Origin of the sequence: Streptomyces sp. NPDC048338, from assembly GCF_043201055.1 — a bacterium.
Taxonomy (GTDB): domain Bacteria; phylum Actinomycetota; class Actinomycetes; order Streptomycetales; family Streptomycetaceae; genus Streptomyces.
Window position 1 is genome coordinate 286,367 of sequence record NZ_JBICYQ010000004.1, and the last position, 111,773, is coordinate 398,139.

Annotated in this window: 104 protein-coding genes and 2 pseudogenes (1 of these 106 cut by a window edge); 55 read left to right on the forward strand and 51 right to left on the reverse strand. The window is 72.9% G+C overall.

Annotation, left to right across the window (positions count from 1 at the left end):
- The 3 genes from ACGFZF_RS11595 to ACGFZF_RS11605 form a co-directional block, all read left to right on the forward strand.
- Positions 1-1,145, forward strand: partial view of a DUF4082 domain-containing protein gene (locus ACGFZF_RS11595; RefSeq protein ID WP_393553379.1) — the end only. It extends 2,116 nt beyond the left edge of the window; the window shows 1,145 of its 3,261 coding nt (coding positions 2,117-3,261); its start codon lies beyond the left edge, outside the window; the stop codon is at positions 1,143-1,145.
- A 96-nt stretch (positions 1,146-1,241) separates the two neighbouring features.
- The gene (locus tag ACGFZF_RS11600) at positions 1,242-2,288 is read left to right on the forward strand and encodes a glycosyltransferase family 2 protein (protein WP_393553381.1); all 1,047 of its coding nucleotides are present in this window, start codon (positions 1,242-1,244) and stop codon (positions 2,286-2,288) included.
- 47 nt (positions 2,289-2,335) lie between these two features.
- Positions 2,336-2,944: an acyltransferase gene (locus tag ACGFZF_RS11605; protein ID WP_393553384.1), complete on the forward strand. Its 609-nt coding sequence runs from the start codon at positions 2,336-2,338 to the stop codon at positions 2,942-2,944.
- A gap of 31 nt (positions 2,945-2,975) precedes the next feature.
- Here the strand turns inward: ACGFZF_RS11605 and ACGFZF_RS11610 are convergent, their stop codons facing one another.
- Positions 2,976-3,635: a hypothetical protein gene (locus ACGFZF_RS11610; protein WP_393553386.1), complete on the reverse strand. Its 660-nt coding sequence runs from the start codon at positions 3,633-3,635 to the stop codon at positions 2,976-2,978.
- Between the two features lie 59 nt (positions 3,636-3,694).
- On the opposite strand from ACGFZF_RS11610, the gene ACGFZF_RS11615 reads away from it, so the two are divergent.
- Together ACGFZF_RS11615 and ACGFZF_RS11620 are read left to right on the forward strand one after the other, a co-directional pair.
- A complete protein-coding gene (locus ACGFZF_RS11615; RefSeq protein ID WP_393553388.1) occupies positions 3,695-5,746 on the forward strand; it encodes an O-antigen ligase family protein in 2,052 nt (683 codons plus the stop codon).
- Positions 5,746-6,717, forward strand: coding sequence for a glycosyltransferase family 2 protein (locus ACGFZF_RS11620; protein ID WP_393553390.1), 972 nt, complete (start codon positions 5,746-5,748; stop codon positions 6,715-6,717). Before ACGFZF_RS11615 ends, ACGFZF_RS11620 begins: the two co-directional genes overlap by 1 nt.
- Here the strand turns inward: ACGFZF_RS11620 and ACGFZF_RS11625 are convergent.
- The 9 genes from ACGFZF_RS11625 to ACGFZF_RS11665 form a co-directional block, all read right to left on the reverse strand.
- Positions 6,696-7,496, reverse strand: coding sequence for a glycosyltransferase family 2 protein (locus tag ACGFZF_RS11625; protein WP_393553392.1), 801 nt, complete (start codon positions 7,494-7,496; stop codon positions 6,696-6,698). The two genes, ACGFZF_RS11620 and ACGFZF_RS11625, sit on opposite strands and share 22 nt — an antisense overlap.
- A gap of 35 nt (positions 7,497-7,531) precedes the next feature.
- Positions 7,532-8,209: a class I SAM-dependent methyltransferase gene (locus ACGFZF_RS11630; protein ID WP_356600519.1), complete on the reverse strand. Its 678-nt coding sequence runs from the start codon at positions 8,207-8,209 to the stop codon at positions 7,532-7,534.
- A gap of 99 nt (positions 8,210-8,308) precedes the next feature.
- Entirely contained in the window at positions 8,309-9,430 is a 1,122-nt protein-coding gene (locus tag ACGFZF_RS11635) for a hypothetical protein (protein WP_393553394.1), read from the reverse strand.
- 1 nt (position 9,431) lies between these two features.
- A complete protein-coding gene (locus ACGFZF_RS11640; protein WP_393553396.1) occupies positions 9,432-10,994 on the reverse strand; it encodes a lipopolysaccharide biosynthesis protein in 1,563 nt (520 codons plus the stop codon).
- A 39-nt stretch (positions 10,995-11,033) separates the two neighbouring features.
- Entirely contained in the window at positions 11,034-11,900 is an 867-nt protein-coding gene (locus tag ACGFZF_RS11645; protein WP_393553398.1) for a chain length determinant protein, read from the reverse strand.
- Positions 11,901-12,051: 151 nt separating this feature from the next.
- Positions 12,052-13,155: a non-hydrolyzing UDP-N-acetylglucosamine 2-epimerase gene (gene wecB / locus ACGFZF_RS11650; protein ID WP_393553400.1), complete on the reverse strand. Its 1,104-nt coding sequence runs from the start codon at positions 13,153-13,155 to the stop codon at positions 12,052-12,054.
- Between the two features lie 3 nt (positions 13,156-13,158).
- Entirely contained in the window at positions 13,159-14,415 is a 1,257-nt protein-coding gene (locus tag ACGFZF_RS11655; RefSeq protein WP_393553402.1) for a nucleotide sugar dehydrogenase, read from the reverse strand.
- Positions 14,415-15,188: a WecB/TagA/CpsF family glycosyltransferase gene (locus ACGFZF_RS11660; protein ID WP_393553404.1), complete on the reverse strand. Its 774-nt coding sequence runs from the start codon at positions 15,186-15,188 to the stop codon at positions 14,415-14,417. Before ACGFZF_RS11660 ends, ACGFZF_RS11655 begins: the two co-directional genes overlap by 1 nt.
- Complete coding sequence (locus tag ACGFZF_RS11665; protein WP_393553406.1) at positions 15,185-16,327, reverse strand: hypothetical protein; 1,143 nt, start codon at positions 16,325-16,327, stop codon at positions 15,185-15,187. Before ACGFZF_RS11665 ends, ACGFZF_RS11660 begins: the two co-directional genes overlap by 4 nt.
- 595 nt (positions 16,328-16,922) lie before the next feature.
- Here ACGFZF_RS11665 and ACGFZF_RS11670 point away from each other — a divergent pair.
- Both ACGFZF_RS11670 and ACGFZF_RS11675 read left to right on the forward strand, forming a co-directional pair.
- The gene (locus ACGFZF_RS11670; protein WP_393553408.1) at positions 16,923-18,353 is read left to right on the forward strand and encodes an MFS transporter; all 1,431 of its coding nucleotides are present in this window, start codon (positions 16,923-16,925) and stop codon (positions 18,351-18,353) included.
- A gap of 2 nt (positions 18,354-18,355) precedes the next feature.
- Entirely contained in the window at positions 18,356-19,384 is a 1,029-nt protein-coding gene (locus ACGFZF_RS11675; protein ID WP_393553740.1) for a TolB family protein, read from the forward strand.
- On the opposite strand, the gene ACGFZF_RS11680 is transcribed toward ACGFZF_RS11675, so the two are convergent.
- From ACGFZF_RS11680 to ACGFZF_RS11690, 3 genes are read right to left on the reverse strand one after another with little or no spacing between them, the layout of a single operon-like run.
- Positions 19,350-20,129, reverse strand: a complete 780-nt coding sequence (locus ACGFZF_RS11680; RefSeq protein WP_393553411.1) for a class I SAM-dependent methyltransferase — start codon at positions 20,127-20,129, stop codon at positions 19,350-19,352. The two genes, ACGFZF_RS11675 and ACGFZF_RS11680, sit on opposite strands and share 35 nt — an antisense overlap.
- A 52-nt stretch (positions 20,130-20,181) precedes the next feature.
- Positions 20,182-20,586: a hypothetical protein gene (locus ACGFZF_RS11685; RefSeq protein WP_393553413.1), complete on the reverse strand. Its 405-nt coding sequence runs from the start codon at positions 20,584-20,586 to the stop codon at positions 20,182-20,184.
- Positions 20,587-20,591: 5 nt separating this feature from the next.
- Positions 20,592-21,017 (reverse strand): ATP-binding protein, encoded by a 426-nt coding sequence (locus tag ACGFZF_RS11690; RefSeq protein WP_393553742.1) that lies wholly within the window; start codon positions 21,015-21,017, stop codon positions 20,592-20,594.
- Positions 21,018-21,275: 258 nt separating this feature from the next.
- Between ACGFZF_RS11690 and ACGFZF_RS11695 the strand changes: the two genes are divergently transcribed.
- From ACGFZF_RS11695 to ACGFZF_RS11705, 3 genes are all read left to right on the forward strand, one after another.
- Positions 21,276-22,148 (forward strand): helix-turn-helix domain-containing protein, encoded by an 873-nt coding sequence (locus ACGFZF_RS11695; protein WP_393553415.1) that lies wholly within the window; start codon positions 21,276-21,278, stop codon positions 22,146-22,148.
- The gene (locus ACGFZF_RS11700; protein ID WP_137992288.1) at positions 22,149-22,385 is read left to right on the forward strand and encodes a DUF397 domain-containing protein; all 237 of its coding nucleotides are present in this window, start codon (positions 22,149-22,151) and stop codon (positions 22,383-22,385) included.
- Positions 22,386-22,462: 77 nt separating this feature from the next.
- The gene (locus tag ACGFZF_RS11705) at positions 22,463-23,269 is read left to right on the forward strand and encodes an SAM-dependent methyltransferase (protein ID WP_356600496.1); all 807 of its coding nucleotides are present in this window, start codon (positions 22,463-22,465) and stop codon (positions 23,267-23,269) included.
- 76 nt (positions 23,270-23,345) lie between these two features.
- Here ACGFZF_RS11705 and ACGFZF_RS11710 read toward each other — a convergent pair whose 3' ends face one another.
- Both ACGFZF_RS11710 and ACGFZF_RS11715 read right to left on the reverse strand, forming a co-directional pair.
- Entirely contained in the window at positions 23,346-25,247 is a 1,902-nt protein-coding gene (locus ACGFZF_RS11710; protein WP_393553418.1) for a M64 family metallopeptidase, read from the reverse strand.
- A 68-nt stretch (positions 25,248-25,315) separates the two neighbouring features.
- Positions 25,316-26,659 carry a 6-phospho-beta-glucosidase gene (locus tag ACGFZF_RS11715; RefSeq protein ID WP_393553420.1) on the reverse strand — a complete coding sequence of 448 codons (1,344 nt, stop codon included), beginning with the start codon at positions 26,657-26,659 and terminating at the stop codon, positions 25,316-25,318.
- Positions 26,660-26,676: 17 nt separating this feature from the next.
- Between ACGFZF_RS11715 and ACGFZF_RS11720 the strand changes: the two genes are divergently transcribed.
- Positions 26,677-27,063, forward strand: a complete 387-nt coding sequence (locus tag ACGFZF_RS11720) for a VOC family protein (protein WP_393553422.1) — start codon at positions 26,677-26,679, stop codon at positions 27,061-27,063.
- A gap of 37 nt (positions 27,064-27,100) precedes the next feature.
- Here the strand turns inward: ACGFZF_RS11720 and ACGFZF_RS11725 are convergent, their stop codons facing one another.
- Positions 27,101-28,885 carry an FAD-dependent oxidoreductase gene (locus ACGFZF_RS11725; protein ID WP_393553424.1) on the reverse strand — a complete coding sequence of 595 codons (1,785 nt, stop codon included), beginning with the start codon at positions 28,883-28,885 and terminating at the stop codon, positions 27,101-27,103.
- A gap of 168 nt (positions 28,886-29,053) precedes the next feature.
- On the opposite strand from ACGFZF_RS11725, the gene ACGFZF_RS11730 reads away from it, so the two are divergent.
- Positions 29,054-29,497 (forward strand): YchJ family protein, encoded by a 444-nt coding sequence (locus tag ACGFZF_RS11730; protein WP_393553426.1) that lies wholly within the window; start codon positions 29,054-29,056, stop codon positions 29,495-29,497.
- 24 nt (positions 29,498-29,521) lie between these two features.
- Here ACGFZF_RS11730 and ACGFZF_RS11735 read toward each other — a convergent pair whose 3' ends face one another.
- The 3 genes from ACGFZF_RS11735 to ACGFZF_RS11745 all read right to left on the reverse strand — a co-directional run bounded on the left by ACGFZF_RS11735 (position 29,522) and on the right by ACGFZF_RS11745 (position 33,733).
- On the reverse strand, positions 29,522-31,606 hold the full coding sequence (locus ACGFZF_RS11735; protein WP_393553428.1) for an MDR family MFS transporter: 2,085 nt from the start codon (positions 31,604-31,606) through the stop codon (positions 29,522-29,524).
- 243 nt (positions 31,607-31,849) lie between these two features.
- Positions 31,850-32,047 carry a hypothetical protein gene (locus ACGFZF_RS11740; RefSeq protein ID WP_384866583.1) on the reverse strand — a complete coding sequence of 66 codons (198 nt, stop codon included), beginning with the start codon at positions 32,045-32,047 and terminating at the stop codon, positions 31,850-31,852.
- 624 nt (positions 32,048-32,671) lie between these two features.
- Complete coding sequence (locus tag ACGFZF_RS11745) at positions 32,672-33,733, reverse strand: ATP-dependent DNA ligase (RefSeq protein ID WP_393553431.1); 1,062 nt, start codon at positions 33,731-33,733, stop codon at positions 32,672-32,674.
- Between the two features lie 52 nt (positions 33,734-33,785).
- Between ACGFZF_RS11745 and ligD the strand changes: the two genes are divergently transcribed.
- Both ligD and ACGFZF_RS11755 read left to right on the forward strand, forming a co-directional pair.
- Positions 33,786-34,805 carry a non-homologous end-joining DNA ligase gene (gene ligD / locus ACGFZF_RS11750; RefSeq protein WP_393553433.1) on the forward strand — a complete coding sequence of 340 codons (1,020 nt, stop codon included), beginning with the start codon at positions 33,786-33,788 and terminating at the stop codon, positions 34,803-34,805.
- Between the two features lie 145 nt (positions 34,806-34,950).
- Positions 34,951-35,832: an alpha/beta hydrolase gene (locus ACGFZF_RS11755; RefSeq protein WP_393553435.1), complete on the forward strand. Its 882-nt coding sequence runs from the start codon at positions 34,951-34,953 to the stop codon at positions 35,830-35,832.
- A 174-nt stretch (positions 35,833-36,006) separates the two neighbouring features.
- Here ACGFZF_RS11755 and ACGFZF_RS11760 read toward each other — a convergent pair whose 3' ends face one another.
- From ACGFZF_RS11760 to ACGFZF_RS11770, 3 genes are all read right to left on the reverse strand, one after another.
- The gene (locus ACGFZF_RS11760) at positions 36,007-36,687 is read right to left on the reverse strand and encodes a TetR/AcrR family transcriptional regulator (RefSeq protein WP_393553437.1); all 681 of its coding nucleotides are present in this window, start codon (positions 36,685-36,687) and stop codon (positions 36,007-36,009) included.
- 125 nt (positions 36,688-36,812) lie between these two features.
- The gene (locus ACGFZF_RS11765; protein WP_393553439.1) at positions 36,813-37,604 is read right to left on the reverse strand and encodes an IclR family transcriptional regulator; all 792 of its coding nucleotides are present in this window, start codon (positions 37,602-37,604) and stop codon (positions 36,813-36,815) included.
- A gap of 165 nt (positions 37,605-37,769) precedes the next feature.
- The gene (locus ACGFZF_RS11770) at positions 37,770-38,627 is read right to left on the reverse strand and encodes a hypothetical protein (protein WP_393553441.1); all 858 of its coding nucleotides are present in this window, start codon (positions 38,625-38,627) and stop codon (positions 37,770-37,772) included.
- Between the two features lie 249 nt (positions 38,628-38,876).
- Between ACGFZF_RS11770 and ACGFZF_RS11775 the strand changes: the two genes are divergently transcribed.
- The gene (locus ACGFZF_RS11775; protein ID WP_147976569.1) at positions 38,877-39,134 is read left to right on the forward strand and encodes a WhiB family transcriptional regulator; all 258 of its coding nucleotides are present in this window, start codon (positions 38,877-38,879) and stop codon (positions 39,132-39,134) included.
- Positions 39,135-39,204: 70 nt separating this feature from the next.
- On the opposite strand, the gene ACGFZF_RS11780 is transcribed toward ACGFZF_RS11775, so the two are convergent.
- Genes ACGFZF_RS11780 through ACGFZF_RS11790 form a run of 3 tightly spaced genes read right to left on the reverse strand, consistent with a single transcriptional unit; the run spans position 39,205 to position 41,451 of the window.
- Positions 39,205-39,945 carry a hypothetical protein gene (locus ACGFZF_RS11780; RefSeq protein WP_393553445.1) on the reverse strand — a complete coding sequence of 247 codons (741 nt, stop codon included), beginning with the start codon at positions 39,943-39,945 and terminating at the stop codon, positions 39,205-39,207.
- Positions 39,946-39,956: 11 nt separating this feature from the next.
- Positions 39,957-41,159 (reverse strand): hypothetical protein, encoded by a 1,203-nt coding sequence (locus ACGFZF_RS11785; RefSeq protein WP_393553447.1) that lies wholly within the window; start codon positions 41,157-41,159, stop codon positions 39,957-39,959.
- Positions 41,152-41,451: a hypothetical protein gene (locus ACGFZF_RS11790; protein WP_393553449.1), complete on the reverse strand. Its 300-nt coding sequence runs from the start codon at positions 41,449-41,451 to the stop codon at positions 41,152-41,154. The genes ACGFZF_RS11785 and ACGFZF_RS11790 overlap by 8 nt, the downstream gene beginning before the upstream one ends.
- Positions 41,452-41,562: 111 nt before the next feature.
- On the opposite strand from ACGFZF_RS11790, the gene ACGFZF_RS11795 reads away from it, so the two are divergent.
- Entirely contained in the window at positions 41,563-42,888 is a 1,326-nt protein-coding gene (locus ACGFZF_RS11795; protein ID WP_393553451.1) for an SDR family NAD(P)-dependent oxidoreductase, read from the forward strand.
- Positions 42,889-42,909: 21 nt separating this feature from the next.
- Here the strand turns inward: ACGFZF_RS11795 and ACGFZF_RS11800 are convergent, their stop codons facing one another.
- From ACGFZF_RS11800 to ACGFZF_RS11810, 3 genes are all read right to left on the reverse strand, one after another.
- The gene (locus tag ACGFZF_RS11800) at positions 42,910-43,884 is read right to left on the reverse strand and encodes an acyl-ACP desaturase (RefSeq protein ID WP_393553453.1); all 975 of its coding nucleotides are present in this window, start codon (positions 43,882-43,884) and stop codon (positions 42,910-42,912) included.
- Between the two features lie 371 nt (positions 43,885-44,255).
- The gene (locus tag ACGFZF_RS11805) at positions 44,256-45,899 is read right to left on the reverse strand and encodes an ABC-F family ATP-binding cassette domain-containing protein (RefSeq protein ID WP_393553455.1); all 1,644 of its coding nucleotides are present in this window, start codon (positions 45,897-45,899) and stop codon (positions 44,256-44,258) included.
- Positions 45,900-46,165: 266 nt separating this feature from the next.
- The gene (locus ACGFZF_RS11810) at positions 46,166-46,582 is read right to left on the reverse strand and encodes an SsgA family sporulation/cell division regulator (RefSeq protein WP_393553457.1); all 417 of its coding nucleotides are present in this window, start codon (positions 46,580-46,582) and stop codon (positions 46,166-46,168) included.
- 182 nt (positions 46,583-46,764) lie between these two features.
- On the opposite strand from ACGFZF_RS11810, the gene ACGFZF_RS11815 reads away from it, so the two are divergent.
- A complete protein-coding gene (locus tag ACGFZF_RS11815) occupies positions 46,765-47,847 on the forward strand; it encodes a WD40/YVTN/BNR-like repeat-containing protein (protein ID WP_393553459.1) in 1,083 nt (360 codons plus the stop codon).
- A 45-nt stretch (positions 47,848-47,892) separates the two neighbouring features.
- On the opposite strand, the gene ACGFZF_RS11820 is transcribed toward ACGFZF_RS11815, so the two are convergent.
- Entirely contained in the window at positions 47,893-48,192 is a 300-nt protein-coding gene (locus ACGFZF_RS11820; protein ID WP_393553461.1) for a YciI family protein, read from the reverse strand.
- A 150-nt stretch (positions 48,193-48,342) separates the two neighbouring features.
- Here ACGFZF_RS11820 and ACGFZF_RS11825 point away from each other — a divergent pair, with 150 nt between their 5' ends.
- Genes ACGFZF_RS11825 through ACGFZF_RS11840 form a run of 4 tightly spaced genes read left to right on the forward strand, consistent with a single transcriptional unit; the run spans position 48,343 to position 50,472 of the window.
- Positions 48,343-49,041, forward strand: a complete 699-nt coding sequence (locus ACGFZF_RS11825) for an endonuclease V (RefSeq protein ID WP_393553463.1) — start codon at positions 48,343-48,345, stop codon at positions 49,039-49,041.
- A complete protein-coding gene (locus tag ACGFZF_RS11830) occupies positions 49,038-49,955 on the forward strand; it encodes a hypothetical protein (RefSeq protein WP_393553465.1) in 918 nt (305 codons plus the stop codon). The genes ACGFZF_RS11825 and ACGFZF_RS11830 overlap by 4 nt, the downstream gene beginning before the upstream one ends.
- Positions 49,952-50,092 carry a morphogenic membrane protein MmpA gene (gene mmpA, locus ACGFZF_RS11835; protein WP_356600450.1) on the forward strand — a complete coding sequence of 47 codons (141 nt, stop codon included), beginning with the start codon at positions 49,952-49,954 and terminating at the stop codon, positions 50,090-50,092. The genes ACGFZF_RS11830 and mmpA overlap by 4 nt, the downstream gene beginning before the upstream one ends.
- On the forward strand, positions 50,089-50,472 hold the full coding sequence (locus ACGFZF_RS11840) for a VOC family protein (protein ID WP_393553467.1): 384 nt from the start codon (positions 50,089-50,091) through the stop codon (positions 50,470-50,472). Before mmpA ends, ACGFZF_RS11840 begins: the two co-directional genes overlap by 4 nt.
- A 24-nt stretch (positions 50,473-50,496) precedes the next feature.
- On the opposite strand, the gene ACGFZF_RS11845 is transcribed toward ACGFZF_RS11840, so the two are convergent.
- From ACGFZF_RS11845 to ACGFZF_RS11855, 3 genes are all read right to left on the reverse strand, one after another.
- Positions 50,497-51,093 carry an HAAS signaling domain-containing protein gene (locus ACGFZF_RS11845; RefSeq protein ID WP_393553469.1) on the reverse strand — a complete coding sequence of 199 codons (597 nt, stop codon included), beginning with the start codon at positions 51,091-51,093 and terminating at the stop codon, positions 50,497-50,499.
- Complete coding sequence (locus tag ACGFZF_RS11850) at positions 51,090-51,464, reverse strand: PadR family transcriptional regulator (RefSeq protein ID WP_147976557.1); 375 nt, start codon at positions 51,462-51,464, stop codon at positions 51,090-51,092. The genes ACGFZF_RS11845 and ACGFZF_RS11850 overlap by 4 nt, the downstream gene beginning before the upstream one ends.
- 304 nt (positions 51,465-51,768) lie before the next feature.
- A complete protein-coding gene (locus ACGFZF_RS11855) occupies positions 51,769-52,974 on the reverse strand; it encodes a saccharopine dehydrogenase family protein (RefSeq protein WP_393553472.1) in 1,206 nt (401 codons plus the stop codon).
- 179 nt (positions 52,975-53,153) lie between these two features.
- Between ACGFZF_RS11855 and ACGFZF_RS11860 the strand changes: the two genes are divergently transcribed.
- The 6 genes from ACGFZF_RS11860 (at position 53,154) to ACGFZF_RS11885 (ending at position 60,347) form a co-directional block, all read left to right on the forward strand.
- A complete protein-coding gene (locus ACGFZF_RS11860; RefSeq protein ID WP_393553474.1) occupies positions 53,154-54,314 on the forward strand; it encodes a CaiB/BaiF CoA transferase family protein in 1,161 nt (386 codons plus the stop codon).
- Positions 54,311-55,453 (forward strand): acyl-CoA dehydrogenase family protein, encoded by a 1,143-nt coding sequence (locus tag ACGFZF_RS11865; protein ID WP_393553476.1) that lies wholly within the window; start codon positions 54,311-54,313, stop codon positions 55,451-55,453. Before ACGFZF_RS11860 ends, ACGFZF_RS11865 begins: the two co-directional genes overlap by 4 nt.
- Positions 55,454-55,527: 74 nt before the next feature.
- On the forward strand, positions 55,528-56,745 hold the full coding sequence (locus ACGFZF_RS11870) for an acetyl-CoA C-acetyltransferase (protein WP_393553478.1): 1,218 nt from the start codon (positions 55,528-55,530) through the stop codon (positions 56,743-56,745).
- A gap of 38 nt (positions 56,746-56,783) precedes the next feature.
- The gene (locus ACGFZF_RS11875; RefSeq protein WP_393553480.1) at positions 56,784-58,958 is read left to right on the forward strand and encodes a 3-hydroxyacyl-CoA dehydrogenase NAD-binding domain-containing protein; all 2,175 of its coding nucleotides are present in this window, start codon (positions 56,784-56,786) and stop codon (positions 58,956-58,958) included.
- A 133-nt stretch (positions 58,959-59,091) separates the two neighbouring features.
- Positions 59,092-59,463 carry a hypothetical protein gene (locus ACGFZF_RS11880; protein WP_393553482.1) on the forward strand — a complete coding sequence of 124 codons (372 nt, stop codon included), beginning with the start codon at positions 59,092-59,094 and terminating at the stop codon, positions 59,461-59,463.
- Positions 59,460-60,347: a hypothetical protein gene (locus tag ACGFZF_RS11885; protein ID WP_393553484.1), complete on the forward strand. Its 888-nt coding sequence runs from the start codon at positions 59,460-59,462 to the stop codon at positions 60,345-60,347. The genes ACGFZF_RS11880 and ACGFZF_RS11885 overlap by 4 nt, the downstream gene beginning before the upstream one ends.
- Positions 60,348-60,371: 24 nt before the next feature.
- Here ACGFZF_RS11885 and ACGFZF_RS11890 read toward each other — a convergent pair whose 3' ends face one another.
- Positions 60,372-61,142, reverse strand: coding sequence for a MerR family transcriptional regulator (locus ACGFZF_RS11890; RefSeq protein WP_393553486.1), 771 nt, complete (start codon positions 61,140-61,142; stop codon positions 60,372-60,374).
- Positions 61,143-61,252: 110 nt separating this feature from the next.
- Between ACGFZF_RS11890 and ACGFZF_RS11895 the strand changes: the two are divergent.
- Positions 61,253-61,405 (forward strand): annotated as a pseudogene (locus ACGFZF_RS11895) (Appr-1-p processing protein); the annotation flags it as partial.
- A gap of 165 nt (positions 61,406-61,570) precedes the next feature.
- Entirely contained in the window at positions 61,571-62,035 is a 465-nt protein-coding gene (locus ACGFZF_RS11900; RefSeq protein ID WP_393553488.1) for a hypothetical protein, read from the forward strand.
- A gap of 69 nt (positions 62,036-62,104) precedes the next feature.
- Here the strand turns inward: ACGFZF_RS11900 and ACGFZF_RS11905 are convergent, their stop codons facing one another.
- The 3 genes from ACGFZF_RS11905 to sph all read right to left on the reverse strand — a co-directional run bounded on the left by ACGFZF_RS11905 (position 62,105) and on the right by sph (position 64,911).
- On the reverse strand, positions 62,105-62,497 hold the full coding sequence (locus ACGFZF_RS11905) for a hypothetical protein (protein ID WP_393553490.1): 393 nt from the start codon (positions 62,495-62,497) through the stop codon (positions 62,105-62,107).
- Between the two features lie 276 nt (positions 62,498-62,773).
- Positions 62,774-63,700, reverse strand: a complete 927-nt coding sequence (locus tag ACGFZF_RS11910; RefSeq protein WP_393553492.1) for a MurR/RpiR family transcriptional regulator — start codon at positions 63,698-63,700, stop codon at positions 62,774-62,776.
- A 173-nt stretch (positions 63,701-63,873) separates the two neighbouring features.
- Entirely contained in the window at positions 63,874-64,911 is a 1,038-nt protein-coding gene (gene sph / locus ACGFZF_RS11915) for a sphingomyelin phosphodiesterase (protein WP_393553744.1), read from the reverse strand.
- A 125-nt stretch (positions 64,912-65,036) separates the two neighbouring features.
- Between sph and ACGFZF_RS11920 the strand changes: the two genes are divergently transcribed.
- Together ACGFZF_RS11920 and ACGFZF_RS11925 are read left to right on the forward strand one after the other, a co-directional pair.
- Complete coding sequence (locus ACGFZF_RS11920; protein WP_393553494.1) at positions 65,037-65,525, forward strand: hypothetical protein; 489 nt, start codon at positions 65,037-65,039, stop codon at positions 65,523-65,525.
- Positions 65,526-65,650: 125 nt separating this feature from the next.
- Positions 65,651-66,523: an oxygenase MpaB family protein gene (locus ACGFZF_RS11925; protein ID WP_393553496.1), complete on the forward strand. Its 873-nt coding sequence runs from the start codon at positions 65,651-65,653 to the stop codon at positions 66,521-66,523.
- Here ACGFZF_RS11925 and ACGFZF_RS11930 read toward each other — a convergent pair.
- From ACGFZF_RS11930 to ACGFZF_RS11960, 7 genes are all read right to left on the reverse strand, one after another.
- On the reverse strand, positions 66,495-67,862 hold the full coding sequence (locus ACGFZF_RS11930; protein WP_393553498.1) for a GH1 family beta-glucosidase: 1,368 nt from the start codon (positions 67,860-67,862) through the stop codon (positions 66,495-66,497). The two genes, ACGFZF_RS11925 and ACGFZF_RS11930, sit on opposite strands and share 29 nt — an antisense overlap.
- Before the next feature lie 40 nt (positions 67,863-67,902).
- A complete protein-coding gene (locus tag ACGFZF_RS11935; protein WP_384866325.1) occupies positions 67,903-68,742 on the reverse strand; it encodes a carbohydrate ABC transporter permease in 840 nt (279 codons plus the stop codon).
- Positions 68,739-69,704, reverse strand: a complete 966-nt coding sequence (locus ACGFZF_RS11940) for a carbohydrate ABC transporter permease (RefSeq protein ID WP_393553501.1) — start codon at positions 69,702-69,704, stop codon at positions 68,739-68,741. The genes ACGFZF_RS11935 and ACGFZF_RS11940 overlap by 4 nt, the downstream gene beginning before the upstream one ends.
- A gap of 105 nt (positions 69,705-69,809) precedes the next feature.
- The gene (locus ACGFZF_RS11945; protein WP_393553503.1) at positions 69,810-71,114 is read right to left on the reverse strand and encodes an ABC transporter substrate-binding protein; all 1,305 of its coding nucleotides are present in this window, start codon (positions 71,112-71,114) and stop codon (positions 69,810-69,812) included.
- 251 nt (positions 71,115-71,365) lie between these two features.
- Positions 71,366-72,391: a LacI family DNA-binding transcriptional regulator gene (locus ACGFZF_RS11950; RefSeq protein ID WP_393553505.1), complete on the reverse strand. Its 1,026-nt coding sequence runs from the start codon at positions 72,389-72,391 to the stop codon at positions 71,366-71,368.
- 1,306 nt (positions 72,392-73,697) lie between these two features.
- Positions 73,698-74,627, reverse strand: coding sequence for a hypothetical protein (locus tag ACGFZF_RS11955; RefSeq protein WP_393553507.1), 930 nt, complete (start codon positions 74,625-74,627; stop codon positions 73,698-73,700).
- Positions 74,628-74,827: 200 nt separating this feature from the next.
- The gene (locus ACGFZF_RS11960; RefSeq protein WP_393553509.1) at positions 74,828-76,381 is read right to left on the reverse strand and encodes a M1 family metallopeptidase; all 1,554 of its coding nucleotides are present in this window, start codon (positions 76,379-76,381) and stop codon (positions 74,828-74,830) included.
- A gap of 191 nt (positions 76,382-76,572) precedes the next feature.
- On the opposite strand from ACGFZF_RS11960, the gene ACGFZF_RS11965 reads away from it, so the two are divergent.
- From ACGFZF_RS11965 to ACGFZF_RS11980, 4 genes are all read left to right on the forward strand, one after another.
- Positions 76,573-78,570, forward strand: a complete 1,998-nt coding sequence (locus ACGFZF_RS11965; RefSeq protein WP_393553511.1) for a Xaa-Pro dipeptidyl-peptidase — start codon at positions 76,573-76,575, stop codon at positions 78,568-78,570.
- A complete protein-coding gene (locus ACGFZF_RS11970; RefSeq protein ID WP_393553513.1) occupies positions 78,567-79,865 on the forward strand; it encodes a M14 family metallocarboxypeptidase in 1,299 nt (432 codons plus the stop codon). Before ACGFZF_RS11965 ends, ACGFZF_RS11970 begins: the two co-directional genes overlap by 4 nt.
- A 217-nt stretch (positions 79,866-80,082) precedes the next feature.
- On the forward strand, positions 80,083-81,747 hold the full coding sequence (locus ACGFZF_RS11975) for a BCCT family transporter (RefSeq protein ID WP_393553515.1): 1,665 nt from the start codon (positions 80,083-80,085) through the stop codon (positions 81,745-81,747).
- A 77-nt stretch (positions 81,748-81,824) separates the two neighbouring features.
- The gene (locus ACGFZF_RS11980; protein ID WP_393553517.1) at positions 81,825-82,127 is read left to right on the forward strand and encodes a hypothetical protein; all 303 of its coding nucleotides are present in this window, start codon (positions 81,825-81,827) and stop codon (positions 82,125-82,127) included.
- Positions 82,128-82,217: 90 nt separating this feature from the next.
- Here ACGFZF_RS11980 and ACGFZF_RS11985 read toward each other — a convergent pair whose 3' ends face one another.
- Positions 82,218-83,183 carry an FAD-dependent oxidoreductase gene (locus ACGFZF_RS11985; protein ID WP_393553519.1) on the reverse strand — a complete coding sequence of 322 codons (966 nt, stop codon included), beginning with the start codon at positions 83,181-83,183 and terminating at the stop codon, positions 82,218-82,220.
- 198 nt (positions 83,184-83,381) lie between these two features.
- Here ACGFZF_RS11985 and ACGFZF_RS11990 point away from each other — a divergent pair, with 198 nt between their 5' ends.
- From ACGFZF_RS11990 to ACGFZF_RS12000, 3 genes are read left to right on the forward strand one after another with little or no spacing between them, the layout of a single operon-like run.
- The gene (locus ACGFZF_RS11990) at positions 83,382-85,019 is read left to right on the forward strand and encodes an ABC-F family ATP-binding cassette domain-containing protein (protein ID WP_393553521.1); all 1,638 of its coding nucleotides are present in this window, start codon (positions 83,382-83,384) and stop codon (positions 85,017-85,019) included.
- Positions 85,019-85,753, forward strand: a complete 735-nt coding sequence (locus ACGFZF_RS11995; RefSeq protein WP_393553523.1) for a 2-phosphosulfolactate phosphatase — start codon at positions 85,019-85,021, stop codon at positions 85,751-85,753. Before ACGFZF_RS11990 ends, ACGFZF_RS11995 begins: the two co-directional genes overlap by 1 nt.
- Positions 85,750-86,157 (forward strand): hypothetical protein, encoded by a 408-nt coding sequence (locus ACGFZF_RS12000; RefSeq protein ID WP_356600385.1) that lies wholly within the window; start codon positions 85,750-85,752, stop codon positions 86,155-86,157. The genes ACGFZF_RS11995 and ACGFZF_RS12000 overlap by 4 nt, the downstream gene beginning before the upstream one ends.
- Positions 86,158-86,234: 77 nt before the next feature.
- On the opposite strand, the gene ACGFZF_RS12005 is transcribed toward ACGFZF_RS12000, so the two are convergent.
- On the reverse strand, positions 86,235-88,670 hold the full coding sequence (locus ACGFZF_RS12005) for a Tex family protein (protein WP_393553525.1): 2,436 nt from the start codon (positions 88,668-88,670) through the stop codon (positions 86,235-86,237).
- Between the two features lie 420 nt (positions 88,671-89,090).
- Entirely contained in the window at positions 89,091-89,948 is an 858-nt protein-coding gene (locus tag ACGFZF_RS12010) for a hypothetical protein (RefSeq protein WP_393553527.1), read from the reverse strand.
- A 172-nt stretch (positions 89,949-90,120) separates the two neighbouring features.
- Here ACGFZF_RS12010 and ACGFZF_RS12015 point away from each other — a divergent pair, with 172 nt between their 5' ends.
- Entirely contained in the window at positions 90,121-91,095 is a 975-nt protein-coding gene (locus tag ACGFZF_RS12015) for a GlxA family transcriptional regulator (protein ID WP_393553529.1), read from the forward strand.
- A gap of 106 nt (positions 91,096-91,201) precedes the next feature.
- The gene (locus ACGFZF_RS12020) at positions 91,202-91,846 is read left to right on the forward strand and encodes a DJ-1/PfpI family protein (RefSeq protein WP_393553532.1); all 645 of its coding nucleotides are present in this window, start codon (positions 91,202-91,204) and stop codon (positions 91,844-91,846) included.
- A gap of 74 nt (positions 91,847-91,920) precedes the next feature.
- Here ACGFZF_RS12020 and ACGFZF_RS12025 read toward each other — a convergent pair whose 3' ends face one another.
- Entirely contained in the window at positions 91,921-92,691 is a 771-nt protein-coding gene (locus tag ACGFZF_RS12025; RefSeq protein WP_393553534.1) for a TetR/AcrR family transcriptional regulator, read from the reverse strand.
- Positions 92,692-92,770: 79 nt separating this feature from the next.
- On the opposite strand from ACGFZF_RS12025, the gene ACGFZF_RS12030 reads away from it, so the two are divergent.
- A complete protein-coding gene (locus tag ACGFZF_RS12030) occupies positions 92,771-93,232 on the forward strand; it encodes a VOC family protein (protein WP_393553536.1) in 462 nt (153 codons plus the stop codon).
- Between the two features lie 25 nt (positions 93,233-93,257).
- Here ACGFZF_RS12030 and ACGFZF_RS12035 read toward each other — a convergent pair whose 3' ends face one another.
- A complete protein-coding gene (locus tag ACGFZF_RS12035) occupies positions 93,258-94,001 on the reverse strand; it encodes an enoyl-CoA hydratase/isomerase family protein (protein ID WP_393553538.1) in 744 nt (247 codons plus the stop codon).
- Between the two features lie 65 nt (positions 94,002-94,066).
- On the opposite strand from ACGFZF_RS12035, the gene ACGFZF_RS12040 reads away from it, so the two are divergent.
- Both ACGFZF_RS12040 and ACGFZF_RS12045 read left to right on the forward strand, forming a co-directional pair.
- Positions 94,067-94,714, forward strand: coding sequence for an HdeD family acid-resistance protein (locus tag ACGFZF_RS12040; RefSeq protein ID WP_393553540.1), 648 nt, complete (start codon positions 94,067-94,069; stop codon positions 94,712-94,714).
- Positions 94,715-94,788: 74 nt separating this feature from the next.
- Positions 94,789-95,295 (forward strand): annotated as a pseudogene (locus tag ACGFZF_RS12045) (ATP-binding protein); the annotation flags it as partial.
- 115 nt (positions 95,296-95,410) lie between these two features.
- Here ACGFZF_RS12045 and idi read toward each other — a convergent pair.
- The 3 genes from idi to ACGFZF_RS12060 all read right to left on the reverse strand — a co-directional run bounded on the left by idi (position 95,411) and on the right by ACGFZF_RS12060 (position 98,581).
- The gene (gene idi, locus ACGFZF_RS12050) at positions 95,411-96,034 is read right to left on the reverse strand and encodes an isopentenyl-diphosphate Delta-isomerase (RefSeq protein WP_393553542.1); all 624 of its coding nucleotides are present in this window, start codon (positions 96,032-96,034) and stop codon (positions 95,411-95,413) included.
- A gap of 142 nt (positions 96,035-96,176) precedes the next feature.
- Positions 96,177-97,424, reverse strand: a complete 1,248-nt coding sequence (locus ACGFZF_RS12055) for a GNAT family N-acetyltransferase (protein ID WP_393553544.1) — start codon at positions 97,422-97,424, stop codon at positions 96,177-96,179.
- A gap of 215 nt (positions 97,425-97,639) precedes the next feature.
- A complete protein-coding gene (locus ACGFZF_RS12060) occupies positions 97,640-98,581 on the reverse strand; it encodes a cation diffusion facilitator family transporter (protein WP_393553546.1) in 942 nt (313 codons plus the stop codon).
- A gap of 429 nt (positions 98,582-99,010) precedes the next feature.
- Between ACGFZF_RS12060 and ACGFZF_RS12065 the strand changes: the two genes are divergently transcribed.
- The 12 genes from ACGFZF_RS12065 to ACGFZF_RS12120 all read left to right on the forward strand — a co-directional run bounded on the left by ACGFZF_RS12065 (position 99,011) and on the right by ACGFZF_RS12120 (position 111,650).
- Positions 99,011-100,846 (forward strand): DUF5941 domain-containing protein, encoded by a 1,836-nt coding sequence (locus ACGFZF_RS12065; protein WP_393553746.1) that lies wholly within the window; start codon positions 99,011-99,013, stop codon positions 100,844-100,846.
- Entirely contained in the window at positions 100,843-101,580 is a 738-nt protein-coding gene (locus tag ACGFZF_RS12070; RefSeq protein WP_147976525.1) for a sugar phosphate nucleotidyltransferase, read from the forward strand. Before ACGFZF_RS12065 ends, ACGFZF_RS12070 begins: the two co-directional genes overlap by 4 nt.
- Complete coding sequence (locus ACGFZF_RS12075; RefSeq protein WP_393553549.1) at positions 101,568-102,629, forward strand: iron-containing alcohol dehydrogenase family protein; 1,062 nt, start codon at positions 101,568-101,570, stop codon at positions 102,627-102,629. Before ACGFZF_RS12070 ends, ACGFZF_RS12075 begins: the two co-directional genes overlap by 13 nt.
- Positions 102,607-103,386 (forward strand): CDP-alcohol phosphatidyltransferase family protein, encoded by a 780-nt coding sequence (locus ACGFZF_RS12080; RefSeq protein ID WP_393553551.1) that lies wholly within the window; start codon positions 102,607-102,609, stop codon positions 103,384-103,386. Before ACGFZF_RS12075 ends, ACGFZF_RS12080 begins: the two co-directional genes overlap by 23 nt.
- A gap of 20 nt (positions 103,387-103,406) precedes the next feature.
- Positions 103,407-104,285, forward strand: a complete 879-nt coding sequence (locus tag ACGFZF_RS12085; RefSeq protein WP_384866588.1) for a glycosyltransferase family 2 protein — start codon at positions 103,407-103,409, stop codon at positions 104,283-104,285.
- Between the two features lie 49 nt (positions 104,286-104,334).
- Positions 104,335-105,264, forward strand: coding sequence for an ABC transporter permease (locus ACGFZF_RS12090; RefSeq protein ID WP_356600359.1), 930 nt, complete (start codon positions 104,335-104,337; stop codon positions 105,262-105,264).
- Positions 105,257-106,054 carry an ABC transporter ATP-binding protein gene (locus ACGFZF_RS12095; protein WP_356600357.1) on the forward strand — a complete coding sequence of 266 codons (798 nt, stop codon included), beginning with the start codon at positions 105,257-105,259 and terminating at the stop codon, positions 106,052-106,054. The genes ACGFZF_RS12090 and ACGFZF_RS12095 overlap by 8 nt, the downstream gene beginning before the upstream one ends.
- 142 nt (positions 106,055-106,196) lie before the next feature.
- The gene (locus tag ACGFZF_RS12100; protein ID WP_393553554.1) at positions 106,197-106,874 is read left to right on the forward strand and encodes a TetR/AcrR family transcriptional regulator; all 678 of its coding nucleotides are present in this window, start codon (positions 106,197-106,199) and stop codon (positions 106,872-106,874) included.
- A gap of 313 nt (positions 106,875-107,187) precedes the next feature.
- A complete protein-coding gene (gene hpnC / locus ACGFZF_RS12105; protein ID WP_393553556.1) occupies positions 107,188-108,099 on the forward strand; it encodes a squalene synthase HpnC in 912 nt (303 codons plus the stop codon).
- Positions 108,096-109,046, forward strand: coding sequence for a presqualene diphosphate synthase HpnD (gene hpnD, locus ACGFZF_RS12110; RefSeq protein ID WP_393553558.1), 951 nt, complete (start codon positions 108,096-108,098; stop codon positions 109,044-109,046). Before hpnC ends, hpnD begins: the two co-directional genes overlap by 4 nt.
- An 82-nt stretch (positions 109,047-109,128) precedes the next feature.
- Positions 109,129-110,553 (forward strand): hydroxysqualene dehydroxylase HpnE, encoded by a 1,425-nt coding sequence (hpnE, locus tag ACGFZF_RS12115; RefSeq protein ID WP_393553560.1) that lies wholly within the window; start codon positions 109,129-109,131, stop codon positions 110,551-110,553.
- Positions 110,550-111,650: a polyprenyl synthetase family protein gene (locus tag ACGFZF_RS12120; protein ID WP_356600347.1), complete on the forward strand. Its 1,101-nt coding sequence runs from the start codon at positions 110,550-110,552 to the stop codon at positions 111,648-111,650. The genes hpnE and ACGFZF_RS12120 overlap by 4 nt, the downstream gene beginning before the upstream one ends.
- Positions 111,651-111,773: the final 123 nt, after the last annotated feature.

A 111,773-nucleotide genomic window follows, 5' to 3' on the forward strand; every position in this document is an offset into this window, starting at 1 on the left:
GCAGCGGCCAGCTGCTGGCCACCGGCACCTTCGCCAACGAGACCGCGTCGGGCTGGCAGCAGCTGAAGTTCGCCACCCCGGTCCCGGTCAAGGCGAACACCACCTACATCGCCTCCTACTTCGCCCCGAACGGCGGCTACTCCTTCGACGCGGGCTACTTCGCCGACAAGGACGCCGGCCTGGCACCGCTGACGGCGCTGAAGTCCGGCACCGACGGAGGCAACGGCGTCTACCGCTACACCTCCACCAGCGCCTTCCCGTCCTCGGCGTCGTCCGGAAGCAACTACTGGGTGGACGCGATCCTGGAGACCGGCTCGGCCTCCACCGACCCGCCCACGGTCACCGGCCGCACCCCGGCGGTCGGGGCCACCGGCGTGGCGACCACCGCGCCGCTGTCCGCCACGTTCAGCCAGAGCATCGACAGCAGCACCCTGGTGTTCACGGTGAAGGGACCGGGCAACACCGCTGTCCCGGGCAGCGCCGCACTCAGCAGCGACGGCAAGACCGCCGCCTTCACCCTCTCCAGCCAGCTCGCCCTGGGCACCACGTACACCGCGTCCGTGCAGGCCGCGGACCTGTGGGGCAACGTGATGGCGGCGCCCGTGACGTGGACCTTCACCACGAGCGCGACCCCGCCGCCGGCCACCTGCCCGTGCCTGCTGTGGAGCACGGACTCGGTGCCCACCAAGCCCGAGGTCACGGCCGACACCAACCCCCTGGAGCTGGGGACCCGCTTCGAGTCGGCCCTGAACGGCCGGGTCACCGGGGTCACCTTCTACAAGGGCGCGGGCAACACCGGCGTGCACACCGGCAACCTGTGGACCGAGGACGGCGACCTGCTCGCCAGCGGCACCTTCACCGGTGAGACCGCCTCCGGCTGGCAGACGCTCACCTTCGCCACACCGGTCGCCATCACGGCCAACACCCGTTACGTCGTCTCGTACCACGCGCCGAACGGGCGCTACGCCGCCGACGCGGGCTACTTCGCGGGGGCGCACCTGTCCTATCCGCTGACGGCCCTCGCCGACACGAGCGGCCGTGCCAACGGCCTCTACCGGTACGGGAGCACGTCGGGCTTCCCGACCAGCTCCTACAACGCGACGAACTACTGGGTCGGCCCGGTCTTCACGACCGACGCCGGCTGACACCCGGGTGCGCCGGGCCGGGTCGTCCAGACCCGGTCCGGCGCACCCGTCCGTACCGAACACACCGGCAGAAACCGGGGATTGGGCCCTCCAACCATGAGCTCCGTCAGCGTCGTGATTCCCTGCTACAAGTACGGCCACTTCCTGGCCGACTGCGTGCGCAGCGTGCTCGACGAGCAGCCCGGCCTCGACGTCCGGGTGCTGATCATCGACGACGCGTCCCCCGACGACTCGGCGGAGGCGGCGCTGAAACTGGCCGCGTCCGACCCGCGGATCGAGGTCCGGGTCCACGAACAGAACCGCGGCCACATCGCCACGTACAACGAAGGACTGCTGGAGTGGGCCGACGGCGACTACGTCGTGCTCCTCTCCGCCGACGACCGGCTGGTGCCGGGGGCGCTGGTCCGCGCCGTCGCGCTCCTCGACGCCCACCCGGAGGCCGGGTTCGCCTACGGCAGGCCGCTGCGCTTCCAGCACGGCGGACCGCTGCCCCGGGCCCGCACCGGCGAGTCCGGCGCCGTGGTCTACCCCGGGCACTGGTGGCTGGAGCGACGCTTCCGCGAGGGCTCCGGCTGCATCACCTCACCCGAGGTCGTCGTCCGCACCAGCCTCCAGCGCGAGGTCGGCGGCTACGACCCGGAACTGCCGCACGCCGGCGACATCGAGATGTGGATGCGGCTGGCCGCGCACGCCGACGTCGGCTACGTCAGCGGCGCGGACCAGGCCTACTACCGCGTCCACGGCAACAACATGTCCACCACGGACTTCGGCGGCCAGCTCGACGACATCCGGCAGCGCCGCGCCGCGTTCGGCGCGGTGCTCGACAAGTGCGCCGACCGGCTTCCGCAGGCGGACCGGCTCTCCGCGCTGGTGAACACCAGCCTGGCCCGCCAGGCCCTGCGGCGTGCCTACCGCGCCTACGACCGGGGGCGCACCGACGTCGTCCCCGTCGACGAACTCCTCGCCCTCGCCCGGGAGTGCCGCCCCGACGCGGAGACCCTCCCGGAGTACCGGGCGCTGCGGCTGCGCCGGCGGATCGGCGCGCGCACCATGCCGTACCTCCAGCCCCTGGTGCTGTCGGCGGTACGCGACCGGATACGCGAGTGGTTCTGGTGGCGCTCCTGGCAGCGCCGCGGCATCTGAAGCCGAGGCCGGACCGCCCGCACCCTCCAGAGACGAAAGGCACCACAGTGAACTACCGGGTCCAGCCCACGGCGGACGTCGACAAGACCGCCGAGATCGGCGACGGCACCAGCGTCTGGGAACTCGCCCAGATCCGCGAGGAAGCCCGCCTCGGCGCCCACTGCGTCGTGGGCCGCGGCGCGTACGTCGGCCCCGGCGTGGTCATCGGCGACAACTGCAAGCTGCAGAACTACGCCCTGGTCTACGAACCGGCCGTGCTGGCCGACGGCGTCTTCATCGGCCCGTCCGTGGTCCTCACCAACGACCACAACCCGCGCGCCGTGGACCCCGAGGGCACGTTGAAGCGGGGCGGGGACTGGGAGCCCGTGGCCGTCCGGATCGGCGAGGGCGCCGCCGTCGGCGCCCGCTCGGTGTGCGTGGCGCCGGTCGAGATCGGCCGCTGGGCACTCGTCGCGGCCGGATCGGTCGTCACCGCCGATGTCCCCGACTTCGCCCTCGTGATGGGCGTTCCGGCGCGGCAGGCGGGCTGGGTCGGCAGGGCCGGTGTCCGGCTGACCGAGCACGCCGAGCGTCCGGGGGTGTGGGAGTGCCCGCAGACCGGCGCGCTGTACGAGGAGAAGGACGGGCGCCTCACCGAACACCGTGCGGCGCGCTGACGTTCACGCGGTCGCGGCGCTGCCCCGCCCGTCAGACGGACAGGGGCGTCGGCTCGGGCCGCGGGGCCGGTGCGGCCCTGTGCCTGCGCCGGACCGCGTACCGCTCGCTCCACAGCGCGGCCATCACCCCGCAGAGCAGACCCAGCGCGCCGACACCCGCCACGGCCCGGCTCCGGTTCGGCGGCAGGGACACGGTGCCCGGCCGGTTCACCAGGTCGACGCTCATCAGCGATTCCTCGGGCACGTCCTGGGTGGCCTGGAGCGCGCCCAGGTGCCGGCCGTAGGCCGCGATGATCAGCTGCACCACGCGGTCGGCCTCGGCGGCCTCGGGCTGTTCCGCCTCGATCTGCAGCGTGGGGATCGAGTAGAACGGCGTGGCGCTGGTGCCGCTGTTGCGCGGGCTCAGGCGGTACGTCCCGTGCACACCGTCCGCGCGCAGCTCCGCCTGCCCCTCGGGGGAGCGCAGTTGCTGCACGACGGCGTACGAGACGGCGGCCAGCGCCGGCTGGAGGTTGGTGAGCTGGTTCGGCTGGTTGTCGGTCCGCGGCGGCTTGACCACCAGCACGGCCGAGCTCAGGAACCGCGGCTCGGGACGCAGCGCCGGGTAGCAGGCCGCGGTGGTGACGAGCAGGACGAGGGCCAGCACGTACCACCGGCGCAACAGCACGCCGACGAGTCCTTCGGGCGACAAGACATCTCTTTCCATCAGAACCGATACTGGCACCACGAAGAGGAACCGGGGGAGGGTTCGTGAGCATCGCCGAGATCTTCCGCGTACTGCGCAGGCGGTGGTACGTGATGACGCCGCTGACGGTGCTCGGACTCCTCGCGGGCGGATTCCTCTATTCCACCGTCCCCGTGACGTACGAGTCCCAGAGCCAGCTCACCCTGCTGAACTCGCCCCGCATCGCCAAGCCGGCCCCGAGCTACGGCAACCCGCTGGCCTACGCCAGCGGTTCGCTGATCAGCACCGCCGACGTGCTGATCCGGGCCCTCCAGTCGCCCGAGTCCGCCGAGGCGCTGCGCGGGCACGGCGTGACCGACGCCTACACCGTCGACTTCGCCGCCAAGGCCGAGGGACCGCTGCTCACCCTCACCGTGACCGGCGAGGACCGGGACAAGGTGTTCGCCGAGACGAAGGCCATCACCGACTTCGCCGCCGAGCAGCTGGTGGCGCTCCAGAGCGAGGCGCGGGTGCCGTCGGACTACTCCGTGCGGGCCGCGCCGATCGTCCCGCCGCAGAAGCCGGTCTCGCAGCCCAAGTCCCGCTACCAGAAGGTCGCCGCGGTCCTGGTCCTCTGCCTCACCAGTGCCTTTCTGCTCTCCTTCGTCACCGACGTGTGGGTGGCCGCGCGCCGCCGCTCGCGCGGCCTGCCGTCCCTCGACGACGGCTCCCGCGGGCCCCGGCCGGGCGCCTCACGGCTGCGCAGGCAGCTGACCCGGCCCCTGGACGCCACCACCGTCCTCACCGGCTACCTGGCCCTGGCGCTCTTCCTGCCGTCCAACCTCGCCCTGCCCGCGCTGGGCGGCGCCGGCACCCCCGCCAACGTCTTCGCCCTCCTCGGTCTCTTCTGGTACCTGGCCACCTGGTGCACCGGGCGGCTCGCCCCCGCGCCCGGCACCCGTACGGTGCGGACGGCGGTCCTGCTGCTCGGCTTCGTGGTGCTGCTCTCCTACGTCGCGAACACGGCCCGGATCAGCTCCCAGAAGGAGGTCCTGGCCGCCGACCGCGGGCTGATCGTGCTCCTGGTGTGGGTCGCCCTGATCGTCCTGGCCTCCGCCGGCATCCAGGACCGCGCCCGGCTCGACGTGCTGATGCGCCGGCTCGTGGTGATGGGCTCGGTCGTCGCCCTGCTGGGCCTGTACGACTTCTTCACCGGCACCAACATCGCCGACTCGCTGCGCATCCCCGGGCTGAACTCCAGCGTCGCCAACGTCGCCGTCCTCGACCGCGGTTCGTTCACCCGGCCCCGCTCGCTCACCGCCCATCCGCTCGAGTTCAGCGGCATGCTGGCGATCCTGGTGCCCTTCGCCATCGCCCAGGCCTTCGACCCGGCGCGGGCCCACCTGAGCACCTTCCGCCGCTGGGCACCGGTCGTCCTGCTCGGCGGGGGACTGCCCCTCACCGTGTCCCGGACCTCGATCATCGGTCTGCTCGTCGTCGTCCTGGTCATGGTGCCCCGCTGGAAGCCGCAGCGGCGCTGGACGGCCATCGGGGTCCTGCTGGGCGCCGTGGCCGTGTTCAAGGTGCTGGTGCCCGGTCTGATCGGCACCATCACCGGCCTGTTCTCCGGCAGCCTGAACAACGCCGACAGCAGCACCCAGGCGCGCACCATCAAGTACCCGAAGATCGCGGAGTACTTCATGGAGGACCCGTTCCTGGGACGCGGGTTCGGCACCTTCACCCCGGAGCGCTACTTCTTCACGGACAACCAGTACCTGCTGACGCTGGCCGAGCTCGGCGCCCTCGGTGTGCTCGCCCTGCTCGTCCTGGGCCTGACCGGCGTGCACAACGGCGGCTCGATCCGCCGGCTGGCCCGAACCGAGTCCGACCGGGAGCTCGGCCAGGCGTTCTTCGCCTCCGCGCTGGTCGCCCTGGTCATCAGCGCCACCTTCGACACCCTCAGCTTCCCGATGTTCGCCGGAGTGTTCTTCCTGCTGCTGGGCGCGGGCGCCGGCTGCCTCGGCTTCGTCCGGCGCGAGGCCGCCGGGGAGAGCTCCGGCCCGGCGTCCGCCGAGAAGGCCGAAGTGCCCCCGCGGCGCCCGACACCCGACGCCCCACCGCACCTTGTGGAGATCTGATGCACCCTCAGTACGAGGCCGCCGACCGCGGCCCCGTCGCCGTCCTCGTCGTCACCTGGAACAGCGCGGCGGTGCTGCCCGGGTTCCTCGCCGCCCTCCCGAAGGCGATGTCGGGCCTCGACTGGCGGCTCGTCGTCGCCGACAACGACTCCGCCGACGACACCGTCGCCGTCGTCCGGGCCCTGGCCCCCGAGGCCACCGTCGTGGAGACCGGGCGCAACGGCGGGTACTCCTTCGGCGTCAACGCCGCCCTGCGGGCCGCCGGCGGCTGGGAGGGCGGCTTCTCCGCCGCGCTGGTGTGCAACCCGGACATCCGGATGAGCGAGGGCTGTGCGGCGACCCTGGTGGACGCTCTCGGCACGGAACTTCCCGACGGCGACCGGGTCGGGATCGCCGTCCCGCTGCTGTACGAGGAGGACGACGCGCTCATCCACTCGCTGCGCCGCGAGTCGAGCGTGTCCCGGGCGTTCGGCGAGGCGGTGCTGGGCAATCGCCGGGCGGGCCGCTTCCCGGCCCTCAGCGAACTGGTCACCGACCCCGCCGCCTACGCCGGCCGGACCCGCGCGGACTGGGCGACCGGCGCGCTGATGGCGCTGTCCAGGGAGTGCCTGGACGCCTGCGGGCCGTGGGACGAGTCCTTCTTCCTCTACTCGGAGGAGACGGAGTTCTGCCTGCGCGCCCGGGACCTCGGCCATGTCACCCGGCTCGAACCCGCGGCCCGCGCCGTTCACCTCGGGGGCGACTCCCGTGTGTCGCCGCGGCTGTGGTCGCTGCTGACCGTCAACCGGGTGAGGCTCTACCGGCGCCGGCACGGATTCGCGGCCACCGTGGCCTTCCGGGGGGCCGTGCTCCTGCGGGAACTCTCCCGGGCCGCCCTCGGCCGGGCGCCCAGCAGGGCGGCCGTCGCGGCTCTGCTCACGACGGCCGCGACCACGCCGGCCGCAGGAGGTCAGTCCCGCCAGGAGGTGTAGAAGCTGCCCGGGTTCACCAGGTAGCGCACGGTGGGCTCCGGCAGGTGCTCCACCCTGTGGGTCCGGCCGTAGCGCCGGACCAGCTCCCAGTCCTCCCGGGGCAGTACCTCGGGGCGTCGCCGCAGCCGGCTGAAGTGCAGGGCCCGGTTGCGGCGGGCGACGAACGCGTTGGTGTCCAGGAAGGACTCGTGCGCCGCCCTCCGCCGGTCGAACGGCACGGACAGGATGTCCATGTCGGTGCCGTCCGGCAGGACGCGGCGCAGCGCGGTGTACACGCCGTCGGGACCGCCCGGGGCGTCGAGCACCTCCAACGCCCGCCGGAGGTGGTCCGGTTCCCACCGGTTGTCGTCGTCGAGGAAGGCGACGTAGCGGGACCGGGTCAGCCGGATCCCGACGTTGCGCACGATCCCCGCCACGCCCGTGTTGCGCGACAGGGAGACCGCGAACAGGCGTGGGTCCGAGGGGAGTTCGGGCAGCCCGGCGCCGTCGTCGACGACGATCACGACGTGGTCCTCGACGGTCTGGCCCAGCGCCGACCCCACCGCCCGGAGCAGCTCCTCCGGACGGCGATGGGTGGCGATGACGGTCACGACCCGCGCGGCCGGCGGGTCCGGCCAGACCGCCGCGAGGCGGGTGACCTCGGCGTCCTCGACCCTGCGCAGCCGCAGGGCCGTGGGCGCGAGCAGCACCTTGTTGCGTGCCTCGTACAGCACCAGCCACCCGAAGATCCGCTTCAGCAGCTCCCAGGGGCCCCGGAGGATCCGGAGGATCCGGCGCATGGTGTCGGTGTCCCTCTCCCGAGTCCCGTCCGCGTTCAGAGGCGCTGGAGGGACGCCTCCGTGCGGACGGCCGTGAGGGACTTGGTGAGTCCGGCCACCCGCTCGCTGAGGATCACGGAGCGGGGGAAGAGGTAGCGCATCTCGGCCCGGGTCAGCAGCTCGATGTTGATCACCGCGTCCATGCCCTCCTCCGGGCTGCCCGGCCGGCTGTGGGTGAGCGGCCAGTGCCGTACGAGCTTGGCCTGTGCGGCCAGCGGGAGGAACTGGAAGCCGGGCGCCAGGAAGTGCGGCTCCACGGGGAAGTAGCGGTACGGGGTCTGCACCCAGTGCAGCGGTGCCAGCGCCTCGATCGCGGAGACGAAGCGCCGGCGCTGGGCGTGCCCGCCCACGTGCTCGATCGTGGAGTTGGACACCACCAGGTCGAACTCGCCCAGGGAGGAGGGGATCGACGGGTCGGTGACGTCGGCGATCTCCGCGCTGATCCAGTCGGGCAGCTCGGCGGGGTGCTCCTCCAGGTTCACGAGGTGCACGTGCTTGGGGCGGAGAGGCGACCGCAGCCAGTTGTCCGCCGTGCCTCCCAGGTCCACCACGCTCATCTCCGTGATGCGGGGGAAACAGGACCGGAAACGCTCCCAGCGGGCCGCGCGGAACCGTTCGCCGAGAGAGTCGGGCGCGTCGACGAATCGGTTGCGGAGAGCACGGGTGAGCGGCATCGCATCAACCACCTGGGGTTTCGGGCCTACGGGGAGTCGCGATCAACGGTAGTCGGGAAGAGGGGATTTATCAGGCGATCGGATGTTCTCAAGAAAGCATCAGAGTGGTTCGGGGACGATCGGCGTCCCGTCGGCCATCCGGTTGCCGCGCCACACGTTCCCCTTGCCCGCGGCGTTCCAGTAGGCGACGGGGCCGTAGAGCCCGCCCTTGGGGTGCAACTCGGGCGAGAACACGTTGTCGGTGACCTCGATCCCGGCCGAGTCCTTGCCGCCCGCGTAGAGCGTGTACGCCCCGCCCGCCAGCCAGTTGTCGTCGACCACGGTGTGGGTGACCGGGGCGGTGTCGGCGAACAGGCCGACGCTCGCCGAGGCGCCCTTGTCCACCGGAGTGGCGTTGATCAGCGTGTTGTGGCGGATGATCAGCTTGCCCTTGCCGCCGCCGTTGCTGATCACGGCGTTGGTGTGCTGCCACTCGCCGTCGAGGTTCTTGAAGGGCCGGATGCCGTGCACGTAGTTGTCGTGCAGGTTGCCCTGCCCCATGGACAGGGCGTCACCGAACACCGAGACGTCGCACCAGCCGACCTCGACCGAACTGGTCCCCATGTTCGACACCGCGTAGTCCGAACCGCCGTTGTTCGGGCCCTTGCCCGGTACGGCCCGGATCTCGGTGTGCAGGATCCGCAGCCCCGAGTAGCCCGGCCGGAGGTTGACGCCCCACCAGTTGGTCGAGGTGATCCGGCTGTCGATCACCGTCACGTTGTTCGCGTAGATGTCGAGCGAGCCGGTGATGTCCCAGCCCTTGATGACCGTGCCGTCGGTGCGGATCGCCGCGTTGCCGGTGCTCTGCGGGGTCAGGCGGATCCGGGGCCCGGTGGTCGAGGCGTCGGGGTAGCCGCAGGCGCGCGGGCTCGCGCAGCCCTTCGGCGCCGGCGGCTTGTCCGAGCGGGCCGGCGGCCCCGACGCCGTCGAGGAGGGCTTGGCCGGGGTGGCCGGTGTGCCCGACGGGGTGCCCGAGGTGCCCGGCGCGGTGGTCCGCGGCGGGGCGGGGGAGCCGGTGGCGCCGGGGGCGGTGATCGCGCGGGAGTCGCACAACGCGGCACCCCCGAGGCAGATCGCCTTGCCGCCCACACCGGCGCAGGTCACCAGGGCGAAGAGGAGCACGGCGGTCAGCAGCAGACCTCCGAGGAGCCTGCGGCGGCCGGTTCGGGCCAGGGAACTCACCTCATCGTTCGTGAGCCGGCGCGGCCGGCTGATTCTCCTGAGCCGGGAGTACGGGGACGGTGGGAGCGGTGGTGACGACGCCCTCGTCCTCCTCCCGGCTCCGGCTGTGCCGGGGAAGCGAACCCCGGATCAGTCTGCGGCTGGGCAGCACGCACAACGCGTAGCACACGAGCCCGATGACACTGGTGGCGCACAGGGCGAGCACCCCCTCGCCGAGGCGCTGCCGCAGCATCGTGACGACCACGGTCATCACGACCCCGCCGAGCAGGGGCCAGGCACAGGCCCGGACGAGCGAGCGGGTCGCGATCCCGCCGCGGCGCAGCGCCAGGACGAAGGCGGGCAGCACCACGAGCCCGGCCACCAGGACGTGTCCGGCGGCGACGGAGGCGATGCCCCCGGTGCGCGCCGCCACGATCAGGGTGGGGACCAGGGCCACCAGCCACAGGGCCTGGATCAGCACGAGCGAACGGCGGCGGCCGATCGCGACCAGGCAGTCGTACGTGAGCTCCGCCGCGATCCGGGCCAGTCCGAGCGCCATCAGGCAGGGCAGTGCGGCGGCGGCCGGCGACCACTTGGATCCGTACAGCAGCTCCACGGCCGGGCGGGCCAGCGCGCCGAGCAGCACGCAGGCCGGCACGGTGAACGTCACCAGCATTGCGAGGGCCCGGCCGAAGCCGTCGGACAGGGCTTTGGGCGAATCCGCCAGGCGGGAGAAGCCGGCGAACGAGACACGGCGCGCCGCCTCCGAGATGACGCGGACGGGCCAGCCCGCCATGTTGAAGGCGAGCATGTAGAAGCCCAGGGACACGTTGCCCAGTACGGCTCCGACCACCATGGCGTCCGCGTTGACGACGGCCAGGGACAGCATGCTGGCCCCGGCCAGCGGCAGGCCGAAGCGGAGCAGCGCGCGGGCCTGGTCCGGGTTCCAGCCGAAGCGCAGATAGCCCGGGGCGGCCAGCGCGCAGCCCGCCAGGGCGACCAGGTTGCCCGCCACGGCCCCGCAGGCGAAGCTCATCGCGCCCCAGCCCTGGAGGGCCAGGACGAGGGTGACCGACGTGCTCAGCGCGAAGTTGAGCGCGTCGATGACCATTCGCCGTCCCTGGGCGAACTCACGGGTGAGGACGCCCGCCGGCACCTGCGACAGGCCGTCGAGCACCAGGCAGACGCACATCACCCTCAGCACGCTCGACGCCTCGGGTGAGCCGAGCAGACCGGCCACGCCCGGCGCCGCCGCGAAGATGCCCAGGTAGAGCAGGCTGCTGGAGATCGTGCTCAGGGTCAGCACCGTCGGTGCGAAGGAACGGACGTCGCCCTCCCAGCGCACCACGGCCAGGGTCACGCCGAGCTCGTTCGCGGCGAGCATCACCATCAGCACGGTCTGGGCGACCCCGTACACGCCCCAGGCCGCGGGGTCCAGGACGAACCGGGCCAGGATGATGCCGGTGGCGAAGTTGCCCAGGCGCATGACCATGGTGTTGATCAGGCTCCACCGGGCGGCCGAGCGCACCTTCGTGCCCAGCGAGGCCGCGGTGGCCTCGGTCCCGGTGGTCGGCGCCGTGTCCATGGGAGGACTCCTCGTCGAACGAGTTGTGCGGTGGTGGGGTCACTTCACCCAGGACGGCGGTCGCTTCTTCCCGGCGCGCTCGGACGACGGCAGCAGCGGCAGCTGGACGGTCGGCTGGTCGAGCTGCCGGCCGCCTTCCGGACCGGCCGCCGCGGGTTCGCCGTCGGACTCCCCGGCGCCGGGCCGTTCGGTACGGGAACGGCGCGTGCCGGCCCGCGCGTCGCCGGCGTCGGCCTGCGTGGTCGCGCTCTCCTCCTCGGGTGCCTCGTCCGTGTCCCGGGAGCGGTTCTGGCGGTGTTTCGGGAGCGCCTCGTGCCGACGGCGCGCCTCGACGAAGAAGGACGCGGCCAGACTGAGGACCAGGCCTGCCGCACCCGCCATGACCAGGTACTGGATCTTGGACTTCAGCTGGGCCTGCGGCTTCTGCGGCGGGACGATGGTCGTCATCCTTATCATCGAGTCCGCCGGCACCGACTGCGTGGCCTGCAACTCCTCCAGTTTCTCGGCGGAGTACTTCATCAGCGTGTGGTTCGCCGCCAGCACCCCGTCCTGGTCCTCGCCGGTCACGGTGAGCCAGAGCAGCGGGCCCTGGGCGTTGTCCGCGATCTTCGCCTCGTACTTGGCGGTGACGCCGCGCTCCCTCAACTCCGCCACCGAGGCGTCGGAGTTGAGGTTGCGCGCCAGGCTGTCGGCCATGCCGGTCAGCGCGGGGACCATCACGAGGTAGGGATTGCCGTCGGCCGCCGTACCCCTCTTGGAGTTCAGCAGCGCCACCGTGCTCTGCGACTCGTACTGCGTCGGCACCATCAGGCCGGCACCGGCGGTGACGGCGGCCGTCAGCAGCAGTCCGGGCACCAGGACGTACCAGCGTCGGCAGATGACCCGAAAGATCTCTGCGAGGTCCATGGCGTTCCCCCTTGCGCCCTTTCTGTGACTGTCGCGCCCCGGGCGTCGGCGGCTGTCGCGGCTCGCTCCCGGACGGCAACAGCCGTACCGGACACGAGGATAGGTGGGATCAGGACCGTAAGAGAACAGTTCTGGATCAACAGTACGTCGATCACCCGTGGTCGGTGGGCCGCGGACGGCCCTGCGCCGGTCCTCCGTCCAGGAGGACCGAGGCGATGCGGTCGCCCGCGTGGCCGTCCCAGAGTGCGGGGCGGCGCGGCGCGGGCGGGTCCGTCAGCAGGCGGACCGCCGTGGACACGATGCGTTCCGGATCGCGGCCGGCGAGCACGTTGGTGCCCTCCTCGACCGTGATGGGACGCTCCGTGTTCTCCCGGAGCGTCACGCACGGCACGCCCAGGGCGGTGGTCTCCTCCTGCACCCCGCCCGAGTCGGTGAGCACGATCCGGGCGGACGCCTGCAGGGCGATGAAGTCGAGGTAGCCGGCCGGCGGGACGAGCAGGATCCCGCCGGGGACGCCGAGTTCGGTCAGCCGGTCCGCCGCCCGTGGGTGCACGGGCAGGACGAGCGGACAGTGGCCGGCGACCTCGCCGAGCGCCTTCAGCAGTCCGGCCAGCACCTCGGGATCGTCGACGTTCGCCGGCCGGTGCAGGGTGACCAGGCCGTATCCGCCGGGGGTGAGCCCGTGCCGTGCCAGGACGTCCGAGGCCGCGGCACGCTCCCGGTTGGCCAGCAGCGTGTCGATCATGACGTTGCCGACGAGGTGGATCTGGTCCTCCCGGTAGCCCTCGGCGCGCAGGTTCTCCACGGCGTCGGGCGAGGGAGCCAGCAGGTAGTCGCTCAGCCGGTCCGTGGCGACCCGGTTGACCTCCTCCGGCATCGACCAGTCGCGGCTGCGGAGTCCCGCCTCCACGTGGGCGAGCAGCGGGCCGCCCTTCGCCGTGACCAGGGCGCAGGCCAGCGTGGAGTTGACGTCCCCGACCACGACGACCAGATCGGGGGAGAGCTCCGCGAGCAGCGGCTCGAAGGACTCCATCACCCGCCCGGTCTGGGTGGCGTGGCTGCCGGAGCCGACTCCGAGGAAGTGGTCGGGCGGACGGATGCCGAGGTCCTCGAAGAAGACGTCGTTCATGGCCGGGTCGTAGTGCTGCCCGGTGTGGACGAGGATCACCTCGGCGCCGCGCCGCTCCAGGGCGTCCATCACCGGTTTGATCTTCATGTAGTTGGGGCGGGCCCCCGCGACACAGATGATCCGCATGGTTCAGAGCACCTCGATCCTGGGTCCGCTCAGCCGCCGGCGGCAGTCGAGTACGAAGGCGGCGTGCTGCTCGACGAGCGCGTAGTCGAAGGCGTCGTGGTCGGTGAGGAGCACGACCGCGTCCGCCGCCTCCAGCTCCTCCTTGGTCAGTTCGACCCGGACGAGCCGCGGGTCCACCCGGTGGCCCTCCACGACGTGCGGATCCGCCGCCCTGAGCTCGGCGCCCATGTCGAGGAGCAGCTGCGAGATGCGCAGGGAGGGCGACTCGCGCGCGTCGCCGGTGTTCTTCTTGTACGCCAGGCCGAGGAGCAGGACGCGCGATCCGTTCACCGCGCGGCGGCGGGTGTTGAACGCGTTGATCAGCCGCCGGGTGACGTACTCGGGCATGTGGTTGTTGATGTCGTTGGCGAGCTCCACGAAGCGGAAGCTCTGCCCGAGTTCCCGCTGCACCCGCCAGGACAGGTACGACGGGTCGATCGGCAGGCAGTGGCCGCCGACGCCCGGGCCCGGGGTGAAGCGCATGAAGCCGAAGGGCTTGCTGGAGGCGGCGTCGATCGCCTGCCACACGTCGATGTCGAGATGGCGGGCGAACATGGCTATCTCGTTGACCAGCGCGATGTTCACGTGCCGGAACGTGTTCTCCAGGAGCTTGGCCAGCTCGGCCTCCTTCGGCGAGCCGACCGGCACCGTGGTCTCCACGAGCTCGTCGTAGAAGTCCCGGACGGCCTTCAGCGAGGCCTCGTCGACACCGGAGACCACCTTCGGGGTCTCCTCGAAGCCCCAGACCGGATTGCCCGGGTCGATGCGCTCCGGGCTGTAGCCGAGATGGAAGTCGGCGCCCGCGACCAGACCCGAGCCCTCTTCGAGGAGCGGGGCGAACAGCTCCTGGGTGGTGCCCGGATACGTGGTCGACTCCAGCACCACGGTGGCCCCGGGCCGCAGGTAGCGCGCGAGCGTACGGGCGGACTCCTCGATGTAGCGGAGGTCCGGGGTCCCCTCGTGCAGCGGCGTCGGCACGGTCACCACGGCGACGTCGAAGCCGCCGCAGTCCCGCGCGGAGTCGCTCGCCCGGTAGGTGCCGGCCTCCATCGCCGCCCGGATCCGTTCCGAGGACACGTCCTCGACGTACGACTCGCCCGCGGTCAGGCTCTTCACCCGCTCCGCGTCCACGTCGTACCCGATCACCTGGTGACCGACCTCGGCGGCACGGATGGCCAGCGGCAGTCCGACGTATCCCTGTCCAACCACGACGACGCGCATCACGACTCCCTGCTGGCGGTACGGATCGACGGGGTGGGGCGCAGCAGCTCCCGGGCCGTCATGAGGACGAAGGCGACGTTGGTGGTCAGGTAGCGCCGGCCCAGCCGGCGCGGCTCCTGGGCCGCGCGGTAGAGCCATTCGAGGCCCAGCCGCTGCCAGCCTTCGGGAGCCCGGCGGGTGACCCCGGCCAGGATGTCGAAGGAGCCTCCCACGCCGTGGACGAGGTTCACGCCGCTGCGCTCGCCGTAACCCGCGACGAAGATCTCCTTCTTCGGCGAGGTCATGCCGAGGAAGAGCAGCTGGGCGCCGCTCTCCTTGACGGCGTCGGCGATCGCCGGCTGCTCGCTGTCGTCGAAGTAGCCGTTCCGGCTGCCGGCGACCCGCAGCGCGGGGAAGCGTGCGGCCACCTCGCGCAGCATCCGTTCCAGCACCTCCTGGCGGGCACCGAGGAAGTACACGGACATGCCGGCGGTCTCCGCCTCGGCGAGCAGCCGCATGAACAGGTCGATGCCCGCGACGCGTTCGGGCAGCGGACGGCGCAGCAGCCGGCCGGCCCACACCACCGCCTGGCCGTCGGCCAGGACGAGGTCGCAGCCCGAGACGGCCCGCGCGAGCGCGGGGTCCCGCCGCATGTTCACCAGCTTCGCCGCGTTGACCACGCCGATCTCGAGCCGCTCGCCCTCGCGGACGGCGGTGAGGCAGCGGTCGAGGGTCTGGTCCATGGTGAGGGCGTCCAGCCGGACGCCGAAAAGGGTCTGGCGCTCCTTCGTCATCCTCGGAGACCTCCGAGCCACGCGTACAGCATCCAGCCGAACTCGTACGGCCGGCACTCGCGGTCCACCGACGCGGGGCGGAACACCCGGTCCAGCGGACGGAGTTTGAGCCCGGGGGCCACCCGGGTGGTGAGGCCGCGGGCGGCCCGCACCGCCTTCTTCGGGTCGCCGCGGTAGACCTTGCGCCAGGTGACGCCGAGCTCGTCGAGGACCAGCGGCTCGCCGCCGGGCCCGAGTTCCGGCACGTCCGTCATCCAGCGAAGGCCGAGGCGGATCGCCGCGCCGAAGTCGGTGCCGCCCGCGTCCGCCAGGTCGAGGAGCGCGGTCGGGGCCATCGCGTGCTGGTGCACGCTGTACACCGGATAGCCCTCCACCACCTCGCCGCGGGGCGCGTCGTAGTGCCACCACCACTGGCCGCCGTCGCTCTGGAGCGCGCAGATGCGTGCCGCGCAGGCGTCCGCGGCGGCCAGGGCCTCCGGGTCGTCGCCGCTCGCGTGCGCCCGGGCCAGTGCCTGCAGCGGGTAGGTCTGGTCGGCGAAGCAGCCGACGTGCGAGCGGTACCAGGGGTTCAGGCCGGGTCCCGTGGCGTGCGGGAAGAGCGGGCTGCCGTCGATCCGCGCGCCCATCAGCCGGTCACGGGCCGCGGTGAGTCGCTCCTCGACGTCGACCGTGGAGCGCGCGGCGGCCAGCGCCGACAGCACCCAGGCCGCCTCGACCGTGTACTGCGGGCGCCCGCTCTCGTCCAGGGCGGCGACCCGGTCCAGGGCGTCCGACAGCTTGGGGTGGCCGGTCTCGGCGGCGGCCCAGGCGACGAGCGCCGCGTCACCGAGGTTGACCACCGACGGCAGCTGCTGGATCAGCAGCCCCGTGAACTCCTCGGCGGTGTGCCCGCCGAGCACGGCACGCTGCCGGTCGAGGGGGAGGAGGCGGACCCCCAGCGCGGTGATGGCCGCGTACCGGAGGCTGGTTCCCCGTTGCTCCAGCGTCCAGGAGCCGTCCTCCGCGGCCGTGCCCACCCTGGTGAAGACGAAGCCGTCGCCGGTCGGCAGCAGCATCGCCGGCAGGCCCGTCTCGGCCAGGCCGAGCAGTCGGGTCGCCAGGGCGTGCAGGGGCTGATCCGCCTCGGCGAGCGCCCGCATGCGTGAACTGTCAGGTGTGTTGGCGGGATCGCCCGGTCTGTGCGTGTCCGAGCCATGACGAGCTGCTGACACACCCACCCCCCTCGGGTCGGTCCCGGGACGGACGAACCGCCCCGGATCTGCTTGCTGTTGGACTGTGGAAATGACGAGTCGACGCGCGAAGCGCGCCTGGACGTTGGGAGGGAGCGGTCACCCGAGTGTCCGCGCACGACGGTGCGCGGCGTCAGCCGATCGGACGGTCCCCAGGCGCGCCGACACGGTCGTCGCACGCACCCCCGCCGACGGCAGGCCGTACCCGGGCATGCCGAGAAAGGCAGTCGACATCGGAGCGCGAACACTCCGGCCCACTGCCGGTGATACCCCCCACGAACACCCCCAGCGCACAGCGAATGCCGTGCTCAACTCGCAGCGTACAACCGCAAGATAGGTCCACAACACGGTGACGATGAGGCGTTTCGAAGAATTGGTGCCAAGCAGCCGGTATGCCGCACCTGAACCACCGGCCGTCCGGGCGTCCAGAGGCTAGAGTTGGGCCCCGCCCGCTCGACCGGGCGTCCCGACCACGTCGGCATCACCGCAGCTGGAGTCCTCGACTGTGTACCTGGCCGATCGCTCAACACCCCGCGAGGCCCGCGAGTCCGCCGAGACCTCGCCCGCCGCACCCGACGGCATACGGAGGCGGGGGCCGCTGCGGGCGGTCCCCCCGACCGTGCTGGCCCTCGGCACCGTCAGTCTCATCACCGACGTGTCCACCGAGATGGTCACGGCCGTCCTTCCGCTCTACCTCGTCATCGGGCTCGGCCTCAGCCCGCTCGGCTTCGGCGTGCTGGACGGTCTCCAGAACGGCGTCAGCGCCCTGGTCCAGCTGACCGGCGGCCACCTGGCCGACCGGGTGCGCAACCACAAGCTGATCGCCGGCATCGGCTACGGCCTGTCCGCGCTGGGCAAGCCCCTGCTCCTGGTGCACAACCTGGGCGCCCTCGGCGCCGCCCTCACCCTGGACCGCACCGGCAAGGGGCTGCGCACCGCGCCGCGCGACGCGATGATCTCGCTGTCCGCCCCGCCCGAACGCCAGGGCCGCGTCTTCGGCGTGCACCGGGCGATGGACACCACCGGCGCCCTGCTCGGCCCGGTCCTCGCCTTCCTCATCCTGGGCGTGGCGGCCGGCGGCTACGACGCGGTCTTCGCGGTGAGCGGCTGCGTGGCGGCGCTCGGGGTGCTGGTCCTGGTGCTGTTCGTGCCGGGCCGCCGGAGCCGCGCCGCCGCCGGCCCCGCCCCGGGCGGATCCGGTACCGGCGGACCGGACGCCGCCGCCCCGCCGGCCGGGGACCCCGCGGGGACCGCCCGGGTACCCGCCGCGCGCACGGGCGAGGAGCCCCAGGCCGCCGAGGCCGGAGCGACGGAGCGGGCCGCGGCCGTGCCCGCCGCGCCGCGTCCGGACCTGCGCGCCGCCCTCGGCCTGCTGCGCGGCCGCCGGCTGCGCTCGCTGTTCGTCTGCGCCGTCCTCCTCGGCCTCACCACCGTCAGCGACGCCTTCCTCTACCTGCTCGTGCAGCGCCGCACCGGGATCGGCGAGCAGTGGTTCCCGCTGCTCCCGCTCGGCACCGCCGCCGTGTTCCTGCTGCTCGCCATGCCCCTGGGCCGCCTCTCCGACCGGGTCGGCCGCCGCACCGTCTTCCTGGCCGGCCACGGCGGCCTGCTCCTCGCCTACGCCCTGCTGCTCCGGGCGCCGTCGACCTCCTTCGTGCCCTACCTGGTGCTGCTGCTCCACGGCGCGTTCTACGCCGCCACCGACGGGGTGCTGCCCGCCGCCGTCGCCGCCACGGTGCCCGAAGGACTGCGCGCCAGCGGACTGGCCCTGGTCGGCACGGGGCAGGCCCTGGCCCGCTTCAGCTGTTCGCTCGCCTTCGGCGCCGCGTGGGCCGCGTGGGGCGACGGCCCGGCGCTGGCCGCCGCCGCGCTCGGACTCGTCTGCTGCGCCACCGTCGCCGGCGCCGCGCTGCGCCCCACCGGAGAGACCCGATGAACCTGACCCCGCAGCGCCGCCTGCTGATCCTGGCCCTCGCGATCGTGCTGCTCGGCGGAGTGGGCGCCTGGTCCGTCCTGCGCGCGGCCGACGAGGCCGACCGGCAGAACCGGCCCCGGGCCGGCGGACCGGCCGTCACCGAGGGCAAGGTGACGCTGGGCCAGGCCGAGCGGCTGGTCTTCCGCAACACGGCCACCGGCCCGCACCGGGACGAGCTCGTCACCGTCCCGTCGGCCGACCCCACCGGCGCCACCCGCACGGCCTCCGGCGTCAGCTGCCTCCGCCTCCACACGGCCAAGGGCACCGGCGTCTGCCTCCAGTCCTCGACCGGAGTGGCCCAGCAGAACTACCGCGCCCGGATCCTGGACGCGGACCTGCGCACGGTGAAGACGTATCCGCTCGCCGGCATCCCCAGCCGCGCCCGGGTCTCGCCCAGCGGCAAGCTGATCGCCTGGACCGTCTTCGTCAACGGCGAGTCCTACGGGACCGCCTTCTTCTCCACCCGCACCGCGATCCTGGACACCCGCGGCTGGAAGCTCGTGCCCAGCCTGGAGGAGTTCGCCATCACCCTGGACGGCAAGCCCTACCGGGCGGCCGACGTCAACTTCTGGGGCGTCACCTTCACGGGCGACGACGACACCTTCTACGCCACCCTGAGCACCGGCAAGCACACCTACCTGGTCCGCGGCTCCCTCGCGCGGCGCTCGGTCACCACCCTCACGCAGAACGTGGAATGCCCCTCGCTCTCCCCGGACGGCACGCGGATCGCCTACAAGAAGCGCGTGCTCGGGACCGCCGCGCTCTGGCGCGAGCACGTGCTCGACCTGCGCACGATGAAGTCGACACCGCTGGCCGAGCGCCGCAGCGTCGACGACCAGGCGCTCTGGCTCGACGACCGCACCCTCGCCTACGCGCTGCCCGGGGAGGGCGGCCAGAAGGACGCCCACGACGTCTGGACGGTCCCGGCCGACGGCACCGGCGCCCCGCGCGTCCTGCTCAAGGACGGGCTCTCCCCGTCCCGCCTGCGATGACGGCCCGCGGAGCGGCGGGGGTCCCCCGTCGCTCCGCCGTCCGGCGCGCCACCACCATCCGGCAGCGCGGGCTGCCGTCCTCGCGCCGGCCGAGGGCCTCCATGGGGAGGGTCTCCACGGCGAAGCCCGCCCCGGTCAGCCCGGCCCGCACGTCCGCCAGGCGGAAGGTCCGGTAGTACATGACGAAGGGGGGCCGCCACACGGCGTTCCGCACCCTCATCGCACCGTCGAAGCCGAGCAGCGTCCACCAGAGCGGCGAGCCGACGCGCGGCGGCGCGGGCAGCGGGAAGGCGAAGGTGCCGCCCGGCCGCAGCGCGGTGTGCACCTGGGCGAAGAGCCGGGTCTGCTGCGCCGGCAGGAAGTGTCCGAAGGCGCCGAAGCTGACCGCCAGGTCGAAGGCTCCGGCGAAGGGGAGGGCCAGGGCGTCCGCGCGGACCAGATCGGCCGCGGGATGCGCCGCGCGGGCCTCGGCGAGCATGCCCGCACTGAAGTCGACGCCCGTGGTCCGGCCGGTGCAGAGCGCGTCCAGGACGGGCAGGCCCGCCCCGGTGCCGCAGCACAGGTCCAGTCCGGCGCCGAAGGGGCCCAGCGGGCGCAATGTGTCCGTCACCGCCTCCAGGAGGCGGTCCGAGGTCCGGAACGGCGTCTCGTCGAACTTCGACGCGAGCAGGTCGTAGCCGTGCTCCACCGAGGACAGCGCCTGGACGGTCAGCTCACGGAGGCTCGGGCCCTGGGGGGTGAACATGCCCCGACCCTACGCCGTCGCCCCGTGTCCGCGACGTCGCTCCGCGTGGTGGCTAGAGCGCGCTGCGTACCGGCGGGACGTTCCAGGACGGGGTGATCCCGGTGAGCTGGCAGGCCAGCAGGTAGAGCGGGATCGGCGGGGTGTACGGGGACGTGCCGTCCGGCCGGTGGATGAGCCGCGGGCCGCGATCGGGGATGTCCGCCCCCGGGGCGTAGCAGGCCGGCAGCGGCCAGGTCAGATCCAGGTCGGAGCCGGCGGGGACGAGCCACCACCACCAGTCCGTGTCCGCGTAGACACAGCCCTTGGAGGGGAGGCGGGACAGGACGCGGAAGCCGTGCCGCGCGGGCACTCCGACGGCGTCGCAGCCCAGGGCGGTACTGAGGCCCGAGGGGACGATCAGCCGGGTCGAGGCGGAGCCGGCCGGCCTGCGTCCCCTGGAGTTCAGCAGGGTCGCCATCGACCTCAGCACGGGTCGCCCATGCCGTGGGCGAGCTCCGCCCAGACGACCCTGGCCGTGCCGTGGCCGGTGCGGTCGGCGCCCCAGGCGCTGCACAGGCCGTCCACGAGGAGCAGGCCGCGGCCTCGCTCGTCCTCGCCGCAGTCGCGTATGCGCGGGTCGGCCGCGCCTCCCTCGTCCCGTACCGCTATCCGCAACTGCTCCTCCCCTTCGCGCAGTTCGCAGACGACGTAGCTGCTGGCGGTGTGGACGACGGCGTTGGTGACCAGTTCGGAGACGATCAGCGTCACCGTGTCGCGTATATCGGGGTCGCAGCCCCACAGGATGAGGCGTTCCTCGGCCAGCCTGCGGGCGCGCGAGACGGATTCCGTGCGGGCGGGCAGCTCGAAGGCGAAACGCCGGGAGGTGGCGGTATGTGGGCGCTGGGTCATGACGCGGGGGCCCATGAGACCTGGGGGAAGCGCGTTACCAGAAGCCACGACCGGTTCCTCACAACAGTGGGTAAGCAGTGCCGTACATCGCGACGGTCGTGACGGCGCACGACAGCAGCACGTACTGGTTCACCGGAATACTGTGCTCCCGACGCGGACACTTGGCAAGTGGCACTCTGAAAATTGCAGAGTGCTGTGTTCTCTCTGGCCCTGTTCATGGCACACTCGGTCGAAACAGCGCGTCGGGGAGGTCTGAGAGTGAGCGAGCCGCGGTCCGCCCCCACGGTGGGACAGGTCGTTCTCGGCAAGCGTCTGCAGGATCTCCGCGAGCGGGCCGGCCTGAAGCGGGAGGAGGCCGCCAAGGTCCTCCGCGTCGCTCCGGCGACCATCCGGCGCATGGAGACCGCGGAAGTCGCGCTGAAGATCCCGTACGTACAGCTCCTGCTCAAGGCGTACGGCATCACCGACTCCGAGGCCGAGGGGTTCGTCGCCCTCGCCGAGGAGGCCAACCTTCCCGGCTGGTGGCAGCGGTTCCACGACGTGCTGCCCGGCTGGTTCTCCATGTACGTCAGCCTGGAGGGGGCCGCGAGCCTCATCCGGGCGTACGAACCGCAGTTCGTCCCCGGTCTGCTCCAGACCGAGGGGTACGCCCGCGCCATTCTGCGCAGCGGGGCGGTCGGCGGCAGAGATGCCGAGAACGACGAGGACACCGAACGGCATGTAGCCCTGCGGATGGAGCGCCAGTCCCTGCTGACCAGGGACGACGCCCCGAAGTTCTGGGTGATCATGGACGAGACGGTGTTCCGCCGACCGGTCGGCGACGGGCCCGAAGTGATGCGCGACCAGCTCGACCGGCTGCTCGAAGCGTCCGAGCTGCCGAACGTCACCCTGCAGATCGCGGAGTTCGCGTCCGGCCACCACCCCGGCACCTACGGACCGTTCGTCCTCTTCCGCTTCGCCATGCCCGAACTCCCGGACATGGTCTACAGCGAGTACCTGACCGGCGCCGTCTACCTCGACGCGCGCCCGGAGGTGGCCTCCCATCTCGAGGTCATGGACCGCATGGCGGCCCAGGCCGCGACTGCACAACGCACGAAGGAGATTCTCCGGGATCTCCGCAAGGAGCTGTGAATGGATCGCATATACAACGGCATGCCCGCCGCGGATCTCGGTGCCGAAGGCTGGCACAAGCCGTGGAGCGGCGGGAACGGGGGCAACTGCGTGGAGGCCATGAAGCTGGCCGACGGCAGAGTCGCCGTGCGACAGTCCGCAGACCCTGAAGGCCCCGCCCTGATCTACACCCACGGCGAGATCGCCGCCTTCATCCAAGGAGCGAAATCAGGTCAGGCAGACTTTCTGCTCACCTGACCTCTTCCGTCACACCCCGCTCGTCGCGTAACTCTTGCTGCAGTGCCAGTAGTTCTCTCCGCCGACCAGGAGCCCCGATGACCCAGGACCCCGCAGCCGTAAGGATCGACACCAGCAAGCCGCATCCCGCGCGGATGTACGACTGGTTCCTGGGGGGCAAGGACAACTACCCGGTCGACGAGGAGATGGCCCGGCAGCTGCTCACCGTCGACGCCCGGGGCCGGGACATGGCCCGGGTCAACCGGGCCTTCATGCACCGCGCCATCCGCTGGCTCGGCGCCAACGGCGTACGCCAGTACCTGGACATCGGCACCGGCATCCCGACCGAGCCCAACCTGCACCAGATAGCCCAGCAGGTGGCGCCCGAGTCGCGGATCGTCTACTGCGACAACGACCCGATCGTGCTCGCGCACGCGGCCGCCCTGCTGCGCTCGACCCCCGAAGGGGCCACCGAGTACATCCAGGCGGACGCCCGTGAGCCCGAGATGATCCTCGAAAGGGCCGGAAAGGTCCTTGATTTCGACCAGCCGATAGCTCTCTCCATGCTCGCCCTGCTGCACTTCGTGGGCGACGAGGACGGGGCGTACGACCTGGTCGGCAAGCTCGTGGAGAAGCTCGCACCCGGCAGCTATCTGGTGCTCTCGCACGTCACCGGGGACTTCGACCCCGAGGGCGCCGCGAAGGCCGCGGGGATGTACCGGGCGCGCGGCCTGACCCTGCGGCCCCGGTCGCGCGACGAGCTGGCCGCGTTCTTCGACGGACTCGAGTTCGTCGAGCCCGGTGTCTCGCTCACGGCCGAGTGGCACCCGGAGCTCGGCGAGCCCGTCCCGGTCCTCGGCGACGACCCGATTCCGGGCTGGGCCGCGGTCGGCCGCAAGCCCTGACCGTCCCGCCCGTCCCTCCACGGAAGGGGCCCGCAGACCGTGAGGGCTGCGGGCCCCTTCTCATGCCGGTCGGCCGCTACGCGGCCGGCTTCACCAGGGTGACCCGGAACGACGAGGCGGTGCCCACGTTCCCGGCGGCGTCGATCGTCCGGTACTCCACCGTGTGCGTGCCGTAGTCCGGTGTCGCGTCGTCCCACGGCACGGCCCGGCTGCGGCCCAGCTTGCCGTACACGAGACCGTCGACGACCGTGCCCGACGGCGAGAAGCGGAAGGGCGCCTCCGCGTCCGTAGGCCAGCCGTAGTACGTGTACCAGCCGTCGCCGTCCACCCGGAACTGGCTCACCACCGTGCCGGGCCGGTCGTCCCGGGCCGTCAGCCGCATGGTGAACGCGCCGTCGTAGACGTGCTCGACGACCCCGCCGGGCCGGCGCTCGGTCCGCAGCGGCTTCGACAGCTCGAACGACGCCCTCGCCGGCCGGGCGTCGACGGTCCAGCTCAACTCGGCCCGGCTGCCCGGGATCCGGGCGGTCAGCGTGTGCGTTCCGGGGGACAGGTGCAGCGAACGCAGGTCGAGATCACGGTCGTTGCCGTCGTCGGCGACGGCACGGCCGTCGAGGGCCCAGCGCACGGCGAGCGTGCGGCGCGTCGGATGGGTGGTGTCGGCGTACACGACGGACCGTGCGCCGACCGGGGTCCCGGTCGCCGTGTGCCCCGTGAACGCGGCCTCCGTCTCCTGCGGCGGTGCGGTCAGACGGGTGTCCACCGTCCAGCTGACGGTCCGGGTCAGCGCCGCCGAGGCGCGGACCGCAGGATCGCGGACGAACGGGGTCGGGTCGCTCACCGTCGCGGTCAGGGTGTGCGTTCCGGGGGAGAGGCGCAGGCCCCGCAGGTCCACGGTGCGGGAGCCGCCGGTGGCCAGTTGCCGGCCGTCCAGCCGCCAGCGGACCGACAGCTCACCGCCCACGGGATGCAGGGTGTCCACCCAGACGGTCCGGTCCGCGCCCAGCGGGGCGGAGTCGTCCGTGTGGTCCTGGACGAGGTCCACCTTGGCCGAGATCGCCTGGACCATCACCTCCCGCTCCACCTGGTCGAAGGCGTAGCCGAGGGTCTTCATCAGCGAGTGCCGGCTCGGCCGCCACACCCCCTGGGTGCTGTACATCCCGCCCTCGTGGCGGCCGATGACGCCGCCCGACTCGCTCTCCTCGCCCAGCCAGCGCCACCACTTGGCGCGCTGCGCGCGCATCTGCTCCTCCGTGAGCAGGGTGTGGTGCGCCGAGGCCGGCTCGGGCCCCGAGTAGGGCCCGCCCGGAACACCCCGCGCGTAGTAGTCGTACTCGTCCTGCAGCTTGCCCAGCGAATGCCCGATCTCGTGCGGGGTGATCAGCGCGGAGAGGGCGTTCCCGCCGGACGCGGTGGCGTAACTGCCGCCCGCGCCGCCGTAGGTGTCGCTGTGCGCCAGGGCGACGATCTGGCGGTTCGCTCCCGTCGTCCCCGGCACGAGGTCGGCCAGGGCCCCGGCGAGCCGGCTGTCCACGGTGAGCAGCCGCTGCACGCTGCCGGGATCGCAGCCGCCCCAGAAGCCCATGCCCAGGGCGGTGTCCCGGCGCGGGGCGTCCAGGGCGGGGTCGCAGTCCACGCCCGACTCGCGCGAAGGGACCTCCACCGCCCACACGTTGACGTACGAGCGGTACGAGGCGAACGGCTCGACGCTCCACAGCACGTTCAGGTGCTTCTCGACGTCGGCGCGGAACAGCGGCATCTCCTCGGCCGTGTAGCCGTCGCCCATGACCACCAGGTTGAAGCGCTTCTCGGCGGGGCCGGTGGTCTGGACGGGCACGACGGTGGCGGTGTCCGCGACCGTCGGGGCGGCGACGACCGCCGGTCCGGCTCCCACCAGACCGACGGTCAGCAGACAGCCCACGGTGAGCCGGGCCACCGTCCTTCGCGCACGCCGGAAACGTATGCCATGTGAGGTCATGGGGCGCGAGCGTAGGCCGCGCCCCGAGTGACGTAAAGGTGTCCGTCGGCCGTCATCGGCCGTCCATGTCAGCTTCGCAGATAGGCCAGACCCGGGTGCTCCTCCGTGTATCCGTCCAGCAGACGCCGCGCCACCGCGACGGAGTCCACCAGCGGATGGAGTGCGAAGGCCTTGACCGCCGTGGTCCGCGAGCCGCTCTCCGCCGCCGCCAGCACCTCCCGCTCCACGCCCTTGACGGCCGTCACCAGCCCCACCGCGTGGTACGGCAGGGGAGCCACGGCCACCGGGTGGGCGCCCGTCGCGTCCACGAAGCACGGCACCTCGACGACCGCGTCCGCGTCGAGCGCCGAAAGCGTGCCGCGATTGCGGACGTTGAGGATCAGCGTGGCGCGCTCGTTGCGCGCGACGGCCCGCATGAGCGCCAGCGCCACCTTCTCGTAGCCGCCCGACTCCAGGTCCTCCTCGTCGCGCTCACCGATCCCGGCCGCCTCCCGGTTCGCCGCCATGTACGTGGCCTCGCGGTCGGCCAGCGTGCGGTGCCACGCGGCCAGCGGAGGCGTGTCGGGCTTGCCCATCTCCCGGTAGAAGCCCGCCTGCTGGTCCAGCAGGTAGGCGCCGCGCGTCCGTTCCGCCTGCCGGTAGGCCTGCACCGCCTCGCGGTTGAAGTAGTAGTAGTGCAGGTACTCGTTGGGGATCGCGCCCAGCGAGCGGAGCCACTCGGGGCCGAAGAGCCGGCCCTCCTCGAAGGAGCCGAGCGCCTGCTCGTCCGCGAGCAGCCGGGGCAGCTGGTCGCGGCCCCCGACGTGCAGGCCCCGCAGCCAGCCCAGGTGGTTGAGGCCCACGTAGTCGATCCACGCCTCGTCCGGGTCCGCCCCCAGGATCCGGGCGACCCGGCGGCCCAGCCCCACGGGGGAGTCGCAGATGCCGACGACCCGGTCGCCGAGCACCCGGGACATCGCCTCGGTGACCAGACCGGCCGGGTTGGTGAAGTTGATGACCCAGGCGTCCGGCGCCAGAGCGGCGACCCGCCGCGCGATGTGCGTCGCGACCGGCACCGTGCGCAGCCCGTAGGCGATGCCGCCGGCCCCGACGGTCTCCTGGCCCAGGACCCCCTCGGCGAGCGCGATCCGCTCGTCCGCCGCCCTGCCCTCCAGCCCGCCCACCCGGATCGCGGAGAAGACGAAGTCGGCCCCGCGCAGGGCCTCGTCGAGGTCCGCCGTGGCCGTGACCTCCGGTGCGTCCGGCACCCCCGCGCCCTGTTCGGCGAGGACCCGGGCGATCGCCGAGAGCCGGCCCGCGTCCGGATCGTGCAGCGTGACGTGGGTGACCCGCCCCTCCGCGTGGTCGCCGAGCAGGGCTCCGTACACCAGCGGGACCCGGAATCCGCCGCCTCCGAGAATCGTCAGTTTCATGGTCGTACGCTACTCGGATGCACGTACTGAGCAGCCGGATCCTCCTGCGGCCCGCCGACCCCGAGCGCTCACGGCGCTTCTACGGGGAGACGCTGGGGCTGGCGGTCCACCGCGAGTTCGGCACCGGTCCGCAGCGCGGCACGGTCTACTTCCTGGGCGGCGGTTTCCTCGAGGTCTCCGGGCGCGCCGACGCCCCGGCGCCCCCGCCGGAGCTCCGGCTCTGGCTCCAGGTCGCCGACGTGCGCGCCGCGCACGAGGAGCTGCGGGGGAGGGGGGTCGAGGTCCTGCGGGAGCCGGTGACCGAACCCTGGGGGCTGGTCGAGATGTGGATCGCGGACCCCGACGGGGTCCGCATCGCCGTCGTCGAGGTCCCCGAGGACCATCCGCTGCGCTACCGGCCCTGACGCGCGGGGCCGTTCCGGGCTCCGGTGCCTCCGGAGGTCAGCCCACGTCGAGCGCGTGCGGCAGACCGAGGCGGTACCGGAAGCGGTCGTGGCGCTTGAACCCCTCCAGCTCCGGCGCCCGGAAGAGCGGCCGCACCGCGCAGCGGGCCGCGGTCGACCCCGTGCGGTCGAGCAGCGCGTTGACGGCCTGCCGGGCGGAGGCGTTCGCGCCCTCCATCGTCGCCAGGTCGATGTCGACGGCCACGTAGTCGCCGGCGAGGTAGAGGTTCGGGACGGCGGTGGCGGCCCGCGGCCGGTTGTGGAGGGTGCCGACCGGATGGATCAGCAACTGGTCCTCGTTGGTCGGGTTCGGGGTGCCGAGGCCGTCCACTCCCGGGTCCAGGAACCAGGAGTGCAGGGCGCCGTCCTTCAGGACCGTGCGGCCCGTGTCGTTGAACGCCGCCTTCAGCTGCGCCCACACCTCCCGGGCCACCTCCGCGCGCGTGCACTGCTTGGCGGTCTTCCCGTAGAGGATCCCCGGCCGGTCCCACTCGGAGATGTCCACCGAGAGGCAGTCCACGACCGCCCCGTCGCCGTAGTCGGCGGCGAAGTCGCGCGCCGGCCAGTGCCGGGCCTGCTGGATGGCCGTCAGGGACCAGGGGGAGTCGATGCAGTTGGCGTGCCCGGCGAGCAGCGGCGCCCGTTCGGTCAGATAGAACTGGATGCCCGTCATCCAGTCCGTCTCCAGCCGGTCGCACCGGGCCAGCTGCGGATCGGCCGCGCGGAGCGCCGCGCCCCAGGTCCGGCGGGCGTGCTCCACCGGCATGGCGCAGACGTAGTGGTCCGCGGTCACCCGGTGCGTGGCGCCCTGCGGGTCCTCGACGACGACCGCCCCGATCCGCCGGGCACCGGCGTCGTACGCCAGCTCCCGCACCGTCCAGCCGATCCGGAACTCCACGCCCAGGCCGGTCAGATGGGCCACCCACGGGTCGATCCATGCCTCGTTGGTGGGCAGGTTCAGGATCCGGTCGAGGGGACCGTCGGCGCCGCGTCCCAGCGCGTTGAAGGCAAAGGCCTCCAGGAGGGTGGCGACCGTGCGGGTGCTGGCCTCCTCGGCCTTGGTCGCCACGATGTTGCGGGTCAGTCCGACGGCGAGGATGCGCTGGTAGTCGTAGCTCATCCGGTCGGCCCGCAGGAACTCCCACCAGGGCGTGCGCTCCCACACCTCGTCCCGCCGCTCGTCGCAGCTGGTGAGGAAGACCAGGAACCGGTTCACGAAGTACGCGGTCTCGTGGAGGGGGATGGATCCGGCGGTCTCCAGGAGCGCGGTGAGCGCGCGGCGGATCTCGTCGAGCGTGAGCTCGGCCGGCCGGTGCCCGGGCCAGGGGAGCGGGATGCGCAGGTCCTCGCGGCCGGTGCGGGAGAAGGACATCTCGGCCGGCGCGACGAGGTTGTCCCAGACGCCGTTCGCGTTCCCGGGGAAGGGGATGCGCCGCAGGGTGTCGGGGAGGTTGTGGTAGATGCCGGGGATGAACCGGAAGCCGTGCTCGGCCGGGAGCGGGCGCCGTCCGCCGCGGGCGCTGTCCGGCACGTCCATGGAGCGAGCCTTGCCGCCCGGTGCCCGGCGTTCGTGGACGGTGACGCGGAAGCCGCGCTCCGCCAGCTCGTGGGCTGCGGTCAGGCCCGCGACACCGCCGCCCAGCACGGCCACGGACGGGGCCCGGGCCGGTCCGGCCGCCGCGGCCGGCGTGGCCCCGGCGGCGACCGACGCGGTGACGGCGGCTCCGGTGACGGCGGCCGCGCCCGCCATGAGGGTGCGTCGCGAGGTGCCCGTACGGTCCATGCCCCAACCCCTTTACCGGAGGTAACCCGACGTCCGGCGCAGGAGCATAGGGCCGCCCCGTCACCCCCGGAAGACAGCCGCGGGCCCGATTCGCACATGGCGCGATCCCGCCCCCGTGTCCCTGGAGGCCCCACCGGACCACCGGAGGCGACAGGGGACAATGGAGTCATGTCCCGACGCACCGCCCGCCCCCGGCGATCCGCCGCCCCCGCCGCACCGGCCGTCACGGCGACCACGCCCTGCCCCTGCGGCCTCGCCGCGGTCTACGGGGACTGCTGTGGGCGCTTCCACGCGGGCACCGCCGCCGCGCCCACCGCCGAGCTCCTCATGCGCTCGCGCTACAGCGCCTTCGTCGTCCGCGACGAGCCGTACCTGCTGCGCACCTGGGCACCGGAGACCCGCCCCGGCGAGGTCGACTTCGACCCGTCGCTCCGCTGGCGGGGCCTGGAGATCCGGGAGACCACCGACGGCTCCGCCTTCCACGGGCAGGGCACGGTGACGTTCGTCGCCCGTTACGCGCACGGCGGCGAGGAGGGTGCCCTCCACGAGCGGAGCCGCTTCACCCGGCACGAGGGTGCCTGGGTCTACGTGGACGGCGACTTCGTCGAGTGAGGCCCGTGCCCCGCGCCGGCACGGTCAGGAGGTGACGCCGACCGGCTCACGGGGACCGCGTGGCAGACCGTTGGCCAGGTCCTCCGCGATGAGCTTCTTCGCGATGGCGTCCGTCGCGGCCCGCAGTTCGGGTCCGCTCGGCCGGCCGCGCTCCCGCTCGATCCGCTCGCTCAGCCAGTCCGACCAGGCGAGGGTGATGACCTGCGCCTCGCGGCTGCCGGCCGCCGTGTGCGAGAGCAGGCTGCCCTCCCGGGTCAGATAGCCCTCGTCCACCATCCGGTCGAAGACCGGCAGCAGGACCTCCGGGGGCACCCGTCGGCCCGCCGAGATCAGGCCGAGGCTGGCGTGTCCGACCAGCCGGGTGAAGAGCTCGACCTGCATCACCGCCCACGCGCCCGCGGTGTCGAGCCGGGTGTCCGAGCCGGAGACGACTCTTCGGGCCGTGTCCAGATCCATCCGGCGCATGATCCGGCCGACGGAGAGTTCCAGCAGTTTGGCCGAGTCGCCGGACATGGTGGGTGAGCCGAACCCCTCGCCCATGTCGGGAGCGGAGGCCCGGGCGGAGTCCCGGAGCGGGACCTGCTTGAGGAACAGCGCCACCACGAAGCCGACGGCCGCCACCGGCACCGTCCAGAGGAAGACCGTGTGGAGCGTGTCCGCGTACGCCTGGACGATGGGCGCCGCCACCTCGTCCGGCAGTCCGTGCACGCCGGCGGGGCTGCGTGCGGCGGCGGCGATCGCCGAGGCGTCGCCGGTGCCGGCGATCGCCGCCGCCTCGGCGATCCCCTGGCTCAGGTTGGGCCCCAGGGAGTTGGTGTAGATGGTGCCGAAGACGGCGGTGCCGAAGGAGCTGCCGAGGGTGCGGAAGAAGGTGACGCCCGAGGTGGCGGTGCCGAGGTCGGCGTACTCGACCGTGTTCTGCACGGCGATCGTCAGCACCTGCATGCACAGGCCGATGCCGACGCCGAGGACGAACATGTACAGCGACTCCAGCCAGGCGCTGGTGCCGGTGCCCATCAGCGACAGCAGGAAGAGACCGAGTCCCATCACCGCGCAGCCCACGATCGGGAAGATCCGGTAGGTGCCCGTCTTGCTGACCACGTTGCCGCTGTAGATCGACGCGATCAGCAGGCCGACGACCATGGGGAGGGTCCGGATGCCGGAGATCGTCGCCGAGTCGCCGTCGACGTACTGGAGGTACGAGGGCAGGAAGGTCATCGAGCCGAGCATCGCGAAGCCGACCACGAAGCTCAGCACGGAGCACACGGTGAACACCGGGTTGGCGAACAGGCGCATGGGGAGCATCGGTTCGGCGGCCCGGGTCTCGACCCAGCAGAAGAGCGCGAGGGCGATCAGGCCGCCGGCGAAGAGGCCGATGATGACGGCGGAGCCCCAGGCGTACTCGTTGCCGCCCCAACTGGTCGCCAGGATGAGGGCGCTGGAACCGACGGCGACGAGCGCGATGCCCGCGTAGTCGATGACCGGGCGGCTCGCGGAGCGGACGGAGGGGATCGTGCGGGCCGCCGCGATGACGACCAGGATCGCGATCGGCACGTTGACGTAGAACGCCCAGCGCCAGGTCAGGTGGTCGGTGAACAGACCGCCGAGCAGCGGGCCGATGACCGTCGAGACGCCGAAGACCGCGCCGATCGCCCCCTGGTACTTGCCGCGGTCGCGCAGCGGGATCACGTCGGCGATGAGGGCCATGGAGGTCACCATCAGGCCGCCCGCGCCGATGCCCTGGAGTCCGCGCCAGATGATCAGCAGGCTCATGTTGGTGGCGAGACCGCACAGGAACGAACCGGTGATGAAGACGATCGCGGAGATCTGGAAGATCACCTTGCGGCCGAAGAGGTCGCCGAACTTGCCGACGAGCACGGTGGCGACGGTCTCGGCCAGCAGGTAGGCGGTGACCACCCAGGACATGTGGGAGGCGCCGCCCAGGTCCGCGACGATCGTGGGCAGCGCCGTGCCGACGATCGTCTGGTCCAGCGCGGCGAGGAGCACGCCGAGCATGATCGTGCCGAAGACGATGTTGCGGCGGCGGCCGTCGAGCACCGGGGGCTCGGTCGCCGGCGGTGCGGGGGCGGCTTCGCTGGTGGTGGTCACCCTCGCAGCCTCACACCGGGCGACGCGGCCCGCATGCGGGGGACGGCCGAACCGGTGCGGCGGACGGTCACCCTCGCCGGAGCCCGTGACCTGCGCGGAGTCCGGCCGCACGCGCGCCCGTGCCGGCCGCGGCGCGGGCCCGGTGGGACGGGCAGGTCCGGCGGTACGGAGGCGCCCGGCGGGTCACGGTCCGGGTCGAGCCGGCCGCGGCGCGGGCCGGGCCCGGGCTCCCTACGGCGTGCCTCAGTTCGGGAGCACCGGCAGCAGCGGGTGGTGCTTGGCGAGGATCTTGTTGGCCCGGGCCAGCGCCGACAGGGCGTGCTCGCGGTCCGCGCGGTCCTCCGCGCACAGCGGTCCGCGGAACCGGTACACCTCGCGCGCCGCGCTGTCGGCGTCGACCTCCGCCTGCAGGACGTGCAGCGGCAGACAGGAACCGATCATGGCGGCCACGCGGTCGGGAATCGGGACGGGAACGAGGGGTGCGGGCGAGGTGATCACGGGTCAGTCCTTGTGGGTCCGGAGGCGAGGTGGGGTCTCTCTCCTACATACGTACCGGATGGGGTTCCGGGTTCGGCGACGGGGTTGTCCCCGCGTCGCAACGGGTCGCGGACCCTTCGGCGGGGCGTGCGGCCCGGCCGCGGGCCGGTGGATCACGCGGGCTCCGGGACGGTCCGGTACGTTCCCGCAGGTGCGGGGAGCGTGGCGCGATCTTCCCCGCGGCCGGCGACTCGCGCCCGCTCGGACGTTCGTCGAACACGGCATCGACAGAGGGTGGGTGGAACCCTGACGCGCCGTCGGCGAATGTGAAGCATCTCACGCTCTTCTCGGGTCGTTCCGGGTTTGGGGAGGCCCCGAGGCGGTTGATCGCTGGACGACCCGGGGGTGTCGAGAGATCGGTCGGGAGTCAGGCCGCCGCCGGCCCGGTGCGCGCCCGGGTGTGGCCGATCCCGTCCGGCCGATCCCGCCCGGACGGTCGGATTCTCCGTACGCGTGAGCAAGTTGACTGCGCGGTGAGGCCGGAGTCCCGGCACGTCCCCGCCCGCCGCGAACGGGAGCCCCAGGGGCTCAGGGAGCCAGTACCTCCGCCAGGTCGTAGGAGACCGGCTCCTCCAGCTGGGTGTATCCGCAGGACTCCGGCGCGCGGTCCGGCCGCCACCTCTTGAACTGGGCCGTGTGCCGGAACCGGTCGCCCTCCATGTGGTCGTAGCCCACCTCGCAGACCCGCTCCGGCCGCAGCGCCACCCACGACAGGTCCTTCTTCCCCGACCAGCGGCTCGGCGCCCCCGGCAGCCGGGCGCCCTCGTGCGCGGACTCGTCCGTCCACGCCGCCCACGGGTGCCCGTCCGGCGGGTCCATCCGCAGCGGCTCCAGCTCCGCGACCAGCTCCTCGCGGCGCTTCGCGGTGAACGCCGCGCAGACGCCGACGTGCTGGAGCCGGCCGGTGCCGTCGTACAGGCCGAGCAGCAACGAGCCGACGACCGGGCCGCTCTTGTGGAAGCGGTAGCCGGCCACGACCACGTCGGCCGTCCGCTCGTGCTTGATCTTGTACATCAGCCGGGCGTCCGGCCGGTACGGCAGGTCCAGCGGCTTGGCGATCACCCCGTCGAGCCCGGCCCCCTCGTACTGATCGAACCAGCGCGCCGCCACCTCGGGGTCCCGGGTCGCCGGGGCCAGGTGGACCGGGGCGTCGACCCCGCGCAGCGCCTCCTCCAGCGCCGCCCTCCGCTCGGTCAGCGGAGTGTCGAGGAGGGATGCGTCGCCGAGGGCGAGCAGGTCGAAGGCGATGAACCGGGCGGGAGTCGTCTCCGCCAGCATCCGCACCCGCGACGCGGCGGGGTGGATGCGCTCGGAGAGCCGGTCGAAGTCGAGCCTGCCGTCGTGCTCGATCACGATCTCCCCGTCGACCACGCACCGCTGGGGCAACCGGGGGGCCAGTGCCTCCACCAGTTCGGGGAAGTACCGCGTCAGAGGCTTGCCGGTGCGGCTGCCGATGACGAGCTCGGGGCCGTCGCGGTGGACGAGGGCGCGGAAGCCGTCCCACTTGGCCTCGTACTGCATTCCCGGCGGAATCCTCTTCACGGCCTTGGCCAGCATCGGCTTCACGGGCGGCATCACCGGCAGATCCATGCAGTGATTGTCCGGTATGCGAGGAATGTCGGCGAGCCCTACGCTGGCGGGCATGGCAGGCAAGGCGGCAGCGGTGGAACTGGAAGTCGGCGACCGGACGGTCCGTGTGTCCCATCCCGACAAGGTGTACTTTCCCGAACCCGGCTACACCAAGCTCGACATGGTCACCTACTACCTGGCGGTCGGTGACGGGATCACCCGCGCGCTGCGCGACCGCCCGACGACGCTGGAGCGCTACCCCGACGGGGTGACGGGCGAGTCCTTCTTCCAGAAGCGGGCCCCCAAGTACATGCCCGACTGGATCCCGACCGCGCACATCACCTTCCCCAGCGGCCGCTCCGCCGACGAGATGTGCCCGACCGAGCCGGCGGCCGTCCTGTGGGCCGCCAACCAGGGTGCCGTCACCTTCCATCCGTGGCCGGTGCGGCGCGAGGACACCGACCACCCCGACGAGCTGCGCATCGACCTCGACCCGCAGCCGGGCACGGACTACGCCGACGCGGTGCGCGCCGCCCACGAACTGAGGGCCGTGCTCGACGAGGCCGGACTGCGCGGCTGGCCCAAGACCTCCGGCGGGCGCGGCCTGCACGTCTTCGTGCCGATCGAGCCCCGGTGGACCTTCACCCAGGTGCGACGGGCCGCCATCGCCTGCGGCCGGCAGTTGGAGCGCCGGATGCCTGACCGGGTCACCATCAAATGGTGGAAGGAGGAGCGGGGCGAACGGATCTTCGTCGACTACAACCAGACCGCCCGCGACCGCACCATCGCCTCCGCCTACTCCGTGCGGCCCCGCCCGCACGCGCCGGTCTCGGCCCCGCTCCGCTGGGACGAGATCGACGACGCGGTGCCGCAGGACTTCGACATCAAGACGATGCCCGCGCGTTACGCCGAGGTCGGCGACGTCCACGCGGACATGGACGACCGGCGCTTCAGTCTGGAGAGCCTGCTGGAACTGGCCCGGCGGGACGAGGCCGAGCACGGTCTGGGGGACCTGCCGTACCCGCCGGAGTACCCCAAGATGCCGGGGGAGCCGAAGCGGGTGCAGCCCAGCCGGGCGAAGAAGGCCGACTGACGGCGACGCGGCCGACCGGCGGACGAGCCAGGCTCAGGCCGCGCTCGTCCGCCGCTCGGTGTCAGGGGTGTCGCCGGCCCAGGAAACAATACGAACGATCGTGCTAGCATTTTCTCATCGCTCCGGCCGACCGAGGAGACCCGGCATGCATCCCCTGGTTCCACTCCTGCGCACCTCCCTGAACGCCGCCGCCCGCCTGACCCCCGGGCTCGCCGGACGCGCCGCCTTCCACCTCTTCGTCCGCCCGCAGGGCCGGGCCAGGCTGCGGCCGGAGGAGGAACGGCTGCTCGCCGAAGCGCGCCCGGGCCGGCTGGCCGTGCAGGGCAAGGGGGTCGTCACCTACGCCTGGGGCGACGGCTCCCGTCCGGTCCTGCTGGTCCACGGCTGGTCCTCGCGCGGATCACGCTTCGCCGCCTTCGTCCGGGCCCTGCGCGAACAGGGCTACAGCCCCGTCCTGTTCGACGGCCCCGGACACGGCGCCTCGGAGGGGCGCGCCACGAACATCCGCGAGTACCGCGAGATCATCCGTCACCTGCACGCCGAACACGGTGACTTCGAGGCCGTGATCGCCCACTCCTTCGGTGTGCTCGCCGCGCTCTTCGCGCTCCGCGACGGGGTGCGGACCGAGCGGTTCGTCGGCCTCGGCGGAGTGGGCCGCTTCGACTGGCTCGTCGAGGGGTTCCGGACCGGTCTCGGCCTGGACGAACGCGTCATCGACGGGATGCGCCGCCATGTGGAGGCGACGCTCTTCCCCGGTGAGCCCGACATCTGGCGGCGGCTGAGCGCCACCCACGCACCCGAGGAACTCGCCGCGCCCGTCCTGCTGTTCCACGACGCGCAGGACGACATGGTGCCGCCCGCCCAGTCCCGGGCGCTCGCCCGCGCCCACGGCTCCCGGGCCCGTCTCGTGGTCACCGGCGGCCTCGGCCACCGCCGGATCCTCGCCGACCCGGAGGTCGTCGCGGAGGCCGTGCGCTTCGTGACGGCACCCGCGCTCAGCCCGAGCGAGGCGCCGGCCGCGGGATGAGTCGGCCGACGCGCCGCGCTTCGGCGAGTCCTTCCTGTGGAAGGCCCTGTTCCGGCGGCCGGCGGAGGCCGACGCGGCGCGCTGGGGTGCCGCGCGCCGTCCTGTCGCCAGGCGGGCGTGCCCGGTCCGCCGTCCGCGGGGCCCGCCCGCTGGGTGGACCCACGGACGGCGGGTTCACGTCGAGGGGGGCGGCGTGAACCCGGCACCGTCGATCTCGTCGCGTGCCCCGTCCGAGGCCTCGGCGCGCAGGCGGCGGACGATGCCCAGGCCCGCCCGCCGGTAGATCTCCGCGTCGCCGAGCAGCACGGACTGCGCGTTGGCCGCCTCCATCAGGGCGATGATCTCGAAGGCCAGCTGGGGCACGTCGACGTCCTCGGCCAGACCGCCCGCGTCGCGGGCAGCCGCCAGCTCCTGCTCCATGTACGCGGCCCAGTCGGCGCGGGTCCGGGCGATCGCGTCGTGGACCGGACCGCTGCGGGCGTCGAACTCGGCCGAGACCGCGTAGAAGAAGCAGCCCCCGGCGAAGACCCGACCGGCCGAGTAGGTGAGCCAGTTCCGGCACAGCGCCCACACCCGGCCCGGGCCCGGCGGCAGGACGCCGAGCGGCGCCACCACCTGGTCGGCGAAGACGGCGACGGCCGCGCGGACGGTGGCGAGCTGCAGCTCCTCCTTGGAGCCGAACAGGGCGAAGACCCCGCTCTTGCTGAGCTTCAGCTCGGTCGCGATCCGGCCCAGGGACAGGCCGTCGAGGCCCTCCACCGAGGCGATGTCCATCGTGCGGCCCAGTACCAGGCGCCGCGTCTGGTTGCCCCGCTCGACGCGTCCGTCCGTCTTGGTCCCGCCGCTCCCGCTCATCCCCCCATCGTACTGAACGCACGGTCGTGCGGACATGGGTGCGGAGTGGGGTCCCGGGGCGCCCGGACCCGTCGCCTTCGGTTGAACCCGTTCCCTTCGGTTGATCGGGACACGCGTGCGCGGCCTCAGGCGGCCGGGGCCCGGCGTTCCCCGGGAGGCAGGAGCAGCACCTCGAGCGCCCGCGCGCAGGAACGGGCCTGCGTCAGGAACCAGTCCAGGCGTGCCTCCGTGATCACCTCGGCCGTGGCCCGCACCGCGAGCGCGAAGCGCGCGTGCCCCGACCGCTCCAGGACGGGGACGGCCACCGTCCGGCCGTCATGAGCCGACTCGCCGTCGTCCCGTGCGTAGCCGCGCTCCCGAACGCGTGCCAACTCGCCCTCCAGAAGGGCAGGTTCCGTGAGGGCGTGCTCCGTGAGGATGGACGGCGGCGGCAGCGTGCGGGCGGCGCCCTCGCCCACCCGCGGCCAGGCCAGCAGCACCTTGCCGAGCGCCGTCGACATCAGCGGGCGGCGCAGCCCCACCTTGGGGGTGACGGAGCCGCCCGCCACGATGACGGCGTGCGGGCCGCTGCGCAGGGCCAAGTCGGCCGCGGTGCCCGTGCGTTCGGCCAGATCGGCGAGCTCGGGCGCGGCCAGGTGCAGACCCCGCTGGTGGTACGAGAGCCGGCCGAGCTCCGTCACGGCGGGCCCGAGCCGATAGCGGGCCGTACGGGCGTCCTGCTCCAGGAATCCGGTCGCGAGCAGCGTCCGCGCGAGCCGGTGGGCGGTCGAGGTCGACAGGCCCAGCCGGCGCGCGAGGTCGGAGGCGCTCAGGTCCGGCCCGTTGTCGTGGAAGCAGTGCAGCACGTCCAGCGCGCGCCGCACCGCCTGGGCTCCGGACGGCGCGCGTACGGCGCCGGCGTCGGCCTGGGTCGTCATATCGTCCGCTCCCCTGCGTGGTCGGCCTCCACGCTCCCACATGGCGGGAGCCGGATCAGCACCGTGGCGAGGCCGGAAACACGCCGTTCACGGGCCCTGGCAGGGGAGCGCGCCGCCGTGCCCATGATGGCCGCACGCCCGCCGTGGCCCCCGCGACCCCGGGGCTCAGCCGCCGATGTCGAACACCGCCCACTCGGTGGACGGTTCCTCCAGGACGTAGACCCTGCTGCCGCGGCAGACGATCCGGCGGCGGCCGAGGGAGCCGCCGTCGGGCCGGGTCAGTTCGGCGACCTCCGCCGGCTCGACGGTCGTCTCGGTGAGGGCGCCGAACCTGACGCGGTCCCGGTCCTCGCCGTAGCCGCCGACGAAGGCGACCCGGTCTGCGTGGACAGCCAGACCGTGGGCGCCGCGGAGGGAGTTGGCCCGCACCCGCACGGGCTCCCCGGGCCGGATCTCCAGCAGCGGGAAGTCGGTGTACGGGCAGGCCCAGGCGACGGACCCCGCCACGTTCAGGGCGTAGCAGTCCATGATCCAGCCGGCTCCGGGAACGGAACCGGAGGTCCAGCGGCGCTCGCCCGTCGCGCTCCAGCGGCGGATGCCCACCGGATTCTCGTCGAAGTGCCCGACCCACAGCTCGCCCGTCGCGTCGACGAGTAGGTGCTCGATCGCGTCCCCGACCCCGAAGGACCAGGTCTGGCGGCCGAGGGCGTCGAAGACCTGCACCTGGCGCTGCTTGTCCGCCCCGCGGTCGCGGGCGGCCGCGAGGACGAACCCGCCGTCCGGCAGCCGGTCCAGAAGCGGCCACCGGGCGTGCACGGCGTTGAGTTCGGTGACCTCCACGCCACCGTCGCCGACCGACACGACGAGGGCGTCGTAGGGCTTCGGGTCGCCCCCGGGGCGCGACGGGCGGTCGACGAGCAGCCAGTGGGCGACACCGAAGTCGTCGACGGTGGCGGCCAGGACGTGCCGGCCGTGATGGGCGCGGGGCAGGCGGGCGTACGGTTCGAGGGCGGTCTTCTGCACGGGCGGGGCTCTCCTCTGCGGGGCGGGACGCGGGGCATCGGCCGCGACGGGCGTCCGGCGCGGCGGCGGGCGGAACCCGGGGGCGCGCGAACGGAGGAGAGGCGGGCGGGGTTTCTAGGCCGCATGGCCCTTTCTGGTCGTCATACGTTCGATCATCGCCGACGCGCGGGGCCGTGACAAACCCTTACGGCGCGCCGCATTGATCGAACGTTGATGGCTCGTTTACGACCCTCGGGCAGCGTGTACGCCATGCAGACCGACACGACCGTACTGACCGCACCGGAGCCCGACATGTCCTGGCAGGAGAACGCCCTGTGCGCCCAGGCGGGCCCGGAGTTCTTCTTCCCGGCGCCCGGTTCCTCCACCCGCGAGGCGAAGCAGCTGTGCGGAGCCTGCGAGGGGCGCGTGGCGTGCCTGGAGTACGCGCTGACCCACGACGAGCGCTTCGGCGTCTGGGGCGGGCTCTCGGAGAAGGAACGCTTCCGCCTGAAGCGCCGGCAGGGCTGAACGACCCTCACGAGGCCCTCTCCGGGGCCGCCCCGGCACCGCCGGGGCGCGGGGACGGCACGGGCTCCGGTCACAGCAGGACGTCGAGCAGCCGGCTGCGGGCCGGCGTGGTGTCCGGCTCGGCCGGGCCTTCCGGATCGGTGAAGCGGACCGTCCCGCCGACGGCCAGCAGGATGTCCGTGTACGCCGCCGCCTCGGCGGGGTGCGCGGTGGTGAGGTCGGCGACGACGACGCGCGAGCCGCGCGGCCGGGCGATCGCGAGACGTGCCTGGAACACCCGTGGCACGGGACCGCCCACGCCGTCGAGCGGCCCCTCGGGCGGCTCCGGCAGCAGGGAGGTCACGAGCGCGGCGGGAGTGCCGCACGGCAGGTCGACGAGTCGGGACTCCCCTACGTCGCCGAGGCCGGCCGTGGCCAGATCCAGCGCGCACCGGGCCGCCGCGGCGGCGGAGCTCGGCGCGCCCGTCTCGACCTCGGACAGCGAGAACACCGACACCCGCACCTCGTCCCGCGCCTCCCCGCCCGGCGCCTCGTCGTCCCGCGCCTCCCCGCCCGATTCCTGCACCTCGTCTGGCGCCTCGTCGCCCGCGTGGAGCCCGATCGCCGTGTGCAGGACGCCCCGGCCGCGCAGCTGCTCCAGCAGGCCGAAGAGCGCCCGGGACTCCCGTGCCGCGCGGGCGGCGCGGTCCGGGTCGGCGCACAGCGTCGCCCAGTCGGCGAGCAGGCCGTCCCGGAGCGGCTCCAGCGCGTCGAGGTCCAGGTCGACGTAGCCCGGCGGCAGCCGGAACCAGACGGAGTCCGGGTCCAGCACGGTGGTCCTCCTCAACGGACGGTCCCGGCCGCGCGGCCCATGTCGCGGGCGTGGGTCCAGTAGGCGGGGATCTCGGAGCTCCCGAGCCGCGCGGCGTCGACACCGGTGGCCCCGTCGCGCGCGAGGCGGTCGTCGTCGGACGCCGCGACGCTGCTCGCGGCCGTCAGCGTCCCGGTGCCCGCGAAGGCGGCGTTGACCGGCGTCCGGGCGCCCGGGCCCACGCGCCGTACGGCCCACTCCGTCACCGGCCTGGGTGCGGCGTCGAACTCCCGCAGGGCGGTCGTGGAGGACCGGCCGAAGGTGCGGACCCCCTCGCCGAACCCGGTCGCCGCCCGGGCGCCCCTGGCGCCCTGGGCCACCGCGCCGAGGCCCGGCACCGCGCCCACCGCGTCGCCGGCGAGCGTGGCCGTGGCGCTGAAGAACCGGCTGTCGAAGCGGCCTTCGGTGAAGCCGCCCTTCAGCGCGGACCGGATCTTCGGGTCTCCGGCGTGCAGTGCCAGCGCGGCCAGACTGAGCCCGGCGGCGGCGAACAGCAGCGGGACGACGAGCCCTCCGGTGGCGAAGACCGCGACCAGGCCGAGCAGCGCCGAGGTGAGGCTGAGGGTGTCGCCCAGGTTGTCGTCGAGCCAGTCCAGGCCCTTGTCCAGCCAGCCGGGCTCCTTCGGGGCCAGCTTGTCCGTCGCCTCGTTCAGGGCCTTCGCGATCGCGCCGGCCTCCGTCCGGTGGGTCTCCGCCAGCTCACGGGCCTTGCGCCGGACGTGGTCCAGTGCCTGCCGCGCCTTGGTCAGGTCCGCCGAGGCACGCCTCAGCTCCGGCTCGGGGGTGTCCGCGCCCGGGGCGGAGGCCGTCCGCCAGGCCGCCTCGGACGCGCGGACCGCTTCCGCGTCGAGGCCGGCCCGGGTCTCGTACGAGCGGGCGGTCGACTGGTGGCCCACCAGCGCGTCGTGCCACACCCCCAGACGGCCGGCCGCCTTCGTCAACGACCGGTGGGCGTTCCCCAGATGGCGGGGCAGGTCGCCGGCGAGCGCGTCGCGGAACGCGTCCGCCGCCTCGCCCCGCCACCCGGCGCTCTCCGACAACAGCCGGTCCACCAGGCGGTGCGCGGTGCCGAGCGATCCGGCCGACGCCGACAGCTTCGCCCGCAGGGCGGCGATCTCCGGCGGGCTGCCCGGGGCCGGGTCCCAGCCGAGATGCGGGAAGTCCCGGTCAGCCACGCTCCACCGCCCGGAAGGCGGCCTCGATCGCGCGGTTCAGCTCGGTGTAGCCGGCGTGGCTGAGACGCACTCCCGTGCGCACCTCGCCGATCCGGGCACCCAGCTGCTCCGCCCCGTACTTCCAGCGCTCCTGGAAGCCGTCGCACGCCTCGTCGAGCTCCTTCGTCCCCAACTGGTCGGCCCGGGCGTGCTCCAAGGCCCGTCTCGCCGCGGCGAGCGACGTCAGCGAGGAGTCGAGGGCATGCGAGAAGCGGCCCAGCTGATCGGTGTCCACCTGAAGATCACGATCCATGGGCGACCACCCTGGCAGATCATCGGCGCGGCGGAGAAATGCTGGTCACACCGGCGGGTGAGGCGATAACCGGATGCTGACGACGTGCCACCTCACTACGATCACGTGTCCATGGAGCCCCACCACACGCGCGTCACGGACGAGGAGCTGGCCGCCTTCGGCCGCACGATCGACAGGCTGCGGAGCCTGCCGCTGGGAGATCCCGCCCGGATGCGCGGCGAGGAGATCGCCGCGACCTTCAGCCGCGAGAGCCGCAACAAGCGCCGCAAGGCCCGGCGTGCCGAGCGGGCCGCCGCCGACGCCGCGCTCGACGCGCGCACCATGACCGGAGCGCTCGAACGGCGCGAGGACGCGCCGTTGGCGACCACCGGAGCCGGCTCCCCGGGAAACTACGTCCGGACGCGGCACTGCTATGTCTGCAAGTCGTCCTATCGACGGGCCGACGCCTTCTACCACCGGCTCTGCCCGCCCTGCGCCGTCGACAACACGGCCCGGCGCGCCCTGAGCACGGACCTCACCGGCCGCCGCGCGCTGCTCACCGGCGGCCGGGTGAAGATCGGGTTCCAGCTGGCGCTGATGATGCTGCGCGACGGGGCCGAGGTCCTCGTCACCAGCCGCTTCCCGCACGACACCCTGCGCCGCTTCCACGCCGTCGAGGGCAGCGAGCGGTGGAGGGACCGGCTCGGAGTCGTCGCCATCGACCTGCGCGACCCCCGGCAGGTGCTCGGACTGTGCGAGCGGCTGAACACGGAGGGGCGGCCCCTGGACATCCTCGTCAACAACGCGGCCCAGACGATACGCCGCCCCCCGGAGTCGTACGCCCTGCTCGCGGCGGGGGAGCGCGGGGAGCTGCCGCCGGGGGTGATCCCTGCGCCGGGGTACGAGCGGGCCGACCGCGTCCCCGTGCTGGCCGGGCTGGAGCCGGACGAGGCCGGGCTGCTGCCGGACGCCTCGCCGCACAACTCGTGGTCCGTACGGCTCGGCGAGCTCGACCCGGCCGAGGTGCTGGAGGCCCAGCTGGTCAACGCCCTCGCGCCGACGCTGCTCTGCGACCGGCTCCTGCCGCTGCTCCTGGCGTCACCGAGACCGCGCCGCTACATCGTCAACGTGTCGGCCGTGGAGGGCCGCTTCACCGTGCGGAACAAGACGGGCGGCCACCCCCACACCAACATGGCGAAGGCCGCCCTCAACATGCTCACCCGCACCAGCGGGGCCGAACTGGCCGCGCAGGGCGTTCACATGTGCAGCGTGGACACGGGCTGGATCACCGACGAGAACCCGGCGCCCCGCAAGGCGCGGATAGCGGCCGTCGGGACCCGCACGCCGCTGGACGTCGTCGACGGCGCGGCCCGGGTCTACGACCCGATCGTGCGCGGCGAGGCGGGGGAGCCGTCCTCGGGCGTGTTCCTCAAGGACTACCAGGAGGCGGCCTGGTAGTCCGGCCGCCCGGCCGGTCGGTCAGCCCGCCGCGCGGGCCGCCATGCGGGCCTTGCGGGCCGCGAGCTTCTCGTCGAACTTGCTCGCCTCGTTGTCCAGGCCCGTCATGTAGAGCCCCAGCTCCTCCTGGGCCTTCAGGCCCTCGGGGCCGAGGCCATCGATCTCCAGGACCTTGAGGAAGCGCAGCACCGGCTGCAGCACGTCGTCGTGGTGGATGCGCATGTTGTAGATCTCGCCGATCGCCATCTGCGCCGCCGCCCGCTCGAAGCCGGGCATGCCGTGTCCGGGCATCCGGAAGTTCACGACGACGTCCCGCACGGCCTGCATGGTCAGGTCGGGGGCGAGCTCGAAGGCCGCGCTCAGCAGGTTGCGGTAGAAGACCATGTGCAGGTTCTCGTCGGTCGCGATGCGCGCCAGCATCCGGTCGCAGACGGGGTCGCCCGACTGGTGGCCGGTGTTGCGGTGCGAGATCCGGGTGGCGAGCTCCTGGAAGGAGACGTACGCGACCGAGTGCAGCATCGAGTGCCGGTTGTCGGACTCGAAGCCCTCGCTCATGTGGGCCATCCGGAACTGCTCCAGCTTGTCCGGGTCGACCGCGCGCGAGGCCAGCAGGTAGTCGCGCATGACGATGCCGTGGCGGCCCTCCTCCGCGGTCCAGCGGTGCACCCAGGTGCCCCAGGCGCCGTCGCGGCCGAAGAGCGAGGCGATCTCGTGGTGGTAGCTGGGCAGGTTGTCCTCGGTGAGCAGGTTCACCACGAGGGCGATCTTGCCGATGTCGGTGACCTTGGACTGGGACGGGTCCCACGCCTCGCCGTCCTCGAAGAAGCCGGGGAAGTTCCGGGCGTCCGACCACGGGACGTACTCGTGCGGCATCCAGTCCTTGGTGACCTTGAGGTGCCGGTTGAGTTCCTTCTCCACCACTTCTTCCAGCGCGAAGAGCAACCGGGCGTCGGTCCACCCGGTCGGGCTGCCGAGGTGGGGAGAGGTGAGCGTCACGGGGACTCCTGGGGACGGAGGAGGGGAAGCGGAATTACTTACGCACTCGTAGGTTACGAAACCGTAGGTTAAAGGCCGCGTGAGGGCTGGGCCAAGCCCGGCTTGGCGATGTCCGATTACGTTGTGTTATGTGCGCAGCTCGTGGGCGGTTGTGAGGAGCGACGGAGACCCAGGTCACGCCCCTGAGCCGCCGCCGGGGCGGCCGGATGGCGCCGATCACGGCTACACAGAGCAGACGGCCCGCTCCGCCCGCGTGGGTCGCGGGGGAGCGGGCTCGATCCGGAACCCACGCCCCGGTCGCGACCCAAGAGGAACCTGGGGCGGGCCGGGGCGGCCGGTGCCGTCGTCACGGTTGCCCGGGTGGCACGGGCTCAGCGGGTCGCCGTCAGACCCTCCCGCACCGCCTCCGCCGTCGTCGGCCGCAGCTCGCCGTCGAGGAGCAGCCACCGGGTGATCCCCAGCGACTCCAGGAAGGGCACGTCGTGGCTCGCCACGATCAGCGCCCCCTCGTACGCCTCCAGCGCCGCCGTCAGCTTGGCGACGCTCGCCATGTCCAGGTTGTTCGTCGGCTCGTCCAGCATCAGCAGCTGCGGCGCCGGGTCGGCCAGCAGCAGGGCCGCCAGCGTCGCGCGGAAGCGCTCGCCGCCCGACAGCGTCCCGGCCGGCTGATCCGCCCGTGCCCCTCGGAAGAGGAACCGCGCGAGCCTCGCCCGGATCTCGTTCGCCGTCGCGTCGGGCGCGAAGCGGGCGACGTTGTCCACCACGCTCCGGTCCTCGTCGAGCACGTCGAGCCGCTGCGGCAGGAAGCGCAACGGAACCTGCGCCAGCGCCTCGCCCGCCAGCGGCTCCAGCTCCCCGGCGATCGTCCGCAGCAGCGTCGTCTTGCCCGCTCCGTTCCGGCCCACCAGGGCGATCCGCTCCGGGCCCCGCAGCTCGAAGGCACCGCTCACCCGGGCCCCGTACCGCAGCTCCAGGTCGCGCAGCTCCAGTACCCCGCGGCCCGGATGGACGACCGTGCGCGGCAGCTCGATCCGGATCTCGTCGTCGTCCCGTACCGCCTCCACGGCCGCGTCGAGACGCTCACGCGCCGCGTCGAGCCGCTCGGCGTGCAGGGCGCGGTGCTTGCCCGCCGACACCTGCGCCTCGCTCCTGCGGTTGTTGGCGACGATCTTCGGCACCACCTTGTTCTGGGCGCTCTTCTGCGCGAACCGCTTGCGCCGCGCCAACTTCATGTGCGCGTCGGACAGTTCTCGCTTCTGCCGCTGCACGTCGGCCTCGGCGACCCGCACCATCCGCTGCGCCGCGTCCTGTTCTGCCGCCAGGGCCTCCTCGTACGCGGAGTAGGCGCCGCCGTACCAGGTGACCTCGCCGTCCCGCAGATCGGCGATCTGGTCGACCCGCTCCAGGAGTTCACGGTCGTGGCTGACCACGACCAGGACGCCCGACCAGGCGTCCACGGCCTCGTAGAGCCGCTGCCGCGCGTGCAGGTCCAGGTTGTTCGTCGGCTCGTCGAGCAGCAGGATCTCGGGCCGGGCGAGCAGCAGTGCCGCGAGCCGGAGCAGTACGGACTCGCCGCCCGACACCTCGCCGATCGTGCGGTCGAGGCCGACGTGGCCGAGACCGAGCTGGTCGAGTGTGGCCCGGGCGCGTTCCTCGACGTCCCAGTCGTCGCCGACCGCCGCGAAGTGCTCCTCGGCCGGATCGCCGGCCTCGATGGCGTGCAGGGCGGCCCGGACACCGGCGATGCCGAGTGCCTCGTCGACCCGCATCGCGGTGTCCAGCACCACGTCCTGCGGAAGGTGGCCGACCTCGCCGAGCGTGCGGATCGTGCCGGACGCCGGGGGCAGTTCACCGGCGATCAGCTTGAGGAGCGTCGACTTGCCGGAGCCGTTGAGACCGATCAGGCCGGTCCGGCCGGGGCCGACGGCGAGCCGGAAGTCGTCCAGGACGGGCGTGCCGTCCGGCCAGGAGAAGAAGAGGGACGAGCAGGTGATGAACGTGGGGCGGACTGCCACGAGGGCCTCCCTGTTGCAAGAGCGTGGGCTGGGGCAACGGGTGAGACACCGGAGGCGCGGACAGCCGGGCGGGAAGCTCGTACTCGTACGCCGAGGATCGAAGACGGCACACGCGGCGCTCAGGGCACGCGCGGCTCGGTGTCTCGAACCTCAGACGAGCAACGGCCTATCTCCGATCGGGTGACAACAGGGCCAGGACCGACCGTACGCCGGCCGCGGAGGGCGGGCAATCGAATTAGAACGGGAGGCGCGGCGGGCCGCGCCCGTCACGTGTAGTCGTCGAGGAGCTGCGCCAGGTCCTGGTCCCAGTCCAGGTAGTGGTGCTCCCGGCCGGCGGGGACCAGATGCTGCGAGCGCTCCAGGAAGCGCCGCAGCTCCTCCGTCCGGATGTGCACCACGGCCACCCCCTCGGTGGCGTGGAACTCGACGACGGTGCGGTCGTAGCAGTACGGGCGCACGCGCACGTCCCCGACCCCGGCCGGACCGTCCACACCCTGCGCCAGCAGCTCGCGGGAGAACGCCCACGAGACCTCGACCCCCTCCAGCGTGGCGGGCGGCGGGAAGGCCATGCTGACCGCGTACGGGTCGCCGCGGTCGTACCGGAGCGTGGCGGGGACGGTCTCCATCCGCGGGGCGGAGGCGACCAGTCGGGCCTGGACGGCCTGCTCTATGACGGTGGACAAGTGCCAGCTCCTGTCTCGCGGCTGCGGGTTCCTGTCGTCTTCCCTGACATCAGGGAAGACGAACGATCGAACCGGAACGTGCACTCCGCGGGTACGTGAGCTGTGTCACCGGCCCCTGGGGGCGGGTGTGGCGGGCCAGGCACCCTGGACGGGGTCCGCGAGGTCGGCTAGCTTCCGGCGCCATGACGTCCAAGGGGAAGACGAGACGAATGATGTCGGTGGGACTGATCGGGGCGGCGCTCGCGCTGACTCTGGCAGCGCCCGCGCGGGCCGGGGAGACCCCCACGGCCGCGGCCGGCTGGCAGCTCACGACCACGGGTACGGACGCACGCTTCCGCGGCCTCGCGGCGGTCGACCGCGACACCGCCTGGGCCGCGGGATCGAAGGGCACCGTGCTGCGCACCGGCGACGCGGGCCGCACCTGGCAGGACGTGTCGCCCCCGGGTGCGGGCGAGCTGGAGTTCCGCGACGTCGAGGCCTTCGACGGACGGCGCGCGGTGGTCCTGGCGATCGGCGAGGGCGAGGCGTCCCGGGTCCTGCGCACCGAGGACGGCGGCGCCACCTGGACCGAGTCCTTCCGCAACACCGACCCGCGTGCCTTCTACGACTGCATGACCTTCTTCGACCACCGGCACGGCCTCGCCATGAGCGACCCGGTCGACGGGAAGTACCGCATCCTGTCCACCCGCGACGGCGGCCGGTCGTGGCAGGTGCTGCCGGACAAGGGGATGCCGGCTGCACAGGCCGGCGAGGCGGGCTTCGCGGCGAGCGGCCAGTGCCTGGTCTCCTCGGGGCCGAGAGACGTCTGGCTGGCGACCGGCGGCGGGGCCACCGCCCGGGTCCTGCACTCCGCCGACCGCGGCCTCACCTGGACCGCCGCCGAGTCGACGATCCCGGCGGGGGACCCGGCGCGGGGAGTCTTCGCGCTCGCCTTCCGCGACCGCGCGCACGGCCTCGCGGTCGGCGGCGACTACCGCAAGGACCAGCCCTCCCCGCAGGCCGCGGCGGTCACCGGGAACGCCGGCCGCACGTGGCGGCAGGCCGCCACGCCGCCGCCCGCGTACCGCTCCGGCGTCGCCTGGCTCCCGCACACCACGTGGGGCGCGCTCGCCGTCGGCCCCACGGGCACGGACCTGACGACGGACGGCGGCCGCACCTGGCGCACGGTCGACACCGGCTCGTACGACACCGTCGACTGCACCCGCGACGGCGCCTGCTGGGCCTCCGGCGAGAAGGGCAGGATCGCCCGGCTGGCGCGCCGCTGAGACAGGTCCCAGGGGTGTCTTGCCGATCTTGCCGATCTTGCCGGGCTAGGAGGGCAACTGCTCCCGGTACGAAGCGAGTTCCGCCGCCGTCTTCGTGGCGTAGAACTCCGTGATCCGGTACGCGCACACCCCTTCGACGGCGAACGGGTCGGCCGCGGCGATCTTCTCGATCGTCCCGCGGTCGACCCCGGCGGCCAGGATGACACCCCCGTCGCGCGGGTTCTTCCGCCCGGAGGCGACGAACACGCCCGCGGCGTACTGCGCGTCGAGCCACTCGACGTGCGCGTCCAGCAGTGCGTCGACCCGCTCGACGGGCGCGGTGTAGGTCAATTCCAGTACGAACATGATCGCCAGGCTACCGGGGCCGGGGAACGCCGTCCGGCCCGAGGGCCGCCCCGCCCGGACGTGAACGGCCGGGGTGCCCGTCCTCGGCCCCCGCCCGGACGGAAACTCCCGCCCACCGTCCCCGACGCGGGTCGTAGGGTGGCCGTCACCATGACGATCATCGACATTCCCGCGGGCTGGCCCGCCGACGAGCCCGCCGCCCGGAACCTCCAGCGGGAGCTCCGCGCCCGGCTCGTGCTCGACGAGGCGGGACCCCTGCCCGGCACCGGGCACGTCACGGGGCTCGACGTCGCCTACGACGACGAGCGGGACCTCGTCGCGGCCGCCGCCGTGGTGCTCGACGCGGCCACGCTGGAGGTGGTGGAGGAGGCCACGGCGGTCGGCCGGGTCTCCTTCCCGTACGTTCCCGGTCTGCTCGCCTTCCGGGAGATCCCGACGGTCCGCGCCGCGCTCGACTCGCTCTCCGCCGACCCCGGCCTCCTCGTCTGCGACGGCTACGGGCTGGCCCATCCGCGCCGCTTCGGACTGGCGAGCCACCTCGGCGTCCTGACCGGGCTCCCCTCGATCGGCGTCGCGAAGAACCCGTTCACCTTCGCCTACGACCAGCCGGGCGCCGACCGCGGCGACTCCAGCCCGCTCCTCGCCGACGGCGAGGAGGTGGGGCGCGCCCTGCGCACCCAGGCGGGCGTGAAGCCCGTCTTCGTCTCCGTGGGGCACCGGGTGTCCCTGGAGGCGGCGTGCGCGCACACCCTGCTCCTCGCCCCGCGCTACCGCATCCCCGAGACCACCCGGCGCGCCGACTCGCTGTGCCGCCGCGCGCTCCGGGCAGCCCTCGCGGCCGCCCCGTGACCGAGCTGGTCCTCGACGTCGCGGACCGCCCGCGCCCCGGACTCCGGCTCCGGACCGCCGGCTCGCGTCTGATCCTGGAACAGGGCGGCACCCCCCTCCTGTTCGCGGTCGTCGACCGGGGCGACCAGGGAGTCGACTTCTATCGCACGGCCGCGCCCCGTCCGCTGCTGCCGCCCCTGCGCGCCGCCGAGGCGCGGGCGTACGCCGACCGGCCCGAGCGGTGGCTCCACCGGGTGGCACGGCTGCTCGACGCCGACCCGGACGGGCCGTTGCACGACGGCCGTTGGGTGCTCACGACCGTCATGGAGCGGCACTGGAACCGGGACGACGCCGGACCGGCCGACTACTGGGGCGAGCGCGTCGTCGGCGGGCACCCGGACGGATACGTCGACTGGCACGTCCACAGCACCGGCTGGGAGCTGTTCCCCCTGCGGCCGCTGCCCGCGGCCGACGACGCACGCGTCAAGGCGTACCGGGCCCAGGCGCGCGCCGGGATCCTGCCTCCGGTCCTGCTGTGGTGGGTGAGCGGCCTCGACTGCTACGTCGTCCTCGACGGGCACGCGCGGCTCGCCGCGGCCGTCGCCGAGGACGTGGAGCCGTCGGTGCTCGTGCTCCGGCGGACGACGCCCCACGACGAGCGCGCGCGGGGAGAGGCCGAGGCCGCGGAGGCGTACGAGGGTGAACTCGCCCGCCACCGCGCCCTCATGGCCCGGCACGGGTCCCGGGTCCCCGACGGGGCCGAGACGGCGGGCGCCGCCCTCGCCCGCCGCCTGGAGGAGCTGCGCACGGGCGACCGCCCCACCTGGGCCTGGCCGTTGCCCGGAGGTGAGCACGAGTGGCAACGCATCGTGGACGACCTGAGTACGAGTACGGATACCGGGCTTCGATCTTGGGCGGCACAGTGGGGCACATGACAACCCCCGTTCCCACCCCACTGCGTCCGGTCGAACGCGGCCTGACCGCGGTCCTCGCCGTAGCCGGGCTCGTCTCCCTGGCCTGGGTCTGCGCCATGCTCTACGTCGTCTTCGCCTGGGTGGTGGCGGCCGCGTGATCGGCACCCTGCAGTGCGTCGTGCTCGACTGCCCCGATGTGCTGGAACTGGCGGAGTTCTACCAGCGGTTGCTCGGCGGCGAGATCAATCGCAGCGGCTCCCCGTGGGCCCTCGGGGACGGCTGGGCCACCCTGCACGACGCCGCCGGCGCGCCGGTGCTCGCCTTCCAGGGCGTGGCCGACCACCGTCCGCCCGTCTGGGGAGCGCCCGAGCAGCAGTTCCATCTCGACGTGCAGGTCGACGACCTGGACGAGGCGCACGAGGCCGTCCTCGCGCTCGGCGCGTGGCAGCTCGACGGCGGGGGAGGCGACCGGGCCTGGCGTACCTACGCGGACCCGGCCGGCCACCCGTTCTGCCTCGTGCGCCACGCGGCGCACTGAGGCGTCCGGCCCTTCCGCGGCGGCTCAGGCGCGGCGGACCCGCCAGAGCCATGCCGCGGTTCCGCCCAGCAGGGCGAGCATCGCCAGGTTGGCCCAGAGGGCCGGTGCGTCGCCCGCCGGGCCGCCGCCGGACAGGTTCCAGGCGGCGATGACGGCGGTCGGCAGGACGGCGGCGAGCAGGACGCCGGTGCTCTTCCGGACAGGGGTCCAGTGCACCGAGGTGCACAGGAGTACCGCGCCGGTGACGCGGAACAGGACTCCGAACAGGGGGCCGGGGTGGTCCGGGAAGACCATCATGAACGGCAGCGACAGGGTGAGCATCAGGAGTGGCACCAGGGGGTGCACCCTGCCGCGCCGGGCGGGTGCGCCGGCACCGCCCCGGGCCGGGGCCGCGGTGTCCCCGTTCCCCGCCTCGGCCAGTGCCGTGGCCGCGATCGCGCGGGGGTCCCCCAGCGCCGCCAGGACCTCGCCGGTCGCGGTGCCGGGGCGTTCGGCGCGGGTCACCTCGATGTGTTCGGCGAGGTCGGCCAGGAGCTCGTGGCGACGGTCGGCGGGGAGTGCGGAGGCCTCGCGCTCGACGGCGGCGAGGTAGTCGCGTACGGGGTCGGCAGGGGTCTTCATGAGGGGTCTCCGGCAGAGGGGTGCGGGGTGGTCAGGAAGGTGTCGACGGCGTCGCGGAAGGCGGGCCAGACGCGGGTGAACTCGTCGAGCGCGGCCCGGCCGCTGTCGGTGAGCGCGTAGTAGCGACGGGGTGGTCCGGAGGCGGACTCCTGCCAGGTGGTGGTGACCAGGTCGTCGCGGCGGAGCCGGGAGAGCAGCGGGTAGACCGTGCCCTGGCCGGTGGCCAGGGCGCCGGACTCCTCCAGGGCGTGGAGGAGTTCCACGCCGTAGCGGGGGCGGTCCCGCATCAGGGCGAGGACGCAGTACTCCAGCACCCCCTTGCGCAGCTGGGCGGCCGCCCGGGCCTGCTTGGTCGAATCGCCTGGTTCCATGCGATGCAAGATACCTGGTCGGGCAAGGCGAAGGGAATGGTGGGGCGGGGAGAAGAGGAGAGAGGGGTGTGGCGGCCGGGGCGGGCGGAGGCCGTCCCGCCCGCCACCTCCGCGGCGGCGGCGCGGCTCCGGCTCTACGGCACCTTGTGCCTCGGCGAGATCTCCGCGCGGCCTGAACCACGGTCGTTCAGGCCGCACGTACCGTCGCCGCCGCGGCCCGGGGGTCACATCGCACGTTCGGGACCTGTCCGGAAAGGCCCTCCTCCCCGGCGAAGCCCAGGGGGGAGGGCCTTTCGCGACACACCTAGCGCGCGTCGGCCACCCGGAAGCGGATGCCCGCCGCCTGCAGCCGGTCGAGCAGCGCGTCGCCCATCGCGACGGCCGTCGTGACCTGCCCGGACGTCTTGGGCAGAGTGTCGAAGGCGAGGCAGAGCGCGGATTCGGCCAGCATCTTCGCCGTCTCGTCGTAGCCCGGGTCGCCGCCCGAGACCTCCGTGAAGACCCGCCGGCCGCCGCCCTCGCCCACGAAGCGCACCGAGAACCAGCTCCGCGCCCGCCGCTCGGCGCTGGGGCCCTGGCCCGCCTCGTAGCGGTCCATCATCCAGCGCCGCAGCGGCGGCAGTTGGGCCGCAATCAGGCCCGTACCCACGGCCGCGGCGCCGCCCAGCGCCATCGGCAGGGTCTTGACCGACGCGTAGTGGCGGTAGCGGAAGTCGGGGCCGTAGCGCTCCAGCGCCGCCGCCGAGCGGGCGATGACCTGCGGGTCGAGGGTGGGCAGGGGCAGTGCCCAGGTGCCCGTCTCCCGGCTGAACCGCGGCCCCGCCAGCGGCGCGTGGGCCCGCCGGCCCACCAGCCGGGGCTCGTGCAGCCGCCGTTCGTGCGCGGCCCGCAGGATCTCGCGCCCGCGCCCCATCGCCGTCAGCGCGGAGGCGAACGTGCCGCCCGAGAAGACGGCGCCGGCCCGGACGAATCCGTCGATCCGCAGCGGCACGTCCTTCGGGAGCTGCCCGACGGTGTAGTACACCCCGAGGTCGTGCGGCACCGAGTCGAAGCCGCAGGCGTGCACCAGGCGGGCCCCGGTCTCCCGGGCCCGCGCGTCGTGCCGCACGTACGTCAGGTCGATGAACTCGGTCTCGCCGGTCAGGTCCACGTAGTCGGTGCCCGCCTCCGCGCACGCCGCCACCAGGCCCTCGCCGTACCAGACGTACGGGCCGACCGTGGTCGCCACGACCCGGGCGGACTCGGCGAGCGCGCGCACCGCCTCCGGATCGGCGGAGTCCGCCACCACGAGCGGCAGCTCCGCGCAGTGCGGGCGGCCGATCGCGAGCCGTTCGCGCAGGGCCTCCAGTTTCGCGCGGCTGCGCCCGGCGAGTGCCCAGCGGCACCCGGCCGGAGCGTGTTCGGCCAGATACTCCGCGGTGAGCTCGCCCACGAACCCGGTCGCCCCGAAGAGCACCAGGTCGTACGGCCGTGCCGCGTCGTCCCGCCCCGTGCCGGCCCCTGTCTCCATCCAGCCCCTCGCCTTCACCCGCGCCGCCGTCCGGGCGCTTGTCGTCGGCGGAGCCTAGCGGAACTCGGCCGAAGCACAATTTCCAAGCGCTTGCTCGGCCCGGGGTCTTGTGCGGAGTGGAACACGTTCCTAGCATCACCGGTGTTACATCATTGGTGTCACACAGCGCTGGGGGCTTCATGGCAGGGACGCGGAACGCCCGGAACGGCCCGCTCTCCGGGGTGCGCGTGGTCGAACTCGCAGGGATCGGGCCGGGCCCGTTCGCCGCCATGCTCCTCGCCGACCTCGGCGCCGACGTCGTCCGCGTCGACCGCCCGGGCGGTCCCGGGCTCGGCATCGATCCCGCGTACGACCTCACCAACCGCAGCAAGCGCTCCGTCCTCGTCGACCTCAAGGCCGAGGGCGGCGCCGCGACCGTGCTCGACCTGGTCGAACGGGCCGACATCCTCATCGAGGGCTACCGGCCCGGCGTCGCGGAGCGCCTCGGCGTCGGGCCCGACGCCTGTCTCGCCCGCAATCCGCGACTGGTCTACGGCCGGATGACCGGCTGGGGCCAGGACGGACCGCTGGCCTCGACCGCCGGCCACGACATCTCCTACCTCGCCGTCACGGGCACCCTCGGCATGATCGGCCCCGACCCGGACGGCCCGCCCACCGTGCCCGCCAACCTCGTCGGCGACTACGCGGGCGGCTCGCTCTACCTCGTCGTGGGCGTGCTCGCCGCGCTCCGGCACGCCGGCGAGCACGGCGAGGGCCAGGTCGTCGACGCGGCGATCGTGGACGGGGCCGCCCATCTCGCCACCATGATCCACGGCATGCTGGCCGTCGGCGGCTGGCAGGACCGCCGCGGCGTCAACCTGCTGGACGGAGGCTGTCCCTTCTACGGCGTCTACGAGACCGCCGACGGCCGCCACATGGCCGTCGGTGCGCTGGAGCAGCCCTTCTACGACGAGTTCGTGCGGCTGCTCGGCATCGAGGACGTCGCGCCCCTCCGCAAGGACCCCGGCCGCTGGGACGAACTGCGCGCGGCCGTGGCCGCCCGCTTCCGCACCCGCACCGGCGAGGAGTGGACGGCGGTCTTCGCCGGGACCGACGCCTGCGTGGCGCCCGTCCTCTCGATGCGCGAGGCGCCGGCCCACCCCCACCTCGCGGCCCGCGGCACCTTCGTCGAGCACGGCGGACTCACCCAGCCCGCGCCCGCCCCCCGGTTCTCGGCCACACCCGGCACCGTCCGCGGCGGCCCGGCGCTGCCCGGCGCCGACACCGGCGAGGTCGCCCGCGACTGGGCCGTACCCTCCCTGACCACCCGCACCGACGCACCGCAGGAGCCGCAGGCATGAAGCGCCAGCTCTACACCGCCGACCACGAGGCGTTCCGCGAGACCGTCCGCACCTTCCTCGCCAAGGAGGTGCTGCCGCACTACGAGCAGTGGGAGAAGGACGGGATCGTCTCGCGCGACGCCTGGCGCGCGGCCGGCCGGCAGGGCCTGCTCGGCCTCGCCGTGGAGGAGGAGTACGGCGGCGGCGGGAACCCCGACTTCCGCTACAGCGCCGTCCTCGCCGAGGAGTTCACCCGGGCCGGCGCCCCGGGCATCGCGCTCGGGCTGCACAACGACATCATCGGCCCGTACCTCACGTCTCTGGCGACCGAGGAGCAGAAGCGGCGCTGGCTGCCGGGATTCTGCTCGGGCGAGCTGATCACCGCGATAGCGATGACCGAGCCGGGCGCGGGCTCCGACCTCCAGGGCATCCGCACCTCCGCCGAGGACCGGGGCGACCACTGGGTCCTCAACGGCTCCAAGACCTTCATCTCCAACGGCATCCTCGCCGACCTGGTGATCGTCGTCGCGAAGACGACCCCCGAGGGCGGCGCGCACGGGCTCTCGCTGCTCGTCGTCGAGCGGGGCATGGAGGGATTCGAGCGCGGCCGGAACCTCGACAAGATCGGCCAGAAGTCCCAGGACACCGCCGAACTGTTCTTCCACGACGTCCGCGTCCCCAAGGAGAACCTGCTCGGCGAGCTCGACGGCGCCTTCGTCCACCTGATGACCAACCTCGCCCAGGAGCGGATGGCCATCGCGGTGGCCGGCATCGCCGCCGCCGAACACCTCCTGGAGATCACGACGACCTACGTCAAGGAGCGCGAGGCCTTCGGCCGGCCGCTCTCCCGTCTCCAGCACGTCCGCTTCGAGATCGCGGAGATGGCCACCGAGTGCGCCGTCACCCGCACCTTCCTCGACCGGTGCATCATCGACCACGCCGAAGGGCGGCTCGACGCCGTCCACGCCTCGATGGCCAAGTGGTGGGCGACCGAGCTGCAGAAGCGGGTCGCCGACCGCTGCCTGCAACTGCACGGCGGATACGGCTACATGGCCGAGTTCCCGGTGGCGCGCGCGTTCACGGACGGCCGCATCCAGACGATCTACGGCGGCACGACCGAGATCATGAAGGAGATCATCGGCCGGTCCCTGCTCGGCTGACGGACCCGCCGGCCCCGGCACCCCTCCCGATCACCCACCCTCACGCACCTCCCGTTCTTCCCGAAAGGCTTCCCGTGAGCACCGAAGCGTACGTGTACGACGCGATCCGCACCCCGCGCGGTCGCGGCAAGGCCAACGGCGCCCTGCACGGCACCAAGCCCATCGACCTGGTCGTCGGGCTCATCCACGAGATCCGGCGCCGCTTCCCCACCCTGGACCCGGCCGCCGTCGACGACATCGTCCTCGGTGTCGTCGGCCCGGTCGGCGACCAGGGCTCCGACATCGCCCGGATCGCCGCCATCGCCGCCGGACTGCCCGACACCGTCGCCGGCGTCCAGGAGAACCGCTTCTGTGCCTCCGGCCTCGAAGCGGTCAACATGGCCGCGATGAAGGTCCGCTCGGGCTGGGAGGACCTGGTCCTGGCCGGCGGCGTCGAGTCGATGTCGCGGGTCCCGATGGCCTCCGACGGCGGTGCCTGGTTCGCCGACCCGATGACCAACTACGAGACCGGCTTCGTCCCGCAGGGCATCGGCGCCGACCTCATCGCCACCATCGAGGGCTTCACCCGCCGGGACGTCGACGAGTACGCGGCGCTCTCCCAGGAGCGGGCGGCGGCGGCGTGGAAGGACGGCCGCTTCGACCGTTCCGTCGTCCCGGTCACCGACCGGCACAGCGGCCTCACGGTCCTCGACCACGACGAGCACATGCGGCCGGGCACCACGGCCGACTCGCTGGCCTCGCTCAAGCCCTCCTTCGCCGCGATCGGCGACATGGGCGGCTTCGACGCGGTCGCGCTGCAGAAGTACCACTGGGTCGAGAAGATCGACCACGTCCACCACGCGGGCAACTCCTCCGGCATCGTCGACGGCGCGTCCCTCGTCGCGATCGGCTCCAAGGAGGTCGGCGAGCGCTACGGACTCACGCCCCGGGCCCGGATCGTGGCCGCGGCCGTCTCCGGCTCCGAGCCGACCATCATGCTCACCGGCCCCGCGCCCGCCACCCGCAAGGCGCTCGCGAAGGCCGGCCTGACGATGGACGACATCGACCTGGTCGAGATCAACGAGGCCTTCGCCGGCGTCGTGCTCCGCTTCGTCAAGGACATGGGCATCAGCCTGGACAAGGTGAACGTCAACGGCGGCGCGATCGCGCTCGGCCACCCGCTGGGCGCCACCGGCGCGATGATCCTCGGCACCCTGATCGACGAGCTGGAGCGCCAGGACAAGCGCTACGGCCTGGCCACGCTGTGCGTCGGCGGCGGCATGGGCATCGCCACGATCGTCGAGCGCGTCTGACCGTCCGTCCCTCCCTTCCCATCTTCGGAGACATCGCAATGACCGAGAGCACCACCATCCGCTGGGAGCAGGACGAGACCGGGATCGTCACCCTCGTCCTGGACGACCCCGACCAGTCCGCGAACACCATGAACCAGGCGTTCAAGGACTCCATCGCGGCGATCGCCGCGCGGGTCGTCGCGGAACGCGACTCCATCCGCGGCATCATCTACACCTCGGCCAAGAAGACCTTCTTCGCCGGCGGCGACCTCAAGGACATGATGAAGGTCGGGCCCGAGCAGGCTCAGCAGGCCTTCGACACCGGCACCGCCATCAAGGCCTCGCTCCGCGCCATCGAGACGATCGGCAAGCCGGTCGTCGCCGCCGTCAACGGCGCGGCCCTCGGCGGCGGTTACGAGATCGCCCTCGCCTCGCACCACCGCATCGCCCTCGACGCCCCCGGCTCCAAGATCGGCCTTCCCGAGGTCACCCTCGGCCTCCTCCCGGCCGGTGGCGGCGTGACCCGCACCGTACGCCTGATGGGCATCGCCGACGCGCTCCTCAAGGTCCTGCTCCAGGGCACCCAGTACACACCGCAGCGGGCGCTCGAGAACGGCCTGGTCCACGAGGTGGCCGCCACGCCGGAGGAGATGCTCGCGAAGGCGCGCGCCTTCATCGACACCCACCCCGAGTCGCACCAGCCCTGGGACGTCAAGGGCTACAAGATCCCCGGCGGCACGCCGTCGAACCCGCGGTTCGCCGCCAACCTCCCGGCCTTCCCGGCCAACCTGCGCAAGCAGCTGAACGGCGCCCCCTACCCCGCGCCCCGCAACATCCTGGCGTGCGCCGTCGAGGGCGCACAGGTCGACTTCGAGACCGCCCTGGTCATCGAGGCCCGCTACTTCACCGAGCTGGTGACCGGCCAGACCGCGAAGAACATGATCCAGGCCTTCTTCTTCGACCTCCAGGCCGTCAACTCCGGCGCCAACCGCCCGCAGGGCGTCGAGCCCCGTCAGGTCCGCAAGGTCGCCGTGCTCGGCGCCGGCATGATGGGCGCCGGCATCGCGTACTCCTGCGCCCGCGCGGGCATCGACGTCGTCCTCAAGGACGTCACCGCGGAGGCCGCGCAGCGCGGCAAGGAGTACTCCGAGAAGCTGCTCGCCAAGGCGCTCTCCCGGGGCCGCACCACCGAGGCCAAGCGCGACGCGCTGCTCGCCCGGATCACGCCGACCGCCGACCCGGCGGACCTGGCCGGCTGCGACGCCGTCATCGAGGCCGTCTTCGAGGACACCGCCCTGAAGCACAAGGTGTTCCAGGAGATCCAGGACGTCATCGAGCCGGACGCGCTGCTCTGCTCCAACACGTCCACGCTGCCCATCACGGTGCTCGCCGAGGGCGTCTCCCGGCCCGTCGACTTCATCGGCCTGCACTTCTTCTCGCCCGTCGACAAGATGCCGCTCGTGGAGATCATCAAGGGCGAGCGCACCGGCGACGAGGCCCTCGCCCGCGCCTTCGACCTGGTGCGCCGGATCAGCAAGACCCCGATCGTCGTCAACGACTCGCGCGGGTTCTTCACCTCCCGGGTGATCGGCCAGTTCATCAACGAGGGCGTGGCGATGGTCGGCGAGGGCGCGGACCCGGTCTCCGTCGAGCAGGCGGCGGCCCAGGCGGGCTACCCGGCCAAGGTCCTCTCGCTGATGGACGAGCTGACCCTCACCCTGCCCCGCAAGATCCGCAACGAGACCCGGCGCGCGGTGGAGGAGGCCGGCGGCACCTGGACCGGGCACCCCTCCGACGCGGTGATCGACCGGATGGTCGACGAGTTCGGCCGCCCCGGCCGCAGCGGCGGTGGCGGCTTCTACGAGTACGGCGAGGACGGCCGGCGCACGCGCCTGTGGCCGGGCCTGCGCGAGCACTTCACCCGCCCGGACGTCACGATCCCGTTCGAGGACATGAAGGAGCGGATGCTCTTCTCCGAGGCGCTCGACTCCGTGCGCTGCCTGGAGGAGAACGTCCTCACGTCGGTCGCCGACGCCAACATCGGCTCCATCATGGGCATCGGCTTCCCGGCCTGGACCGGCGGCGTCCTGCAGTACATCAACGGCTACGAGGGCGGCCTGCCCGGCTTCGTGGCGCGGGCGCGCGAGCTGGCGGAGAAGTACGGCGACCGCTTCACCCCGCCCGCCCTGCTGGTCGAGAAGGCCGAGCGCGGCGAGGTCTTCACCGACGCCTGACCCCCCATGGGAGCGAGCGGCCCCGGCGCCACGGCACGATCGTCCGATCGAGCGGTGCGCCGGGGCCGCTTCGCGTGGGTCCGGGCGACCCGGAGGACGGCCGCCTATGCTCGCGGACGATCAAGGAGGTCGGATGCGCGAGAAGACCGTCCGTCGGCTGCGGGCCACCCTGTTCGTCACCCTCGGCCTGTGCGGCGCCGCCGCGCTGGCCGCGTGCGGCTCCGATTCGCCCGATCCGGGGGACGGCCCCTCGCCCTCCGAGACGGTCTCCGGGCCGTCGCAGGAGTCGTCCCCGCCGGCGTACACGCCGCCGCCCGGGGCGTCGACGCCCGCCGGGCGGCGGAGCTCGGGCGGCGGCGAGCCGTCGGTGCCCCCGCTGCCGTCCGGCCCGCCGAAGAGTCCCGGTGGCAACGGCCGCCCGACCTCGGCACCCAGCTTCACGAAGCCCGCGGAGAACCGGACGCCCCCGGACGGATCCGTGAACCCCGCACCAGACGGCACGTGACGCTGCCGCCCTCGGACGAGCCGGCGCGGGACCCGCGCCCGGAGCCGGAGCCGGGGCCGGCGCACGAGGGACCGGGCGACGACTCCGCGAGCCCCACCATGCTCCTCAAGCTGGTCATCGCCCAGGGGACCTTCATCGCCGGACTCCTCTTCTATCTGGGGGCGATGTACACCAGTTCGTACTACGGCTACTTCCACATCTCCCTCGGCACCCTCGACCTGGGCTTCGGCGAGCTCGCGACGCAGAGCCTGCATCTGCTGAAGCTGGAGGTGCTGGTGGCCGCCGGGCTGATCGTGCTCGCCGTGATCGCACCCTCGCTGCGGGCCCGGAGCCACCGGCAGGGGGCGCCGCGCGCCGGCGGGCGGGCCGAGGCGCTCGGGGCCCGCCTCTCCCTGCCGGTCGTGGCCCTCGGCGTCCTGCTGCTCGCGCTGTGGACGCAGATCCAGCCCTACGGCTGGACCGCCCCGTTCGTCATCGGCGCCGGGCTGCTGCTGACGCAGTGCCGCGACGCACACGGCCGCCGGCCGCACGGATTCCGGCGCCGGGCGCTCCCGGTCTTCGCCGCGGCGGTCTTCCTCTTCTGGGGCCTCACCCGGATCACGGTCGACACCGCCCAGCGCGACGCCAGTTCCCATGCCCGTCACGTCGTCGACTGGACCGGCGTGGTGGTGCTCAGCAGCCGGCCGCTGTCCCTCCCGGACGGCGAGGTCCGGAAGGAGCCGCTGCCGAGCGGCCTGCTCCACCCCTACCGGTACACCGGCCTGCGGCTCCTGCTCGAACGAGACGGTCGCTACTACGTCGTCCCGCTCGGCTGGACCCCCGAGACCGGAGCCATCTACGTCATCCGGGAGAGCGAGTCCATCTGGGTCGGTCTGACGCCCTGACCGGCCGCCCCCTCCCGCTGACGCTCAGGCGCCGGCTCCCGCCGTCCCGCCCTCCGCCGGCGTCCCCGCGCCGAACGCGGCCCGCAGCTCCTCCCGCAGCGACCGCTGGAACGCCGTCACCAGCGCCTGCACCACCATCGGCTGCATGTGCGCCGAGAGCGACTTCATGGCCGCCACGTGATCGGGGTCCGACTCCCGCTCCCGGTACGGGTTCCACACCTCCTCGCGGAACAGCCGGGAGAGCTCCTGCGCCGCCGCGCGGGCGTGTTCCAGCAGCACCGTGCGCGAGGCGAGGATCGTCTCGTGGGCGATGGGGACGTCGAGCAGCTCCACTCCCAGCCGCAGGAGCGTGCCGTCCAGCCGGAAGACCTCCGGATCCGGCCCCCGGTCGAGCACGCCCATCGCCGCGAGCCGGTCGATGTCCTCGTCGTCCAGGGCCCGGCCGGCCCGTCGTTCGAGCTCGCGGTGCGTGGTCTCCTCCGCCGACTCCGGCGCCCAGGAGGCCACGAGCGCGCGGTGGATGGCCAGATCCTGGGCGCTCAGATCGGGCGGGAGCTGCTCCAGGTACCGTTCGATCGCTGCCAGGGTCATGCCCTGGCGCTGGAGCTCCTCGATCAGAGCCAGGCGCGAGAGGTGTTCGGGGCCGTAGTGGCCGACCCGGCGCGGGCCGATCACGGGCGGCGGCAGCAGCCCGCGCGTCCCGTAGAACCGCACCGTGCGCACGGTGACGCCGGCCCGGGCGGCCAGCTCGTCGACGGTGAACGTCGGCGGCTGCTCCTCGGTCTCGGTGGCCATCTGAGGTGCCTCGTTTCCCGTGTGTCGCCCTTCGGTGCAACAGTATTGCTGTCTCACCGGCGTTGTAAAAGAGCCGCGGCGTTGTCGGTGGCGGGCCGTACGGTGACGGCATGACGGGGAACGAGCCGGCCATCACGTACGTACGGGGCGACGCGACCGCTCCGCAGGGGAAGGGCGTCAAGATCATCGCTCATGTCTGCAACGACCTGGGCGGCTGGGGGAAGGGTTTCGTCCTGGCGCTCTCGCGCCGCTGGGCCGAACCGCTGGTCACCGCCCGTCTGGTGGCGCGGGGGATCCCGGTCACGGTGTACGACCTCGACGCGTAGCGGACCGGCCGGGACGGCGGCGGACCCGGCGTGCGAGGTGGCGTGTACCTGACGCTAGAGTCACGTGCTTGTTCGAATCGGGGGTCAGGGGAGGGGTACGGCATGTACGCGGAACTCAGGGACACGGCAGCCGAGTTGGCCGGGCTTCTGTGGCGGGAGCACACCGTGTACCGCGAGCGGGGCGGCGGCGTGGTGATCCGGGGCGAGCACGTGGGCCGCTGGATCAGTCTGGCCCCCACCGGGGGGAAGGACCAGGCGCGGGTCCGGGCCGGGCGCCTGCTCGACGGCGGCACCACTGCTCCGGCCCGCTCGGAGGCGGTGGTCGACCTGTCCGCCGGGACGGGGGAGCTGGCCGCGGTCTGCCGCCGCCTCCTCGCGGACGTCACCGCCGCCGAGGCGGCCGCGGAACCGGTCGGTGCCGCCCGTCGTCCGGGCCGGCAGGCCCGAGCGGCCCGGCCGCCGAAGCCCGCGCGCGGCCGCCACACGGGCATCGGCTCCTGGGTGGTCCTGCTCTGCGTGGCCGGCGTCGTGGGCCTGTGGCTCTACAGCAACTTCGGAACCCACTGATCCACTCGCCGGGGGCGGGCCACGGTGGGTGCTCGTTGCCCCCGGAGCGCTTCCGTCGGGCCCGGTCCGTCAGACCCGGGCCCGCCGACGGGCGCCGTCGGTGCTCGCCTGGAGCGCCTCCGACACCAGGCGCACGCCCCGGGCGAGCCGGCTCAGCTGCTCCAGCTCGGCGGCGTACATCCTGATCGCGCACTCGATCGTCGGGTCGGCCACGCCCATCGGCGGCAGCTCCGCCCGGCAGGTCTGCATCGCCACCCGCACCGCTCGTATCTCGTGCTCTATCTGCAGCCGGGTGTGGCGGGCCAGCAGGACGGGATGGCGTGTCAGGGTGGCGTATCCGGCGTACCGGGCCGGCAGCAGCTCGCGCAGCCAGCGGACGGCGGTGCTCTCCCAGTTGTGGCTGACCGGGGTCAGGACCGAGTACGGCCAGTCGTCGCTGATCTGTGTGCGGTGATGGGACATCGTTGTCGCCTTCGGAAGGGGCCTGTTCACAGGGGTGCGGCGGCTCCGGCCCAGGGGTTGGCCGGAGCCGCCGCGGTGGGGACCCGCGCGAACGCGGAGTGCCCCGGGGGAACAGCCAGGGGTCGCGAGGAGGAGGGGGCGACCCGTTCGGTGTTCTGTCCGAGCCCTCGGGGGCACACGTAGTAAATATATATACCGTCGAGTATGCAAGGGCATGAAAAAATTCATGCGCCCCGGGGGTATGAAAACACCGGTCCCTTCCGACTCGGGACCGGCTCAGTCCTCCAGGAAGAAGTCGTACTGCTCCGAGGCCTGCTCGTACTTCTCCAGCCGGGCCTGGGTGCGTTCGGGATCGGCGTCCGCCATCGCCTGGAGGATCGCCGCGGACAGCACCCCCGGCGCCGCGTACGAGTCGAAGACGAGCCGTGAGCCGGTGCCCGCCGTGAAGGCCACGTCGGCCTCGTGGGCCAGCGGTCCGAGCGCCAGGTCCGTGATCATGGCGACGCGCAGCCCGGTGCTGCGGGCCGCCCGCACGGCGGCCAGGGTCTCGTTGGCGTGCCGGGGCATCGCGAAGGCCAGCACCCACGTGCCGCCCGCCTCGCGCGACTGGAGCAGCGCGTCGTAGGCGACGCTGCCGCCGCGGGTCACCACCCGGACGTCGGGGTGGATGCGCCGGGCCGCGTAGGCGAAGTACTCGGCGAGCGAGACCGAGATCCGCAGGCCGAGCACGGTGAGCGGGACGGACCGGGCCAGCTCGCCGCCGATCTCCAGGATCCGGTCGGCGTCCGCGAGGGTGCGGCGCAGCGACGCCAGGTTCTCGATCTCGTGGTCGACCGCCTCCTGGAGCTCGTTGCGGCGCTGCTTCTCCCGGCCCTCGGGCGCTCCGGCGACGGCGCTGAGCGCGATGGGCTGGAGGGCCTCGCGGAGCGCGGGGTACCCGCTGAATCCGAGGGAGGAAGCGAATCGGGTCACGGACGGCTGGCTCACCCCCACCCGTTCCGCGAGCTCCGTGATCGACAGGAAGGCGGCCTCGGTGAGGTGGTCGATCAGGAACTGGGCGATCCGCCGTTGTCCGGGGGAGAGGCGGTGGCCGCCGAAGAGCGCGCGGACCCGGTCGACGGGAGTCGCCTCCGCCGTCTCCGGGGAGCGTTTGCCGGGGGTGATCGCCGCGGCCTGTGCGCGCGCCTGCTGCCCTGATGGCACGGGGTGCCTCCCTGTTCGTCCCACTGCGGCCCAATCTAGTTCACCCAGGGTCGCCACCGGGTGCGGTCGTCGGGCGGAGGGGCGGCCGGACGGGCCGGGGAGGCCGGCGGCGCGCCCCGCCGGGGCTCCGGGCGACGGGTGTCGCCCGGAGCCCCGGCGGGAGGCCGCTCCGGTCAGCCGGCCGGGTAGGCCGTGACCGGGTAGTGGTCGGAAAGGTTCGTGTAGGTGTACCGGGTGCCCCAGCTGGACACCGTCCAGGGCGCGCTCTGCTCCTGGATCACGTTGTTCGTCCAGCCGGCCGGCCGGGCGTGGCCGGCGCGGTGCAGTACGTAGTCGAGGTCCTCGCGCGGGTCGTCGGGGTAGCGCTCCGAGGCGATCGAGTTCTGCGCGGTGTCGAAGGAGTACGGGTGCCCGGTGCGCGCGTCCGCGCCGGCGAGACCGGCGTCGGCGAGCATCGTGCCGTATTCCGGCGTCCGCGAGTCGACGTTGAAGTCCCCGGCGACCAGGACCTGTTCGCCCGCCGGGATGTTCTTGGCGTCCAGGAAGGCGTCCATGGCCCTGAACTGGCGGCTGCGCATCTGGGCCGCCTCGCCCGCCGAGCAGCCCGGGTCGGTGGACTGCGCGTGGGTGCCGACGACGTGGACCCGCGTGCCGCCGACGTCGAGGACCGTGTAGACGAAGCCCTTGTTCGAGTACCAGTCGGCGCCGCAGGCGTCCTTGTAGACGTACTGCTCCTTGCGGACGATCGGCCACTTGCTGAGGATCGTCACGCCGCCGTCCTCCGGCGTCGTTGCGGAGTAGGAGCCACCGGTGGCGTCCCAGCCGCTCTTGCTGCGGCCCATGACCGGGGTCTGGTAGGGGTACTGGCCGGCGGCGTTCGCCTTGAGGGCGTCCGAGGACGAGTTGTCGAAGGCCTCCTGGAGCACGACGACGTCGTTGCCGCGGAAGAAGGAGGCGGCGGGGATCTCCTTGGCCCGGTGGTCCTGTCCCCAGTTCGGGTAGAGGGTCTTGCTGAAGAGGAAGGCGTTGTACGTGAGTACCTTCAGGCCCGGGGTCCCCTCGGCCGGGGCGGCCGAGGCGCCGGGCGCGGTCGCGGCCAGGGTGGCGGCGGCGAGCGCCAGTGAGAGAGCGACGCCGGGAATACGGCGGAGCGCGACAAGCTGCACAGGAACTCCCAAGTGAGGGTGGGGGGTTGAACCGGCGCGCCACATCAAAGCAGCCGTAGTTACCTTTCGGTAGCCATTCGGTGCCGGGAATCTTGCGTGCTCCGCACAAGCGCGCCAACTGTCGACGGGGTGCTCGAATTGTCGGAATCCGAACCAGGTATCATGCGCGCATGACCCTCGCGCAGAATTCGACGATCTTCGACATGGACCTCGGTCCGCTCAACCCCGTGACGGCCGAGCTGATCCTCGGCCTCGTGGTGTTCGGCATCACCTTCCTCATCCTGGCCAAGGGGATCCTGCCGAAGATCAACCGCACCCTCGCCGAGCGCGAGGACGCCATCGCCGGCGGCACCGAGCGCGCCGACGACCTGCGTGCCGAGGCCACGCAGATCCGTGCGCAGTACGAGGCGGAGCTCGCCGAGGCCCGCCACGAGGCCGCCCGCATCCGCTCCCGCGCCACCGAGGAGGGTGCCGCCGCCATCGCCGCCGCGCGCGCCGAGGGCGTCCGCGAGCGCGAGGCCATCCTCGCCGAGGGTGCCGCCCGTATCGCCGCCGAGCGTTCCGCCGCCGAGCGCGAGCTCAACGCCGACGTCGACGCCTGGGCCCGCGCCCTGGCCGGCCGCATCGTCGGCGAGCCGGTCGGCGCCGACCGCGCCTGACGCCCACCGCGAGGACGGGGCCGCCGCCCCGGGGTCACACCCCGGGCGGCGGCCCCGAGCCATGTGCGGCCTTTGCCCGATACCGCCGGCCGGAGCAGGCTGGGAAGCATGAGGAGCGTGCCCGCGTGACCCGCCCGAAGAACCCCGCACCGCCCCCGCCCGGCGGCGTGCTGTGGAGCATCGCCGGCGACGTCCGCGGACTGCTCATGCTCCCCGCGGCCCTCACCCTGCAGGTCGCGCACCCCGCCGTCGGCGCCGGCGTCGACGAGCACTCCGTCTTCCGCACCGACCCCTGGGGCCGCGGCGAGCGCTCCCTGCGCTCGGTCCAGCTCTGGGTGTACGGGGGCGAGGCCGCGGCCGAGGAGGGCCGCCGGCTCCGGGAACTCCACAAGACCATCCGCGGCACCGACGCCCACGGCCGCCGGTACCACGCCCTCACCCCCGCGAACTACGCCTGGGTCCACGCCACCGGCTACCCCGTCTACCGGCAAGGCCTGCGCTACCTCGCCCGCCCGCTCACCGAGGCCCAGGACCGGCAGCTCTACGCCGAGTGGCTCCAGGTCGGCCGGATCCTCGGCATCCACGACCGGGACATGCCGCAGACGATCGAGGAGTTCTGGCCCTACTGGCGCAAGATGCTCGCCGACGAGCTGGAGGCCACGATCGTCGTACGGGAACTGGTCGCCACCGACCAGCCCGTACCGCCGCCCGACCGCGGCCCGCTGCCCGTGCGGCTGCTCCTGGCGGCCCTGTGGCCGGTGCTCCTGCCGCCACTCGCCCGTTTCCGCGCCTTCGTCACCGTCGGCCTGATGCCACCGGACGCCCGCGAGGCCCTGGGCCTGCCGTGGACCGACGCCCAGGAACGCCGGCTGCGCCGCTTCGCCCGGGTCGTACGAGCCGTGGTGCCCGTGCTCCCCGAGCGGCTGCGCTACCTCCCGGCGGCCCGCGAGGCGCGCCGCCGGGCCCGGCTCACCGGAGCAGTCCGCCGCGCCCGATGACCTCCGCGTACCAGCGCGCGCTGTCCTTCGGCGTACGGCGCTGGCTCGCGAAGTCCACGTGGACGATCCCGAAGCGCTTGCCGTACCCGTACGCCCACTCGAAGTTGTCCAGCAGCGACCAGAGGAAGTAGCCGCGCACGTCCGCGCCGTCGGCGATCGCCCGGTGCACGGCCGCCAGATGGGCGTCCAGGTACTCCACCCGCTCGGGGTCGTGGACCGCGCCCTCCGGGTCGGCGTAGTCGTCGTAGGCGGCGCCGTTCTCGGTGATCAGCAACGGCACCCCGGGCAGCTCGTCCCGCAGCCGGACCAGCAGTTCGTGCAGACCGCTCGCGTCGACCGGCCAGTCCATCGCCGTCCGGGGCCCCGGCGCGGGCAGGAAACGCACCCGCTCCGGCGCGCCCGGCCACGGCGAGGGCGACTCCGACGTGCCGGCGGCGACGACGGCCGGGGAGTAGTAGTTGATGCCGAGCGAGTCGATCGGGGTGGAGATCGCCGCCAGGTCGCCGTCGCGCACGAAGGACCAGTCCGTGAGGTGCGCCGTGTCCGCCACCAGGTCGGCCGGCAGTCGGCCGTGGAAGACCGGGTCGAGGAAGATCCGGTTGCCCACGGCGTCGATCCGCCGCGCCGCGTCCACGTCCTCCGGGGCGTCCGTGAGCGGCCGGGCCACGTGCAGGTTCAGGGTCAGCGACAGCTCCGCGGCGGCCGGCAGGGTGTCCCGCAGGACCCGGGCCGCCAGACCGTGCGCCAGGTTGAGGTGGTGCGCGGCGCGCAGCGCGGCCCGGTCGTCGGTGCGGCCCGGCGCGTGCACACCGGAGCCGTACCCCAGGAAGGCCGCGCACCAGGGCTCGTTGAGCGTCGTCCAGGTGTCGATCCGGTCGCCGAGTGCCTCGGCGGCGAGCCCGGCGTACTCGGCGAACCGCTCGGCCGTCGCCCGTTCCGGCCAGCCGCCCGCGTCCTCCAGCTCCTGCGGCAGGTCCCAGTGGTACAGGGTGACGACCGGCCGGATCCCGGCCTCCAGCAGCTCGTCGGCGAGGGCACGGTAGAAGTCCAGACCCTTCTGGACGGCCGGTCCCCGACCCGTCGGCTGGATCCGCGGCCAGGCCAGCGAGAAGCGGTAGTCGGTCAGGCCCACCGCCTTCATCAGCGCCACGTCCTCGCGCACCCGGTGGTAGTGGTCGGCCGCGATGTCCCCGGTGTCGCCGTTGCGGACCTTGCCCGGCAGCCGGCTGAAGGTGTCCCAGATGGAGGGGGTACGGCCGTCCTCGGCCGCCGCGCCCTCGATCTGGTACGCGGCGGTGGCCGAGCCCCAGCGGAAACCGGCAGGGAAGAGAGCGTTCATGAGGAAGGAACTCCCGTGAGGAGAAAGGAGGGAATGGGGGTCAGCCCTTGACGGCGCCCTGCATGATGCCGCCGACGATCTGCCGGCCGAGCAGGCCGAAGACGAGCAGCACGGGGAGCGTGCCGAGCAGGGTGCCCGCCATGATCACGGACTGGTCGTGGACGTAGCCGCCGCCGAGCTGGCGCAGCGCGACCTGCACGGTCGGCTCCTGCGAGGACAGGGCGACGACGGGCCAGAAGAAGTCGTTCCAGGCCGCCATGAAGGTGAGCAGACCGAGCACGGCCATCCCCGGCCGTGCGATGGGCACCACGATCGACCAGAAGATCCGGGCGGAGGACGCCCCGTCCACCCGGGCCGCCTCGATCAGTTCGTCGGGCAGCGCCTGCACCAGGAACTGGCGCATGAAGAAGACGCCGAACGCCGACACGAGGCCCGGCAGGATCACGGACTGCAGCTGGTTCACCCAGCCCAGCTCGGCGATCAGCATGAAGAGCGGGATCACGCCGAGCTGCGGCGGGATCATCATCGTGCCGACCGTGAGCGCGAGCAGCGCGCCCCGGCCGCGGAAGCGGAGTTTGGCGAACGCGAAGCCGGCCAGGGTGCAGCACAGCACCGTGCCCACGGTGATGGAGCCCGAGACGATCAGCGAGTTGAGGAGCGCCTTCCCGATGTCCGCCTCCTCCAGCACCGCCTCGAAGTTGCGGAACAGGTTCGGCCCCGGCAGCAGCGTCGGCGGGACCTGGGCCAGCTCCGCGTTCGACCGGCTGGCGGCGACGATCGTCCAGTAGAAGGGGAAGGCGGAGACGAGGACGGCCAGGACGAGGATCGCGTAGGTGATCCTCCCGCCGTGGCCCGTACGGGCGGCGCGCGCGGTCTTCACCGGGCCCCCTTGCGTGAACGTCGGCGCACGATCAGGGCGTTGGCCCCGACCAGCAGCAGGATGAGCAGGAACATCAGCCAGGCGATCGCGGCGGCCCGGCCCAGATGGAAGAAGCCCCAGCCCTGCTCGTACAGGTAGAGCCCGAGGGTCTGGTACTGGTGCGAGATGCCGCCCGAGACCGATCCCTCGAAGAGCAGCGGCTCGCCGAACAGCTGGGTCGCGCCGATCGTCGAGACGACGGTGGTGAACACGATCGTCGGGCGCAGCCCGGGCAGCGTGACGTGGAAGAACTGGCGCAGGCGGGAGGCGCCGTCCATCTCGGCGGCCTCGTAGAGCTCGCCGGGGATGGACTGCATGCCCGCGAGATAGATCAGCGCGTTGTAGCCGGTCCAGCGCCAGACGACGATCGAGGAGACGGCGACCTGTGAGGCGAACGTGTCGTTCTGCCAGTCGACCGGGTCGACGCCGACCAGCGAGAGGGCGTAGTTGACCAGGCCGAAGTCCCGCCCGAAGAGCTGTGCGAAGACCAGCGTGGCGGCGGCCACCGAGGTGGCGTACGGCAGCAGCATCGCCGTGCGGAAGAAGGTGCGGCCGCGCAGCTTGTAGTGCAGCAGGTGGGCCAGGCCGAGGGCCATCGCGAGCTGCGGGACGGTGGACAGCACCCCGATGGTGAAGGTGTTGCGCAGCGCGGTCCAGAAGAACTCGTCGGTCAACAGCGCCGTGTAGTTGCCGAACCCGCGCCACTCCATGTCACCGGGCGTCTGGAGCTCGACCCGGTAGAGCGAGACGAAGGCCGTGTACAGCAGCGGGAACAGGCCGAAGGCGGCGAACAGCGTGAAGAACGGGGCGACGTAGGCGTACGGGGCGAGGTCGGGCCATCGGCGGCGTGCCGGGCGGCCGGTGGTCCGGGGCGGCGACGGCGGGACGGGCGCCGTCGTCGCCCCGGAGGCGGTGAGGGTCACGGTGCGGCCCTTCGATCGGTCGGGGGAGGAGAGGTGGGTCGGGCGGTGCGGGGCCGGGACGGGGAGGGGTGGACCCGCTTCCGCCGTCCCGGCCTCCGGCCGCGGTCAGCCGATCGCGTTGTCCACGCCCTTCTGGGCGTTCGACCACGCCTTCTCCGGGCTGACGCCCTTGCGCTCCACCTCGCTCAGCGCGTTGGTGATCTGGTCGGCGACGTTCTTGTCGTGGACGCCGAGCACCTGCACCGGGGCGGCCTTGGCGGCGTCGCCGAAGATCTGGCCGATGGGCGCGCCCGAGAAGTAGGGGTCCGTCGCCGTCGAGACCTCGGCGATGGCGCCGGTGGAGGACGGGAAGTTGCCCTGCTTCTTGAAGAGCGCGGCCTGCTGGGCGGGGGCGGTGAGCCACTGGATCAGCTCGTACGCCTCCTTCTTGTGCTTCGCCGCGCGGGGGACGGCCAGGAAGGAGCCGCCCCAGTTGCCGGCGCCACCGGGCAGGGCGGCGATGTCCCACTTGCCCTTGCCTGCGTCACCGGCCTGGCCCTTGATGTAGCCGAGCATCCACGCGGGGCAGGGCAGCGTGGCGAAGGAACCGGCGGAGAACGCCTGGTTCCACTGCGGCGACCACTGGTCGAGCTTGGCGCTCAGGCCGTCCTTCGCCGCCCCGGTCGCGGTCTCCCAGGCTGTCTTCACGGCCGGGTTGTCGGCGTAGATCAGCTTGCCGGAGGCGTCGTAGTACCGCTCCTTCTGCTGCCCCACCATGACGGTGTAGAGGCTGCCGACGCTGTCCAGCCAGGCGCTCTTCGCCGGGGCCTTGGCCCGGTACTGCTTGCCGAGCGCCAGGTAGCCGTCCCACGTGGACCACTTCTGCGCCAGCTCCGCGCGGTCGGTCGGCAGACCGGCCTGCTTGAACAGGTCGCTGCGGTAGCACATGGCCTCGGGGCCGACGTCGGTGCCCAGACCGAGGACCTTGCCGTCCTTGGTGGTCGCTGCGGACCAGGTGGCGCCGGCGAACTCGCCCTGGAGCTTGTCGGCGCCGTACTTCTTCAGGTCCTCGAACTTGTCGGCCTGCTGCTGGGTGACGGAGGCGATCCGGCCCACCTCGATGCCCTGGACGTCGGCGAGTCCGCCGCCGCCGGCCAGCCGGGTCTGCAGCGACTTCCAGTAGTCCTGCTCGTCCTCGGTGTCGGTCTGCTTGATCGTGACGTTGGGGTGCGCCTTCTCGTACGCGGCGTAGAGTCCGGCCTCCTTGTAGCCGAACGAGCCGAACAGGTCGACGGTGATCGTCACCTTGCCGCCCGCGTCGTCGGAGGCGCTGTCGGATCCCCCGGATCCGCAGGCGGCGAGGAGCGCCCCGGTGAGGACGACCGCACCGAGTCGGAATGCGGCCCTGCTGGCGGCTCGGGCAGTGGGCATGGGAAGCCTCCCTTGGCTTCGGGGTCCGTCGAGAGCGCCCGGAGAGCGTTCTGAGAGCGCTCTCAGGAATGCGTCAGGAGCGTGCCTCCCCGGCGTGGTTCCCGTCAAGAGTCGAACGCGTAACAGCTCGATGTACCCGGGCGGTTCGGCCCGGGATTCACCCTTCTTACGCGGAGTCGCGGCTCCTGGGCGACGTGGCGGAGGTGCGGTTCCCGTAGGAGCCACCCCCCCCGCGGGCGCGGGGGGGGCTCCTACGCGGTGGCGCGGCGGATCAGCTCGGTCGGCGTGATCACCGGAGCGGCCGCCTCGCCGTCGAGCGTGCGCATGAGCAGCCGGACCATGAGCCGGCCCATGCCCTCGATGTCCTGGTGCACCGTCGTGAGGGCCGGATCGGTCCCCTCGACCACCGAGAGCATGTCGTCGAAGCCGACCAGCGCCACGTCCTCGGGCACCCGCCGGCCCTGTTCGCGCAGCACCCGCAGCGCGCCCGCGGCCATCAGGTCGTTGGCGGCGAACACCGCGTCCAGGTCGGGCCGGCGCAGCAGCAGCGTGGCCATCGCCCGCGCGCCGCTCTCCTCCGTGAAGGCCCCGTCGGCCACCAGTGCCGGGTCGCCGTCGGGCAGTTCGTCCCGGTAGCCGTCGAGCCGGTCCATGGCCGAGGTCTGGTCGAGGGGACCGGTGATGTGGGCGATGCGGCGGCGGCCCAGCGAGCGCAGGTGCTCCACCGCACTGCGCGCGCCGCCGCGGTTGTCGCAGTCCACGTACGCGACCGCCGGCTCGTCCGCGGGACCGGTCCACCCCGGCCGCCCGCCGTAGACCGCCGGGACCTGGGCGCGCCGCACGATCGCGGGCAGGTCGTCGTCGTTGTGCAGCGAGAAGGCGAGCGCCCCGTCGACGTGGCCGCCGCCCAGATAGCGCGCGATCCGGTCGTGGTCGCCCGGTCCCTCGACCCAGAGGAGCACCAACTGGGCGTCGTGCGCCGTGAGTTCACGGCTGATGCCCCGCACCTGCTGCTCGAAGAACGGGTCCGAGAAGATCCGGAACTCGGGCTCGGCGATGATCACGGCCACGGCTCCGTTGCGCCGGGTCACCAGGCTGCGGGCGGCGTGGTTGGGGATGTAGCCGAGCTCCTCGACGGCCTTCCGGACCTTCTCCACGAGCGGCGCGCGGACCCCCGCCCCGCCGTTGACGACGCGGGAGACCGTCGCCCGGGAGACCCCCGCGCGCGCGGCGACGGCTTCCAGGGTGGGGCGCGTCCCGGACGTCGATTCGCTCACGGTGGCTCCTCACGGGCACAAGGCAGGACGGTGCTGACAGGGATGAGCGTAACGGGTGACCGGCGTGCGCAGGGCACCCGGCGAAAGCGCTCTCAAGGAGGGGTGCGCGCCGCTCCGCACCGGTGGCCCCATCGATGCTCCGCCTGCTGGTGGGATGGCTGGTTCCGCCGTGGTGGCGACGGGGCAGGGGGCTTGCCCGTGCGGGTCCCTTTGGGGTCTTGGGGCGGGCCGGTCTTGGTTTGCTTCTGGTGGTTGGCCGCCCTCTCTCCGAGTGTGGCGGGTTGCGGCGTCGCTTCAAGGGCGCTCCTCGTTCCTCGTCGCGTCGGCTTCGCCGATTTCGCTTCGCTCCACCCTTGACCCGTCGCCTTCACCCGCCTTTTCACACTCGGAGGGCGGCCCGGGGAGGGGGTCCAGGCGGGGGCCGGTGGGGCGCGCAGCGCCGTCGGCCCGCGTCGGGTCCGGGGGTGGTTCAGCGCATTCATTGAATGGGGCAGTCGGGCACGGCTTAGCGGATGCGACTCGATTCCTGGCTGGGATTCATGCCCCGCTGGTCATTCTCCGGTGGTGGGTGAAGCCGAATCCGAGAGCCCTTGGGATGGTTGCCGACCCGGGCGGGACTCTCCACCCGGCCCGGTCCATCCCGACAGGGGGAGCCATCCCGACGACGCTAGCGCGTACATTACTCGCGGTAACCGGGCGGGATATGGGACTTAACGGGCCATATCGGACTCTCGGGAGGCTTAATGTACGCCGTAGCGTCATTGCACGGTCGAATACCGACGGGCGATGGGATTGGTGGGACGGATGCGATCCGCACGGCCCGCCGCCCCGCGCGGCCCATGCCCCTGGCCCGTCCTGGCAATGCTGGCTGCGGATTCGGCTTCACCACCACCGGAGAATGACCAGCGGGGCATGAATCCCCGCCAAGACACGACGGATTGCCGCTAAGCCGCGCCGGGTCACCCCATTCAATGGCTGCGCTGAACCACCGCGAAAGCCTTCGGCCGCCTACGGCGCCCGAGAGGCACCGGACCCCGGAGCGGATGCCCCTTCCCCGGGCCGCCCTCCGAGTGTGAAAAGGCAGCCGGGACCGGGCGGTCAAGGGTGGGCGCAGCCCATCGCGCAGCGACGCGACGAAGGAGCGCCCTTGAGGGCACGGTCCCGGCTGCCACACTCGGAGAGAGGGCGGCCAACCACCAGAAGCCAACGGGGACCGCCCAGCCCCCAGCCCCCAGCCCCCAGCCCCCAGCCCCCAGCCCCAAGCCCCAAGCCCCAGCGCCCAGGGACCCGCACCCTCCGCCCCCCCTCAGCCCCCCAAGACGTCCACGTCCGGCAGATCCCGGTGCCGGTGGTGGGCCGCGGCGATCTCCGCGAGCGCGGGGCGGTCGAGCTCCCGGTAGGCGACGGCGAGGAGTTCGCGGGCGTACTCCTCGCGCTCCGGCACGCCGTACGAGGCCCAGTGCAGGTCCCGGCCGAGCACCAGGGCCTCCGCCGGGTCGCCGGCCGCGGCCCGGCGCAGCGCCTCGGCGTGCGCGGCCCGCAGGGCTGCCGGATCGTCGAACAGCTCGTCCATGAACGTCTCGAACCGGTGGGGGTCGGCCGCCGGATGCGGTGGACGGCCGTGCGCCGTCTCCCCGGAGACCAGGGCGCCCGCCTCGTCCAGGGTCGTCACCCGCGCGGTGTCCACAGACGGCCGGCGGTACTCGTACGCCTGGGCGTAGGCGAGCCCCGTCTCGGTGCGCTCCCCGGTCTCGTGACGGGTCAGCGCGGTGCGCAGTCCCGCCAGCGCGGCGAGCCGTGCCTCCGCCTCCGGGTCGCCGTCCGCCACGTAGTCCGCGAGGTCCCGGTGCGCGCCCTCGACACGGGACCGCACGGCCTCCAGGGGCGTGGCGTGCCGCCGCTCGATGCCGCCGCCGTCGTGCGTCCAGTACGAGGCGACGCCGGCGCAGCGCCGGCCGTCGTCCGACCAGAGGCCGAAGTGGAGCCCGTCGGACCCGCCGTGCAGGAAGGTGAGGAACTCCGGCGGATCCCGGTAGTACCGCCCGTGCGCGCGGATGTCGACACCCTCACGCGGCCGGGCGCCGGGGTCCCTGAACAGGTCGCTCACTCCGCACGGAGTGATGTCCAGGTCGCGGAGGGCCCGCCGTTCGACGTCGCCGAGACCGTCGAGGAAGTCCAGGAAGAGGAGGAACGAGTCCGGCAGCTCGAGCCCCCACTCCGCCTCGACCCGTCGCACGGCGGCCTCCCGTACGTCCCGATCGCCGAATCGCTCCCGGGTCTTCACACCACCGCCCTCGTCGGTCTCGCGTTCGGTGGAAACCCTAGGTCAGGTCGCCCGGACAGCGCTCCGGGGGTGTCCGGACCGCGCGCGCCCCGCCCCCGCCCTCGTGGGGCGACGGCGGGGCGCGCGGCGATCCCGGCCCTTCGCAACACCCCCTAGCGCCCGGAGTGCTCCTCGTGCGTGTGGATCGTGTTCGTCTCCGCGATCTTCTTCCACGACCGGGGCTGCACCGGCTTCGGTGCCGCCGCGGCGGACCGCCCGTTCGTCCGCGCGTCCGCGTCCGCGGCCTCCCGCGTCGCTCCGGCGCCGGTCGCGGCGGGGGCGGCCGGCTTCACCGGCTGGTACAGCCAGGTGTCGAAGAGCGCCGCGAGCGGCCGGCCCGAGATCCGCTCCGCGTACGCCACGAAGTCCGCGACCTCGGCGTTGCCGTAGGCGAACTCCGTCGGCCAGCCCTTGAGCACGGCGAAGAAGTCCTCGTCACCGATCTCGTTGCGCAGCGCCTGCAGCGCCAGCGCCCCGCGGTCGTAGACGGCGATGTGGAACTGGTTGTCCGGGCCCGGATCGCCGGGCTTGACCGTCCAGAAGGGGTCCTCGGCGGACCGGGTCGCGTAGACGTAGTCCGCCAACTCCTGGGCGGTGCCCTCGCCCTCCTTCTCCGACCACAGCCACTGGCTGTACCGGGCGAAGCCCTCGTTGACCCAGATGTCCTTCCAGTTGTCGACCGAGACGCTGTCGCCGTACCACTGGTGGGCCAGCTCGTGCACGACCACCGACACGTTCGAGCCGTTCGCGAACTGCCGCGGGCTGTAGAACGGCCGCGTCTGGGTCTCCAGCGCGTAGCCGCTCGTCACGTTCGGCACGTAGCCGCCGAGCGCGTTGAAGGGGTACGGCCCGAAGACCCCTTCCAGCCACTCCGCGACCTCGGCCGTCCGCTCGACGCTGGCTCGCGCCGCGCCCGCGTTGTCGCCGAGGTCGCGGCTGTAGGCGTTGAGCACGGGCAGCCCGCCCGCCGTCTTGTCGGTCGTGATGTCGAACTTGCCGACGGCGAGAGTGGCCAGATACGTCGCCTGCGGCTTGTTGGAGCGCCAGTTGTACCGGGTCCAGCCGAGCTTGGAGGACTGCGACTGCAGCACGCCGTTGCTGATGGCCTGCGTGCCGTCCGGCACCGCGACCGAGACGTCGAACGTGGCCTTGTCCAGGGGGTGGTCGTTGGACGGGAACCACCAGGCCGCCGAGTCGGGCTCCTGGGCCGCGACACCGCCGTCGGGCGTGCGGTGCCAGGCGGTCCAGCCGCCGATCTTCACCTCGGAGGGCTTGCCCGCGTAGCGCACGACGACCGAGATCGTGCGGTTCTTCTCCAGGGGCGCGGCGGGAGTGATCTCCAGCTCCTGCTCGCCGGAGGTGGTGAACGCCGCCTTCTTCCCGTTCACCCGCACCTCGCTGACCTTCAGTCCGAGGTCGAGGTTGAAGCGGGAGAGGTTCTGCCGGGTGGTGGCGAGGATCGTCGCCGTGCCCTCCAGGACGTCCGTGGCGGGCTGGTAGGTCAGGCGCAGGTCGTAGTGGGAGACGTCGTAGCCCCCGTTCCCACTGGCCGGGTAGTAGGAGTCGCCGATGCCCGGGGCGCCTGGAACGTAGTCGGCCGCGGATGCCGGGATCGCCAGCAGCAGCGAGGCCGCGAGGGCACTCGGAACGATGATTCTGCGGTGCACAGGAGCTCCAAACGTGACGAAGCGTAAGACGCGCGGGTGGTCGTCGGTCCTTAGCGACAGTAATCAGACCCCCGACGCGCCGTCCTGTCCACAGGACCTCCCGTCACACGATCGCCATTCGGCCGACATGAACCCTCCTGTCCTCGACTGCACTCTTTTGCTCAGGAGTTGACCGGGGTACGTTCCGCCCCATGCCGATACGTGTGCGGAGAACCCGTCGGAACCGTTCGTCGTGCAGAACCCTGGTCGTGGCCACCGCGGCCGCCCTGATGGCCCTGCTCGTCCCGGCCGCCGGCGCCCGTGCGGGCACCCCCGCACGGGAGTCGCAGCCCGTGTACTCCTACGGCGACGCGATCCGCGAGTCGGTGTGGGTCGACACCGGACTCGACGGCGACGGGGACGGCCGGGCGGACCGGGTCGCCGTCGACATCGTCCGCCCCCGGGAGACCGCCGCGGCCGGCCGGCGGATCCCGGTCGTGATGGACGCCAGCCCGTACTACTCCTGCTGCGGACGAGGCAACGAAGGCCAGAAGAAGACCTACGACGCCGCCGGGAATCCCGTCCAGTTCCCGCTCTTCTACGACAACTGGTTCGTCCCGCGCGGCTACGCCGTCGTCGCCGTCGACCTCGCCGGCACCAACCGCTCCGACGGCTGCGACGACGTCGGCGGCCGCTCCGACATCCAGTCCGCCAAGGCGGTCGTCGACTGGCTGAACGGCCGCGCCCGCGGCTACACCACCCGCACCGGCGACACCCGTTCCCGCGCCACCGCCTGGTCCACCGGCAAGGTCGGGATGATCGGCAAGAGCTGGGACGGCACCATCGCCAACGGAGTCGCCGCCACCGGCGTCGAGGGCCTGGAGACGATCGTCCCGATCGGCGCGATCTCCTCCTGGTACGACTACTTCCACTCCCAGGGCGCCCCGCTGTACGACGCGAACCCCAGCTGGCTCTCCGACTACGTGGGCAGCGCCGAGGCCAAGGGCCGTTGCGCTGCCGTCCAGGAGCGCATCACCGCCGGGACGCCGTACAGCGGCGACCGGACCCCCGCGTGGAGCGAACGCGACTACGTCCCGGACGCGTCGAAGGTGCGGGCCAGCGTCTTCGTCGTGCACGGCCAGCAGGACCTCAACGTCCGGGCCGACCAGTTCGGCCGGTGGTGGGACGCCCTCGCCGCCCACGGCGTGGAGCGCAAGATCTGGCTCTCGCAGACCGGCCACGTCGACCCCTTCGACTTCCGGCGCGCCGACTGGGTGCGCACCCTCCACCGCTGGTTCGACCACTACCTCCTCGGCTACGACAACGGCATCGACCGTGAGCCGATGGCCGACATCGAGCGCGCCCCGGACCGCTGGAGCACCGACCGCGTCTGGCCGCCGCGGGCCACCGCGACCACCACCCTGCGCCCCGGCCCCGGCGCCGCACCCGGTGTCGGCACCCTCGGCCGCACCGCGGCCGCGCCGGGCAGCACGGCGACCTTCACCGACGACCCGGGACTCGGCGAGACCGACTGGGCCGCGCGGATCGACACCCCCACCCCGTCCAAGGCCGGTTTCGTCACCCGCCCGCTCAGCCGCGACCTGCGGCTGTCCGGCTCGTCGAGGGTCACCGTCACCGCCACCCCGACGACGGAGACCGCGCATCTGACGGCCGTCCTCGTCGACCTCGGCCCCGACACGATCCGGGACTACGCGGCGGCCGGCGAGGGCATCACCACGCTCACCGAACGCAGCTGCTGGGGCGCGAGCACGAGCGGGGACAGCGCCTGCTTCAAGGAGACCCGGGCGCGGACGGCGGACGTCGCCCACACCGTCGTCAGCCGCGGCTGGGCGGACCTCGGCACCTGGGCGGACCCCGGCAGGGGCCGCCTGCTGACCCCGGGACGGGCGTACACGATCACGCTGGAGCTGGCCTCGGCCGACCACGTCGTCCCCGCCGGGCACCGGCTCGCGCTGATCGTCGGCGGCACCGACAAGGACCTGCTCGACCCGCCCTCCACCACGCCGACGCTCACCCTCGACCTCGCCCGGACCACGGCGAGGCTGCCGCTGGTCGGCGGTGCCGGGGCCTTCGCCCGGGCCACGGACGCCGCCGTCCGCGTGATGCCGGTGCGGGGTGAAGCCCCGTCGGCCGGTCCGGCCGCCCCGCCCCGCGCGGGCCACCCGATCCCCGGAGGCGCCGCACGATGAACGGCCGGACCCGTCGCAGCATCGGCCTCGCCGTGACCGCCGCCGCGGTCGGCCTGCCCCTCGTCACCGTTCCCGCCGAGGCCGCCGGCGGAGCGGCCGCCGCCCCGCCGCCCCGGACCGGCTTCGAGGCGAGTCACGGCGGGACCTGGACGACCGAGGCGGAGGAGCGGGACTTCCTGGCTGCCGTCGACCGGGGCAGCGACCGGGTCTCGGTGCGCACCATCGGCACGACGAGCCAGGGCCGGCCGCTGCGGCTCGCCACGGTCGGCGCGCACCGTACCGGCCTGACCGTGCTCCTGGTCTGCAGCCAGCACGGTGACGAGCCGTCGGGCCGGGAGGCGTGCCTGACCACGGTGCGGGACCTGGCGTACGCGAAGGACCCGGCGACCCTCCGCTTCCTCGCCCGCACCACCGTCCTCGTCGTACCCACGGCGAACCCGGACGGCCGGGAGGCCGACACGCGGGGCAACGCCGACGGGATCGACGTCAACCGCGACCACCTCGCGCTGCGGTCGGCAGAGGGGCGGGCGCTGGCGGCCGTGATCCGCGACCGCCGCCCGGAGGTGATCCACGACCTCCACGAGTACGGCGCCACCTCCCCGTACTACGACCGGGACCTGCTCGCGCTCTGGCCGCGCAACCTCAACACCGACGCCCGGGTCCACGACGAGGCCCGCACGCTCGCGGAGTCGTACGTCCGGCCCGCCGCCGAGATCGCCGGCTTCGGCACCGGCGTCTACGGGATCTGGACCGATCCCCTGACCGGGCAGCCGATCCGGCAGGTCGCGGGCGACGGGCAGGAACGGATCCTGCGGAACACGGCCGGCGTCAAGCACTCGGTCGGCGTGCTCGTCGAGACCCGGGTCGACGCGCTGACGGACGCCGAGAAGGACGACGAGGCGCTCAACCGGCGCCGCCGGGTGGCTTCCCAACTCGCGGCGCTGAAGGGTTCCTTCGCGTTCACGGACGAACGGCGCGGGCCGATCGGGGCGGCCGCCGCGACGGCCCGGCACACCGGCTTCGCCGACCGCGGCCCGGTCCTCCTCGGCGGTGCCGACAACGACCCCGCCGAACCGGCCGAGGTGCTCCGGGACCCGCCCTGCGGCTACCGCCTCGACGGAGCCCAGTACGCCCGGTTCGGCGACGAGTTGGCCCTGCACGGCATCGTCGTCCGCCGGGACGGGGACGGCTGGTTCGTTCCGTCTCGGCAGTCGCAGCGGGCCCTGGTCCCGCTGCTGCTGGACGGCCGGGCCGTCTTCCGACTCACCACCGGTCAGGCGGTGGAGGTCTGTTGATCCGCTGACTTCGGCGTCACCTGTGGTACTGCATTACGGGGAGAATCCTTTTCGCCCCGTAATGCCGTGAAAGGTGCCACCTGTGTCGCAGGACAAGCAGAGACCGGACGGTCGCGGAGAAGGGGCCGACGGGGAAGGCCCGGGAGGCCGGGAGGCCGGAGGGTTCCGCAAGGGCGATCCGGCGCAGGGAGGCCGGGAGGGCCGGGACGGGCGCGCGGTGACGGCGGACCTCCCGGGCCTGCCCGCGCACCAGCACCGTGCCCGTACCGACCGGATCGTGTTCGGCGTCAGCGCCGTGCTGACCGTGGCGTTCGTCCTGTGGGGCGCCATCGCCACGGACAGCCTGGAGAGCGTCAGCAGCTCGCTGCTGGACGGGCTGATCCGCAACGGCGGCTGGGCGTTCATGCTGGCCGCCTCCGGCTTCGTCGTGTTCGCGCTCTGGCTGGCCATCAGCCGTTACGGCCGGATCACCCTGGGCCAGGAGGACGAGGGCCCGGAGTTCCGTACGGTGTCCTGGATCGCCATGATGTTCAGCGCCGGTATGGGCATCGGCCTGATGTTCTACGGTGTGAGCGAGCCGCTGGCCCACTACGGAACCCCGCCGCCCGGCACCCATCCGCTCGACTCGGCCGAGCGGATGGAGACCGCGATGGCCACCACCCTCTTCCACTGGACCCTCCATCCCTGGGCGATCTACGCCGTCGTGGGGCTCGCCATCGCGTACTCCACCTTCCGCAGGCGGCGCCGCCAGACCGTCAGCGCGGTCTTCGTCCCGCTGCTGGGGGAGCGGCTGGCGTACGGGGGGCTGGGCCGGTTCATCGACATCCTGGCCATCTTCGCCACCCTGTTCGGCTCGGCCGCCTCGCTGGGCCTCGGTGCGCTCCAGATCGGCAGCGGTTTCGAGGAGCTCGGGTGGATGGAGAAGGCGGGGACCGGTCTGCTCGTCGGCATCATCGCCGTCCTGACCGTCGCCTTCGTCCTGTCGGCCGTCTCCGGCGTGGAGAAGGGCATCCAGTGGCTCTCCAACATCAACATGGTGCTGGCCCTGCTGCTGGCCGTCTTCGTCTTCGTCGCCGGCCCGACCATCATCGTGCTGGACCTGCTGCCCACCTCGATCGCCGCCTACATCGGCGACCTGCCGCAGCTGGCCGGCCGCACCGAGGCGACCAGCGGCGAGATGATCCACGACTGGCTGGGGAGCTGGACCGTCTTCTACTGGGCGTGGTGGATCTCCTGGACGCCGTTCGTCGGCATGTTCATCGCCCGGATCAGCCGGGGCCGGACGATCCGTCAGTTCGTGGGCGGCGTGATCCTCGTGCCCAGCACGGTGAGCCTCGTCTGGTTCGCGATCTTCGGCGGTACCGCGATGAAGCTGAGCGAGCAGGGCGACCTGGCCGCCGAGAGCACGCCCGAGGGCCAGCTCTTCGGCGTCCTCCAGGAGTTCCCGCTCACCGGGGTGATGAGCCTGCTCGTGATGATCCTCGTCGGCATCTTCTTCGTCTCGGGCGCGGACGCCGCCTCGATCGTCATGGGCACGCTCTCGCAGCGCGGCACCTTCGAACCGGCCCGGCTCGTCGTCGTGTTCTGGGGTGTGGTGACCGGAGCGGTGGCCGCCATCATGCTGCTCATCGGCGACGGTCAGGGCGACGCACTGGCGGGCCTGCAGAATCTCACGATCCTGGCGGCGGCGCCGTTCGTCCTCGTGATGATCGGCATGTGCGTCGCTCTCATGCGGGATTTGCGCAGAGACCCGCTGATCGTGCGCGGCGAGGTCGGCGTGGAGGTCGTAGAACTCGCCGTCATCGCAGGTCACGAACAGTACGACGGAGACTTCGAGTTGCGCATCGGGCCTGGTGCCGGTACCTCGGACGGAGCGCCTTGATCGCGTTTGCTAAGGTTACCGACCGGTACTGACCATGCCTCGAACGGGCCTTCACGGCCCGGAAGTCGGAGTGCTCCATGATGTACGCGACGCCGCTGCGCCGCACCCTGACGGCCCTCACCGCGACCACGCTGCTGGCCGGGGGCCTGCTGCTCGGTCAGACGGTGACGGCGCCGACCGCGACCGCGGCCGGCAAGAAGATCGTCTGCAACGTCGACAAGATGCGCCAGGACTCCCACGCCCTGCGCGCGAAGGCGGACAAGCTCCAGCACCTCGGCGCCACCGCCGAGGCCCGCAAGGCCCGTGGCCAGGCGGACGCGCTCGACCGCCGGATCCGCAGCTGCATCGACGCGGACGACAACCACAAGCCCTGGAACTGACGTTCCTCGGTTCCTTCGGCCCGCCCCGCACGTCGGGGCGGGCCGGAGGTGTGTCCGGGCGCCGTCGAGCCGGGGCCCGGCGATCGGAGGTCAGACCGCTCGGCCGCAGGCCAGGTCCGCCGCCCTGCGGGCGCAGCCCCAGGCGACCGTCACCCCGGCGCCGCCGTGGCCGTAGTGGTGCACCAGGAGCGCGCCGTCCGGACGCCGTTCCGCCGTGATCCGAACCCCTCCCGACCGGGCGGGACGCAGTCCGACCCGGTGCCCCAGCACCCTGGCCTCCGCGATCTCGGGCCTGATCCGCGCGCATCGCTCGACGATCCGCGCCGCCGTCGCGGGATCCGCGTGGAGCCGCTCGTCCCCCTCCTGCGCCGTCCCGCCCAGGATCAGCCGCCCGGGCTGCGGGAAGAAGTAGGTCGTCTCGCTCGACTCCGCGTCCGCCGCCGTGAACCACTCGGTGATCCCGGGGTTCTCCACCAGCACCAACTGGCCGCGCACCGGCAGCAGTCGTCCGTCCGGTACGAGCTCCCGCGCGCCGAGCCCCGTGCAGTCCACCACCACCGGGGCCTCGGCGGCCGCCTCCTCGAAGGCCGCCACCGAGCGTCGTTCCCACAGTCCGCCGGCCTTCTCCAGGCGCCTTCGCAGCCAGGCGAGATGCACGGGCATGTCGACCAGTGGGAGCCGGGCGGCCAGCCCCACGTCGTACGGCCCCGGCACCTGATCAGGCGTCAACTGCCGTAGTCCGGTGACCTTCCCGGCCCACGCCCCGAGTCCGTCGAGCACCGTGTCCGCGTGCACCCCCGCCACCAGCCGTACGCCCGTCGACTCCGGATCGGCCGCGAGCTCCTCGTAGACCCGCAGCGAGGCCAGCGCCCAGTCGCCCGCGTCCGCGACCGGCTCGATCCGGTACGGCCACCACAGCGCCCCCGCCACGGCCGAGGTCGTCTCCCCGGCCGGATCCCGCGACCACACCCGCACCCGCCGGCCGCGCTCCGCCAGCGTCAGCGCCGTCGTCAGGCCCACGACCCCGCCGCCCACCACGATCACATCGCCGCTCATGCCCGGACGCTACCGGGGCCCGCGAGCGGGGACCATCCCGCCTCCGGGCCGGAGCCGGCCGCCCGCCCACCGGGTGCGCCGCCGCCCCACGCCCGGCCGGGACCCGCCCCGCCGGCCGGCCCGGGCCGTGCCTCCGGATGATCTCGGGCGGCGGATCATGAGGCCGTCTTCCGGACAGCCCTTAGGATTCATCTCCTGATGACTGCCACTCTCGTCGCCAAGGACCTCGCCGCCGGCCACGGCGAACGCTCCCTCTTCTCCGGCCTCGACCTCGTCGTCGCCCCCGGCGACGTCATCGGCCTCGTCGGTGTCAACGGCGCCGGCAAGTCGACGCTGCTGCGGCTGCTCGCCGGGCTCGACACCCCCGAGGACGGCGAGCTGAAGCTCTCCCCGCCCACCGCCGCCGTCGGCCACCTCCCGCAGGAGCCCGAGCGGCGCACCGGCGAGACCGTCCGGGAGTTCCTCGCGCGCCGGACCGGTGTCGCCGCGGCGCAGATCGCGATGGACGAGGCCACCCAGGGCCTGGTCGACGGTACGCCGGGTGCCGACGACGCGTACGCCGTCAGCCTGGAGCGCTGGCTCGACCTCGGCGGCGCCGACCTCGACGAGCGCGCGGAGGAGGTCGCCGGCTCCCTCGGGCTGACCGTCGGCCTCGACCAGCCGATGACCTCCCTCTCCGGCGGCCAGGCCGCCCGGGCCGGACTCGCCTCCCTGCTGCTCTCCCGCTACGACGTCTTCCTGCTCGACGAGCCCACCAACGACCTCGACCTCGACGGCCTGGAGCGGCTCGAGTCGTTCGTGCGGGGCCTGCGCGCCGGGACGGTCGTCATCAGCCACGACCGCGAGTTCCTCGCCCGCACCGTCACCAAGGTCCTGGAGCTCGACCTCGCCCAGCAGCAGATCACGCTCTACGGCGGTGGCTACGAGGCGTACCTGGAGGAGCGCGACACCGCACGCCGGCACGCCCGCGAGGACTTCGAGGAGTACGCCGACAAGAAGGCCGCCCTCGAAGGCCGCGCGCTGATGCAGCGCAACTGGATGGACAAGGGCGTGCGCAACGCCCGCCGCAAGGCGACCGACAACGACAAGATCGGCCGGAAGCTGCGCGGCGAGGCCAGTGAGAAGCAGGCCGCCAAGGCGCGCCAGACCCAGCGGATGATCGAGCGCCTCGACGTCGTGGAGGAGCCCCGCAAGGAGTGGGAGCTGCGGATGGAGATCGCCGCCGCCCCGCGCTCCGGGTCCGTCGTGGCGACCCTGCGCGAGGCGGAGGTGCGGCGCGGCGACTTCCGCTTCGGGCCGGCCACGCTGCAGATCGACTGGGCCGACCGGGTCGCCATCACCGGCGCCAACGGCGCCGGGAAGTCGACCCTGCTCGCCGCCCTCCTCGGCCGCCTCCCGCTCGACTCCGGGGACGCCGTCCTCGGCTCGGGGGTCGTCGTCGGCGAGGTCGATCAGGCGCGCAGGCTCTTCCACGGCTCGGAGTCGCTGCTCGACGCCTTCTGCGCGGCCGTCCCGGAGACCGAGCCCGCGGACGTCCGCACGCTGCTGGCCAAGTTCGGTCTGAAGGCCGACCACGTGCTGCGCCCCGCGACCACGCTCTCCCCGGGCGAGCGGACCCGCGCCGCCCTCGCGCTCCTCCAGGGCCGGGGCGTCAACCTGCTGGTCCTCGACGAGCCGACCAACCACCTGGACCTGGTGGCCATCGAACAGCTGGAGCAGGCCCTCGACGGCTACCCCGGCACCCTGCTCCTGGTCACCCACGACCGCCGGATGCTGGACGCCGTGCACATCGGCCGGCGCATCGAGGTCGCAGGCGGCAAGGTGACCGAGCTCTGATGGACGTCTCCTTCGGATGGGGGCCGACGGAGGCCCGCGTCCGCGGCTCGTCCGCCGCCTGCCTGGTCGTCGTGGACGTGCTGTCCTTCACGACCGCGGTCGGTGTCGCCGTGGAGGCCGGCACCGCCGTGTACCCGTACCGGTGGCGGGACGGGACGGCGCGCGCGTACGCCGAACGGCGCAAGGCCGCGCTGGCCGTGGGCCGCTCCGAGGCGACCGCCGCCCATCCGTGGACGCTCTCCCCGGCGGCCCTGCGCACCGCTCCGCCGCCTCCGCGCCTCGTCCTGCCGTCCCCGAACGGTTCCACGATCGCGGCGCAGGCGGAGGGGGCCACGGTCGTCGCCGCCTCGCTGCGCAACCGGAAGGCCGTCGCCCGCTGGCTGGCCCGGCAGGGCTACGGGACGGCCTCCCGCCCCCTGGCCGTCGTCGCCGCGGGAGAGCGTTGGCCGGACGGCTCGCTGCGTCCGGCGCTGGAGGACCTGCTGGGCGCCGGAGCGGTCCTGTCGGCCCTGTGCGCCGAGGGCGACGCCGCCGTGCTCACCCCCGAGGCGCGGGCGGCGGCGACGCTGTGGGAGGCGACCGAGGACCCGGCCGCGGTGGTGCACCACTGCGACTCGGGGCGTGAACTGTACGAGTACGGCTACCCGCAGGATGTGGCGGTGGCCACCGAGGTCGACACCTCGCACACCGTCCCCGTCCTGACGGACGGCGCATTCCAGGAGGCAGCAGCATGACCGACCTACTGACCCGGCTGACCGAGATGCTGGACGACCTGGACGCGGACGTCGACGCGACGATCGACCTGGCCGACGAGATCGCCGCTTCCGGGGACGCCGCCCTGCTGCCCCGCCTCCAGTCCGAGCTGGACCGCGCCCTCGCCGAGCAGAACGCCTACGCCCGTGAGCTCATCGGCGGCGTCCTGGCCGCGATCGGCGGCCCGGACGCCCTCCCCGCGCTGCTGCGTGCCTCGGCCGTCGACCTCGGCGACGACCAGGACGCCCTCGCCACGGAGATCGTCGAACTGGTGCAGTCCGACCCGCACCGCTCCCGCGCCGTCCTCCAGCCCCTGACCGAGGACGACGACCTGACGGTCGCGAACCGCGCCGAGTGGGCGCTGCGCTTCCTGCCGAACGCCTGACGGGCGCCACCCCGCGTCGAGGGGACACGGAGCGGGCCCGGCCTTCCGGCCGGGCCCGCTCCGTGTCCGTCCCGGCGTCAGCGACCGCGTCGCTTGCCACCGCCGTCGTTCAGCAGACCCGCCTTACGCAAGGCGTCCGCCATCGCGCTGTTCGCCGGCGCCGGTGCCTGGCTCGCGCGGCCACCCTGACGGCCCTGACCGCCCTGACCGCTCTGGCCACCCTGACGGCCACCGCCACCGCCACCGCCACCGCCACCGGCACCGCGGCGCTGCTGCGGCGGACGGCCGCCCCGCTCGCCGCGGTCGCGCTTCGGCGTACCCGCGTCCGTGTCCGCCGCGGCCTCGTCCTCCAGCCGCAGCGTCAGCGAGATCCGCTTCCGCGGGATGTCGACGTCCAGGACCTTGACCTTCACCACGTCACCGGGCTTGACCACGTCGCGCGGATCCTTCACGAACGTCTTCGACATCGCCGAGACGTGCACCAGGCCGTCCTGGTGGACGCCGATGTCCACGAAGGCCCCGAACGCCGCCACGTTCGTCACGACGCCCTCCAGGACCATCCCCGAGGCGAGGTGGCCGATCTTCTCGACGCCGTCCTTGAAGGTGGCCGTCCGGAACGCCGGCCGCGGGTCGCGGCCCGGCTTCTCCAGCTCGCGCAGGATGTCCGTGACCGTCGGCAGACCGAACGTCTCGTCGACGAAATCGTCCGCCCGCAGCGACCGCAGCACACCGGTGTTGCCGATCAGCGCGGCGACCTCCCCGCCCGTCGACTTCACCATGCGGCGCACCACCGGGTACGCCTCCGGGTGGACCGACGAGGCGTCCAGCGGGTCCTCGCCGCCCCGGATCCGCAGGAAGCCCGCGCACTGCTCGTACGCCTTCGGGCCGAGCCGTGCGACGTCCTTGAGCGCTCGGCGGGAGTGGAACGGGCCGTTGGCGTCCCGGTGCGCCACGATGTTCTCGGCGAGGCCGGCGCTGATGCCCGAGACCCGCGAAAGCAGCGGCGCGGACGCCGTGTTGACGTCGACGCCGACGCCGTTCACGCAGTCCTCGACCACCGCGTCCAGCGAGCGGGAGAGCTTCACCTCGGACAGGTCGTGCTGGTACTGCCCGACACCGATCGACTTCGGGTCGATCTTCACCAGCTCGGCCAGCGGGTCCTGCAGCCGTCGCGCGATCGAGACCGCACCGCGCAACGACACGTCCATGTCCGGCAGTTCCTGCGAGGCGAACGCGGACGCCGAGTACACCGACGCGCCCGCCTCCGACACCATCACCTTGGTGAGGTTCAACTCCGGGTGCTTGGCGATGAGTTCACCGGCCAGCTTGTCGGTCTCGCGGGAGGCCGTGCCGTTGCCGATGGCGACCAGCTCGACCGCGTGCTCCTTCGCCAGCCGCGCCAGCCCGGCCAGCGCCTCGTCCCAGCGGTTGGCCGGGACGTGCGGGTGGATGACGTCGGTGGCCACGACCTTGCCGGTGGCGTCCACGACCGCGACCTTCACGCCCGTACGGAAGCCGGGGTCGAGTCCCAGGGTGGACCGCGTCCCGGCCGGGGCCGCGAGCAGCAGGTCCCGCAGGTTGGCCGCGAAGACCCGTACCGCCTCGTCCTCGGCCGCCGTGCGCAGACGCAGCCGCAGGTCGATGCCGAGGTGGACCAGGATCCGGGTCCGCCAGGCCCAGCGAACCGTGTCGAGCAGCCACTTGTCGCCCGCCCGCCCGCGGTCGGCCACGTCGAAGCGGCGCGCGACCATTCCCTCGTACGAGGAGGGTCCGGGCACCTCGGAGGGCTCCTCGGGCTCCAGCTCCAGGCTGAGCACGTCCTCCTTCTCGCCCCGCAGCATCGCCAGGATCCGGTGCGAGGGCAGCGCCGTGAACGGCTCGGCGAAGTCGAAGTAGTCGGCGAACTTCGCTCCCGCCTCCTCCTTGCCCTCCCGCACCTTGGCCGCCAGCCGGCCCCGGCCCCACATCCGCTCGCGCAGCTCGCCGATCAGGTCGGCGTCCTCCGAGAACCGCTCGGTGAGGATGGCGCGCGCGCCGTCCAGGGCCGCCTGCGGGTCGGCCACGCCCTTGTCGGCGTCGACGAAGGCCGCCGCCGCGGCGGCCGGCTCCACCGACGGATCGGCGAGCAGACCCTCCGCCAGCGGCTCCAGGCCGGCCTCCCGGGCGATCTGCGCCTTGGTGCGGCGCTTCGGCTTGAAGGGCAGGTAGATGTCCTCCAGCCGCGCCTTGGTGTCGGCGGCCCGGAGGCGGGCCTCCACCTCGGCCGTCAGCTTGCCCTGCTCCCGCACGGAGTCGAGGATGGCGGTCCGCCGGTCCTCCAGCTCCCGCAGGTAGCGCAGCCGCTCCTCGAGCGTGCGCAGCTGCGCGTCGTCGAGCATCTCGGTCGCTTCCTTGCGGTAGCGCGCGATGAACGGCACGGTCGAGCCGCCGTCGAGCAGCTCGACGGCCGCCCTCACCTGTCGCTCGCGTACGCCGAGCTCCTCGGCGATCCTGCTTTCGATGGACGTCGTCACAGTGTCCCGACTCGCCTTCTCGTGCCTCAAAGCTTGCGTCTGCATTCTGCCGGGTCCGCCGCCGGAATGCCGCACACACCCCACCCCGCGCGGCGGCCGCCCGGGACCGCGGGCGGGCGGCCCGCCCGGGCGCCCCCGCGCGCGGGTGCCACGCCGATCGTGCCGGGCTTCCGGGCCGACCGACGAGAAGGCCCCCAGGGCGTGTGGCGAAAGTCCCTCCTCCTGGGCTTCGCCCGGGAGGTGCCCCCACCTCGCGACGCCTGGCACGCACTCCCCCGTAGCCCTTCGGGCACGGGAGGGGCCCCACGCCGCGCTGTCGGGATCGCCCCGTACGAGGGCGACCCTCCGCCTTGCGAGCGCACGCACCAGACGCCGCGGGGCCCGCCCTTCGGGCGGGCGGCGCTACTTTCGCAACACGCCCTAACCGTTCAGGTCGGCCGGGAAGGCCCCGGCGAGGAAGGCCGCGTTGCGGAACTCCTTGCCGAGGGCCGTCAGGCGCTCGACGCCCGCCGCGCCCAGGTGCTCGTACGGCGCCGCGTCCAGGCGGTCGGTGTGCTCCTCCACCGCGTCCCGCAGCGCGGAGCCCTCGGCCGTCAGCCCGCCGTCCGCGTCGAGGTGACCGCGCTCCCGCAGCCGGGCGACCGCCCCGTCCCAGTCGGCGCGCCGCCAGCCGCGGCTGCCCAGGACCCAGCGGGGGCTCATGCCCATGCCCGTGGCGGTGTGGCTGACCAGCGCCTCCAGCGGGTCGAGCCCGGCGCTCAGCAGCGCCACCAGGTGGCCGTCCCCGCGGTGCTCGCGCAGCAGCGTGGCGGCGTGCCAGTACCTCAGGTGGGGCTCCTCGGGCACGGCCAGGTCGGCGTGGGCGGAGTAGAGCGGCCGGCCGTGCCGCGTGCACGCCTCGGTGGCGCGCAGGGCGAGCTCGGCCGCCTCGGCCATCTCGGCCGAGGCGATCGCCTCCTCGCCCAGCAGCCGGCGCAGCGTGCTGTCGACGGCCCGCAGCCGGGCCGCGATCACCTCCTCCGGCGAGGCGATGTCCCAGACGGCCGGCAGGTGCCGTGCCAGGAGCTCGACGTTGTAGTTGTAGAAGGTCGCGGCGACGGTGCCGGCGCCGACGGCGCCCAGCGCGGCGCTGCGCGAGGCGAGCCGCATGGCCGACACGTCCTCGAAGCCGAGCGCCTTGAACTCGGTGTCGAGGTCCGGCGAGAAGTACACCGTCGAGTGCAGCGGGTTGATGACGTGGTGGCAGCGGCGTCCCGCGCGGGGCGGCAGAGTGGTCATGGCCGCACGTTACCGACTGGTTGGTATGACCGGAACCCCCGGGGTCCGCGAGCGGCCTCCCCGCCCGGTCCGGCCGCGTCGCCCCCGCGGGGCGGGAGCCGGCCGCCGCATGGCAGGAAAGGTGGGTTCTTCGTCATTGCGGCCTTCTCCCGCCGCGCGAAGGATGGAACCCATGACGAAGCGACCCGTGCTCGTCGTCCTCTTCGACGACGTGCAGAGCCTGGATGTCACCGGACCGGTGGAGGTGTTCGCCGGCGCCGGCCGCGCCGGTGGGGGCACCTATCCGATCCGCACCGCCTCGCTCGACGGCGGCCCCGTCCGCACCCAGAGCGGCCTGCGGCTCCTCCCGGACGGCACGCTCGCCGAGGCCGTCGCCGGGGGCCCGCCGCACACCCTCCTCGTCCCCGGCGGCGAGGGAACACGGCGGCCCGACCCGCGCCTCGTCGACTGGCTGCGGGAGAACGCCCCGCGTGCCGAGCGGCTCGTCTCGGTGTGCACGGGTGCGCTGCTGCTCGCCGAGGCCGGGCTGCTCGACGGCCACCGGGCGACCACCCACTGGGTGGCCTGCGACCACCTCGCGCGCTGCTACCCCGAGGTCGAGGTGGACCCGGACCCCATCTTCGTCCGGGACGGCCGGCTGGCCACCTCGGCGGGCGTCACCGCGGGCATCGACCTCGCGCTGGCCCTGGTGGAGGAGGACCTCGGGCGGGACACCGCGCTCACCGTCGCCCGCCATCTGGTCGTCTTCCTGCGCCGTCCGGGCAACCAGGCGCAGTTCAGCGCCCAGCTCGCCGCCCAGACCGCCCGCCGCGAACCCCTGCGCGACCTGCAGCAGTGGATCACCGAGCATCCCGATGCCGACCTCTCCGTCGAGGCGCTGGCCGCCCGGGCCAGGCTCTCGCCGCGCCATTTCGCCCGCGCCTTCCAGGCCGAGACGGGCACGACGCCCGGCAGATACGTCGACCGGGTCCGGATCGAGCACGCGCGCAGACTCCTGGAGGAGACCGCCGACGGCGTGCAGGAGGTCGCCCGGGCGGCCGGTTACGGCACACCCGAGGCGATGCGCCGCGCCTTCGTCAAGACCCTGGAGAGCACACCGGCGGAGTACCGCCGCAGGTTCCACGCGCCCGTGGGCGCCGCCCGCTGACCGCACCGCCCTGCATCCCGAAGTCCCGGGACCTGAGGTCCCGAGTCCCGGCCTCCCGAGACCCGAGATCCCGAGTCCCGAAGTCCCGAGCCCGAAAGGCAGCACCATGCAGATCGCCGTCCTGCTCTACGACAGGTTCACGTCCCTCGACGCCGTCGGCCCCTACGAACTCCTCGCCCGGCTCCCCGGGTCCGAGACCGTCTTCGTCGCCAAGGAGGCCGGTCCGGTCCGCAACGACCAGGGGACGCTCGCCCTGCACGCCGACCGGGCCCTCGCCGACGTCCCCCGGCCGGACATCGTGCTGGTGCCCGGCGGGCCGGGCTCGCGCGAGGCGATGCACGACCCGGAGATCCTCGCCTGGCTCCGTACCGCCGACGCCACCAGCACCTGGACCACCTCGGTCTGCACCGGCTCGCTGATCCTGGGCGGCGCGGGTCTGCTGACCGGACGCCGGGCGACCGCGCACTGGCTCGCGCTCGACGAGCTCGTGCCCCTCGGCGCCGAGCCCACCGGCGAGCGGGTCGTCTTCGACGGCAAGTACGTCACCGCCGCCGGCGTCTCCTCCGGCATCGACATGGCCCTGCACCTGCTCGGCCGGATCGCCGACGACGCGACGGCGCAGACCGTCCAGCTGCTCACCGAGTACGACCCGCAGCCGCCGTACGACGCCGGCTCGCCCGACAAGGCCCCGGCCGAGATCGTCGCCTTCTGGCGCGGCCAGGCCGAGAAGGTCCTCGTCCAGGCGGACTGACCCGGCACCGAGGGGGGCCCTGAGGGCCCGCGCCGGCCCCCCCCGCCCTTCGGGGTGGGGGTGGCGGCACGCGGCTATCTGCTCCGCACGAACGACGCGATGCCGTCGAGGACGCGCTGGAGCCCGAACTCGAAGGCGTGCTCGGCGTCCTGCACGCCCCGGTAGTGTGCGGTGGCCGCGGTGCCGACGCGCACGGCGACGGCCCAGCGCTCGCGGTCGAGCAGCTGGTCCAGGCGGGGCGCGACCGTGGTCCACCACTCGTCGTCGCTCTGCCCGGCCCGTTCGGACGCCTTCCTCCCCTCGACGAGGTTCGCGGTCGCGTCGCGGACGTAACCGAGGACGAGGGTGAGCGCGGAGTCCATCTCGACGTCGGTCAGCCCGATCCCCTCGACGGCGCGGAGTTCGGCGTCGTACTTGGCGATGACGCCGGGCCCGAGGGGAGGCCGCCCGGGGAGTGGCGTCATCAGCCAGGGGTGCCGCTCGAACAGGGCGCGGTTGACGCGGGCGACCCGTTCCAGCCGGGGTCGCCAGTCGTCCCGGCCGACGTGCTCGTCGTCGCCGTCGTAGCGGGCCTCGGCGCTGACCCGGTCGACCATGACGTCGAACAGCACCGCCTTGCCGGGCACGTACCGGTACAGCGTCATCGTGCCCACGCCCAGCCGGTCGGCCACCCGACGCATCGACAGGCTGTCCAGGCCCTCGGCGTCGGCGACCTCGACGGCGGCCGCCACGACCCGGTCGAGGCTCAGGCCGGGCCTGCGGCCGAGGCCGGAACGCTCCCGCGTGTCCCAGAGCAGCTCCAACGTGCGGACAGCGTCAGCCGCGCCGGTCGAGGCATCGGTCATGGACGACCTCCTTGTTCGCGTGTACCGTACCCAATTGAGTTTGCGTACGTCGTACTCGAATGAGAGTGAGGGGAATGACGTGGTAGCAGCAGCTTTTCGGGTGGGTCTGCGGGTCGAGGACGTGGTCGCCGCCGCACGGTTCTACGGGGGACTCGGGTTCGAGGAGGTCGGCAGTGTGCCGGGCCCCGACGGAGTACCGGTGATGACGATCCTCGGCCGGGGGGACGTGCAGTTGATCGTCGACGCCCTGGTGGGCATGCCCTTCCCCGACAGTGAGCGGGAGCGGCGGACCCAGGCCGGGCCGCGCGGGCTCGGCGTCGCCATCGGCCTGGGTGTGGACGATCTCGCGGCGGCCCATGCGTACTGCCGGTCGGCCGGGTGCGAGATCACCTCGGAGCCGAGGGACGAGGCGTGGGGCGACCGCGTGTTCGAGTGTCTCGATCCGTACGGCTACCAGTGGGAGTTCTCCCAGCCCCTGGAGGACTGGGAGTCCGCTGCCGGTCTGGAGGCCACCCGGGCGAGCTGGTTCGGCGACCGGTGAAAGCGCCCCACGGCGAGCGGACGCGTCAGACGCCGTAGGTGAAGCGGGGCGCGCGGCGTTCCAGGAAGGCGGCGATCCCCTCGGCGGTGTCGCCGCTGCCGCGTGCCTGCTCCGCCCAGTGCGCGTCCCGGTCCGTGCGGCCGTTCGCGAACTCCTTCGCCGCCGCCTGCGTCAGCAGCGAGCGCGAGACCAGGACGCGGGCGAACTCGGCCACCCGCTTGTCCAGTTCACCCGTCGGCAGGACCTCGTCGACCAGGCCGGTCCGCAGGGCCCGCTCGGTGTCGATCAGCTCGCCGGAGAACAGCAGGTGTTTCGCGGCGGACGGACCCACGAGCGCGGCCAGGCGCCTGGTGGAGGAGGCGGGGTAGACGATGCCGAGCTTCGAGGGGGTGACGCCGAACTGCGCGCCCTCCTCGGCGAAGCGCAGGTCGCAGGCCGCGGCGAGCTGGCTTCCGCCGCCCACGCAGTAGCCGCGGACCGCGGCGAGAGTCGGCTTGGGGAAGGCGGCGAGCGCCTCCTCGGCCCGGACCGCGAGCGTCTGCTGCTCGTCGCCCGGCTCCCGGAGCGTCGAGATGTCCGCGCCGGCGCAGAAGGTGCCGCCCTCACCGGTCAGGACCAGGGCGCGGACGGCGCGGTCGGCGGCGAGCGGGGCGAGCAGCCCGGGCAGCGCCCGCCACATCGCCGCCGTCATCGCGTTCCGCTTCGCGGGGTTCGAGATGACGACGGTGGCGACCCCGTCGACGACGCTCTGCTTCAACTGCGGCTCCATGCGCCGGATGCTATCCGGGCACCTCGTACGTACGATCAGGAAGGGGGCGCGACGAGGAGGAGCGCATGGTCCAGGAACCGTACGGCCCCGACCACGATCCCGTGCGCGAGGGGAAGAAGCTGAGCCGCAGCTTCGGCTGGCTCACCTTCCTCGGTGTCCTGCTCGTCATCGGCGGGATCGTCGGACTGGTCTACACGGGGCTGGCCACCCTCACCTCGATGCTGCTGTTCGGCTGGCTGCTGCTCATCGGCGGTGTCGTGGGCCTGCTGCACGCCATCGAGTCGCGCGGCACCGGCTACTTCTGGCTCGCCGTCGTCGTGGCGGCGCTGAACATCGCGGCCGGTGTCGTCGTCATCCGCCACCCGGAGGGCACCGCCGAGGCGTTGACCATGTTCGCCGCGCTCCTCTTCCTGACCGGCGGGGTCTTCCGGCTGGTGGGCAGTGTGGTGGTGCGCGGGCCGCAGTTCGGCTGGACCCTCCTGCAAGGAGCCTTCGGCCTGCTGCTCGGGCTGCTCGTCCTCTTCGACTGGCCCGACAGCAGCCGCTACGTCCTCGGGGTGTTCTTCTCGCTGGCGCTGCTCTTCGACGGACTGGGCCTGATCGCCATCGGGGTCGGGGGCCGGCGGATCGTGGATATGGTCGTCCCGGTGACCCCCGCGGGAGAGACCCCTCCGAAGACGTCAGAAGAACATCAGGAGCGGTCGAAAAACTGACTTTGGCATACTCACTCGATCAGAAGATGGTCGATAAGTGTCGACTTCTGGTCAGTACGCCGGTCCGGACCCCTATGTTCCCAAGACTCGACCTCGTGGCGACAATCGAGCACGAGGGTGGGAGTCGGACGACGGGGAGCCGCGGAAGCGTTCCCGCCCGGCCTCCGTCCTACGAAGGTGTCTGGCGCTTCACCGCTCCCGCGGTCGACGTCTCCGTTCCGCAGGCCCGGCACGCGGTGCGCGACCTGCTGGTCCGTCAGAGCGTACCCATCGACGAGGACACCGCGCAGGGCCTGCTCCTGATCATCTCGGAGCTGGTCACCAACGCCGTCAAGCACGCGGCGCTGCTCTCCCCGGAGGTCGCGGTGGAGGTGGCGATCGGTGCGGAGTGGATCCGGGTGTCCGTCGAGGACAACCATCCCTACCGCCCCAAGGCGCTGGAGGCGGACTGGGGTCAGACGGGCGGCCGCGGCCTGCTCCTGGTGCGGGAGATCGCGCTGGAGGCGGGCGGGGCGTGCGACGTCGAGCACACCGCGAGCGGCGGCAAGATCATCTGGGCCGCGCTGCCCCTGGCCGCGCCGCCGGCAGCCTCCGCGCCGGCGGCGGAGATACTGCCGCTCGCCGGTACGGTCCCGGTGCACGGGGCCGTACCGGCGCCCGGACCGGGACCCGTTCCCGGAAACGTTCCGCCTGGCTTCACCAGCCCCCGGCCGGACCCGTCAGCTCCTTGACCGCCGGACGCGCCGCGTCCAGCACCGTCATGAACCAGGCGGAGAACGGCGCGGACGCGTGGCGCTCGGCCAGCTCCTCGGCGGTCACGAAGGCGGTCTCCCCGATCTCCTCCGGGTCCGGGCGCGGCTCGGCCTGCACCAGCCCGACGAAGAGGTGGTTGTACTCCTGCTCCACCAGGCCCGACGCCGGGTCCGGGTGGTTGTAGCGGACGGTGCCCGCCTCGGCGAGCAGCGAGGGCGAGACGCCCAGCTCCTCGAAGGTGCGACGGGCGGCGGCCGCGAACGGCGCCTCACCCGGGTACGGGTGTCCGCAGCAGGTGTTCGACCAGACGCCGGGGGAGTGGTACTTGCCCAGTGCCCGGCGCTGGAGCAGCAGCCGGCCGGACTCGTCGAAGAGGAAGACGGAGAAGGCCCGGTGCAGCTGCCCCGGCGCCTGGTGGGCGGCGAGCTTCTCCGCCGTGCCGATGGTGTTGCCGTCCTCGTCGACCAGTTCCAGCATGATCGACGCCTGGGCGCCGCCCACGGACGCTGCGTTCGACGAGACTCCGTTCGGCGAGCTCTTCGCCGCGGTCGCTGGTGTGGTCGGCATACCCATCCTTCGCTTCGGTCCTCGGCCCGGTGGGGCGGCTCCAGTCTGCCGTACAAAAGCGGCTTGTCCGTACTTCGGCGGCCGGACACCACCGCTCCCACCACACCGGAGTACACCCGGTGCGGCGGGAGCGGGAGGGGTGTCACACGCCGAATGCCGCCGGATAGTGGATCGTCCCCGCGGGTACGGCGCCGGACGCGTCGAGCGCGAGCGCCATCATGGCCGCATCGGGCACCTCGAAACCTGGCTTGATCCCGTACTCGGACGCCCGTACGAAGCCGAACCGGGGGTAGTACTCCGGATGGCCGAGCACCAGGACGAGCCGCTCACCCCGCAGCCGCGCCGCGTCGAGCACCGCCCGGACGACGGCCTGACCGGCACCCCCGCGCTGGTACGCGGGCGCCACGGCGACCGGCGCCAGCGCCGCCGCCGGGGTGTCGCCGACCCGGCACCGGGTGATCAGGGCATGGGCCGCGACCGTGCCGTCCGGCGCCTCCGCGACGTACGACAGACCCGGCAGCCAGGCCTCGCCGTCCGCGCGCAGGGCGTCGACCAGCGCGGCCTCTTCCGCGGTCGCGAAGGCGGCCGCGTTGATCTCCCGTACGGCGGGCACGTCGGCCGCCGTCTCCTGCCGCGTGCGCCACCGGGTGTCGGCGGGCCGCAGGACGTAGCCGGTGTAGCCGTACTCGCCCCCGTGGTCGCGGCGCATGGCGAGCTCCGCGCGGGTCGCGGCGAGCGCCTCGGCCATCCCCGGAGCGGCCGGGTCGGCGGCGTCGGCCCGCTCGGCGAGCGGCCCGTAGTACTCCGCCCAGTCGCTCTCGGGCTGCGGGACGACCCCTAGGACGTGGTACCCGGCCGCCACCGATGCCGCGGTGTTCCCCGCGGTGGTACGGAGCCGGTAGTGCTGCTCCCAGAAGGCGCGGGCCTCCGCGCTCGGCTCCTCGACGGTCCACTCGCACTCGGTGAGCACGAGCGAGCCGCCGGGCGCGAGCAGCCGTCGCCAGGAGGCGAGGGCGGTGTCGAAGCCGATCGCGTAGGCCGAGCTCTCGGCCCAGATCAGGTCGAAGGACCCGTCGGGGAACGAGAGCGCGCCCATGTCGGCGTGGAGCGTGCGGACGCGGTCGCCGAGCCCGCGGGCGGCGGCGGCTTCCGTCAGTTCGTCGAGGAACGGCTGGTGGAGGTCGACGGCCGTCACCTCGGCCCCGGCCTCGGCGGCCAGGAACAGTGCGGAGCGGCCGGGACCGCAGCCCAGATCGAGCACGCGCGGACGCTCGGGGAGCGGGCCGGCGAGCGCGAGCAGGCTGCGGGTGGTGGTGTCGGAGCCCGGACCCTGCCGCGGGAGACCGTGGTGCAGGGCGAAGAAGGCGTCGTGAAGCGCGTTGTCGGACAACGTGGGAACTCTTGTGTGTGAGAGGGCCCCGGCCGACGTGCTGAGGACCGGTTCGGGGAACCGGGATCAGGTCAGCCGGAGACCCGGAGGCTGAAGCCGGACCGGGCGCTGCCGCACTGGGCAGCCTCCATCGCGACGGTCATCAACCTCAGCTCCTCTCCACCTCACGTTCGTGCGAGGAGACTAACAGAGCCCCTGCGGCGGGAAAGGGGCGTTCACAGGCACAGCTTCGCCTCGTGGGCCGCGTGCCCGGCCGGCTCCAGCTGGAAGGTGCAGTGGTCCACGTCGAAGTGCGAGCCGAGGCATCCCTGCAGGTCGTGCAGCATCTTCTCGTGCCCGACCGCGTCCAGGGCGGCCTGGTCCACCACCACGTGGGCGGAGAGCACCGGCATCCCGGAGGTGATCGTCCAGGCGTGCAGGTCGTGCACGTCCTCCACTCCCGGGAGCGCCAGGATGTGCGCCCGGACCTCCGCCATGTCGACGCCCTTGGGGGCCGACTCCAGCAGCACGTCCAGCGTCTCGCGCAGCAGCTTCACCGTCCGCGGCACGATCATCAGGCCGATGACGATCGACGCGATCGGGTCCGCGTACGACCACCCCGTGGCCAGGATGATGCCCGCGGAGACCAGCACGGTCACCGAGCCGAGCGCGTCCGCGAGCACCTCCAGATACGCGCCGCGCACGTTGAGGCTGTCCTTCTGGCCCCGCACCAGCAGGGAGAGCGAGATCATGTTGGCGACCAGGCCGACGAGGGCGAAGGCGATCGTGAGACCGCCCCGGGTCTCCACCGGCTCGAGGAACCGCTGGATCGCCTCGTACAGCACGTAGCCGCCGACGACCAGCAGCAGCAGGCAGTTGGCGAGCGCGGCGAGGATCTCGGCCCGGGCGAAACCGAAGGTGCGGTTCGCCGACGGAGGCCGGTTGGCGAAGTGGATGGCGAGCAGCGCCAGCGCCAGCCCGACCGCGTCGGTGGCCATGTGGGCCGCGTCGGCGATCAGCGCCAGCGAGTCGGCCACCACGCCGCCGATGATCTCGACCACCATCACGGAGAGCGTGATGCCGAGCGCGATGCGCAGCCGCCCCTTGTAGGCCGCGGCGGCCGTGCCGGTCGGCGGCGGTCCTCCGTGGTGATGTCCGTGGTCGTGTCCAGCCCCCATGACAAGGCCTCCCGGTCGTGTCGTCTCCGTGCCCCGACTGGCAAGTGAACTACGGGGTAGGGGTATCCGCAACACGGCATTGAACACCGTTGTCATATGCCCTGACCTGCGGTGATGCCCGCAGGTCAGAGATTCGCGGAGATCGTCCCGGCGGCTCCCGCGCCGGTCCGCGCGCGAGCGCCGCGGGCGCGGTTTGTGAGCCGGGGCGCCGATCGCCCATGATGATCTCCGTGCGGAGAGGCGCACCCGCGCACAGGCGCGGGGCACCGGGGGAGTCCTCCCCGCAAAGCCTCGGTGAACTCGCGCTTTCGTTCATCCGATAGCCTCAGCCGACGTGCCGCCGCCCCGCGCCGGGCCGGATCGCCGTGCCCGAGGCCGTGCCCCCGGGCCCCGAGGGCCCGCCCGTCAGCTCCAAGGAGTGAGTTCGTCCTGTCGACCGCCATCCTCACCGGTCCGCCGGTACCCGGATCGTCGCTCGACGGCGATCTGAGGTCGCTCGGCTTCGACGTCAGGGTCGCCTCCGGTCCCCACGAGACGGGCACGCTGCTCGCCGCCGTACCGGCCGGCGAGCGGGTCGCCGTCGTCGACCCCCGGTTCGTCGGGCACCTCCACGCGCTGCGGCTGGCCCTCACCGACCCCCGCTTCCCCGCCGCCGCCGCGCCCGGCGCCCTCACCGCGCAGAGCGAGGCCCGCCCCGCGCTGGCCCGCGCCCTGACCGGCGCCCCCGTCGGGGTGCGCGGCGCGGATGCCGCCACCGCCGACGGCGCCACCACCGCACCGGCGGCCGAGAACCTGCCCGACGCCCTGGCCGACGCCCTCGACGCCGACGGCGTCGCCGTGCACCGGCCGCAGCTCGGCACCCTCGTCGCCGCCGTGCCGGCCGACGCCGAGGCCGCCCACGCGGCCCGCGCCGCCGTCGCGGCCGTCGACGACGAGGCCGTCCGCCTGCGCTCCGCCGTGAAGGCCCACGACGGCTTCTTCACCACCTTCTGCATCAGCCCCTACTCTCGCTACATCGCCCGCTGGTGCGCGCGGCGCGGACTCACCCCCAACCAGGTGACCACCGCCTCGCTGCTCACCGCGCTCGTCGCGGCCGGCTGCGCCGCGACCGGTGAGCGCGCCGGCTACGTCGCCGCGGGCGTCCTGCTCCTCGTCTCCTTCGTCCTGGACTGCACCGACGGGCAGCTGGCCCGCTACTCCCTGCAGTACTCGACGATGGGCGCCTGGCTCGACGCCACCTTCGACCGCGCCAAGGAGTACGCCTTCTACGCGGGGCTCGCCCTCGGCGCCGCCCGGGACGGGGACGACGTCTGGGCTCTCGCGCTCGGCTCGATGGTCCTGATGACCTGCCGGCACGTCGTCGACTTCTCGTTCAACGAGGCCAACCACGACGCAACGGCCAACACCAGCCCCACCGCGGCCCTCTCCAGCCGGCTCGACGACGTCGGCTGGACCGTCTGGCTCCGCCGGATGATCATCCTGCCGATCGGCGAGCGCTGGGCGATGATCGCGGTCCTCACCGCGCTCACCACCCCGCGGATCGTGTTCTACGCGCTCCTCGCCGGCTGCGCCTTCGGCGCCCTCTACACCACCGCGGGACGCGTGCTGCGGTCCCTGACCCGCAAGGCGAAGCGGACCGACCGGGCCGCCCGCGCGCTCGCCGACCTCGCCGACTCCGGCCCGCTCGCCGAGCTCCTGGCCCGGCTGCTGCGCGGCCGGACCGGGGCCGTCGGACCGCTCTACGTCGCCGTGCTGGGCGCCGTAGTCATGATCGCCGGCGCGGTCTTCGTGCCCTTCGGTGACGCGCGCCTCATCGCCGTCGCGGCGATCTACGTCGTGACCGCCGGCCTGGCCGTCGCCCGCCCGCTCAAGGGCGCCCTCGACTGGCTCGTCCCCCCGGTCTTCCGGGCCGCGGAGTACACCACCGTCCTCGTCCTCGCCGTCAAGGCGGACGCCGACGGGGCGCTTCCCGCCGCATTCGGGCTGGTCGCGGCCGTCGCCTACCATCACTACGACACGGTGTACCGCATCCGCGGCGGCACCGGCGCGCCGCCCGCCTGGCTGGTGCGCACCATCGGCGGTCACGAGGGCCGCACGCTCGTGGTGACCGTCCTCGCCGCCCTGCTGGCGAGCCGTGGCAACGACTTCACCCTGGCGCTCACCGCCCTCGCGGTCGCCGTCGCGCTCGTGGTGCTCGTGGAATCCATCCGCTTCTGGGTGTCCTCCGGAGCACCTGCCGTACATGACGAAGGAGAAACAGCATGATTGGCCTTGTTCTGGCAGCCGGTGCCGGACGGCGTCTGCGCCCCTACACCGACACGCTCCCGAAGGCCCTCGTGCCTGTCGACGGTGACACCACCGTCCTCGACCTGACTCTGAAGAACTTCGCCGAGGTCGGCCTCACCGACGTCGCCATCGTCGTCGGCTACCGCAAGGAGGCCGTCTACGCCCGCAAGGAGGCCCTGGAGGCCGCCTACGGCGTCAGCATCACGCTGATCGACAACGACAAGGCCGAGGAGTGGAACAACGCCTACTCCCTGTGGTGCGCCCGTGAGGTCCTGAAGAAGGGCGTCATCCTCGCCAACGGCGACACCGTGCACCCGGTCTCCGTCGAGAAGACCCTCCTCGCCGCCCGCGGCGACGGCCAGAAGATCATCCTCGCCCTCGACACGGTGAAGAACCTCGCCGACGAGGAGATGAAGGTCATCACCGCCGAGGGCAAGGGCGTGCAGAAGATCACCAAGCTGATGGACCCGGCCACCGCGACCGGCGAGTACATCGGTGTCACCCTCATCGAGCCCGAGGCCGCCGAGGAGCTCGCCGACGCCCTGAAGGCCACCTTCGAGCGCGACCCCGACCTCTACTACGAGGACGGCTACCAGGAGCTGGTGAACCGCGGCTTCACCGTCGACGTGGCGCCCATCGGCGACGTCAAGTGGGTCGAGATCGACAACCACGACGACCTGGCGAAGGGCCGTGACATCGCGTGCCAGTACTGACCCGGCTCATTCCGTCGCCGGTCGTCGTCCACATCCGCCGGGGAGCGCTGGACGACCTGTCCGCGCTCCTGGCGGACCAGCGGATCTCCAGCAACGGCCGGATCGCCGTCGCGATCAGCGGCGGCTCCGGCCTGAAGCTGCGTGACCGGTTCGCCCCGGAGCTCCCCGGCGCGGACTGGTACCCGGTCGAGGGCGGCACCATCGACGCGGCCGTGAAGCTCGCCGACGCCATGCGCGGCAAGCGGTACGACGCCGTGGTGGCCCTCGGCGGCGGCAAGATCATCGATGTCTCCAAGTACGCGGCGGCCCGGGTCGGGCTGCCGCTGGTCGCCATCGCCACGAACCTGTCGCACGACGGCATCTGCTCGCCGGTCTCCACCCTGGACAACGACAACGGGCGCGGCTCCTACGGAGTGCCCACCCCGATCGCGCTGGTGATCGACCTCGACGTGATCCGGGACGCCCCGGCGCGCTTCGTGCGCTCCGGCATCGGGGACGCGGTCTCCAACCTCTCCGCCATCGCGGACTGGGAGCTCTCCCACCGCGAGACGGGCGAGCCGGTCGACGGCCTGGCCGCGGCCATGGCACGCAGCGCCGGCGAGGCCGTGCTCCGCCACCCCGGCGGCGTGGGCGACGACGACTTCCTCGTCACCCTCTCCGAGGGCCTGGTCATGTCCGGCATCGCCATGTCGATCAGCGGTGACACCCGCCCCTCCTCGGGCGCCTGCCACGAGATCAGCCACGCCTTCGACCTGCTCTTCCCCCAGCGGGCGGCCAGCCACGGCGAGCAGTGCGGCCTGGGCGCGGCCTTCGCGATGCACCTGCGCGGTGCCGTGGACGGCTCGCTGCGGATCGTCGAGACGCTGCGCCGGCACGGGCTCCCGGTCCTGCCGGAGGAGATGGGCTTCAGCGTGGACGAATTCGTCCGGGCGGTGTCCTTCGCCCCGCAGACCCGGCCGGGCCGCTTCACCATCCTCGAACACCTCGACCTGTCCGACGACCAGATCAGGGACGCGTACGCCGACTATGCAAAAGCCATCGGTAGCTGAGCTCCGCCCGGTCGTTCACCCTCCCGGTGTGAAGGACCGGCGGAGCGGTGAGCACTGGGCCGGCCGCCTCTACATGCGCGAGATCTCGCTGCGCATCGACCGCCACCTGGTGAACACCCGGGTCACGCCCAACCAGCTGACCTACCTGATGACCCTCTTCGGCGTCCTCGCCTGCCCGGCGCTGCTCGTGCCGGGAATCTGGGGCGCCGTGCTCGGCGTGCTGATGGTCCAGCTCTACCTGCTGCTCGACTGCGTCGACGGCGAGATCGCCCGCTGGAAGCAGCAGTTCTCGCTCGGCGGCGTGTACCTGGACCGGGTCGGCGCCTACCTGTGCGACGCCGCGGTCCTGGTCGGCTTCGGCCTCCGCGCCTCCGACCTGTGGGGCACGGGACGGATCGACTGGCTCTGGGCCTTCCTCGGCACCCTGGCCGCGCTCGGGGCCATCCTGATCAAGGCGGAGACGGACCTGGTCGGCGTGGCCCGGCACCAGGGCGGACTGCCGCCGGTCAAGGAGGCGGCGTCCGAGCCGCGCTCGTCCGGCATGGCGCTGGCCCGCAGGGCCGCCGCCGCCCTGAAGTTCCACCGCCTGGTGCTCGGCGTCGAGGCGTCCCTGCTGATCCTGGTCCTGGCGGTCGTGGACCAGATGCGCGGCGACCTGTTCTTCACGCGGCTCGGAGTCGCCGTGCTGGCCGGCATCGCGCTGCTCCAGACCGTGCTGCATCTCGTGTCGATCCTGGCGTCGAGCCGGCTGAAGTGAGGACCCGCGTGAGTACGCCGATGAAGCTGGGCGCCGTCATCATCACCATGGGCAACCGGCCCGACGACCTGCGTGCGCTCCTCGACTCGGTCGCCAAGCAGGACGGCGACCCGATCGAGACCGTGGTGGTCGGCAACGGCGCTCCCGTCACCGGCGTGCCGGACGGGGTCCACACCATCGACCTGCCCGAGAACCTCGGCATCCCCGGCGGCCGCAACGTCGGCATCGAGGCCTTCGGCCCCGGTGGCCCGTGCGGCCCCGTGGACGCTCTGCTCTTCCTGGACGACGACGGTCTGCTGGCCCACGCCGACACCGGGGAGCTGGTCCGCCAGGCGTTCACCGCCGACCCGCGGCTCGGCATCATCAGCTTCCGGATCGCGGACCCGGAGACCGGTCTGACCCAGCGCCGCCACGTGCCGCGGCTGCGCGCCGCCGACCCGATGCGCTCCTCGCGCGTGACCACCTTCCTCGGCGGCGCCAACGCCGTCCGCAGCAAGGTGTTCACCGAGGTCGGCGGGCTGCCGGACGCGTTCTTCTACGCCCATGAGGAGACGGATCTCGCCTGGCGGGCCCTCGACGCCGACTGGATGATCGACTACCGTTCCGACATGGTGCTGCTCCACCCCACCACTCCGCCGTCCCGGCACGCGACCTACCACTACAACGTGGCTCGCAATCGAGTGTGGCTGGCTCGCCGCAATCTGCCCGCACCCCTGGTGCCGGTCTATCTCGGCGTCTGGCTGCTCCTCACGCTGGCACGGCGGCCCTCCGTTCCCGCCCTCAAGGCATGGTTCGGCGGCTTCCGGGAGGGCTGGACCGCTCCCTGCGGACCGCGCCGTCCCATGAAGTGGCGTACGGTGTGGCGGCTGACCCGACTGGGACGCCCGCCCGTCGTCTGACGGCGTGCCCCCGACTTGCCGCGCATCTTGAATACGAAAGTTTCGACTTGTGAGTGACACAACCCACGACGGCGCGGTCGCGACGAGCGCCCCGCCGTCCGCTGACGACGGCCTGACCCCGGCCGCGCTGGCCGCGAAGTACGGCCTGGCTGTCAGCGGTGCCCGCCCGGGGCTCCTGGAGTACATCCGCCAGCTGTGGGGGCGGCGCCACTTCATCCTGGCCTTCTCCCAGGCGAAGCTCACCGCGCAGTACAGCCAGGCCAAGCTCGGGCAGCTGTGGCAGGTCGTGACCCCGCTCCTCAACGCGCTGGTCTACTTCCTGATCTTCGGGCTGATCCTCAACGCCGACCGGGGCATGTCGCGGGAGGTGTACATCCCGTTCCTGGTCACCGGCGTCTTCGTGTTCACCTTCACCCAGAGCTCGGTGATGGCGGGCGTCCGGGCGATCGCCGGCAACATCGGCCTGGTCCGGGCGCTGCACTTCCCCCGGGCCTCGCTGCCGATCTCCTTCGCGCTCCAGCAGCTCCAGCAGCTGCTGTTCTCGATGGTCGTGCTGATCGCGATCGCGGTCGCCTTCGGCAGCTACCCCTCGCTCAGCTGGCTGCTCATGCTGCCCGCGCTGGCGCTGCAGTTCGTCTTCAACGTGGGACTCGCCCTGATCATGGCGCGGCTGGGCAGCAAGACCCCGGACCTCGCCCAGCTGATGCCGTTCATCATGCGCACCTGGATGTACGGCTCGGGCGTGATGTTCTCCATCCCGGTGATGCTCGCGGACAAGCCGGCCTGGATCGCCGACGTCCTCATGTACAACCCGGCGGCCATCTACATGGACCTGATCCGGTTCGCCCTGATCGACGGCTACGACTCCGCGAACCTGCCGCCGCACGTCTGGATCGCGGCGCTCGCCTGGGCCGCGCTCGTCGGGCTCGCCGGCTTCGTCTACTTCTGGAAGGCCGAAGAGAGGTACGGCCGTGGCTGACAACGGCACCGGGGAACGCATCCCCACGGTCATCGCGGACGACGTCCACATCGTCTACCGGGTCAACGGCGGCGGTGGCGGCAAGGGCAGCGCCACGGCCGCACTGAGCCGGATCCTCGGCCGCGGCAAGGGAGGCGGCCAGACCGCCTCGCGCGGTGTCCGCAAGGTCCACGCCGTGCGCGGGGTCTCCTTCACCGCCTACCGCGGCGAGGCCATCGGCCTCATCGGCACCAACGGTTCGGGCAAGTCGACGCTGCTGCGCGCGATCGCCGGCCTGCTCCCCACCGAGCACGGCAAGGTCTACACCGACGGCCAGCCCTCGCTCCTCGGCGTCAACGCGGCGCTGATGAACGACCTGACCGGCGAGCGCAACGTGATACTCGGCGGCCTCGCCATGGGCATGAGCCGGGAGGAGATCCGCAAGCGCTACCAGCAGATCGTCGACTTCTCCGGCATCAACGAGAAGGGCGACTTCATCAGCCTGCCGATGAGGACGTACTCCTCCGGCATGGGCGCCCGGCTCCGCTTCGCCATCGCCGCCGCCAAGAACCACGACGTCCTCATGATCGACGAGGCGCTCGCGACCGGTGACCGCGCCTTCCAGATCCGCTCCGAGGAGCGCATCCGCGAGCTCCGCAAGGAGGCCGGCACGGTCTTCCTGGTCAGTCACAGCAACAAGTCCATCAGGGACACCTGCGACCGCGTGCTCTGGCTGGAGAAGGGCGAGCTGCTGATGGACGGTCCGACCGAAGAGGTCCTGCGGGCCTACGAGCGCGAGACCGGGAAGTAGCCGGCCCCGCTCCCCCTGGGAGCCGCTCCCGTACGACGTCGAGCACCCCCCGTCGGCCCTGCCGGCGGGGGGTGTCCGGTTCCGGGCGCGTCGCGGCCCCGCCCGGAATGTTCATGCGGTCAACATCGGGCAGGATGAGCCCATGGCAGCGATCTCGGGGGGAAAGTCCTACCACCACGGCGACCTGCGCAACGCGCTGATCTGCGCCGCCGTCGACCTCGCCCGCGAAGGCGGCCCCGAACGGGTCGTGCTGCGGGAGGCCGCCCGTCGCGTCTGCGTCTCGCCCACCGCCGCCTACCGGCACTTCGACGGCCAGGGCGAGCTGCTCGGAGCCGTCAAGGCCCACGCCCAGCGGGAGCTCGCCGAGGCCATGGAGCGGGCCGCCGACGGCGCCCCGGGCGCCGACGACCCCGCCACGGCGGCCGAGCTGCGGCTCGCCGCCCTCGGCCGCGCCTACGTCGGTTTCGCCCTGGACCACTCCGGCCTCTTCCGGGCGGCGTTCTGCACTCCCCGGCCCGCCTGCGGCGAGGAGTGGAACCCGGGCGGGCGGGCGCCCCGGCCGGAACCGGAGATCCGCGCGTTCACCCTGCTCACGGACGCGCTCGCGGCCCTGGCCCGGGCCCGCCGCGTACTGCCCGCCTGCCGGACCGCGGCCGAGGCCGCCGCGTGTTCGGCCGTGCACGGGCTGTCACTCCTCCTGCTCGAAGGGCCGCTGCGGCGGCTTCCCGCGCAGCGCCGGGAGGACGTCGTCGAGAGCACCCTGGCCATGGTCGTCTCCGGCGCGCGGGTCGGCCGCGCCGCGCGGGACGCCCGCGCCTAGGTGGCGGGTGCGTGAACTCCCGTGCCCTGAGGGAAGGTTGGCGCGACGGGTGACGTTTTCGCAATGAGCCCAGCACCCCGACGCGGCACTGGGCGTTGTACAACGTAAGCTGTACCGGTGCTGATTCGTGGCAAGTGGGGCGATACTCCCTAGGCATCCCGGCCGTCAGGCGGTGATCCCTCCGGGGAGGCCCGGTGGCGTGTCCGAAATAGGATGGATTGGATCGGCAGTGTAGAACAGGAGATGTGACGGCCATGACGCGAAATCTCCAGCTCCACGAGGGTGTCGCCGTCCCCGCGTCGGGCAGCGCGCGGTGACCCGAATCCGGCAGGCGCGCCCCGACGCCACCCCGCGCACCACGCTCGACAAGGCCGCGGACGAGAACTTCCCCGTGGCCCCGTTCTTCCTGCCGCGCGCCTGGCGCGACGATCTCATGGCGGCCTACGGCTACGCCCGCCTCGTCGACGACATCGGCGACGGCGACCTCGCACCCGGCGGAGCCGACGCCCGCCTGCTCGGCGTCGCGCCCGAGGACGCCGAGGACCGCGGCGTGATGCTGGACGCCCTCGAGGCCGACCTGCACCGCGTCTTCGACTCCACGCCCCGTCACCCGCTGCTGCGGGCCCTCCAGCCGACCGTGCGCCGCCGCGGCCTGACCCCCGAACCGTTCCTCGGCCTGCTCGCCGCGAACCGCCAGGACCAGCTGGTGCGCCGCTACGAGACCTATGACGACCTCCTCGCCTACTGCGAGCTCTCCGCGAACCCCGTCGGCCGGATCGTCCTGGGCGTCACCGGCACCGCGACCCCCGAGCGGATCCGTCGCTCCGACGCGATCTGCACCGCCCTGCAGATCGTCGAGCACCTCCAGGACGTCGCCGAGGACCTCGGCCGGGACCGGATCTACCTGCCCGCCGAGGACCTGAAGCGCTTCCACGTCACCGAGGACGACCTCGCCCGGCCCACCGCCGGCGCGTCGGTGCGTTCCCTGATCGCCTTCGAGGCCGAACGCGCCCGCGCGCTGCTGGAGGAAGGGACGCCGCTGGTGGGCAGCGTCCACGGCAGGCTGCGTCTGCTGCTCGCCGGGTTCGCGGCAGGCGGGCACGCCGCGCTCGACGCGATCGCCGCCGCCGGGTTCGACGTGCTGGCGCGTCCTCCCAAGCCCACCAAACCGAGTCTGATGCGCCGAGCCGGAACGGTCCTGCTCGCGGCGCGGAGAGAGGGGTGAGCCGGACCGTGGAGGGACAGACGCAGGCGTCGGCGCCGGTACAGGCCGCGTACAGCTACTGCGAGGCCGTCACCGGACAGCAGGCCCGCAACTTCGCCTACGGGATCCGACTGCTGCCGGTCGAGAAGCGGCAGGCCATGTCGGCGCTGTACGCGTTCTCCCGGCGGGTCGACGACATCGGCGACGGCGGCCTCGCGCCCGAGGTCAAGCAGGACCGCCTCGAAGGGACCCGCGCCCTGCTGGAGCGGATCCGCAAGGGCGACGTCGACGAGGACGACACGGACCCCGTGGCGGTGGCCCTCGCCGACGCCTCGCGCCGCTTCCCGATCCCGCTCGACGGACTCGACGAGCTGATCGACGGCGTCCTCATGGACGTGCGCGGCGAGACCTACGAGACCTGGGACGACCTGAAGGTCTACTGCCGGTGCGTCGCCGGTGCCATCGGCCGGCTCTCGCTCGGCGTCTTCGGCACCCAGCCGGGCGCGCAGGGCGTGGAGCGGGCCGCCGAGTACGCCGACACCCTGGGCCTCGCGCTCCAGCTCACCAACATCCTGCGGGACGTACGGGAGGACGCCGGCAACGGACGCACCTACCTGCCCGCCGACGATCTCGCCAAGTTCGGCTGCGGCGAGGGCTTCCACGGCGACACCCCGCCCGCCGGCGCCGACTTCGCCGGCCTCGTCCACTTCGAAGTCCGCCGCGCACGGGCCCTGTTCGCCGAGGGGTACCGGCTCCTGCCCATGCTCGACCGGCGCAGCGGCGCCTGCGTCGCCGCCATGGCCGGCATCTACCGGCGGCTGCTCGACCGGATCGAGCGCGACCCCGAGGCCGTCCTGCGCGGACGGGTCTCGCTGCCCGGCCACGAGAAGGCGTACGTCGCCGTCCGCGGCCTGTCCGGTCTCGACACCCGTCACGTCTCCCGGCGCACCGTCAGGAGGCGTGCCTGATGCGCCCGCACACGCACGGCGACCACGCAACCCCGGAGCGCTCGGCGGCGTCCATGACTGCGACGGCCCGAGGGGAGGCGGCATGACCGACGACGACGGCGCACGCCGCCCCGCGACCGCACGGACCGACACCGACCGCCCGCCGCACGCCGTCGTCGTCGGCGGCGGACTCGCCGGCATCACCGCCGCCCTCCAGCTCGCCGACAGCGGCGTGCGGGTCACCCTGCTCGAAGGCCGCCCCCGGCTGGGCGGGCTCGCCTTCTCCTTCCGCCGCGGCGAACTGACCGTCGACAACGGCCAGCACGTCTACCTGCGCTGCTGCACCGCCTACCGCTGGTTCCTCGACCGTGTCGAAGGCGCCGCGCTGGCGCCGCTGCAGCGGCGCCTGGACGTCCCCGTCCTCGACGTCGCCCACCCCCGGGGACCCCGGCTCGGACGGCTGCGCCGCAGCGGCCTGCCCGTACCGCTCCACCTGGCCGCCAGCCTCGCCACGTATCCGCACCTCTCGCTCGCCGAACGCGCGAGCGTCGGCCGCGCCGCCCTCGCGCTGAAGGCGCTCGACCCCGCCGACCCCGCCCTCGACGGCATCGACTTCGCGACCTGGCTCGGCCGGCACGGCCAGTCCGCCCGCACCATCGAGGCTCTCTGGGACCTGGTCGGCGTCGCCACCCTCAACGCCACCGCCCCGCACGCCTCGATGGGCCTGGCCGCCATGGTCTTCAGGACCGGCCTGCTCTCCGAGCCCGGCGCCGCCGACATCGGATGGGCCCACGTCCCCCTCGGCGAGCTCCACGACACCCTGGCCGGCAAGGCCCTCGACTCCCTCGGCGTGCGCACCGCCCTGCGCACCAAGGCCGAGCGGATCACCCGGGCCGAATCCGGGCGCTGGACCGTCGAGGTGCCGGGGGAGCGGATCGAGGCCGACGCCGTCGTGCTCGCCGTACCGCAGCGCGAGACCCGCGACCTGCTGCCCGAGGGCGCGCTCGACGACCCCGACCGGCTTCTCGACATCGGCACGGCGCCCATCCTCAACGTGCACGTCGTGTACGACCGCAAGGTGCTCCGGCAGCCCTTCTTCGCCGCGCTCGGCACCCCGGTCCAGTGGGTCTTCGACCGCACGGACTCCTCCGGGCTCAAGGGCGGCGGCCAGTACCTCGCGGTCTCGCAGTCCGCCGCCCAGGACGACGTCGACCTGCCGGTCGCCGAGCTGCGCGCCCGGTACCTCCCGGAACTGGAGCGCCTGCTGCCCGCCGCCCGCGGCGCCGGCATCCGCGACTTCTTCGTCACCCGGGAGCGTACGGCCACGTTCGCTCCCACCCCGGGCGTCGGCCGGCTCCGTCCCGGCGCCCGCACCCATGCTCCCGGCCTGTACCTGGCCGGCGCGTGGACCGCCACCGGCTGGCCCGCGACCATGGAGGGCGCCGTCCGCAGCGGTTTCAGCGCCGCGGGCGCCGCGCTCTCCGCCCTCGGCCGCCGCCATGAACACCCGCTGCAGGAGGCGGTATGAGTGTGAGTACTGGAACAAGAGGAGAAACCGTGCCGACAGTGCCCCCGGTGAATCCGGTCGTCGACACCGAGGACGTGACCGCCCTGCTGGAGCGGGGACGGACCCTGTCCACCCCTGTGCTGCGGGCTGCCGTCGACCGGCTCGCACCCCCGATGGACACCGTGGCCGCCTACCACTTCGGCTGGATCGACGCCCAGGGCAACCCGGCCGACGGCGACGGCGGCAAGGCCGTCCGCCCGGCGCTCGCGCTGCTCTCCGCCGAGGCGGCCGGTGCGGCCCCCGAGGTCGGCGTCCCCGGCGCCGTCGCCGTGGAGCTCGTCCACAACTTCTCGCTGCTGCACGACGACCTGATGGACGGCGACGAGCAGCGCCGCCACCGCGACACGGTCTGGAAGGTGCACGGCCCCGCCCAGGCGATCCTCGTCGGCGACGCCCTGTTCGCGCTGGCCAACGAACTGCTCCTCGAACTCGGCACCGTCGAGGCCGGCCGCGCCACCCGCCGCCTGACCACCGCCACCCGCAAGCTGATCGACGGCCAGGCCCAGGACATCTCCTACGAGCACCGCGAGCGGGTCACCGTCGAGGAGTGCCTGGAGATGGAGGGCAACAAGACGGGCGCCCTGCTCGCCTGCGCGGTCTCCATCGGCGCGGTCCTCGGCGGCGCCGACGACCGCACGGCGGACAAGCTGGAGGAGTACGGCTACCACCTCGGCCTCGCCTTCCAGGCCGTCGACGACCTGCTCGGCATCTGGGGCGACCCGGAGTCCACCGGCAAGCAGACCTGGAGCGACCTGCGCCAGCGCAAGAAGTCCCTGCCGGTCGTCGCCGCCCTCGCCGCGGGCGGACCGGCCTCCGAGCGGCTCGGCGAACTGCTCGCCGCCGACGCCAAGAGCAACGACTTCGACTCCTTCTCCGAGGAGGAGTTCGCCACCCGGGCGGCGCTCATCGAGGAGGCGGGCGGCCGGGAGTGGACCTCCCAGGAGGCCCGCCGCCAGCACGCCGTCGCCATCGGCGCGCTGCACGAGGTGGACATGCCCGAGCGGGTCAGGGCCCAGCTCACCGCACTCGCCGACTTCGTCGTCGTACGGAAGAGATGATCACCATCACCCTGATATGAGTTCGCAGTCGCCGGGCGGCGCCCCCCCCCCCCCCCCCCCCCCCCCCCCCCACCGCCCCCAAACCCCCCCCCCCCCGGGGCCCCCAGACACCCCCCAACCCCC

Bases quoted from the DNA above. Each gene is read 5' to 3' on its own strand.
- ACGFZF_RS11985 (WP_393553519.1), bottom strand. From the start codon at position 83,183: ATGAGCGGCGATGTGATCGTGGTGGGCGGCGGGGTCGTGGGCCTGACG.
- ACGFZF_RS11865 (WP_393553476.1), top strand. From the start codon at position 54,311: ATGAAGCGCCAGCTCTACACCGCCGACCACGAGGCGTTCCGCGAGACC.
- sph (WP_393553744.1), bottom strand. From the start codon at position 64,911: ATGTGGCGCGCCGGTTCAACCCCCCACCCTCACTTGGGAGTTCCTGTG.
- ACGFZF_RS12085 (WP_384866588.1), top strand. From the start codon at position 103,407: ATGAAGCTGGGCGCCGTCATCATCACCATGGGCAACCGGCCCGACGAC.
- ACGFZF_RS11995 (WP_393553523.1), top strand. From the start codon at position 85,019: ATGGACGTCTCCTTCGGATGGGGGCCGACGGAGGCCCGCGTCCGCGGC.
- ACGFZF_RS11630 (WP_356600519.1), bottom strand. From the start codon at position 8,209: ATGCCGCTCACCCGTGCTCTCCGCAACCGATTCGTCGACGCGCCCGAC.
- ACGFZF_RS11930 (WP_393553498.1), bottom strand. From the start codon at position 67,862: ATGAACGCTCTCTTCCCTGCCGGTTTCCGCTGGGGCTCGGCCACCGCC.
- ACGFZF_RS11845 (WP_393553469.1), bottom strand. From the start codon at position 51,093: ATGAAGACCCCTGCCGACCCCGTACGCGACTACCTCGCCGCCGTCGAG.
- ACGFZF_RS12120 (WP_356600347.1), top strand. From the start codon at position 110,550: ATGAGTGTGAGTACTGGAACAAGAGGAGAAACCGTGCCGACAGTGCCC.
- ACGFZF_RS11860 (WP_393553474.1), top strand. From the start codon at position 53,154: ATGGCAGGGACGCGGAACGCCCGGAACGGCCCGCTCTCCGGGGTGCGC.
- ACGFZF_RS11965 (WP_393553511.1), top strand. From the start codon at position 76,573: ATGCCGATACGTGTGCGGAGAACCCGTCGGAACCGTTCGTCGTGCAGA.
- ACGFZF_RS11795 (WP_393553451.1), top strand. From the start codon at position 41,563: ATGGAGCCCCACCACACGCGCGTCACGGACGAGGAGCTGGCCGCCTTC.
- ACGFZF_RS12000 (WP_356600385.1), top strand. From the start codon at position 85,750: ATGACCGACCTACTGACCCGGCTGACCGAGATGCTGGACGACCTGGAC.
- ACGFZF_RS12020 (WP_393553532.1), top strand. From the start codon at position 91,202: ATGCAGATCGCCGTCCTGCTCTACGACAGGTTCACGTCCCTCGACGCC.
- ACGFZF_RS11880 (WP_393553482.1), top strand. From the start codon at position 59,092: ATGCGCGAGAAGACCGTCCGTCGGCTGCGGGCCACCCTGTTCGTCACC.
- ACGFZF_RS12060 (WP_393553546.1), bottom strand. From the start codon at position 98,581: ATGGGGGCTGGACACGACCACGGACATCACCACGGAGGACCGCCGCCG.
- ACGFZF_RS11645 (WP_393553398.1), bottom strand. From the start codon at position 11,900: ATGGACCTCGCAGAGATCTTTCGGGTCATCTGCCGACGCTGGTACGTC.
- ACGFZF_RS11850 (WP_147976557.1), bottom strand. From the start codon at position 51,464: ATGGAACCAGGCGATTCGACCAAGCAGGCCCGGGCGGCCGCCCAGCTG.
- ACGFZF_RS11900 (WP_393553488.1), top strand. From the start codon at position 61,571: ATGTACGCGGAACTCAGGGACACGGCAGCCGAGTTGGCCGGGCTTCTG.
- ACGFZF_RS12070 (WP_147976525.1), top strand. From the start codon at position 100,843: ATGATTGGCCTTGTTCTGGCAGCCGGTGCCGGACGGCGTCTGCGCCCC.
- ACGFZF_RS11855 (WP_393553472.1), bottom strand. From the start codon at position 52,974: ATGGAGACAGGGGCCGGCACGGGGCGGGACGACGCGGCACGGCCGTAC.
- ACGFZF_RS11815 (WP_393553459.1), top strand. From the start codon at position 46,765: ATGACGTCCAAGGGGAAGACGAGACGAATGATGTCGGTGGGACTGATC.
- ACGFZF_RS11765 (WP_393553439.1), bottom strand. From the start codon at position 37,604: ATGACGACCCAGGCCGACGCCGGCGCCGTACGCGCGCCGTCCGGAGCC.
- ACGFZF_RS11775 (WP_147976569.1), top strand. From the start codon at position 38,877: ATGCAGACCGACACGACCGTACTGACCGCACCGGAGCCCGACATGTCC.
- ligD (WP_393553433.1), top strand. From the start codon at position 33,786: ATGGCAGGCAAGGCGGCAGCGGTGGAACTGGAAGTCGGCGACCGGACG.
- ACGFZF_RS11730 (WP_393553426.1), top strand. From the start codon at position 29,054: ATGTCCCGACGCACCGCCCGCCCCCGGCGATCCGCCGCCCCCGCCGCA.
- ACGFZF_RS11875 (WP_393553480.1), top strand. From the start codon at position 56,784: ATGACCGAGAGCACCACCATCCGCTGGGAGCAGGACGAGACCGGGATC.
- ACGFZF_RS11665 (WP_393553406.1), bottom strand. From the start codon at position 16,327: ATGCGGGCGCTCGCCGAGGCGGATCAGCCCCTGCACGCCCTGGCGACC.
- ACGFZF_RS12015 (WP_393553529.1), top strand. From the start codon at position 90,121: ATGACGAAGCGACCCGTGCTCGTCGTCCTCTTCGACGACGTGCAGAGC.
- ACGFZF_RS11740 (WP_384866583.1), bottom strand. From the start codon at position 32,047: ATGATCGGTTCCTGTCTGCCGCTGCACGTCCTGCAGGCGGAGGTCGAC.
- ACGFZF_RS12040 (WP_393553540.1), top strand. From the start codon at position 94,067: ATGGTCCAGGAACCGTACGGCCCCGACCACGATCCCGTGCGCGAGGGG.
- hpnE (WP_393553560.1), top strand. From the start codon at position 109,129: ATGACCGACGACGACGGCGCACGCCGCCCCGCGACCGCACGGACCGAC.
- ACGFZF_RS11660 (WP_393553404.1), bottom strand. From the start codon at position 15,188: ATGACGAAGGAGCGCCAGACCCTTTTCGGCGTCCGGCTGGACGCCCTC.
- ACGFZF_RS11905 (WP_393553490.1), bottom strand. From the start codon at position 62,497: ATGTCCCATCACCGCACACAGATCAGCGACGACTGGCCGTACTCGGTC.
- ACGFZF_RS11990 (WP_393553521.1), top strand. From the start codon at position 83,382: ATGACTGCCACTCTCGTCGCCAAGGACCTCGCCGCCGGCCACGGCGAA.
- ACGFZF_RS11705 (WP_356600496.1), top strand. From the start codon at position 22,463: ATGACCCAGGACCCCGCAGCCGTAAGGATCGACACCAGCAAGCCGCAT.
- ACGFZF_RS11655 (WP_393553402.1), bottom strand. From the start codon at position 14,415: ATGCGCGTCGTCGTGGTTGGACAGGGATACGTCGGACTGCCGCTGGCC.
- ACGFZF_RS11725 (WP_393553424.1), bottom strand. From the start codon at position 28,885: ATGGACCGTACGGGCACCTCGCGACGCACCCTCATGGCGGGCGCGGCC.
- mmpA (WP_356600450.1), top strand. From the start codon at position 49,952: ATGACAACCCCCGTTCCCACCCCACTGCGTCCGGTCGAACGCGGCCTG.
- ACGFZF_RS12025 (WP_393553534.1), bottom strand. From the start codon at position 92,691: ATGACCGATGCCTCGACCGGCGCGGCTGACGCTGTCCGCACGTTGGAG.
- ACGFZF_RS12010 (WP_393553527.1), bottom strand. From the start codon at position 89,948: ATGACCACTCTGCCGCCCCGCGCGGGACGCCGCTGCCACCACGTCATC.
- ACGFZF_RS11625 (WP_393553392.1), bottom strand. From the start codon at position 7,496: ATGCGCCGGATCCTCCGGATCCTCCGGGGCCCCTGGGAGCTGCTGAAG.
- ACGFZF_RS11685 (WP_393553413.1), bottom strand. From the start codon at position 20,586: ATGGCGACCCTGCTGAACTCCAGGGGACGCAGGCCGGCCGGCTCCGCC.
- ACGFZF_RS11760 (WP_393553437.1), bottom strand. From the start codon at position 36,687: ATGAGCGGGAGCGGCGGGACCAAGACGGACGGACGCGTCGAGCGGGGC.
- ACGFZF_RS11745 (WP_393553431.1), bottom strand. From the start codon at position 33,733: ATGGATCTGCCGGTGATGCCGCCCGTGAAGCCGATGCTGGCCAAGGCC.
- ACGFZF_RS12100 (WP_393553554.1), top strand. From the start codon at position 106,197: ATGGCAGCGATCTCGGGGGGAAAGTCCTACCACCACGGCGACCTGCGC.
- ACGFZF_RS11970 (WP_393553513.1), top strand. From the start codon at position 78,567: ATGAACGGCCGGACCCGTCGCAGCATCGGCCTCGCCGTGACCGCCGCC.
- ACGFZF_RS11720 (WP_393553422.1), top strand. From the start codon at position 26,677: ATGCACGTACTGAGCAGCCGGATCCTCCTGCGGCCCGCCGACCCCGAG.
- ACGFZF_RS11820 (WP_393553461.1), bottom strand. From the start codon at position 48,192: ATGTTCGTACTGGAATTGACCTACACCGCGCCCGTCGAGCGGGTCGAC.
- ACGFZF_RS11640 (WP_393553396.1), bottom strand. From the start codon at position 10,994: ATGGACACGGCGCCGACCACCGGGACCGAGGCCACCGCGGCCTCGCTG.
- ACGFZF_RS11755 (WP_393553435.1), top strand. From the start codon at position 34,951: ATGCATCCCCTGGTTCCACTCCTGCGCACCTCCCTGAACGCCGCCGCC.
- ACGFZF_RS12080 (WP_393553551.1), top strand. From the start codon at position 102,607: ATGCAAAAGCCATCGGTAGCTGAGCTCCGCCCGGTCGTTCACCCTCCC.
- ACGFZF_RS11790 (WP_393553449.1), bottom strand. From the start codon at position 41,451: ATGGATCGTGATCTTCAGGTGGACACCGATCAGCTGGGCCGCTTCTCG.
- wecB (WP_393553400.1), bottom strand. From the start codon at position 13,155: ATGCGGATCATCTGTGTCGCGGGGGCCCGCCCCAACTACATGAAGATC.
- ACGFZF_RS12035 (WP_393553538.1), bottom strand. From the start codon at position 94,001: ATGGAGCCGCAGTTGAAGCAGAGCGTCGTCGACGGGGTCGCCACCGTC.
- ACGFZF_RS11680 (WP_393553411.1), bottom strand. From the start codon at position 20,129: ATGTTCACCCCCCAGGGCCCGAGCCTCCGTGAGCTGACCGTCCAGGCG.
- ACGFZF_RS11710 (WP_393553418.1), bottom strand. From the start codon at position 25,247: ATGACCTCACATGGCATACGTTTCCGGCGTGCGCGAAGGACGGTGGCC.
- ACGFZF_RS11890 (WP_393553486.1), bottom strand. From the start codon at position 61,142: ATGGCCACCGAGACCGAGGAGCAGCCGCCGACGTTCACCGTCGACGAG.
- ACGFZF_RS11690 (WP_393553742.1), bottom strand. From the start codon at position 21,017: ATGACCCAGCGCCCACATACCGCCACCTCCCGGCGTTTCGCCTTCGAG.
- ACGFZF_RS11920 (WP_393553494.1), top strand. From the start codon at position 65,037: ATGACCCTCGCGCAGAATTCGACGATCTTCGACATGGACCTCGGTCCG.
- ACGFZF_RS11600 (WP_393553381.1), top strand. From the start codon at position 1,242: ATGAGCTCCGTCAGCGTCGTGATTCCCTGCTACAAGTACGGCCACTTC.
- ACGFZF_RS11620 (WP_393553390.1), top strand. From the start codon at position 5,746: ATGCACCCTCAGTACGAGGCCGCCGACCGCGGCCCCGTCGCCGTCCTC.
- ACGFZF_RS11700 (WP_137992288.1), top strand. From the start codon at position 22,149: ATGGATCGCATATACAACGGCATGCCCGCCGCGGATCTCGGTGCCGAA.
- ACGFZF_RS11715 (WP_393553420.1), bottom strand. From the start codon at position 26,659: ATGAAACTGACGATTCTCGGAGGCGGCGGATTCCGGGTCCCGCTGGTG.
- ACGFZF_RS11980 (WP_393553517.1), top strand. From the start codon at position 81,825: ATGATGTACGCGACGCCGCTGCGCCGCACCCTGACGGCCCTCACCGCG.
- ACGFZF_RS11945 (WP_393553503.1), bottom strand. From the start codon at position 71,114: ATGCCCACTGCCCGAGCCGCCAGCAGGGCCGCATTCCGACTCGGTGCG.
- idi (WP_393553542.1), bottom strand. From the start codon at position 96,034: ATGCCGACCACACCAGCGACCGCGGCGAAGAGCTCGCCGAACGGAGTC.
- ACGFZF_RS11825 (WP_393553463.1), top strand. From the start codon at position 48,343: ATGACGATCATCGACATTCCCGCGGGCTGGCCCGCCGACGAGCCCGCC.